This window comes from Bacteroides graminisolvens, assembly GCF_963666085.1.
Classification (GTDB): Bacteria; Bacteroidota; Bacteroidia; order Bacteroidales; family Bacteroidaceae; genus Bacteroides; species Bacteroides graminisolvens.
In genome coordinates, this window is sequence record NZ_OY762556.1 from 576,716 (window position 1) to 692,058 (window position 115,343).

General features: G+C 43.0%; 102 protein-coding genes and 3 tRNA genes (2 of these 105 running past the window's edge). 46 read left to right on the forward strand and 59 right to left on the reverse strand.

The genetic code is table 11. The features are described 5' to 3' along the window. A protein-coding gene (thrA, locus tag ACKPCE_RS02385; RefSeq protein WP_024995815.1) for a bifunctional aspartate kinase/homoserine dehydrogenase I crosses the window boundary here: on the reverse strand, positions 1–1,547 show its 5' portion. The gene continues 889 nt to the left of window position 1, outside the view; 1,547 of the gene's 2,436 nt are visible here — the first part of the coding sequence; it begins with the start codon at positions 1,545–1,547; its stop codon lies off the left edge, out of view. A 348-nt stretch (positions 1,548–1,895) separates the two neighbouring features. On the opposite strand from thrA, the gene ACKPCE_RS02390 reads away from it, so the two are divergent. The 5 genes from ACKPCE_RS02390 (at position 1,896) to ACKPCE_RS02410 (ending at position 8,967) form a co-directional block, all read left to right on the forward strand. Beyond that, a complete protein-coding gene (locus ACKPCE_RS02390; RefSeq protein WP_319504066.1) occupies positions 1,896–2,939 on the forward strand; it encodes an asparaginase in 1,044 nt (347 codons plus the stop codon). A 78-nt stretch (positions 2,940–3,017) separates the two neighbouring features. After that, positions 3,018–4,385, forward strand: coding sequence for a DNA repair protein RadA (gene radA / locus ACKPCE_RS02395; RefSeq protein WP_027317736.1), 1,368 nt, complete (start codon positions 3,018–3,020; stop codon positions 4,383–4,385). A 31-nt stretch (positions 4,386–4,416) separates the two neighbouring features. Further along, entirely contained in the window at positions 4,417–6,012 is a 1,596-nt protein-coding gene (locus ACKPCE_RS02400; RefSeq protein ID WP_319504067.1) for an NAD(P)/FAD-dependent oxidoreductase, read from the forward strand. Positions 6,013–6,025: 13 nt separating this feature from the next. After that, positions 6,026–6,586 (forward strand): response regulator transcription factor, encoded by a 561-nt coding sequence (locus tag ACKPCE_RS02405; protein ID WP_024995812.1) that lies wholly within the window; start codon positions 6,026–6,028, stop codon positions 6,584–6,586. Between the two features lie 137 nt (positions 6,587–6,723). Beyond that, the gene (locus ACKPCE_RS02410) at positions 6,724–8,967 is read left to right on the forward strand and encodes a TonB-dependent receptor (protein ID WP_319504068.1); all 2,244 of its coding nucleotides are present in this window, start codon (positions 6,724–6,726) and stop codon (positions 8,965–8,967) included. A 4-nt stretch (positions 8,968–8,971) separates the two neighbouring features. Here the strand turns inward: ACKPCE_RS02410 and ACKPCE_RS02415 are convergent, their stop codons facing one another. The 3 genes from ACKPCE_RS02415 to metA are packed head-to-tail and all read right to left on the reverse strand — an operon-like array spanning position 8,972 to position 12,620. Next, the gene (locus tag ACKPCE_RS02415; RefSeq protein ID WP_319504069.1) at positions 8,972–9,880 is read right to left on the reverse strand and encodes a hypothetical protein; all 909 of its coding nucleotides are present in this window, start codon (positions 9,878–9,880) and stop codon (positions 8,972–8,974) included. Further along, on the reverse strand, positions 9,877–11,703 hold the full coding sequence (locus ACKPCE_RS02420; RefSeq protein ID WP_319504070.1) for a peptidase U32 family protein: 1,827 nt from the start codon (positions 11,701–11,703) through the stop codon (positions 9,877–9,879). Before ACKPCE_RS02420 ends, ACKPCE_RS02415 begins: the two co-directional genes overlap by 4 nt. Further along, complete coding sequence (metA, locus tag ACKPCE_RS02425) at positions 11,703–12,620, reverse strand: homoserine O-acetyltransferase MetA (protein ID WP_024995808.1); 918 nt, start codon at positions 12,618–12,620, stop codon at positions 11,703–11,705. Before metA ends, ACKPCE_RS02420 begins: the two co-directional genes overlap by 1 nt. A 223-nt stretch (positions 12,621–12,843) precedes the next feature. Between metA and ACKPCE_RS02430 the strand changes: the two genes are divergently transcribed. Further along, positions 12,844–13,014, forward strand: coding sequence for a 4Fe-4S ferredoxin (locus ACKPCE_RS02430; protein WP_024995807.1), 171 nt, complete (start codon positions 12,844–12,846; stop codon positions 13,012–13,014). A gap of 69 nt (positions 13,015–13,083) precedes the next feature. On the opposite strand, the gene ACKPCE_RS02435 is transcribed toward ACKPCE_RS02430, so the two are convergent. The 4 genes from ACKPCE_RS02435 to ACKPCE_RS02450 form a co-directional block, all read right to left on the reverse strand. Continuing rightward, positions 13,084–14,280 carry a pyridoxal phosphate-dependent aminotransferase gene (locus ACKPCE_RS02435; protein ID WP_276962782.1) on the reverse strand — a complete coding sequence of 399 codons (1,197 nt, stop codon included), beginning with the start codon at positions 14,278–14,280 and terminating at the stop codon, positions 13,084–13,086. Positions 14,281–14,362: 82 nt separating this feature from the next. Beyond that, complete coding sequence (locus ACKPCE_RS02440; RefSeq protein ID WP_024995244.1) at positions 14,363–15,577, reverse strand: bifunctional 3,4-dihydroxy-2-butanone-4-phosphate synthase/GTP cyclohydrolase II; 1,215 nt, start codon at positions 15,575–15,577, stop codon at positions 14,363–14,365. Positions 15,578–15,583: 6 nt separating this feature from the next. Further along, positions 15,584–17,482 carry an LptF/LptG family permease gene (locus tag ACKPCE_RS02445; RefSeq protein ID WP_319504071.1) on the reverse strand — a complete coding sequence of 633 codons (1,899 nt, stop codon included), beginning with the start codon at positions 17,480–17,482 and terminating at the stop codon, positions 15,584–15,586. A gap of 67 nt (positions 17,483–17,549) precedes the next feature. Then, entirely contained in the window at positions 17,550–17,936 is a 387-nt protein-coding gene (locus tag ACKPCE_RS02450) for an START-like domain-containing protein (protein ID WP_319504072.1), read from the reverse strand. Between the two features lie 226 nt (positions 17,937–18,162). Here ACKPCE_RS02450 and ACKPCE_RS02455 point away from each other — a divergent pair. Continuing rightward, a tRNA-Met gene (locus tag ACKPCE_RS02455) sits at positions 18,163–18,236 on the forward strand. A 58-nt stretch (positions 18,237–18,294) separates the two neighbouring features. Here the strand turns inward: ACKPCE_RS02455 and ACKPCE_RS02460 are convergent. From ACKPCE_RS02460 to ACKPCE_RS02480, 5 genes are all read right to left on the reverse strand, one after another. Continuing rightward, entirely contained in the window at positions 18,295–19,092 is a 798-nt protein-coding gene (locus ACKPCE_RS02460) for a hypothetical protein (RefSeq protein WP_319504073.1), read from the reverse strand. Continuing rightward, positions 19,089–19,472: a GntR family transcriptional regulator gene (locus ACKPCE_RS02465; RefSeq protein ID WP_319504074.1), complete on the reverse strand. Its 384-nt coding sequence runs from the start codon at positions 19,470–19,472 to the stop codon at positions 19,089–19,091. Before ACKPCE_RS02465 ends, ACKPCE_RS02460 begins: the two co-directional genes overlap by 4 nt. 2 nt (positions 19,473–19,474) lie before the next feature. After that, the gene (locus tag ACKPCE_RS02470) at positions 19,475–20,299 is read right to left on the reverse strand and encodes a hypothetical protein (RefSeq protein ID WP_407655021.1); all 825 of its coding nucleotides are present in this window, start codon (positions 20,297–20,299) and stop codon (positions 19,475–19,477) included. Continuing rightward, positions 20,299–21,147, reverse strand: coding sequence for an ABC transporter ATP-binding protein (locus tag ACKPCE_RS02475; RefSeq protein WP_319504076.1), 849 nt, complete (start codon positions 21,145–21,147; stop codon positions 20,299–20,301). The genes ACKPCE_RS02470 and ACKPCE_RS02475 overlap by 1 nt, the downstream gene beginning before the upstream one ends. 112 nt (positions 21,148–21,259) lie before the next feature. Then, positions 21,260–23,665, reverse strand: a complete 2,406-nt coding sequence (locus tag ACKPCE_RS02480) for a TlpA family protein disulfide reductase (protein WP_319504077.1) — start codon at positions 23,663–23,665, stop codon at positions 21,260–21,262. Between the two features lie 827 nt (positions 23,666–24,492). On the opposite strand from ACKPCE_RS02480, the gene ACKPCE_RS02485 reads away from it, so the two are divergent. Both ACKPCE_RS02485 and ACKPCE_RS02490 read left to right on the forward strand, forming a co-directional pair. Continuing rightward, a complete protein-coding gene (locus ACKPCE_RS02485) occupies positions 24,493–26,928 on the forward strand; it encodes an FAD-dependent oxidoreductase (RefSeq protein ID WP_319504078.1) in 2,436 nt (811 codons plus the stop codon). Between the two features lie 12 nt (positions 26,929–26,940). Beyond that, entirely contained in the window at positions 26,941–27,297 is a 357-nt protein-coding gene (locus ACKPCE_RS02490; protein WP_024995255.1) for a MarR family transcriptional regulator, read from the forward strand. 81 nt (positions 27,298–27,378) lie between these two features. On the opposite strand, the gene ACKPCE_RS02495 is transcribed toward ACKPCE_RS02490, so the two are convergent. The 3 genes from ACKPCE_RS02495 to ACKPCE_RS02505 form a co-directional block, all read right to left on the reverse strand. Next, positions 27,379–30,348: a serine hydrolase domain-containing protein gene (locus ACKPCE_RS02495; protein ID WP_319505908.1), complete on the reverse strand. Its 2,970-nt coding sequence runs from the start codon at positions 30,346–30,348 to the stop codon at positions 27,379–27,381. Between the two features lie 66 nt (positions 30,349–30,414). Beyond that, positions 30,415–31,293, reverse strand: a complete 879-nt coding sequence (locus ACKPCE_RS02500; RefSeq protein ID WP_319504079.1) for a bifunctional metallophosphatase/5'-nucleotidase — start codon at positions 31,291–31,293, stop codon at positions 30,415–30,417. 40 nt (positions 31,294–31,333) lie between these two features. Then, positions 31,334–32,104 (reverse strand): 5'-nucleotidase C-terminal domain-containing protein, encoded by a 771-nt coding sequence (locus ACKPCE_RS02505; RefSeq protein ID WP_319504080.1) that lies wholly within the window; start codon positions 32,102–32,104, stop codon positions 31,334–31,336. Positions 32,105–32,267: 163 nt separating this feature from the next. Between ACKPCE_RS02505 and rplS the strand changes: the two genes are divergently transcribed. Beyond that, entirely contained in the window at positions 32,268–32,621 is a 354-nt protein-coding gene (gene rplS / locus ACKPCE_RS02510; RefSeq protein ID WP_024995258.1) for a 50S ribosomal protein L19, read from the forward strand. Between the two features lie 71 nt (positions 32,622–32,692). Here the strand turns inward: rplS and ACKPCE_RS02515 are convergent, their stop codons facing one another. Then, positions 32,693–33,673: an ROK family protein gene (locus tag ACKPCE_RS02515; RefSeq protein WP_276962762.1), complete on the reverse strand. Its 981-nt coding sequence runs from the start codon at positions 33,671–33,673 to the stop codon at positions 32,693–32,695. A gap of 175 nt (positions 33,674–33,848) precedes the next feature. Here ACKPCE_RS02515 and ACKPCE_RS02520 point away from each other — a divergent pair, with 175 nt between their 5' ends. From ACKPCE_RS02520 to ACKPCE_RS02555, 8 genes are all read left to right on the forward strand, one after another. Beyond that, entirely contained in the window at positions 33,849–34,565 is a 717-nt protein-coding gene (locus tag ACKPCE_RS02520; protein ID WP_024995260.1) for an ABC transporter ATP-binding protein, read from the forward strand. Positions 34,566–34,581: 16 nt separating this feature from the next. Then, positions 34,582–35,838 (forward strand): ABC transporter permease, encoded by a 1,257-nt coding sequence (locus ACKPCE_RS02525; protein ID WP_319504081.1) that lies wholly within the window; start codon positions 34,582–34,584, stop codon positions 35,836–35,838. A gap of 30 nt (positions 35,839–35,868) precedes the next feature. Then, the gene (locus tag ACKPCE_RS02530; protein WP_027317730.1) at positions 35,869–37,113 is read left to right on the forward strand and encodes an ABC transporter permease; all 1,245 of its coding nucleotides are present in this window, start codon (positions 35,869–35,871) and stop codon (positions 37,111–37,113) included. Between the two features lie 78 nt (positions 37,114–37,191). After that, a complete protein-coding gene (locus ACKPCE_RS02535) occupies positions 37,192–38,298 on the forward strand; it encodes an efflux RND transporter periplasmic adaptor subunit (RefSeq protein ID WP_319504082.1) in 1,107 nt (368 codons plus the stop codon). Between the two features lie 18 nt (positions 38,299–38,316). Next, on the forward strand, positions 38,317–39,651 hold the full coding sequence (locus ACKPCE_RS02540; protein WP_319504083.1) for a TolC family protein: 1,335 nt from the start codon (positions 38,317–38,319) through the stop codon (positions 39,649–39,651). A 143-nt stretch (positions 39,652–39,794) separates the two neighbouring features. Continuing rightward, a complete protein-coding gene (locus tag ACKPCE_RS02545; protein WP_319504084.1) occupies positions 39,795–41,741 on the forward strand; it encodes a transglycosylase domain-containing protein in 1,947 nt (648 codons plus the stop codon). A gap of 137 nt (positions 41,742–41,878) precedes the next feature. Beyond that, the gene (locus tag ACKPCE_RS02550; RefSeq protein ID WP_319504085.1) at positions 41,879–44,227 is read left to right on the forward strand and encodes a TonB-dependent siderophore receptor; all 2,349 of its coding nucleotides are present in this window, start codon (positions 41,879–41,881) and stop codon (positions 44,225–44,227) included. Between the two features lie 76 nt (positions 44,228–44,303). Beyond that, positions 44,304–45,386 (forward strand): alpha/beta hydrolase, encoded by a 1,083-nt coding sequence (locus ACKPCE_RS02555; protein ID WP_319504086.1) that lies wholly within the window; start codon positions 44,304–44,306, stop codon positions 45,384–45,386. Between the two features lie 192 nt (positions 45,387–45,578). On the opposite strand, the gene ACKPCE_RS02560 is transcribed toward ACKPCE_RS02555, so the two are convergent. Together ACKPCE_RS02560 and ACKPCE_RS02565 are read right to left on the reverse strand one after the other, a co-directional pair. Further along, positions 45,579–46,769 carry a hypothetical protein gene (locus ACKPCE_RS02560; RefSeq protein ID WP_319504087.1) on the reverse strand — a complete coding sequence of 397 codons (1,191 nt, stop codon included), beginning with the start codon at positions 46,767–46,769 and terminating at the stop codon, positions 45,579–45,581. Positions 46,770–46,926: 157 nt separating this feature from the next. After that, positions 46,927–47,760 carry a CvfB family protein gene (locus ACKPCE_RS02565; RefSeq protein ID WP_319504088.1) on the reverse strand — a complete coding sequence of 278 codons (834 nt, stop codon included), beginning with the start codon at positions 47,758–47,760 and terminating at the stop codon, positions 46,927–46,929. A 107-nt stretch (positions 47,761–47,867) separates the two neighbouring features. On the opposite strand from ACKPCE_RS02565, the gene ACKPCE_RS02570 reads away from it, so the two are divergent. The 4 genes from ACKPCE_RS02570 to ACKPCE_RS02585 all read left to right on the forward strand — a co-directional run bounded on the left by ACKPCE_RS02570 (position 47,868) and on the right by ACKPCE_RS02585 (position 51,298). Next, positions 47,868–48,788 (forward strand): DMT family transporter, encoded by a 921-nt coding sequence (locus ACKPCE_RS02570; protein ID WP_276962745.1) that lies wholly within the window; start codon positions 47,868–47,870, stop codon positions 48,786–48,788. Between the two features lie 18 nt (positions 48,789–48,806). Beyond that, the gene (locus tag ACKPCE_RS02575) at positions 48,807–49,481 is read left to right on the forward strand and encodes a response regulator transcription factor (protein WP_276962743.1); all 675 of its coding nucleotides are present in this window, start codon (positions 48,807–48,809) and stop codon (positions 49,479–49,481) included. Further along, complete coding sequence (locus tag ACKPCE_RS02580) at positions 49,478–50,533, forward strand: sensor histidine kinase (RefSeq protein WP_319504089.1); 1,056 nt, start codon at positions 49,478–49,480, stop codon at positions 50,531–50,533. The genes ACKPCE_RS02575 and ACKPCE_RS02580 overlap by 4 nt, the downstream gene beginning before the upstream one ends. Positions 50,534–50,614: 81 nt before the next feature. Further along, positions 50,615–51,298 (forward strand): phosphatase PAP2 family protein, encoded by a 684-nt coding sequence (locus ACKPCE_RS02585; RefSeq protein ID WP_276962739.1) that lies wholly within the window; start codon positions 50,615–50,617, stop codon positions 51,296–51,298. A gap of 110 nt (positions 51,299–51,408) precedes the next feature. On the opposite strand, the gene ACKPCE_RS02590 is transcribed toward ACKPCE_RS02585, so the two are convergent. From ACKPCE_RS02590 to ACKPCE_RS02610, 5 genes are all read right to left on the reverse strand, one after another. Next, positions 51,409–54,159, reverse strand: coding sequence for a TonB-dependent receptor (locus ACKPCE_RS02590; RefSeq protein WP_319504090.1), 2,751 nt, complete (start codon positions 54,157–54,159; stop codon positions 51,409–51,411). Positions 54,160–54,203: 44 nt separating this feature from the next. Then, complete coding sequence (locus tag ACKPCE_RS02595) at positions 54,204–55,553, reverse strand: metallophosphoesterase family protein (protein ID WP_319504091.1); 1,350 nt, start codon at positions 55,551–55,553, stop codon at positions 54,204–54,206. A 165-nt stretch (positions 55,554–55,718) separates the two neighbouring features. Next, positions 55,719–56,267, reverse strand: a complete 549-nt coding sequence (locus ACKPCE_RS02600) for a hypothetical protein (RefSeq protein ID WP_319504092.1) — start codon at positions 56,265–56,267, stop codon at positions 55,719–55,721. A gap of 104 nt (positions 56,268–56,371) precedes the next feature. After that, positions 56,372–56,956, reverse strand: a complete 585-nt coding sequence (locus tag ACKPCE_RS02605) for a Crp/Fnr family transcriptional regulator (RefSeq protein ID WP_319504093.1) — start codon at positions 56,954–56,956, stop codon at positions 56,372–56,374. 12 nt (positions 56,957–56,968) lie between these two features. Beyond that, positions 56,969–59,314: a glycosyl hydrolase 115 family protein gene (locus ACKPCE_RS02610; RefSeq protein WP_319504094.1), complete on the reverse strand. Its 2,346-nt coding sequence runs from the start codon at positions 59,312–59,314 to the stop codon at positions 56,969–56,971. A 102-nt stretch (positions 59,315–59,416) separates the two neighbouring features. Here ACKPCE_RS02610 and ACKPCE_RS02615 point away from each other — a divergent pair, with 102 nt between their 5' ends. Beyond that, the gene (locus tag ACKPCE_RS02615; protein WP_319504095.1) at positions 59,417–60,811 is read left to right on the forward strand and encodes a DUF5723 family protein; all 1,395 of its coding nucleotides are present in this window, start codon (positions 59,417–59,419) and stop codon (positions 60,809–60,811) included. 380 nt (positions 60,812–61,191) lie between these two features. Here ACKPCE_RS02615 and ACKPCE_RS02620 read toward each other — a convergent pair whose 3' ends face one another. Genes ACKPCE_RS02620 through ACKPCE_RS02635 form a run of 4 tightly spaced genes read right to left on the reverse strand, consistent with a single transcriptional unit; the run spans position 61,192 to position 64,949 of the window. Beyond that, the gene (locus ACKPCE_RS02620) at positions 61,192–62,193 is read right to left on the reverse strand and encodes an NADP-dependent oxidoreductase (protein WP_319504096.1); all 1,002 of its coding nucleotides are present in this window, start codon (positions 62,191–62,193) and stop codon (positions 61,192–61,194) included. Between the two features lie 30 nt (positions 62,194–62,223). Continuing rightward, entirely contained in the window at positions 62,224–62,988 is a 765-nt protein-coding gene (locus tag ACKPCE_RS02625; RefSeq protein ID WP_319504097.1) for an SDR family oxidoreductase, read from the reverse strand. 52 nt (positions 62,989–63,040) lie between these two features. Then, complete coding sequence (locus tag ACKPCE_RS02630) at positions 63,041–63,775, reverse strand: SDR family oxidoreductase (protein ID WP_319504098.1); 735 nt, start codon at positions 63,773–63,775, stop codon at positions 63,041–63,043. 43 nt (positions 63,776–63,818) lie between these two features. After that, the gene (locus tag ACKPCE_RS02635; RefSeq protein WP_319504099.1) at positions 63,819–64,949 is read right to left on the reverse strand and encodes an alkene reductase; all 1,131 of its coding nucleotides are present in this window, start codon (positions 64,947–64,949) and stop codon (positions 63,819–63,821) included. 86 nt (positions 64,950–65,035) lie between these two features. On the opposite strand from ACKPCE_RS02635, the gene ACKPCE_RS02640 reads away from it, so the two are divergent. Beyond that, positions 65,036–65,446, forward strand: coding sequence for a winged helix-turn-helix transcriptional regulator (locus ACKPCE_RS02640; RefSeq protein ID WP_319504100.1), 411 nt, complete (start codon positions 65,036–65,038; stop codon positions 65,444–65,446). Between the two features lie 53 nt (positions 65,447–65,499). After that, positions 65,500–65,679 carry a hypothetical protein gene (locus tag ACKPCE_RS02645; protein ID WP_319504101.1) on the forward strand — a complete coding sequence of 60 codons (180 nt, stop codon included), beginning with the start codon at positions 65,500–65,502 and terminating at the stop codon, positions 65,677–65,679. 208 nt (positions 65,680–65,887) lie between these two features. On the opposite strand, the gene ACKPCE_RS02650 is transcribed toward ACKPCE_RS02645, so the two are convergent. From ACKPCE_RS02650 to prmC, 7 genes are all read right to left on the reverse strand, one after another. Further along, positions 65,888–65,971: transfer RNA gene (locus ACKPCE_RS02650), tRNA-Leu, on the reverse strand. A 17-nt stretch (positions 65,972–65,988) separates the two neighbouring features. Beyond that, a tRNA-Gly gene (locus ACKPCE_RS02655) sits at positions 65,989–66,064 on the reverse strand. Positions 66,065–66,188: 124 nt separating this feature from the next. Continuing rightward, positions 66,189–67,535, reverse strand: a complete 1,347-nt coding sequence (gene argH / locus ACKPCE_RS02660; RefSeq protein WP_319504102.1) for an argininosuccinate lyase — start codon at positions 67,533–67,535, stop codon at positions 66,189–66,191. 40 nt (positions 67,536–67,575) lie between these two features. Next, positions 67,576–67,986 carry an SRPBCC family protein gene (locus ACKPCE_RS02665; protein ID WP_319504103.1) on the reverse strand — a complete coding sequence of 137 codons (411 nt, stop codon included), beginning with the start codon at positions 67,984–67,986 and terminating at the stop codon, positions 67,576–67,578. Positions 67,987–68,098: 112 nt separating this feature from the next. Further along, entirely contained in the window at positions 68,099–68,734 is a 636-nt protein-coding gene (gene pyrE / locus ACKPCE_RS02670) for an orotate phosphoribosyltransferase (protein WP_027317727.1), read from the reverse strand. 94 nt (positions 68,735–68,828) lie between these two features. Further along, entirely contained in the window at positions 68,829–69,305 is a 477-nt protein-coding gene (locus ACKPCE_RS02675) for a regulatory protein RecX (protein WP_276962713.1), read from the reverse strand. After that, on the reverse strand, positions 69,302–70,150 hold the full coding sequence (gene prmC, locus ACKPCE_RS02680) for a peptide chain release factor N(5)-glutamine methyltransferase (protein WP_319504104.1): 849 nt from the start codon (positions 70,148–70,150) through the stop codon (positions 69,302–69,304). Before prmC ends, ACKPCE_RS02675 begins: the two co-directional genes overlap by 4 nt. Before the next feature lie 54 nt (positions 70,151–70,204). Between prmC and ribD the strand changes: the two genes are divergently transcribed. The 8 genes from ribD to ACKPCE_RS02720 all read left to right on the forward strand — a co-directional run bounded on the left by ribD (position 70,205) and on the right by ACKPCE_RS02720 (position 78,442). Continuing rightward, positions 70,205–71,269 carry a bifunctional diaminohydroxyphosphoribosylaminopyrimidine deaminase/5-amino-6-(5-phosphoribosylamino)uracil reductase RibD gene (ribD, locus tag ACKPCE_RS02685; RefSeq protein WP_319504105.1) on the forward strand — a complete coding sequence of 355 codons (1,065 nt, stop codon included), beginning with the start codon at positions 70,205–70,207 and terminating at the stop codon, positions 71,267–71,269. Between the two features lie 114 nt (positions 71,270–71,383). Continuing rightward, positions 71,384–72,667 (forward strand): BamI family beta-barrel-assembly machinery protein, encoded by a 1,284-nt coding sequence (locus ACKPCE_RS02690; protein WP_319504106.1) that lies wholly within the window; start codon positions 71,384–71,386, stop codon positions 72,665–72,667. A gap of 50 nt (positions 72,668–72,717) precedes the next feature. Continuing rightward, positions 72,718–73,452: an isoprenyl transferase gene (locus ACKPCE_RS02695; RefSeq protein ID WP_024995280.1), complete on the forward strand. Its 735-nt coding sequence runs from the start codon at positions 72,718–72,720 to the stop codon at positions 73,450–73,452. 32 nt (positions 73,453–73,484) lie between these two features. After that, the gene (bamA, locus tag ACKPCE_RS02700; RefSeq protein ID WP_319504107.1) at positions 73,485–76,100 is read left to right on the forward strand and encodes an outer membrane protein assembly factor BamA; all 2,616 of its coding nucleotides are present in this window, start codon (positions 73,485–73,487) and stop codon (positions 76,098–76,100) included. 30 nt (positions 76,101–76,130) lie between these two features. Then, positions 76,131–76,646 carry an OmpH/Skp family outer membrane protein gene (locus ACKPCE_RS02705; protein ID WP_024995281.1) on the forward strand — a complete coding sequence of 172 codons (516 nt, stop codon included), beginning with the start codon at positions 76,131–76,133 and terminating at the stop codon, positions 76,644–76,646. 53 nt (positions 76,647–76,699) lie between these two features. After that, positions 76,700–77,215, forward strand: coding sequence for an OmpH/Skp family outer membrane protein (locus tag ACKPCE_RS02710; RefSeq protein ID WP_319504108.1), 516 nt, complete (start codon positions 76,700–76,702; stop codon positions 77,213–77,215). Positions 77,216–77,293: 78 nt separating this feature from the next. After that, positions 77,294–78,136: a glutamate racemase gene (gene murI / locus ACKPCE_RS02715; protein WP_024995283.1), complete on the forward strand. Its 843-nt coding sequence runs from the start codon at positions 77,294–77,296 to the stop codon at positions 78,134–78,136. Positions 78,137–78,208: 72 nt separating this feature from the next. Next, entirely contained in the window at positions 78,209–78,442 is a 234-nt protein-coding gene (locus ACKPCE_RS02720; protein ID WP_024995284.1) for a DUF2007-related protein, read from the forward strand. Here ACKPCE_RS02720 and ACKPCE_RS02725 read toward each other — a convergent pair. Beyond that, the gene (locus ACKPCE_RS02725; protein ID WP_276993714.1) at positions 78,439–79,578 is read right to left on the reverse strand and encodes a pyridoxal phosphate-dependent aminotransferase; all 1,140 of its coding nucleotides are present in this window, start codon (positions 79,576–79,578) and stop codon (positions 78,439–78,441) included. The two genes, ACKPCE_RS02720 and ACKPCE_RS02725, sit on opposite strands and share 4 nt — an antisense overlap. Before the next feature lie 169 nt (positions 79,579–79,747). Here ACKPCE_RS02725 and proB point away from each other — a divergent pair, with 169 nt between their 5' ends. From proB to ACKPCE_RS02740, 3 genes are read left to right on the forward strand one after another with little or no spacing between them, the layout of a single operon-like run. After that, positions 79,748–80,830 carry a glutamate 5-kinase gene (gene proB, locus ACKPCE_RS02730; protein ID WP_276962703.1) on the forward strand — a complete coding sequence of 361 codons (1,083 nt, stop codon included), beginning with the start codon at positions 79,748–79,750 and terminating at the stop codon, positions 80,828–80,830. Between the two features lie 17 nt (positions 80,831–80,847). Further along, complete coding sequence (locus tag ACKPCE_RS02735; protein ID WP_319504109.1) at positions 80,848–82,101, forward strand: glutamate-5-semialdehyde dehydrogenase; 1,254 nt, start codon at positions 80,848–80,850, stop codon at positions 82,099–82,101. A gap of 20 nt (positions 82,102–82,121) precedes the next feature. After that, entirely contained in the window at positions 82,122–83,078 is a 957-nt protein-coding gene (locus tag ACKPCE_RS02740; protein ID WP_319504110.1) for a Rossmann-fold NAD(P)-binding domain-containing protein, read from the forward strand. Between the two features lie 59 nt (positions 83,079–83,137). Here the strand turns inward: ACKPCE_RS02740 and ACKPCE_RS02745 are convergent, their stop codons facing one another. The 13 genes from ACKPCE_RS02745 to rpmH all read right to left on the reverse strand — a co-directional run bounded on the left by ACKPCE_RS02745 (position 83,138) and on the right by rpmH (position 96,308). Then, positions 83,138–83,521 (reverse strand): rhodanese-like domain-containing protein, encoded by a 384-nt coding sequence (locus ACKPCE_RS02745; protein WP_319504111.1) that lies wholly within the window; start codon positions 83,519–83,521, stop codon positions 83,138–83,140. A 22-nt stretch (positions 83,522–83,543) separates the two neighbouring features. Further along, positions 83,544–84,224 (reverse strand): NigD1/NigD2 family lipoprotein, encoded by a 681-nt coding sequence (locus ACKPCE_RS02750; protein WP_319504112.1) that lies wholly within the window; start codon positions 84,222–84,224, stop codon positions 83,544–83,546. Beyond that, positions 84,221–85,369 (reverse strand): acyltransferase, encoded by a 1,149-nt coding sequence (locus ACKPCE_RS02755; protein ID WP_276993721.1) that lies wholly within the window; start codon positions 85,367–85,369, stop codon positions 84,221–84,223. Before ACKPCE_RS02755 ends, ACKPCE_RS02750 begins: the two co-directional genes overlap by 4 nt. After that, positions 85,366–86,340: a D-alanine--D-alanine ligase gene (locus tag ACKPCE_RS02760; RefSeq protein ID WP_319504113.1), complete on the reverse strand. Its 975-nt coding sequence runs from the start codon at positions 86,338–86,340 to the stop codon at positions 85,366–85,368. Before ACKPCE_RS02760 ends, ACKPCE_RS02755 begins: the two co-directional genes overlap by 4 nt. After that, positions 86,337–87,410, reverse strand: coding sequence for an RluA family pseudouridine synthase (locus ACKPCE_RS02765; protein ID WP_319504114.1), 1,074 nt, complete (start codon positions 87,408–87,410; stop codon positions 86,337–86,339). Before ACKPCE_RS02765 ends, ACKPCE_RS02760 begins: the two co-directional genes overlap by 4 nt. 26 nt (positions 87,411–87,436) lie before the next feature. Then, the gene (locus tag ACKPCE_RS02770) at positions 87,437–88,093 is read right to left on the reverse strand and encodes a PASTA domain-containing protein (RefSeq protein ID WP_276962696.1); all 657 of its coding nucleotides are present in this window, start codon (positions 88,091–88,093) and stop codon (positions 87,437–87,439) included. Between the two features lie 110 nt (positions 88,094–88,203). Then, on the reverse strand, positions 88,204–90,507 hold the full coding sequence (locus ACKPCE_RS02775) for a TonB-dependent receptor (RefSeq protein ID WP_319504115.1): 2,304 nt from the start codon (positions 90,505–90,507) through the stop codon (positions 88,204–88,206). A gap of 132 nt (positions 90,508–90,639) precedes the next feature. Further along, a complete protein-coding gene (locus ACKPCE_RS02780; RefSeq protein ID WP_319504116.1) occupies positions 90,640–90,987 on the reverse strand; it encodes a DUF8478 family putative metalloprotein in 348 nt (115 codons plus the stop codon). 36 nt (positions 90,988–91,023) lie between these two features. After that, positions 91,024–92,313 (reverse strand): sensor histidine kinase, encoded by a 1,290-nt coding sequence (locus ACKPCE_RS02785; RefSeq protein ID WP_462676482.1) that lies wholly within the window; start codon positions 92,311–92,313, stop codon positions 91,024–91,026. After that, positions 92,301–92,975: a response regulator transcription factor gene (locus ACKPCE_RS02790; RefSeq protein WP_276993727.1), complete on the reverse strand. Its 675-nt coding sequence runs from the start codon at positions 92,973–92,975 to the stop codon at positions 92,301–92,303. Before ACKPCE_RS02790 ends, ACKPCE_RS02785 begins: the two co-directional genes overlap by 13 nt. A gap of 63 nt (positions 92,976–93,038) precedes the next feature. Then, positions 93,039–94,643 carry an ArnT family glycosyltransferase gene (locus tag ACKPCE_RS02795; protein WP_319504118.1) on the reverse strand — a complete coding sequence of 535 codons (1,605 nt, stop codon included), beginning with the start codon at positions 94,641–94,643 and terminating at the stop codon, positions 93,039–93,041. Between the two features lie 898 nt (positions 94,644–95,541). Continuing rightward, entirely contained in the window at positions 95,542–95,808 is a 267-nt protein-coding gene (locus ACKPCE_RS02800) for a hypothetical protein (RefSeq protein WP_319504119.1), read from the reverse strand. 341 nt (positions 95,809–96,149) lie between these two features. Continuing rightward, positions 96,150–96,308 (reverse strand): 50S ribosomal protein L34, encoded by a 159-nt coding sequence (gene rpmH / locus ACKPCE_RS02805; RefSeq protein WP_081698251.1) that lies wholly within the window; start codon positions 96,306–96,308, stop codon positions 96,150–96,152. Positions 96,309–96,507: 199 nt separating this feature from the next. Between rpmH and efp the strand changes: the two genes are divergently transcribed. The 5 genes from efp (at position 96,508) to ACKPCE_RS02830 (ending at position 100,024) form a co-directional block, all read left to right on the forward strand. After that, the gene (gene efp / locus ACKPCE_RS02810; protein ID WP_024995296.1) at positions 96,508–97,074 is read left to right on the forward strand and encodes an elongation factor P; all 567 of its coding nucleotides are present in this window, start codon (positions 96,508–96,510) and stop codon (positions 97,072–97,074) included. A 100-nt stretch (positions 97,075–97,174) separates the two neighbouring features. After that, positions 97,175–98,164 (forward strand): glycosyltransferase, encoded by a 990-nt coding sequence (locus ACKPCE_RS02815; RefSeq protein ID WP_319504120.1) that lies wholly within the window; start codon positions 97,175–97,177, stop codon positions 98,162–98,164. Positions 98,165–98,207: 43 nt separating this feature from the next. After that, positions 98,208–98,906 carry a RadC family protein gene (radC, locus tag ACKPCE_RS02820; RefSeq protein ID WP_276962690.1) on the forward strand — a complete coding sequence of 233 codons (699 nt, stop codon included), beginning with the start codon at positions 98,208–98,210 and terminating at the stop codon, positions 98,904–98,906. A 39-nt stretch (positions 98,907–98,945) separates the two neighbouring features. Then, positions 98,946–99,257, forward strand: a complete 312-nt coding sequence (locus ACKPCE_RS02825; RefSeq protein ID WP_024995299.1) for a metal-sulfur cluster assembly factor — start codon at positions 98,946–98,948, stop codon at positions 99,255–99,257. Then, positions 99,254–100,024 (forward strand): UDP-2,3-diacylglucosamine diphosphatase, encoded by a 771-nt coding sequence (locus tag ACKPCE_RS02830; RefSeq protein WP_308764556.1) that lies wholly within the window; start codon positions 99,254–99,256, stop codon positions 100,022–100,024. The genes ACKPCE_RS02825 and ACKPCE_RS02830 overlap by 4 nt, the downstream gene beginning before the upstream one ends. Positions 100,025–100,100: 76 nt before the next feature. Here ACKPCE_RS02830 and ACKPCE_RS02835 read toward each other — a convergent pair whose 3' ends face one another. The 3 genes from ACKPCE_RS02835 to pta all read right to left on the reverse strand — a co-directional run bounded on the left by ACKPCE_RS02835 (position 100,101) and on the right by pta (position 103,963). Further along, positions 100,101–101,504: an alkaline phosphatase gene (locus ACKPCE_RS02835; RefSeq protein WP_319504121.1), complete on the reverse strand. Its 1,404-nt coding sequence runs from the start codon at positions 101,502–101,504 to the stop codon at positions 100,101–100,103. A gap of 233 nt (positions 101,505–101,737) precedes the next feature. Continuing rightward, positions 101,738–102,934: an acetate kinase gene (locus tag ACKPCE_RS02840; RefSeq protein ID WP_319504122.1), complete on the reverse strand. Its 1,197-nt coding sequence runs from the start codon at positions 102,932–102,934 to the stop codon at positions 101,738–101,740. Positions 102,935–102,946: 12 nt separating this feature from the next. Beyond that, entirely contained in the window at positions 102,947–103,963 is a 1,017-nt protein-coding gene (gene pta, locus ACKPCE_RS02845) for a phosphate acetyltransferase (RefSeq protein WP_319504123.1), read from the reverse strand. Between the two features lie 289 nt (positions 103,964–104,252). On the opposite strand from pta, the gene ACKPCE_RS02850 reads away from it, so the two are divergent. Genes ACKPCE_RS02850 through ACKPCE_RS02865 form a run of 4 tightly spaced genes read left to right on the forward strand, consistent with a single transcriptional unit; the run spans position 104,253 to position 107,282 of the window. Beyond that, positions 104,253–104,591, forward strand: a complete 339-nt coding sequence (locus ACKPCE_RS02850) for a CidA/LrgA family protein (RefSeq protein ID WP_024995304.1) — start codon at positions 104,253–104,255, stop codon at positions 104,589–104,591. Next, on the forward strand, positions 104,588–105,283 hold the full coding sequence (locus ACKPCE_RS02855; RefSeq protein WP_024995305.1) for an LrgB family protein: 696 nt from the start codon (positions 104,588–104,590) through the stop codon (positions 105,281–105,283). The genes ACKPCE_RS02850 and ACKPCE_RS02855 overlap by 4 nt, the downstream gene beginning before the upstream one ends. Positions 105,284–105,340: 57 nt before the next feature. Next, complete coding sequence (locus ACKPCE_RS02860; protein WP_319504124.1) at positions 105,341–106,234, forward strand: DUF2156 domain-containing protein; 894 nt, start codon at positions 105,341–105,343, stop codon at positions 106,232–106,234. Between the two features lie 31 nt (positions 106,235–106,265). Further along, entirely contained in the window at positions 106,266–107,282 is a 1,017-nt protein-coding gene (locus ACKPCE_RS02865; protein ID WP_319504125.1) for a GNAT family N-acetyltransferase, read from the forward strand. Between the two features lie 68 nt (positions 107,283–107,350). Here the strand turns inward: ACKPCE_RS02865 and ACKPCE_RS02870 are convergent, their stop codons facing one another. Genes ACKPCE_RS02870 through folP form a run of 4 tightly spaced genes read right to left on the reverse strand, consistent with a single transcriptional unit; the run spans position 107,351 to position 111,898 of the window. Further along, entirely contained in the window at positions 107,351–108,670 is a 1,320-nt protein-coding gene (locus tag ACKPCE_RS02870; protein WP_319504126.1) for a TldD/PmbA family protein, read from the reverse strand. A 27-nt stretch (positions 108,671–108,697) separates the two neighbouring features. Further along, entirely contained in the window at positions 108,698–110,224 is a 1,527-nt protein-coding gene (locus tag ACKPCE_RS02875) for a TldD/PmbA family protein (RefSeq protein ID WP_276962683.1), read from the reverse strand. Between the two features lie 40 nt (positions 110,225–110,264). Further along, positions 110,265–111,029: a diadenylate cyclase CdaA gene (gene cdaA, locus ACKPCE_RS02880; protein ID WP_319504127.1), complete on the reverse strand. Its 765-nt coding sequence runs from the start codon at positions 111,027–111,029 to the stop codon at positions 110,265–110,267. A 17-nt stretch (positions 111,030–111,046) separates the two neighbouring features. Beyond that, a complete protein-coding gene (folP, locus tag ACKPCE_RS02885) occupies positions 111,047–111,898 on the reverse strand; it encodes a dihydropteroate synthase (RefSeq protein ID WP_024995309.1) in 852 nt (283 codons plus the stop codon). 229 nt (positions 111,899–112,127) lie between these two features. Between folP and ACKPCE_RS02890 the strand changes: the two genes are divergently transcribed. Then, positions 112,128–113,426 carry a UDP-N-acetylmuramoyl-tripeptide--D-alanyl-D-alanine ligase gene (locus ACKPCE_RS02890; RefSeq protein ID WP_319504128.1) on the forward strand — a complete coding sequence of 433 codons (1,299 nt, stop codon included), beginning with the start codon at positions 112,128–112,130 and terminating at the stop codon, positions 113,424–113,426. Between the two features lie 415 nt (positions 113,427–113,841). On the opposite strand, the gene ACKPCE_RS02895 is transcribed toward ACKPCE_RS02890, so the two are convergent. The 3 genes in view from ACKPCE_RS02895 to ACKPCE_RS02905 are tightly spaced (at most 48 nt apart) and all read right to left on the reverse strand, a layout consistent with a single transcriptional unit that may run on beyond the window. Next, positions 113,842–114,720 (reverse strand): IS3 family transposase, encoded by an 879-nt coding sequence (locus tag ACKPCE_RS02895; protein WP_319504129.1) that lies wholly within the window; start codon positions 114,718–114,720, stop codon positions 113,842–113,844. A gap of 32 nt (positions 114,721–114,752) precedes the next feature. Further along, positions 114,753–115,118 (reverse strand): transposase, encoded by a 366-nt coding sequence (locus tag ACKPCE_RS02900; RefSeq protein ID WP_319503938.1) that lies wholly within the window; start codon positions 115,116–115,118, stop codon positions 114,753–114,755. A 48-nt stretch (positions 115,119–115,166) separates the two neighbouring features. Next, positions 115,167–115,343 carry the 3' portion of a VanZ family protein gene (locus ACKPCE_RS02905; protein WP_319504130.1) on the reverse strand. The gene runs 222 nt beyond the window's last position, so the window shows 177 of its 399 coding nt (coding positions 223–399); its start codon lies beyond the right edge, outside the window; it ends in the stop codon at positions 115,167–115,169.

The window sequence follows — 115,343 nt, forward strand, 5'->3', positions numbered from 1 at the left end:
GAAAGGTCTAGCCCTTCTCGGCGAAACATGGCAAATGAGCTATTGGCTATACCCACCACATTCAGTTTCAACCCGTTTTCCTGCATCAACTTCTGTTGCTGGCAACGTATTTGTTCGATAAGACTATCACCTACAGTACCTATTCCACAGATAAACAGGTTCAAAACCTGATATTCGGAAAGGAAAAAAGAATCATGAATCACATTCAGTGATTTGCGCAGCGATTTGGATTCGACTACAAACGAAATATTGGTTTCCGAGGCTCCTTGTGCACAAGCAATCACATTGATACCGTTACGTCCTAACGTACCAAATAGTTTACCCGCAATACCGGGGGTGTGTTTCATATTCTCACCGACAATGGCTACGGTAGCCAAATCTTTCTCAGCACATACGTGACCAATTTCGCCCATTTCAATTTCTTTGGCAAACTCTTCGTTTAATACCTCACAAGCTAAATCAGCATCGGCATTTCGCACACCGATAGAGGTACTGTTCTCCGAAGAGGCCTGAGATACCAGAAACACACTGATTCCACTCTTTGCGAGAACTTTGAAGATGCGATAGTTTACACCGATCACTCCAACCATTCCCAAGCCTTGCACAGTGATAAGGCTTGTATCGTTAATGGAGGAAATACCCTTAATGGCCTTACCTAGGGGACTGCTCACTTGTTGTTTGATGATGGTACCAACTGCTTCGGGGTTGAATGTATTCTTTATCAGAATAGGAATATTTTTGTGGCAAACCGGATAAATTGTTGGTGGATAAACCACTTTGGCTCCGAAGTTACACAGTTCGGTTGCCTCCACATAACTCAGTTCGGTTATTGTATAGGCAGTACTGATCACGCGAGGGTCGGCAGTCATGAAGCCGTCAACGTCTGTCCATATCTCCAGACCCGAAGCGTCAAGCGCAGCAGCAATGATAGCAGCCGTATAATCAGAACCTCCACGTCCTAAGTTAGTTACATCACCAGTCACCTTGTCGGACGAGATAAAGCCCGGAACCAATGACACGTTGGGTAATACTTTAAACGTTTCTTTAATCAATTTATTGGTAAGTTCCGCATCAAGCATGTGTCGTGCATGTTTTCTTTCGGTTTTAACGAAGCTACGCGAATCAAACCATACCGCATCCTGAATTAATGCTGCCACTATAATAGAAGAAAGCCTCTCACCGTAGCTGACAATCATATCAGAAGTTTTCGGAGAGAGGTCTTTTATAAGGTAGATACCCTGAAAGATATCTTTTAATTCATTAAGGAGTTCACCCACACGGCGCTGCAAATCCTGCTGCTGCTCTCCGGACGGAATAACGGCTTTTATCATTTCCACATGGCGGAATACAATTTCGCGGAACTCTCCTTCATAACGAGAATCACCGGCAGAAGCCATTTTAGAAGTATTGATTAATTGGTCGGTCACACCACCCAATGCTGAAACGATCACGATTACAGGCTCTTCTGCTGCCTCTACTATTTTCTTTACGCTTAAAATGCTGTTCACGGAACCTACGGATGTTCCGCCGAATTTCATTACTTTCATGAAGATGCTAATTTAAGTACACTAATTCCCTCAAAAGGAAATTCAATGACGATTAAAATAAGATTTATTGAAATTGCCTGCTATTGCAAGCGTGTATCACGTAGAAACACAAATACTATCCCTAACCCCTAAGGGTTGTGGTGCACATGGATGTGGTTGTATGTGGATAGTAATGAACCATTCTCTTTGTTTCTATTATCGTTTTTGATAAGTGTTGCAAAAGTAAGAATAAAAACAATCAATTTATAACTTTTTGCCTTATTTTTCTTATAAAATAATTTTAGCCTTACAAAATGTCATTGATAACAAGATTAATACTATATTTGCAAGCCAGATAACAGTACAATTATGCAAGGAAAAGCGCAAAATACTTCCGTATTGCTAATTTACACCGGTGGAACCATCGGTATGATTGAAAATGAAAAAACCGGAGCGCTCGAAAATTTCAACTTCGAGCAGCTCAGACATCATATTCCTGAGTTGAAACAACTCAATTTCACCATCGATTCTTTGCAGTTTAATCCTCCTATGGACTCATCCGACATGGACCCGGAGATCTGGAAAAAACTGGCACAGATCATTGGCGAGAACTATGACAATTATTTCGGTTTTGTGATTCTTCACGGTACGGATACAATGGCTTATACGGCATCGGCATTGAGTTTTATGCTGGAAGGGCTAAATAAACCTATCATTTTTACCGGTTCACAGCTTCCCATAGGCGTACTGCGTACGGATGGCAAAGAAAATCTAATGACCAGCATTGAAATTGCAGCCGCACATGATACCGAAGGCAATCCCATTGTACCCGAAGTATGCATCTTTTTTGAAAATCACCTGATGCGTGGTAACCGTACCACCAAGATGAATGCCGAAAATTTCAATGCATTTCGTTCTTCCAACTACCCCATACTGGCCGAAGCAGGTATTCATATCCGTTTCCACCGCATGCATATTCATCAATACGAAGAAGGCAGGCAGTTAAAGGTGCATACCTGGCTTAACAGTAACATCGCTGTATTGAAACTCTTTCCGGGCATACAAGAAAACGTAATGGCGGCTACCTTGGCTATTGACGGACTAAAAGCATTGGTACTGGAGACTTACGGATCGGGTAATGCTCCCAGCAAACCGTGGTTTATCCGGTGCCTGAGTGAAGCCTGCGCCAAAGGCATTGTCATAGTCAACGTAACGCAATGCAACGCCGGCACGGTGGAGATGGAACGCTACAATACCGGTTACCAATTATTGCAGGCAGGGGTTGTTAGCGGATATGACAGCACTACAGAATCGGCCGTAACCAAACTGATGTTTCTAATCGGACACGGATACTCTCCCGAGGAAATCAGAGAACGAATGAATCACTCATTGGCAGGAGAAATCACAGTTTAACAGATTCAAGGCAAGTACCCATCTTCATTCTGATTATTTTCATTACTTTTGTCATTGTTCTACAAATAGAGAAATTGAATGGCAAAGGAAAAGAGCGTTTATGTGTGCAGCAACTGCGGACAGGAATCACCTAAGTGGATTGGGAAATGTCCCGGTTGTGGAGAATGGAATACGTATGTGGAAGAAATCATCCGCAAAGAAAGCGGACCGAAAAAGGTTTCAACCGGTATGGAAAGCGTAAAAACCCGCCCCATTACGCTCAACGAAATCGAAGCGGCCGATGAGCCTCGTATTGATATGTACGATGAGGAGTTGAACAGGGTTTTGGGAGGCGGATTGGTGCAAGGTTCGCTGGTGTTGATAGGTGGTGAACCGGGTATCGGAAAGTCGACCTTGGTTTTACAAACCGTGCTTCGCATCCCCGAAAAACGCATTCTGTACGTATCCGGTGAAGAAAGCGCGCGTCAGCTTAAACTCAGAGCCGACCGCTTAGGAAGTGCTTCGGGTGAATGCCTCATTGTTTGCGAAACATCACTGGAGCAGATATATGTTCACATTAAAAATACGCGTCCCGACCTTGTTATTATCGACTCCATACAAACCATTTCGACAGAGATACTTGAATCTTCGCCCGGAAGTGTAGCACAGGTTCGTGAATGCTCCGCGTCCATTCTCCGCTTCGCCAAAGAGAGTCATACACCCGTTATCCTGATCGGTCACATCAATAAGGAAGGAAGCATTGCCGGTCCCAAAGTGCTGGAACACATAGTCGATGCGGTCCTTCAATTTGAAGGAGATCAGCATTACATGTATCGTATTCTCAGAAGCATCAAAAACCGATTTGGCAGCACGGCCGAGCTAGGCATTTATGAAATGCGGCAAGACGGGCTCCGACAAGTAAACAATCCTTCCGAATTATTGTTATCACAAGATCACGAAGGGATGAGCGGCGTAGCCATTGCATCTGCAATTGAGGGTGTTAGGCCTTTTCTGATAGAGACACAAGCTCTTGTTAGTTCGGCTGTTTATGGGAACCCGCAACGATCGGCAACAGGCTTTGATCTACGAAGAATGAATATGCTATTGGCCGTTCTTGAAAAGCGGGTGGGCTTTAAACTGGCTCAGAAAGATGTATTTTTAAACATTGCCGGAGGTATAAAGGTGAATGATCCGGCCATTGACCTGGCAGTTATTAGCGCCATACTGTCTTCCAACATGGATACAGGGATAGAGAGTGGCATGTGCATGGCCGGTGAAATAGGATTATCAGGAGAGATAAGACCCGTAAACCGTATTGAACAACGCATTGCTGAAGCCGAAAAATTAGGTTTCCGTCAGTTTGTTCTTCCCAAATATAATTTGCAGGGCATTGACACCAAACGGATTAAGATTGAGCTTATTCCTGTTAGAAAAGTAGAGGAAGCATTCCGGGCTTTGTTTGGATAAACCGGAATTTTATTTCATATATAAATTTAGAATGATACAAGAATACCAACTTAGAATTCTGCCAGAGCAGGCAGCCAACGAGCAGGTACTGAAGCAGTACATTGCCCGTGAAAAGGGTGTGAAACCAGATACGATTTATGCCATTCGCATACTAAAGAGAAGCATCGATGCCCGACAACGAACCATCTACCTCAATCTGGGTGTACGTGTTTACATCAACGAAATGCCTTCGGGGGATGAATTTCAAATAACCGAATACCGGAGTGTTGAGAATAAGCCACAGGTAATCGTGGTAGGTGCAGGACCCGGCGGACTCTTTGCAGCGCTGCGTCTCATTGAGCTAGGGTTGCGTCCTATCGTAGTGGAACGGGGAAAGAGTGTACGCGACCGGAAATCAGATATAGCCCTTATCAGTAGGGAGCATATCGTTAATCCTGAATCGAATTATAGTTTCGGAGAAGGCGGTGCCGGTGCGTTTTCCGACGGAAAGCTATACACTCGCAGCAAGAAACGAGGCAATGTAGATAAAATATTAAATGTGTTCTGCCAACACGGAGCCAATCCGGCTATCCTGGCCGACGCTCATCCGCATATTGGGACTGACAAATTACCCAAAGTCATTGAAAATATGCGTAACACCATTCTGACCAACGGAGGTGAAGTGCACTTCGAAACACGTATGGATGCACTGATTATTAAGAATAACAGAGTGGAAGGGATTGAAACAAATACCGGCCAAACATTTCTCGGACCGGTTATACTGGCTACCGGACATTCAGCGCGCGACGTATATCGCTGGTTAGCCGAAAACAACGTTCCCATTGAAACCAAAGGACTGGCAGTAGGTGTTCGCTTGGAGCATCCTTCCGAACTGATAGATCAGATTCAATACCATCGGAGAGAAGGCCGCGGCTCATATCTTCCAGCTGCCGAGTACAGTTTTGTCACCCAAATAAAGGAAAGAGGTGTATATAGTTTCTGCATGTGTCCGGGTGGCTTCGTTGTACCAGCCGCAAGCGGTCCCGAACAAGTTGTTGTCAATGGCATGTCGCCCTCCAACCGAGGTTCTAAATGGAGTAACTCGGGAATGGTGGTTGAAATACGACCCGAAGATACAGAGGTCGACCAATGGCTCGTGGCCAATGGCAAGGCCGATAAAGTAGAAAGTGTTTTAAAACTGATGCACTTTCAGGAAGAGTTAGAAAGGCAAAGCTGGCTGCAAGGAGGCATGAAGCAAACGGCACCGGCGCAACGTATGGTCGACTTCACCAACCGCAAGTTAGGAGTCGACTTGCCGAAGTCTTCGTATAGCCCCGGCTTACTTGCCTCACCGCTTCATTTTTGGTTGCCCGATTTCATCTCAAAAAGGTTGGCACAAGGATTTTTGCAGTTCGGAAAAAGCTGTCATGGCTTTTTAACCAATGAAGCTGTAATGATGGGTGTTGAAACACGAACTTCATCACCCATACGAATTGTGCGCGATAAAGAAACAATGCAACACATCACCATAGCAGGCCTATTCCCTTGCGGAGAGGGTGCGGGATACGCAGGAGGTATCGTATCAGCGGGCATGGATGGGGAACGATGTGCAGAAGCCGTTGCTGCCTTCCTGAACAATCCGGCTTAAATAGAATGCTCTTATGGAAATAGCAATCATCAACCCCGATACATTATCGGCTATCGGACTCAAAAAGTTGCTCAGTGAAATAAGCGAGGAATTTATTATCCGTACGTTTGCCGACTACGGTACATTTGCCGATGATACCCCTGATATGTATACGTGGTACTTTGTTTCTTCGCAAACCTACGTACTGTATAATTCATTTTTTCTCCCCCGCAAAGAAAAAACGGTTATTCTGATGCACGGCATAGGACTCAATACCGCATCGGGCGGAAATCATATATTGAATATTTTCCTTCCGGAGAAAATGATGAAAGCTGAATTAAGCAAATTCTTCTCCGATAGCATTCCACTCCCTCCTCCGCACGAGGAGGCTGAGCTATCGGCACGCGAAATAGAAGTGCTTGTTCTCATCACCAAAGGGTATATAAACAAAGAGATAGCCGATAAGCTGAACATCAGTCTCACGACGGTTATCACTCACCGCAAAAACATCACTGAAAAGCTGGGAATCAAATCGGTTTCCGGACTTACGATGTATGCCGTAATGAACGGATATGTAGAAGCAGACCGTATATAATCCTCATAAATTAGGATTGTATAGCCCAAATATAAACTGTTTCTTTGCCCTCGTTACAATCAATACGGTGTTTCCCGATCCCAGTCATACAGAAAAAAGGATCCAAGGATGCTGTATTCACTAAATTCTGCTTTATTATGAAGAAAAATAAATTTCTATTGAGCCTGGCGTTGCTGGGCTGTGTTCCAGTTTGGGCCGAAGATCTGCCCAAAGATACTGTTCGAGTGATTGATGTAGAAGAAGTGGTCGTCATTGCTACGCCTAAAGAAAGCCGAAAGCTACGTCAACAACCCTCTGCCTCAACAATTTTGTCACAAAGAGACATGCAGAATAGTCAGGTCACCTCTCTGAAAGGCCTTTCAGCACTCGTGCCAAACCTCTTCATTCCCGATTATGGCTCTAAGCTGACTTCAGCCATTTACATACGAGGTACCGGCTCGCGTATTAACAACCCTTCTGTAGGTTTGTATGTTGACAATGTACCTTTTATGGACAAATCGGCATTCGATTTCAACTATGCTGATATTGAGCGAATTGACGTATTGCGCGGACCTCAGGCCACTCTATACGGCCGCAGTGCCATGGGCGGACTGATCCGTGTATTCACCAAATCGCCGTTTAGCTATCAGGGTACTGATCTCCGTTTAAGTGCCGGAACTTATAATCAGTATAATACATCGGTAACCCACTACCACCGCGTATCCGACAAATTTGCATTCTCGGCAGGAGGCTTCTATGAATACGCAGGTGGCTTCTTTGAGAACAAGGCACTCGACAAAAACATCGATCACATCCATTCAACCGGAGGCCGTATCCGTAGTATATTCTTGCCTACGGCTAATTTAAAGTTAGACTTGAATGTGAATTACGAATACAACGATCAGGGCGGATATCCTTATGGGTTATATGATAAAAGTACGGGGAAAACAGCCGATCCCGCTTATAATTTGGAGTCGACCTACCATCGCAACTTGGTTAATACCAGCTTGAATACCGAATACAACGCCAGAAACTTCACGTTAACATCTGTAACCGGTTTCCAGTATTTGAAAGACAGACTGATGATGGATCAGGATTTCTCTGTAGCCGATAAATATAGCATCATACAGAAACAGAAACAGCAAACCTTCAGCGAAGAGCTAACGCTCAAAAGCAAAAACAACAAACGTTGGGAGTGGCTGTTTGGAGGATTTGCTTTCTACCAGGCATTGGATACCGAGGCACCTGTTACCTTCATGGCCGACGGAATGGCAATGCTTCAAGGATACATGGACGCAGCCATGGCATCCAGTCCGGTAAAAGTGAAATTGCTAGATCAAACCATGCCGATTTACGGATTCTACGACACCCCTACTTTGGGAGCAGCTTTATTTCATGAAAGCACGTTTAATGACCTGTTGTGGAAAGGTCTGAGCCTGACCGTAGGCTTACGTGCCGATTATGAAAAAATGGATATTACACATGACACGCACACCACCATGAGAGCACAAGCTTACATGATGGGCAAGCCCATGGGTGATATTGCATCGAACACCTATCAGGTTGAAGGCGAAGAAGATGATGATTATTGGATTCTGCTACCTAAGTTTGCGTTGAAATATACTTTCGATCCTAAAAACAATCTGTACGCAACCGTGAGCCGAGGATACCGCAGTGGAGGTTACAACATCCAGATGTTCTCGGATATTATTCAGGCCCAAATGATGAGAACCGGAGGCGGTACGACCGACATCAGCAAGGTAATAAGCTACAAACCCGAATATGCATGGAACTATGAATTAGGAAGTCACCTTACCCTACTCGACGGAACTTTGTGGGCCGATTTGGCAGCCTTTTACATGGATACCAAAGACCAACAAATTGCTCAGTTCTCCGGTAGTGAGATGGGTAGAATGATGGTCAACGCAGGCAAAAGTCGCAGTTACGGAGCGGAAGCAGCCATACGGGCCAACGTAACCGATGAGCTTATGCTAACAGCCAACTACGGTTACACCCATGCTACCTTTGCCGACTTTAACGACGGGAAAGCCGATTACAAAGATAACTTCGTTCCCTTCATTCCTCGTCACACGCTAAATATAGGCGCTCAATACACTGTAAAATGTGACGAGAACTCTTTGTTTGACGAAGTGCGTTTCGTAGCCAATTATTTGGGAGCAGGCAAGATATACTGGACGGAAAAGAATGACGTGGCACAGAATTTCTATGGCACTGTAAACTGGAAAATATGTACTTCCATTGGTCGTGCGGAGATTGATTTGTGGTCACGCAATTTCCTTAACAAACGCTATAACACCTTCTACTTCGAGTCATCGGGTAACGGCTACGCTCAGTTGGCACGCCCCATGCAGTTTGGTGTAGACATGCGTTGTCGCTTCTAAGAAATCATTGATTGATAGCACCGCAGTATGGGCACTCCCCTTTCTCTTTTATCTTTCGGCCGCAATTGCCGCATCGATATCTATAACCCATACTGCGGCGCATTCGTTGGAAACAAATGCCCGTAAAGACAGCCAAGAAAAGATAGCCCACATAAAAATGAGTTGTCAGAATAAAAAAGAAATAGCAGAAAATACAGCAAGACATCAGCCCCAGCAAATAAAAGACTGCGGCTGAAGGCGTTAATTGCCTGAACAAATCATCAAGTACCGCTAAAAATACAATTATAAACACCCAGATACTGAGTAAAAAGACTGATAGAATAACCGGTACATTGAAAGGTGATAGAGTGGGATTGAAATAATAATATTGCCAGGTTTCCGGAACAAATACCTGCATTGATTCGTAAAGAGTGGCACTAAAGGCCATTAATAAACAGAGAAACAAAGGATATACGCTATCAATATCATTAAAATAAACCAGTTGAAGCTGTTTCTTACGGAACACCCTAAAAAGCCAGACTCCTACAAACACGAAGAAAACTATGACAAAGTAAGAAGCGTGTGTATCACTGAAAAAATGGATGAATTGCGATATGCTGTCGGACGGTACAAAGTTCTTAACCAATTCGCTCTGCCGAATCCAGCCCTGCACTTCCTGTGAATGAGCCACTTTCACCCAAATACTGTCAACGCTGTCGGTAGCATGTACATTTAATTCTGCAACCACTACCCTATCGCCTTTATGCAGGTAAGTAAACGAATTTTTTACCGGTAACCGTTCCAGTGCAACCGAATCAGCAAAAACCTCCAAATTGGTGTTCTCTTTCAATGCACTTATCTGCCCCTCTTCCCGGGGATACCGACAAGAAACCAACAAGAAGAGAAGAACGAGTAAACCAAGCAAGTTTTTCATACGGCACTTACCTTCATCTGACAGTTTTTACAATCAAAACTTAAACGGAATCGTTTTCCATCGGAAGAGACCAGGTAATACGGTTCCTTATAAGGTGAACGGCCTTTTTGATGTACCGGACACCAGCCCATGCTAAAGCGCAGACAATGCTTGCAGAACATCAATACCGCATCTTCAACCGGTTGTTTTTCAAACGCCGGAGCAATGTTCTTCACCCCGTGAGCCGCATAGAAAGAATGCGCTTTGGAGTTCATGACATTACCCAAATACGTAAGCTCCGTTTGCGGATAGGCATGTGAGGTCGATTTCCATACAGCTACCTCGCGCTTGTAATTGATGCTGCGTAGGGTTAACAATTCGTCCACCGCTTTGCGACGTAAATCGGCTAAAGCAGACACCGGGATAAACCAGTTACCGGAGAAGCGAACCTCTACCTTAATCGCCTCAAAAGGTGTATTGCCTAACTTGGCCAACTGTTCCTCCAGATTCTTAGTTTGTGGCGAACGAGCCAATTCTTTATCACGGGTCAAAGCCAATGTCACCAGGTTACGATCCTCATCCGTTAGCGTAAGGGAGAACCCGAAAGCATGATCCTCTAAAAGCAATTCAACCGCTATTTTGCGCTTGGCCGATTCACGTGACAGTATTTTCTCAAACTCCTGATCATAGTTACGATACAAAACAGTTCGTTGTTTAATTTCGGGCATCTCCTGCAAAAACAATTTATTGCCATCCACCCTGTTAATTCGGAACCCTTGCAAGGTTCCTTTTTCATCAAGATAACAAACCCCGTCGCCGTTGTTAAATGACTTCAAACCGGCTACAGTCAAGTAATTGCCTCTTATCTCTTTCACTGTTCCCATCTCCTCGCCCAGTGATTTAGGCGTATCAAAAGAAGCGATATCACGATCACGTCCATTCACAAAATAATGAGTAAACCCTCTGCTGAAACTCTTATCCAGCTGGGGTTTAAAGTCAAAGTAGCAAGTCCCCGAGGAAGCTCTTATCAGGTCGGGCCGACGATTCAGTATTTCATCCAGTTTCTGGCGATAAGCCGCTGTAACATTCTTCACATACGAAACATCCTTCAACCGTCCCTCAATCTTAAAGGAAGACACACCGGCATCGATTAACTCCTCCAGCTGGTTCGACTGGTTCATGTCTTTTAATGACAACAAATGCTTGTTACTCACCATGACCTGATTATCGGCATCGACCATGTTGAAAGAAAGACGGCAAAACTGAGCACATTCGCCCCGGTTTGCGCTTCTACCGAAACAAGCCTCACTAACATAGCACTGACCGCTGTAACTAACACAAAGAGCACCGTGTACAAAGGCTTCCAAAGCCACATCGGGATTTTCGCGATGAATGCGGTCAATCTCTTTCAAAGACAGTTCACGCGCTAACACTACCTGACGAAAACCTGCATTAGCTAGAAATTTGACTTTATCAGATGTTCTATTATCGGTTTGCGTACTAGCATGCAAAGGAATGGGAGGCAGGTTCAAACCCGTTATGCCCATGTCTTGTACGATGAGAGCATCTACACCCATGCCATATAGCTCCCAAATCATCTTTTCGGTTTCTAACAATTCTTCTTCTTTCAAGATTGTGTTTACCGTTACATAAATGCGGGCATTATACAGATGTGCGTGCTTCACCAGCGTTTGTATGTCGTCAAGTGAGTTGCCTGCTGCCGAACGGGCACCAAACTTGGGTGCGCCAATATATACGGCGTCGGCACCGTGATTAATAGCTTCCAAGCCACACTCCAGATTCTTAGCCGGCGCCAGCAACTCTATTTTACACAGTTTCCCCATTATTTAATATCTTCTATATTGTAAGGCGTTTCTTGGTATACGAAATAGTTCAGCCAATTGGAGAACAAGAGATTGGCGTGTCCTCTCCAACGCACAAGCGGTTCTTTGGTCGGGTCATTATCTCTGTAGTAGTTTTGAGGCAACTCTATGGGCAAGCCCTTTTCTTTGTCTCTGCGGTACTCCACATCTAAGGTGAAAGGAGAATACTCTGAATGTCCGGTCACGAAAAATTCTCTGCCTTCACGACCTTCTACCATGTACACACCCGCGCCTTCAGATTCAGAAAGCAACTTCAGCTGGGGCACATTCAATATATCTTCTTTTCTCACTTCCGTATGGCGACTATGAGGAACGTAAAACACATCATCGAAACCACGAAATATAGGATGAAGCGGGTCGAGTGCCAAATGCTCGTAAACGCCAAACTTCTTTTTCTCGAGCGGGTACTTCGGAATTCCATAATGATGGTACAACCCGGCTTGAGCCGCCCAACAAATATAAAAAGTGGAGGTAACGTGCGTACGTGCCCAGTCGAATATTTCGGTGATTTCGTTCCAGTAACTAACTTCTTCATAATCCATCAGTTCCACCGGAGCACCGGTTATAATCATACCATCGAACTTCTGATGACGCATTTCATCAAAATCATTATAAAAAGTCTGCATGTGCTCTATGGGTGTATTCTTAGAGGTGTGGCTTTTTATTTTCATGAATGAAATTTCCAACTGAAGCGGTGTGTTTGAAAGTAAACGCACCAGATCTGTTTCCGTTGTGATTTTAAGCGGCATCAGGTTCAACACCACCATGCGCAGTGGACGAATATCCTGTTGATTGGCACGCGAAGAATCAATAACGAAAATATTTTCTCCTTTCAAAATTTCTATTGCAGGAAGCTTATCGGGTAAGTTTAATGGCATAATATCCTCCGTTGTTACTTGTTTCGGCTGCAAAAATAGCAAAAAAAGAAGTTAGTAAGCACAGAATCAGCGACAAAGCTTGTTTATGTCAAAGCATTTAACGATTGTTCTTATTTAGAAAAGATACAAATTAAAACAAATTAAAGGGCAAACATGGGTGACTAATCAATAAAACTCTTATTTTTGCGCAACTAATTAGTACTAATATTTAAAATTTGACAAAATGGCTTACGTAATTACTGATGACTGTATTGCTTGCGGAACTTGTATTGACGAGTGTCCGGTAGAAGCTATCTCTGAAGGAGATATCTATTCAATCAACCCTGACGTATGTACTGATTGCGGTACTTGCGCAGATGTTTGTCCTTCTGAAGCAATTCACCCTGCAGAATAATTCCTGTAAGGTAGAATATAAAAAAAGGCTGCACTTCCGTGCAGCCTTTTTTTATATTTAATATTAATCTTAAGCCAGCTTGCTTAAAGCTTCTTTTATTCTACGCATCGCCTCAACGATGTTTTCATCTGAGGTTGCATAACTCATACGAATGCAATCGGGTGCACCAAATGCCGCTCCGCCTACACAAGCCACATGACCTACTTCGAGCAGATACATGGCTAACTCGCCTGAATCAGTCACCTTTCGGCCTTCTGCAGTAGACTTTCCAAAATAAGAATCACATTTTGGGAAAAGATAGAAAGCACCTTGGGGTACATTCACTTCAAATCCGGGAATCTCTTTAGCCAACTTAACAATCAAGTCCCTTCTACGTTCAAAAGCCTGACGCATGTCTTCCACCGGCTGTTGATCACCCACATAAGCAGCTTCTGCCGCCTTTTGAGAAACCGAACAAGGTCCCGAAGTATACTGTCCCTGTAACTTATTGCAAGCAGAAACAATCCATTGCGGACCAGCAATGAAACCAATTCTCCAACCCGTCATGGCATAAGCCTTAGAGACACCGTTTACAATCACCACTCTATCACGCACTTCCGGAAATTGAGCGATACTTTCATGTTGACCAATGTAATTAATATGCTCATAAATTTCATCAGCAATAATCACTACTTGCGGATATTTGGCCAACACAGCAGCCAAACCGGCTAATTCCTCTTTACTGTACACAGAACCGGTAGGATTAGAAGGCGAACAAAGAATCAATGCTTTTGTCCGGGGTGTAATAGCTGCCTCAAGTTGAGCAGGAGTGATTTTAAAATCTTGTTCTATTCCTGCAGAAACAATTACGTTAGTGCCTTCAGCCAGCTTCACCATCTCGGGATAGCTCACCCAATAAGGAGCAGGAATTATCACTTCATCACCCGAACCAATAAGTGCCATCAAGACATTACACACAGATTGTTTTGCACCATTCGAGCAAAGAATCTGAGCCGGCGTATAATCCAGACCATTTTCTTTTTTAAGTTTGGCTACAATAGCATCACGAAGAGCAGGATATCCCGGTACTGGTGAGTAACGAGAAAAATTATCATCAACGGCCTTCTTCGCAGCTTCTTTAATGTGATCAGGAGTATTAAAGTCGGGTTCTCCAACACTCATGTTAATAACATCAATGCCCTGAGCCTTCAGCTCATTACTTTTTTGCGACATCGCAAGTGTCTCTGAGGGAGACAAACTGTTCAAACGGTCTGATAATTGATTCATTTCGTATCTCTTTTATTGTTGTTGAGTAAATATCGTTGCAAAATAAACGATAATATTTGATATATGAAAACAAAAAGACAGTTTACTTATTAAAATGTAGCGTATGACCCATTCTATCTTTCTTGGTTTTCAAATAACGTACGTTATATTGGTTAGGCGTAACCTCAATGGGTACATTTTCTGTAATCTGTAAGCCGTAAGCTTCGAGACCTATTCTTTTAACAGGATTGTTCGACATCAGTTTCATTTTAGTCACCCCTACTTCACGAAGAATCTGAGCCCCCACACCATAATCGCGTTCATCGGCATCAAATCCTAAATGGATATTGGCATCAACCGTGTCATAGCCCTCTTCTTGCAATTTGTATGCTGCGATTTTAGCCATCAAACCAATACCTCTTCCCTCTTGATTCATGTAAACGATAACCCCTTTACCGGCTGCTTCAATCATTTCCATCGCTTTTTGCAACTGTTCGCCACATTCGCAACGGCAAGAACCAAAAATATCGCCCGTCATACAAGAAGAATGCACTCGTACCAAAACCGGTTCATCTTTCTCCCACGTACCTTTGATTAAAGCCACATGTTCCAGTCCGTTTGACTTCTGACGGAAAGGAATGAGACGAAAATGTCCGTGATGGGTAGGCATGTCAACTTCCACACCCTTATCAACAATCGATTCCATTTGAGCACGATATGCAATGAGATCTTTAATAGAAATGATCTTGAGATCGAACTTTTTTGCGATTTCCACCAATTGAGGCAAACGCGCCATGGTGCCGTCTTCATTGATAATTTCAATTAACGCACCAGCCGGATACAGTCCTGCAAGTTTGGCTAAGTCGACAGTTGCCTCCGTGTGACCGGCACGACGAAGTACACCTCTGGAGCGCGCACGCAAAGGATTTACATGTCCGGGGCGTCCTAAATCGGTTGGCTTCGTATGGGGATCGGCTAACGCGCGAATAGTTGCTGCACGGTCATGCATAGACACTCCCGTAGTACATCCTTCCAACAAGTCAACCGTGACGGTAAAGGGAGTTTCGTAAATTGACGTATTAGCGGAAACCTGCATATTTAAGTCTAACTCTTCACAACGTTCTTCGGTAATAGGTGCACAAAGTACGCCCCTACCGTGTGTAAGCATGAAGTTCACCTTTTCGGGAGTAATTTTCTCAGCAGCTATGATAAAGTCGCCCTCGTTTTCACGATCTTCATCGTCGACCACAATCACAAACTTACCCTCTTTGAAGTCGGCAATAGCCTCTTCAATCGTATTCAGTTTAATATCTTCCATACCTTATTATTTATTATTCTTTATAATGGTAGTAATTTCTTCACTTGTTTTAATAATCTTATCAATATCCTTCTGTAAACGAATTCTGAAAGCCCATATTCTAAAATAGAAGAATAGCCCTACAGGAACAAATAAACCGGCGAGTATGTTCAGCCAGTAAATGTCAAACGGTCGCACATGTGCATGCACCGGAATAAGGGGATAATTATTCAGCTGATTAAGCAAAACGATAGAGTGTGTATTAGATAACTCATCAACCAGCGCCTCCATCCGATCATTTAATTGCTCAATTTCATGATCATTCTTATTCATCATCCATAACGTGAAATAGTTGGGTGCTTTCGTCAACTTTTTCCTTTGAGCATAAGCCTGACAGTCGGCAGACAGTTTCCCCAAATCGCCCACAATCCTTTCATAATCGGGATCAACAATGATAACTTCTTTGCGGAACATGTGGCGAACGCTCCTTATTCCAGCCACTTTTTTAAACCAATCAACATAAGCATCGGCATTGAGCACCACAGAATCATTATTTGATTTATAAGTAAGAAACGCACCTAACGGAGCCAACACGGCTGTACTTGTCCACATGCCCATCCAAACAACCCAGTTACCATCACGCGCCATTTTATAGCCCGTATTGTTAATGATGTAATAAATAATAAAGATAAGAACCGAAGCGATAACCGGCATTCCCAATCCACCTTTTCGAATAATACCTCCCAGAGGAGCACCTATAAAAAAGAAGATAAGACAAGCGAGCGACAACGTAATTTTGTTATGCCATTCCGTTTGATGTTTCCTTATATCCTGATCATTCTGCTTAATATTTAAACTTTTAAAATTCCAGTCATTGGCCAGATTCCCCACAGTACTAGATGCCGAAGAGATGATTCGTTGTTTTTGCATCAATGTAGAGGACTGAAAAAGACTATCAACGTTGTAACCTCCGTGATCCTCAGCCAGCATTTTTACCGTATCTTGTTTGGTTAGTGATGGAGTCAGCCGATAAGTTCCTATATTACTCACTTCCCGGTAATAAGATCTTCCCACGCTATCGCTAATGGCAGTCATGGAGTCGACAGATGCCTGTAACTTCTTCATGTCTTTACTACGTGACTGGTTGCTCATGATACTGGCATCCACCATACTGAAGTCAGAGTTAAACTCAATAATAGTATGTTTTTCTCGGAAAGTTTCTCTTCTGTACGGAACATTCTCCGCACTCATGCTTTGTGCCTTTAGATTCTCGAACATTTCACCGTGATACAGATGAAGGAAAAGGTGTTTCTTATCCGCTGTCATTTCCAACTTTCCGGAATCGGCTACAATAATATGTGCATTTTCAAATCCATCGGAAAAATTATAAATCATCACATTATAGAGTACCCCGGTTTCTCTGTTCTTCTTTTTTACGTAAAGATTATACCCATCAATGGCATCATAAAAAACACCTTCCGGAATATCCAATTCCGGTGATTTTTGTTTCATTGAAATAAGTAAGGTCCATAGTTTGACCTCAGCTTTGGGGCCTATTACATTTTGAAAATAGAAGGAAATTCCGCATACAAAAGCGATAAAAACGATGAGCGGTCGCATGATTTTGAGCAGTGAAATACCTGCAGCCTTCATGGCAAGCAATTCATAGCGTTCACCAAAATTGCCGAAAGTAATGAGCGAGGCCAACAAAACAGCGAGAGGTAAGGATGCCGGAACCAAGCTTACAGCCGAATAGAAGAAGAATTGTACCAACACTTCCATTTCCAGACCTTTACCCACCAGTTCGTCTACATACTTCCACAGAAACTGCATCATAAAGATGAAAAGGCAGATAAAGAAAGTGCCTAAGAAAAGCATTAGGAAGCTCCTAATAACAAAAATATCTAATCTTTTTATGCGTAGCATCTCAATATGTAATATAATTAAGACACAAAATTAGCACAAAAAAAGCACAGCAAAAAATTTTTAGGCATTAGAATCCGCACGTCCTTCTGAGCGTCTCGATCTGAGAATCCCACAATTCTTTGAAGTCATCAACCTCATCGTGATCGGCAAAGTCAGTAATCTCTAAAACATAATCATTCGTTAGTTCATTATTTGTCATCTTTAATTCAAAATAATCACGATCATCATTGTCATCTTTCCATCGGAAACGGATATACGAAAAAGCTCTTATTGCAATTATTTCGGCTTCTCTTTTTTCTTCTTTTCCCCAATAAAAAGATACTGTTTTGTCGTTAGAAACTACTCTATCGGCAAACCACCCTTCCAGTCCGCTAGGCGTACTGATTGCCGACCAAATTATATTCCTGGAAGTTGCATTCAGAAGATACTCTAAATGTATTTTCTCCTTTTTCATAGCTATCGTATTAATTGCGTGCGCCAAGATAAACACTTTTTTTTAAATGCACTATGCTTTTAACTCTCTTTATTTATGAACTTCATTTAGAAATCAAAGTTTGGTCGGCAAATCCACTTTTCGAAGCCTTCAAAGCAGGATTCCTACAAAAAGTTTAATTTTGCCGACCATAATTTTGGAGTTTTCGGAAAAAGCTCTATCTTTGCACCCGCAATCAAGAAATGATGGCGCGATAGCTCAGCCGGTTAGAGCGCATGATTCATAATCATGAGGTCCCCAGTTCAATCCTGGGTCGCGCTACTTCTTAAAAAATAAGCATTTGGGAGGCTTCCACTCTCGGGTGCTTTTTTTATTTCCATCAGTATTCAATGTGCACAGTTGCTTTCTTTTTGAGAACAAGATTCAATTCAGCCTCTTCGTCGGTAGGCTCCCAATGCACCACACGCAAGCTATCAGCCGAGACGCGACCACCTTTGTTTCTGCCCGAACAATGAATCGTATTCATGGTTGAGTGCTCCGTCGCCCATTGCTCAACAAAGTCTAAATTCAAATACGCATCTTCAATTTGACTCTTTATAATTTTCACATTCGTATAACAGGCATCCTTTCCGGTAAACGAAGCTTTTTCGAAACGACAAGAGTCAACCAAAATTACATCTTTTCCGCTAAAACAAATATCCTTCTGAACAATGCCCTTAGCGTGTATTGACAAGCCACCCACATAGCTCAACACATCTTTCAATGCAGAATCAGCAACCAAGATCATCGTCACCTTATCGACGAAAATGTCTCTGGTATTACTCTCTGCCTGAGCCTTTCCTTTCGTAAAATCGACCTCAACAAATAGTGTATCCTTCCTGATTGTATATTTTATGTAGCCTTCCAAATCTTTAGGATAGTAAAGCGTATTGGGTTTATGTTGAGCATCCGGTGCCACCACCTGCAAAGTGCCAAAAGCATAAACTCTATGAGGAGTGTTGGCTTGCATTAAAGCAAGAGCACGAACCCCGGCTACGGACAGCTCTTTGTATTCAGCAGACAATTCTACCGCATATTTCTTTGTTTTGTTCCGTTGCACAACGAAGAAAATGCTCGATAACAATGCGAAGAGAGTCAGCGTCAACATGCCGGTAATAATATAAGTAGTACGTTTCATTGTATGTCTTGTTTATGATTATTAGTAATATATTCGTTGTACATGGCCGACAGCTCAACGACAGAAACATTCATGCTGCAAAGCTGTTTGAAGAAATACTCCAATTCATCTTTAAGAAAAATCTCTTTTCTGAGCTTTAAGATAGCCCCTTTGGCACCAACAGCCACAAAATACCCGATACCACGCTTATTATAGATGACTTGTAACGACTGCAAATAATCAAATGCCCGCATCGCTGTGTTAGCATTTACCTCCACCACCGAGGCGTACTCTCTGACAGAAGGAATCCGTTCTTCTTCGCCATACGTACCCAGAAGAATTTCATCACAGATTCTGTCGGCTATTTGCAAATAAATTGCCTTGTAATTCTTAAAATCCATAATTACATACGGTTAATGATTTCTGATTCCTTGAAACGAAAATAAGCCAGTACCCAATTAAACAAGGCTAACACAAAGAAGATACACGAAGCCACGTAGGCATTCTCGGCATCAAGTAAGTTGAAATTCCAATTTACATTTGTACTTCCTTGCATCAATGCTTTAACTAATAAGGTACTTATAAATAGGAACGTAAAAAACAATCCCAGTCCGGTGGCAAATGTTTTTAGAAACGCGTTCTTAGGCCAAACAGTACTTCCCAAAACGAAAAACGACTGCAAGAACAAGTACGAACAAACAGAGATCAGCACGTCCGATGCCGACTGATAAACGATTTCATTTCCGTCATTCCATAAGAAAAGAAGTCTCAAACTAGTAGGAGTTATGCCTTTAACGTCGGGAAAAGATAGCGAACAAACAACTACCCGCGTGTAATCAGCCAATTCAAAAGCAACCAGATAAGCCACTACAAACACCACAGTGAACACCAGCCAACGGGCAACGTACTTTTCAAAAGAAGTAGCCGGAAGCATTAAAAACGAAAAGCGTCCTGCTTTGGTCTTCATTCTCTCCATTATCAAAGATGCGCTGATGCAGCCATAGATACAGCCTGCCACCAGAAAGACTCTCAATGACCCTTCCACAACCGGATCCTTCATCAATGTTGTTGCTCTTTCATAATCGTTAAAGCCCATAAAGATAAAGAACACGGTAAGCGCTCCATACATTAACAACATGCGAAGTAAATTCACTTTCCAACCTTCTACCATCTCTTTGCGGCAAAGATTGATAAACCGATGTAAATCGAAAAAATTATTCTTGCTCATCATTTATCGTTTTTTAGAAACAACTCAATCAACAGTTTGGGCTGTGACAAAGTAGCGTTAAACAAAAGTTCCAGGTTGATATCCGACTCTTCGTCTTTCAAATTGCGCAGCATCAAGCTGTGCCCCTGTACACTGGGCAAAGAATAAATAGCATTTGCCAGCAGGCTTGCATCATCGGTTTCTTTAAATAGCAAACACTTTTGTATGTTCACAGTCGACTCGTTGAGCAACACCCTACTGTTGTCCATTATCAAAACATGGTCTAAAATACGATCAACATCTCTTACCTGATGAGTCGATATGACAATGATCTTATCCTCGCTCATCCCCGAAGCAATAAATTTACGGAACTGGCTCTTTCCGGGTATATCGAGCCCGTTAGTAGGTTCATCCATCAGCAACACTGAAGTGTTTGAAGCCAAAGCAAAGCTCATGAACACTTTCTTCTTCTGTCCCATGGAAAGCGTTTTCAGATTGAGGTCCATATCCATCTCAAAATAATGCAGATACCTCATCATATCTTCCTTGCTGAATTTGGGATAAAAAGGACTATTCAACTCGATAAAGCTGACTAGGGAAACAGGAGGCAATTCAAACTCTTCGGGCACCAGGAAGATGTCCTGCATGGTAACAGGCAAACGTTTTCTAACATCTGTTTCTTCAAACAGCACACGTCCGCTGCGAGGCGTGAGTAATCCCGTCATCAAGTAAAGCAACGTAGATTTCCCCACGCCGTTTTTGCCAAGCAGTCCATAAACTTTTCCCCTTTCCAGATTCAAAGAAAAGTTCTGGATAACTGCCGGCTTCGAGCGCTTGTAAGCGAACGACAAATTATCAATTTCAATCATAGTTTGAATAAATAAATAGATTCAACATATAAAACAAAGTGTATTATTGTACTAGTACACTGCAAATATATGTATCTTTCTTAAATAAACAACTATGAAAGAAAAAAATAATTTATTTATTTAATTCATTCTCCAGAATGTTTGTTATAACACTTGATCCTTCGAAACCTGTCTTGGAATACACTTGTTCTCCTTTCTTATTAATAATTAGGTAAGAAGGTACTCCCCGATAATTGAATTTCTTTTTTAACTCATCAAATTGAGAAGGTGTTAACCGGTAATGTTCGCCGGGAATATTGGAAATCATGTTTTGCCATGCGTTGATTGGAGAAGACTCATCGGTAAGGTAAACAAAGACCACTCCCTTTTCTTTTAATGCTTTCTTGGCTTCTTCAAATGATTTAATGGCCGAACGGCAAGGAGAACACCAAGTAGCCCAGAAATCAATCATCACAACCTTTCCTTCAAATGGTTTCATGATGTCGGCTAGTAGTTGTTCGCCTTTTGTTTGAGGAACTTCGTGAATGGTATACCCACCTTTAAGCTTGTTCTTCTCGTTGATAGCAACTATTTCTTTGCTTTTATCCGATAAATAAGTGTAGAAAAAAGGATCTTTTAGTTCGGACATAAGATTCAACTCTTCTTCGGTAAGTGGAGTAAACTCCTGGAATTTACCGGCAAACGATTGGGTTGTCATCAAGTCAAACAATATACCTTCCGAGCTACCAACTAAATCGGCCACAAAAGGTTTGATTTGTTCATTTAACGTTTGCTTCATATTGAAAAATCCCAGTTGATCTTTGTATTTATTTAAAAAGGGCTGTACGTTGGCAACTGCAGATTGAGGCAACGTATCATTCTGCCCGATCCCCTGATTGAGCACCACCCGTGAAACTAATTTATTGAGATAATCATTGGTATACCTTTGGGAGATAGCAAAGCCTACCTGAAAATTCAGTCGCTCTTCAATGACATCTTTGATTTTTGAATCAGGAGAAAGACACAAATCAATTATTTTCTGAGCCGTCACACTATCTTTCTTGGTAAAAGTCAAAGAGTCGGCTAACAACTGCACAACATTAGCTTCATATAACTTGCGAGAAGCAACCATTTCTTTGCTCCAGTTCTCCATGCTATTTTTTTTCAGAAACTGAGCGATAACAAGTTCCTCGGCAGTGAGCTGTCCCGAATCAATCAGCTTTTGATACGCTTCTGCAGGAGTATCACTCAAAGTCACCGGTTTACTGCGGCGTACGGCATACTTACAAGAATTAATGTTGTTATAATACATATTATCATAAAGAGATAAAGCGTTATTTATCCCCATCTCTTTGACAAAAGAATAAAACTCTTTATTAATAACAGGTACCGTATAACCGGTTAACGGTGCATCCCAACCTAGGTTGTTCGCTGTACGATATGCACTTTCAAGTCTATACTCCGCAAGCATAAGATAGTAACACGCCATTCCCCGCAACTTAATACCGGCAAACTGCTGTACCTTTTGCGATAATCCCAATGAAGCCAAAGAACTGATTCCTTTATCAAGCTCACTCAATATATAAGCCTTGTATTGTGAAGCTGTCATGCCTGCCACTTCTCTACTTAGCTTATCCTGAGTAAAAATACCTTCCACACATTTAGTAACTTCAGGAAGGAACATTTGATTATTGATTTCCGCATTCGCTCCCTCGAAGAAGACAAACTGTTCGTCTGGACGTTTTATGGCACCATTAACGGTTTTCTGACTACTCATTTGCTGCATATCAACATAGATCGATGTTTCCTTACCAGGAGACAACAAGATATCACCACTAAAAAACTGATTCCTAAACAAAACGGATTGAAAAGTAGTAACCAACGGAATCTCTAATTCAAAAGTTCCATCATCCTTTATTTTGGTGTTATATTCTTCCTGAACTGCTGTTACTGGATTATCAACATACACATCTATACCTCTATTCATGTCTGTTCTGAAAGCCAAAAACTTTCCTTTCAGCAGTGCCTTGCCCGATTTAAATGCCGGAATCTCCAGCGGTTTTCCGTCGTCTTTCACCTTTGCCTGTTTGCGGATATGCGCCGGCACATCCCGACGATCGGTGAGGTTCTTAGACTGTAGTTCAACGCCCCATATTTTAAAGCAGTCTTCACAGTCACTCTCAATAAAATCAATGCGTTCAGTCTTGGGGTCTATTGAAGGAAACGTCAAAACGAAATAGGTTTTATTCGTTTGATCAGAAAAAACTTCTTTATCCAATTCAATACCTTCGGATGAGAGCACAATGAATTTGCTGTCGCCAACCCGAATGTAAGTTTCTGAACTGATACGCATCCAGTGTCGGGGACTGTGCATCATCATCATGTGAAGTTTTGTTGACTGTGAAGTGATTTCAACTTTTTCAATAATCACATTGTTATGAGAAGCAACGCTAAACGAAGGATTCTCTACCACTTTTTCCTGAGATTTTACTCCAATTGAAGCAAGGACAATACAAATAAACAAAATAAGGTTTTTCATGGAACATTAGGAGTTTGGTATGTAATACGAAAATTAATAAGATTCTTAGCAATAGAAACAAAGAGCCAGCAAGTCATCATTTTGCAGAAATTCACCGTTCACTTTGAATCAATATTCTTTATCATTCTTACTATATTCATGCCTATTAAACAGTTGAAGACTATTTGCATAGAAATAAATGTGATAAAACTCGGTTCTTCTCCCATAATCCACTTCCATACAAAATAGGTTATCACATTCATACAAGCAGCTAATAACAAAAGCAGATACACGTTTTTTAAGACTGATTTTTGTGTCATAATATCGTTTTATAAAATTAAGTAGAATTATTTCTCCGTAAATCTAGGTATTAATATCAGTAAATACAAATATTATTTGTTTCAAAAATATGTTATCATGTTACATCTTTCTGTCAAAAACTCATCAAAATGCCGTAACACCACACGTTTCCATTCATGCGATGCATAATCGTATTCCATCAGAGCAACGGTTGTTGTATGTCAACAACCCACACAGACTAACATGTTTCAATAAACAAACTAAGTAATTTCTTCTTTATAAACAGTTCGTCCCCGCTACCTGTGACGAATGGCACTGCATGCGGGGACATCAGGCACAGCATGCGGGGACGAATGGCACCCATACTGGTGACGAACTATTTCCCCTTAAGAAATGACTTAGTATCAGGTAATCAACAGCTAAGGTATTGCACCATTTATAGTTAAATAGTAGTTAACGAGAGGAGATAGACTAGTATATAAAACATTTCTTTCCTACATTTGTTATTTCCATTAGAAACTATTTATATCTTAAAATAAAGGAGTAGAATGAAGATTGTAATTATTGGAGGCGTAGCCGGCGGAGCAACCACGGCAGCACGCATCCGCAGAGTAGACGAAACAGCACAAATTGTTTTGCTGGAAAGGGGTAAGTACATTTCTTATGCGAACTGTGGGTTACCTTATTATATTGGGAACACAATTAAAGAGCGCGAAAAACTTTTCGTGCAAACTCCCGAGGCGTTTTCAAAGCGTTTCATGGTGGATGTAAGAACGGAAAACGAAGTTGTAGCTATCGACAAAGAGCAAAAGCAGGTGATCATCAAAAGAAAAGATGGCAGCCAGTACAACGAAACGTATGACCGACTGGTCATTTCTACCGGTGCTGCCCCTGTGCGTCCGCCCTTACAGGGTATCGACTCGGAAGGTATTTTCACTTTACGCAACGTAAACGATACCGATAAGATCAAAGCTTTCATTGATTCTCACGATGTGAAACGCGCCGTTGTTGTGGGCGCCGGGTTTATCGGTTTGGAAATGGCCGAGAACTTGCATGCTTTGGGTGCATCGGTTTCTATCGTCGAAATGGCCAATCAGGTAATGGCGCCTATTGATTTTTCAATGGCGGCATTGGTGCACCAGCACTTGATGGAGAAAAAAGTAAATCTTTACCTGGAAAAGGCTGTGGCATCGTTCCGCAAAACAGCCAAAGGTCTTGAGGTCGTTTTTGCCGACGGACAAGTTATTGAGGCCGATGTGGTGATTCTTTCCATCGGTGTTCGGCCGGAAACGTCCTTGGCGCAGGCTGCCGGACTTACCATCGGTAAAGCCGGAGGTATTTATGTAAACGAGTTCCTGCAAACATCAGACGAGCATATATATGCCATCGGTGATGTAATTGAGTTCCCGCACCCCATAACCGGAAAGCCTTGGCTCAACTACCTGGCCGGACCGGCTAACCGACAAGGGCGCATCGTGGCCGAAAACTTGTTGTATGGTAACCAAAAAGCATACGAAGGATCTATCGGAACATCCATAGCCAAAGTGTTTGACATGACGGTGGCTTCAACCGGCTTACCGGCAAAGAAACTAAAGCAAGAGGGCATTGCTTTTCTTTCATCCACTACGCATCCGTCTTCTCACGCGGGGTATTACCCCAATGCCTTACCCATGAGCATTAAGATCACCTTCGATCCGCAAACGGGCCGATTGTATGGCGCACAGATTGTGGGATATGACGGAGTCGACAAACGCATTGACGAAATGGCGCTCGTGATCAAGAAGAATGGCACTGTTTATGATTTGACGGAAGTGGAACAGGCGTATGCACCACCTTTCTCTTCGGCAAAAGACCCCGTGGCGCTGGCCGGCTATGTGGCTGAGAATATATTAAAAGACAGAGTGAAACCGGCTTATTGGCGTGATGTGCAGAACGCAGATCCAAATACTTCTTTCTTGCTCGACGTCAGAACGGTCGACGAGGCTTCGCTCGGTTCCATTCCGGGGGCGGTGAACATTCCGCTCGATGAGCTTCGTGAACACCTCAGTGAAGTACCGAAGGATAAAACGGTGTACATTTTTTGTGCCGTGGGTCTACGCGGATATCTGGCGTATCGCATTCTGGCAGGACACGGATTCACGAACATTCGCAATGTGTCGGGCGGATACAAAACATATCTCGCAGCCACTTCACCGGTCACGTTGCAGAAGCAAACAATAAAAGAGGTGAATGATGACGGTTCGGCAAGAACGGCCTTTAAAGTGGTGCAGGTCGATGCGTGCGGATTGCAATGCCCCGGTCCTATTTTAAAGATGAAGAAGGTGGTCGACAAGCTGACTCCGGGCGAACAAGTGGAGATTATTGCCACTGATCCGGGCTTTTTACGCGATGCCGCAGCTTGGTGTAACTCAACGGGCAACCGATTGGTTTCTCAGGAGTCAAGCGGTGGCAAATCGATCACAGTCATTCAAAAGGAAGAAGCCAAAGCGTGCAAGCTGGTTAGCTCGCAAGACAGCAAAGGGAAAACTTTTATCATGTTCAGTGATGATCTTGACAAAGCTTTAGCTACCTTTGTATTAGCAAACGGCGCTGCGGCTACCGGACAAAAAGTGACCATATTCTTCACTTTCTGGGGCTTGAACGTGATTAAAAAGCTTCATAAACCTCAGGTTGAGAAAGATATATTTGGTAAAATGTTCGGCATGATGCTACCGGGAAGTTCCATGAGTTTGAAGCTTTCAAAGATGAGTATGGGTGGCATGGGCGGCCGAATGATGCGTTACATTATGCATCGCAAAGGCATTGATTCGCTGGAATCTCTTCGCGATCAGGCATTGGAAAACGGGGTGGAGTTCATCGCCTGCCAAATGTCTATGGACGTGATGGGAGTTAAACGCGAGGAATTGCTCGACGAGGTTACGGTAGGTGGCGTAGCGACTTACATGGAACGTGCCGATAATGCCAACATTAATTTATTTATTTAAAACAAGAGAAAGATGAAATCAATATGCACCATGCGAGACATATACAAAGCCATCTCCACTTTCGAGGAGGAGTTTGAAGGCGTATATGGCATTTCGCTCAATGAGGCAATGGTTCTTTGCACCCTTCACGATGCAGGGAAACCTTTAAGTTCAACAGAAATTGCGGAACGCACCCAGATGAAAACATCACATACATCGAAAGTTATCCGCACTGTAGAAGAAAAAGGTCTGATTGAACGGGCATTGGGTGAGGTTGATAAAAGACAGATGTTTTTCTCACTCACTGCAGCAGGCGGCAAGCGTTTAGAGGAGTTACAGTGCGACAAGGTGGTTATTCCCGAATTGCTGAAGCCTTTATTCGTTTCATAAACTCATCTGCGGTTGAATGTTATAAAAGTAATTCCCGGTTTGCCATTGCAAGCACGGGAATTACTCTTATATATAAGGACACTATTCAACGGGATCCGGTTGCATCAATGCCCTGTAAAGGGTTTCTTGTATATGCTCGCGAATCTCTAGTTTGGAGAGTTTGTTAACCCACGCATCGGGATAGGTGCGGTTGCTAAGGAACACATACACCAATCCGTTGTCGGGATCAGCCCAAGCACACGTACCCGTAAAGCCGGTATGACCGTAAACGGAAGCAGGTGCCGAGGGGGCACATGGACTGCTGCCCACATCTTCCGCATCGGGTTTATCAAAACCGAGTCCGCGACGACTGATCTTGGATGTCTCGGTGGTAAATAGCTGACAGGTTTCTTTGCTCAAGTAACGCTGCCCTTCGTATTCGCCTCCGTTAAGCAGCATCTGGTATACTTGCGATACCTCATAGGCAGTAGAAAAGAGTCCGGCATTACCCGAAATACCACCTAAGAAAGCCGCCGATTCGTCGTGCACAAATCCTTGCAACGTTTCTTTTCTCAGAAAACGATCAACAGATGAAGGAACGATGTTTTCCTTTCGGAAATACCGAAGCGGCAAGTAGGCTGTGCGAGACAAATTCATGGGGCGATAAAATTCATGCGTCAGGAACTCATCCATCGGCACGCCTGCCAACTGTTCAACAAGCTGTTGCAACAAAATAAAGTTCAGACAGCTGTACACGTATTTCTTTCCTTTCAGTGGCGCACCGGCAATTTTCTTAAGCATCACATCGCGGAACGATTTATGCAACCACAAACTGTCGGCCACATGAAGGGTATAGTCACCTCCGCCAACCGCTGAGGTTAATCCTTCTTTGAACCGGAAACCGGGTTGTGCAAAAGTCTTCGGTCCTATCTGCACCGTATGCAGCGCGTCTTTTGATCCTTTAAAGAGGCTCCCTTTGTAGCTCTTCTTATCAATGGCATCCTGATAAAACACCAAGCCCGACGGCAGTCCCGATTGATGCAACAGCAACTCGCGGATAGTGATTTTAGCTTTGTTCGTTCCTTTAAGGAAAGGCAAATAGTCGCCTATCGGATCAGAGAGATTGAAACGTCCGTTATCATATAATTTCATCACCGCCAATAAAGTTCCGGTTGTCTTCGACAAGGAGGCAAGATCATATATATCATTGGTACTTACAGCCTTTTCATCTTCATAGGTAAAGGTGCCAAAACTCTTATTATACATGGTTCTGCCGTTTTTAAGAACCACAATCTGACAACCCGGATAGGCTCCGGCGTGAATGCCCCGCATAGCAATGGTGTCTATGCTTTGAAGAACTTCGGAACGCATGCCATACTCTTCGGGCACAAAGTGATAAGGGGTGGATGTTGTAACCGTCAATCCTGTGCCTGCACGGAACAATCCGCCTATCCCGGCAGAGAGTCGTCCGTTGGCCGCTGCCTTGCCAAACAATAAAGCAGCGATCTGTTCTTGCACCTCATCACTATCTGTATGTCCCAACACAACGGAAGAGGCATTGGAGATAGCCCGATGTATTTGCAACATCAGTTTGGCCGGAGTAAAGAAAGCGTAAACCACCGGAACCTGAGGGGCGAATTTAGCAAAGAATGACTGATAGGGCGCCAAACGGATTTCGTTAACCGGAACAATGATACGACGATAGGCAGAAAGTGAATCGCGCAACTTCTGCTGCAAAGAATCGGGCATTTGTTTTCCCAGCTCAAAAGTATGAACCTCTACGTACTTTTTTAATTCATTCGTAAAAGCTTCCAGCTCTTTGGCCTTACCAACAGTCAGCACGGCTACTTTTTTCACATCAGGGTGAATGGGAAGAACACCTTTTTCATTATTTAAAACCGTAACAGCTGCCAGGTTGAGCCGACGTATCAAATCACGCGTATGCGGCGTATTAATGCGTCTTTCAAGCCCCGAAAGGCGAACAACCGGTTTACGGTTCAGTCCCATAGCATATTTAAAAAGAAGTACTTTGCGACAACGTTCGTCAATTTCCTCCTCAGTGAACTCACCCTTCTTAACCGCTTCGACAACATAATCAATCTCTTTCTTCACATCACGTGGTGCCAATACCACATCATTGCCGGCTTTCAACGCTTGCAAACAGACTTTCTGAGCAGACGAAACACCTTTCATGGCTAAAGCATCAGTAAAAATGAGTCCTTTGAAAGCCATTTTCTCGGTGAGAAGTGTGTAAACTACGTTGCGGGAAAGCGAAGAAGGCAGTTTACCGACCGGTTCAAAGACGGGCACTTGCAGATGACCTACCATGACACCGCCCAAACCGGCATGAATCAATTTTCTAAAAGGATAAAGCTCTACGCTGTCTAATCGTTCGCGCGTAAATGGAAGTACCGGCAATGCTTTGTGCGAGTCAACATCCGTATCACCGTGACCGGGAAAGTGCTTAGCAACAGAAAGCACCCGTCCGCTTTCCAATCCGGAGGCATAAGCAATGACTTTATCGGCTACCAACAACGGATTCTCACCGAAGGAACGCACATTGATAACCGGATTTTGGGGATTGATATTGACATCGGCAACCGGAGCAAAGTTAACCTGCACACCCAGTTCCCTACATTGGCGTGCCATCTCCTGTCCGTATTCATAAATCAAACGATCATCTTGAATACAGCCTAGTACCATGTTTTTTGGAAAAACAGGCGTGCCGCGCAAACGCATGGATAACCCCCACTCTCCATCAAAGGTGATCATCAGCGGAACATCAGCCATTTTTTGTGCCTGATTCGTTAATAGAGCCTGATTATCGAGTTTTCCGCCCGAGAAAAGCAATCCTCCCACTTTGTGGGTATGTACTACATTCTTCAGTAAAGCCAAGTTGCGTTTACTACGATCGGGCGCAATGGTATAGATAAACAGCTGACCTATTTTCTCTCTCAGGTTCATTTGTTTCATTTGTGACTCCACCCAGCGGTTGCAAGCCTCATCACGACTAATTTTATAGGTAAAAAGAGGTTCTACCTGAGCCCTTGCTTGTAACCCCATGCCACACATCAACCAACCTGTAAGCAGGTAAACCAGTTGCTTCTTCATCACGCTCAAAACTTATATCCGATCCATTTATTTTTTAAATTTCAAATCCATTCTCCCTACGTAAGCTCCGTTCTTCCACATCTGAGAAATGGGAACATCCTTGCCTACTGCATTCTTGTAAATCACAGGTTCTTTAAGGAAGGTGTGAGAGTGCCCTCCCAGAATTACATCTATATTAGATGTTTCTTTTGCAAGCCTTACGTCACACGAAGTATCTTCCTTGGAAGAAGGAGTATATCCCAGGTGCGACAAACAAATAACGGCATCGCACTTTTCCTGATTCTTCAAGTAAGCCGCCACTTTATCGGCAGTGCGAATCGGGTCGTTATAAATAATACCCTCACATTTATTGGCCTGTACCAGTCCTTCCAACTTAGGCCCTAGCCCAAAGATTCCAATCTTCAATCCATCGCGATTCAGTATAACATACGGCTTAACCAATCCTTCAAGCACGGTTCCTTTCACGTCATAATTAGCACAAACAATGGGGAATTTAGCCATCTTGAACAAACGAGCCATATTATCCAGGCCGAAATCGAACTCGTGATTGCCAATAGTTCCTACATCATAACCCATCGTATTCATGAGCCTAATCTCCACTTCCCCTTTAAACAAATTGTAATAAGGAGTTCCCTGCGAGAAGTCGCCACAATCAAACAACAACAAATTCGGAATTTGCTGACGCACCTCGTTTATATAAGTAGCCCTCCTTACATAACCGCCTTTATCTGCTAAGTCTTTATCAGGAGAATTGATTTCTACTGGTTCAATGCGACTATGCGTATCATTCGTATGCAGAATAGTTATGGTTTTGACCGACTGTGCAACGACCGGCGATAAAAAAGCCGGCTGGCCCAAAGCACATAGCAATAAAACAAAGAGTGTATAACTATTTATTCTTTTCATCTTTTTATTCTTTCGTTATTGATCCTATTAAATACAGTTCTCACTTCACAACAATGCGCCCCTCTATCGAAGAGGTTATCTCCTTGCCCGCCGCTGTTTGCTGTTTTACGTATTCCAGAAAGATGTCACGCATGGTTGCACCCTCCGGACAGATTTTCTTTTGTCCTTTCAGGAAAGCTACCATCTTGTCGTTTCCTTCGGCCAGATAGTCAAGTGTAGCAACCTCATACGTCTTATCCGGATCAATCGATTTCCCATCAACAAAAGCACTTAACAATTTCCCGTCTTTGGTTATTTCCAGTCTGGCATTGCTGACTCCTTCCCCCCGCGCCAAGGCTATATTTTCCATTAAACTTTGCAGGTCACTGCCCTTCAGGGTAACAATGCAAAGAGAGTTTTCAAAAGGTAGTATCTGATACACATCGCTAAAGGTAATATTTCCTTTGCTAAGTGAACTGCGCAAGCCTCCCATATTAGTTACCGCCATGTCGGCCGGTTTGCCGATATAGTTGGAAGCTGCCTGACGCAGCACATCGGCCACAAGATTGGATAACAGACTTTCGGGTCTGTCGGCCTTCATGTCCATGGCACTCTTGCCGATAACCGGAGTCATAATACTATCTATTTGTGCTTTATAAGGTGTCAACACACTTATCGCCTCTTCATTGGGGTTACGGTCCCACTTCGATGAGATTTCCGTTTTACTACCTTCAACGGCTACCAAACGATACGCCGATTTACATCCCGAAAAGAGCAATACGGCAGCCAGCATGGTAGCAGAAAGACCATTTACAAAATACTTCTTATTCATAATCCTCATTTATATTGCTACAAATATAATATTTATGAACTTAAATCATTTGGTCATATCATAAAAAATTCGTTCCTTTGCACCGCTTTCGCGCAATCGCTGTCACAGAAGAGTTACTTGATATGTTGCGTTGTATCGATGAAACAATTTAATAATAACAACAATGGATTTAATTAAAATTGCAGAAGAAGCATTTGCTACCGGCAAACAACACCCAAGCTTCAAAGCTGGTGATACTGTAACAGTAGCATATCGTATCACTGAAGGTAACAAAGAACGTGTACAGTTGTACCGTGGTGTTGTTATCAAGATTTCAGGCCATGGAGAAAAGAAACGTTTTACAGTTCGTAAAATGTCTGGAACAGTTGGAGTAGAAAGAATTTTCCCAATCGAATCACCTGCTATTGACAGCATCGAAGTGAACAAAGTGGGTAAAGTACGTCGTGCTAAACTGTACTACCTTCGCGCTCTTACTGGTAAGAAAGCTAGAATCAAAGAAAAAAGAGTTATCAAGTAAATTTCGATTTAACGACCTCTTATTCGAGATAAAAAAAGGAAATGCAAATGCATTTCCTTTTTTTATTTGATTTATTTAATTTCTTTCAGTTCCCAAGCCAAAGCGCTAGCGCCAAGAACCGCCGCATCCGAATCTTTTAATTCAGAAACAAGTAGTTTGGTTTTTCCTTTGAAAATAGTCAGAACATTTGCATCCAAAGCTTTTTGAATAGGATTCATAATGTAATCACCCGATTTAGCCAGACCTCCAAAGAGCACAATAGCTTCCGGACTGGAGAATGCCACAAAGTCAGCCAAAGCTTCTCCCAACAAAGTTCCCGTGAAATTAAAGATTTCCTGCGCCAACATATCTCCTTGTACAGCCGCATCATATACGTCTTTTGAAGTGATACTTTCTGCAGGAATATTACGAAGCAAACTTGAATCTGTACGCGCAGCCAATAATTCTCGGGCCGTACGTGCAACACCTGTTGCCGAACAATAAGCCTCTAAACATCCGTGACGACCGCAACCGCAGACACGACCATTATCACGACGCATAATAACGTGTCCTAATTCACCCGCAAAACCATCATGACCATAAACAACCTGTCCATTAATAACGATTCCGCTACCCACACCGGTTCCTAAAGTAATCATGATAAAATCTTTCATACCACGTGCAGCCCCGTAAGTCATCTCTCCCACAGCTGCAGCATTCGCATCATTGGTCAATGCAGTAGGAATACCCAGCTTTTCTTCAAACATAGCAGCCAAAGGAATAATTCCTTTCCACGGAAGATTGGGCGCAAACTCAATGGTTCCGCTATAATAATTGCCGTTCGGTGCTCCAATACCAATACCTTTGATTTTTTCGATACCTCCTTGCGCAATAATAAGTGGAAGCAGGTTTTTGCATACTTCGTCCACATATTCGGTGGCCGTAGCATACGTTTGTGTTTTTACTGCTCCGCTCGAAAGAATTGTTCCTCGTGCATCAACAATGCCGAAAACAGTGTTCGTTCCGCCAATGTCAATTCCTACTACGTAGGGCTTTTCCATTCCTAAATTCATGATAATATATTAAAAGGGTTAGTTAATTAAACGTTTATAGCACACAAATTACGCAAAGAAGATTGAGTTCACAAAATCTTTTTTTAAAAAAGTTTGTGTACTCTGCAACTTTTAGCCAATAGCTTGCGTCTAATAGATTAATAATACGAGAAACAAAAATTTAAAAGCTACACAAGTGATACATTTAAAAGACATTAACAAGACCTATTACAACGGGGCGCCGCTGCATGTGCTCAAGGGTATCAATCTAGATATCAATAAAGGTGAGTTCGTATCCATCATGGGTGCTTCCGGATCGGGAAAATCAACCATGCTTAACATCCTTGGTATTCTGGATAATTACGATACAGGGGAGTACTTCTTAAACGATGTGCTTATTAAAAACCTGAGTGAAACCAAAGCAGCCGAGTACAGAAACCGTATGATTGGATTTATCTTTCAATCATTCAATCTGATTTCATTCAAGAACGCTATGGAGAATGTAGCTCTACCTCTTTTCTATCAAGGAATAAGCCGAAGAAAAAGAAATGTGTTAGCAATGGAATATCTGGATCGTCTGGGATTGAAAGATTGGGCTCACCACATGCCCAATGAAATGAGTGGTGGTCAGAAACAACGCGTTGCTATTGCAAGAGCACTGATTTCTCAACCTCAAATTATTCTGGCCGATGAACCTACCGGCGCACTCGACAGTAAAACATCTGTTGAAGTAATGAATATCCTTAAACAACTGAACGAGGATGGGATGACCATTGTTGTGGTGACTCACGAAAGTGGAGTTGCTAACCAGACAAATAAGATCATACGCCTCAAAGACGGTATCATTGAGCGAATAGAAGAAAACCATAATCATGATGCATCTCCGTTCGGACAAAACGGCTTCATGAAATAAACACAATATTACTTTTATGATAGATATTTGGCAAGAAATATACGGAACGATCAGGCGAAACAAACTGCGTACTTTTCTCACAGGCTTTGCAGTGGCATGGGGGATTTTTATGCTGATTGTGCTGCTGGGTGCCGGCAATGGTCTTATCCATGCATTCGAGGCTTCTTCTTCGGACATGGCAATGAATTCCATCAAGATATTCCCGGGTCGTACCAGTAAATCATACGATGGTTTAAAAGAAGGCAGAAGAATCAGACTCAACAATGAAGATGTGGACATCACTGCTAAAAATTTCCGTAAAAACGTAATCACAGCAGGTGCTACCGTTGAGCAGGGAAGTGTAAACATCAGTCACGGAAAGGAGTATGTAAATGTAACCTTGAACGGCGTTTACCCTGATTATACAGAGGTAGAAAGAGTTAAATCGGCCGGCGGTCGATTTATAAATCACATTGACATTCAGGAAAGAAGAAAAGTGATTGTTATCAATAAGAAAACAGCCGATATTCTATTTCCTCGAGGACAGCAAGCAATGGGACAGTTCATAAACGGCAACGGAACTGCTTATCAGATAGTAGGTTTATATGAAAATAAAGAAGATCGAGACACCCGTGAAGCGTATGTACCTTTCACTACTTTACAACTTATATATAACAAAGGCGATACCCTGAACGATATTATTTTCACGACCAAAGAGCTAAACACGGAAGAGGCCAACGAAACATTCGAAAAAGATTATAGAAAGGCAATTGGGGCACACCACCGTTTTGACGCTACAGACGACGGTGCCATTTGGATATGGAATCGCTTTACGCAATACCTGCAACAACAAAAGGGAATGAACATTCTGCGTACCGCTATCTGGATCATTGGTATTTTCACATTGCTCAGTGGTATTGTTGGAGTTAGTAACATTATGCTTATCACCGTGAAGGAACGTACAAGAGAATTTGGAATTCGAAAAGCTCTAGGGGCTAAACCATCTTCTATCTTATGGCTCATCATCATTGAGAGTGTTGTTATTACAACTCTGTTCGGATACATTGGCATGGTGGCGGGTATCGGAGCAACCGAATATATGAATATGGTAGCAGGAAGTCAGACTATGGATACGGGGATGTGGACTGAAACCGTATTTTTAAATCCTACCGTCGACGTGAAGATTGCTATTCAAGCAACTCTGACACTTATCATAGCCGGTACTCTTGCCGGATTTTTCCCGGCAAAGAAAGCAGTCAGCATAAGCCCCATTGAGGCGTTAAGAGCTGAATAAACTTGTAATAACAAACAATTCTGAATAGTTATGAAATATGATATAGATACGTGGGAGGAGATCTTTCTCACCATTACCCGAAACAAAACCCGAAGCTTATTAACAGCCTTCGGGGTATTCTGGGGCATTTTCATGCTTATCGCATTGATTGGCGGTGGAAACGGAATGCAAGACATGATGAAGGCTAACTTCGAAGGATTTGCAACCAACTCGTGTTTTGTTTGGCCTCAACAAACCGGAGAGGCTTACAAAGGTTTTCGAAAAGGCCGCTGGTGGAGCATGGACAATAATGATGTATTACGATTACGTCGTGAAGTAGAAGGAATAGAAGTCATAACTCCGACCATCAACAAATGGGGAGCCTCTGCAGTGTACGGCGACAAGAGCAGCTCGTGCATCGTCAAAGGATTATACCCGGAATATGACAAGATCGAAGTGCAGGAGATGTTATACGGACGTTTTATAAATGATGTTGACATTGCTGAAGGACGCAAGGTCTGTACCATTGGTAAACGTATATTCGAAGAACTGTTTCCTAAAAAAGAGAATCCGTGCGGACAGTATGTGCGGGTAAACGGAATTTATTACCGAATCATAGGCGTTTGTGTTTCAGAAGGAAATATTAATATCAACGGACGTGCATCCGAAAGTGTAGTTTTGCCCTTTACAACCATGCAGCAAGCTTATAATTTCGGTAAAAACATAGATATGGCTTGCATTACAGCTAAACCCGGAGTGAAAATAACTGATTTGCAAGACCAAGTTGAGAAAATTATAAAAGAAGCACATTATATCAATCCCGATGACAAACAAGCAGTAATGCTATTAAATGCTGAAGCTATGTTTTCCATGATTGATAATTTATTTGCAGGAATTCGCATGTTAATCTGGATGGTAGGTCTCGGCACATTGTTAGCAGGTGCTATTGGAGTAAGTAACATCATGATGGTGACAGTTAAAGAACGTACTACTGAAATAGGAATCCGCCGTGCGATAGGCGCTCGTCCTAAAGACATACTTCAGCAAATTTTGTCTGAGAGTATGGTGCTCACTTCTATTGCAGGAATGGCGGGTATATCATTTGGTGTACTGGTATTACAGGTAGCCGAAATTGGGATTAACGCTTCCGGTGAAAATCATGCGCATTTCCAGATTAGTTTCTGGTTGGCCATCGGAACCTGCTTACTATTACTCACTTTAGGCATGCTTGCCGGACTAGCGCCTGCATACCGGGCCATGTCAATCAAACCGATTGAAGCCATACGTGATGAATAACATAAGACCTTAAAAACGAAGCAAAACAGGCGTTTATGTTTGCACAAACAATGAAAAATAATTAATAGAATAAGTACAATGAAAAAGTATGTAAAAATTGCATTAGTAGTGGTGGTAGCAGCCATCTTCGTGGGAACATTTGCTTTTTTGTATAGCAAATCAAAACCCCAAATCAAACAATATGAAATTGCGACTCCCGAGATAACTGATTTGGAGAAGACAACGGTTGCCACGGGAAAGGTTGAACCACGTGATGAAATCCTTATTAAACCACAGATTTCGGGTATTGTTGATGAAGTGTACAAAGAAGCAGGACAAACAGTAAAGAAGGGTGAAGTGATAGCTAAAGTAAAAGTCATACCGGAACTGGGACAGTTAAACAGTGCTGAGAACCGTTTGCGCCTTGCCGAAATTAACACTAAACAAGCTGAGACGGAGTTTGCCCGTATGAAAAAACTGTATCAGGACAAACTGATCAGCAAAGAAGAATATGAGAAAAGTGAAGTAAGTGTTAAGCAGGCCAGGGAAGAGAAAGCCACTTCCAAAGATGCTCTCGACATCATCAAGGAAGGTATCACAAAGAAAAGTGCTTCTTATAGCAATACAATGATTCGTTCTACCATTGACGGCCTTATATTAGACGTTCCCGTGAAAGCAGGTAATTCAGTGATTATGAGTAACACATTCAACGACGGTACTACCATTGCAACTGTTGCCAATATGAATGACCTTATTTTCCGTGGTAACATTGATGAAACGGAAGTAGGACGTATTCACGAAGGTATGCCTATCAAGCTGACGATCGGTGCTTTACAGAACCTGACCTTTGATGCTACATTAGAATATATTTCTCCTAAAGGAGTTGAACAGAACGGTGCCAATCAATTCGAAATTAAAGCAGCAATCAAGGTTCCCGATTCTGTTAATATCCGGTCAGGCTACTCTGCCAACGCAGAGATTGTACTTGACAAAGCATCAAAAGTTCTTGCTATACCGGAAAGTACAATTGAGTTCAGTGGCGACAGCACATTTGTATGGGTGCTAACAGACAGTGTGCCTGAACAGAAGTTCATCCGCCGTCAAGTTACTACCGGTTTGAGTAACGGTATCAAACTGGAGATCAAGAAAGGTTTGACAATGAAAGAAAAAGTACGCGGTGCGGAGAAAACCGACAAGAAGAAATAAAAGCAAAAGGAACAGAATATGAAGAAAAAAATAATAACTCTTTGGATGGCTGTCGGTGTAATACCGTTAGGTAGCATGGCACAAGAGAGCTGGACACTCCGCCAATGCATCGACTACGCCATCAGCCACAACATCAGCGTGAAGCAAAGCGAGAACGCAGCTGAACAGAGCAATGTGGATGTAAACACTGCCAAATGGGCTCGTTTACCGAATCTGAACGCCGGAGCAGAGCAAAGTTTTAATTGGGGACGTACCAGCAGACCGGTACAAGATACCGTCACAAAGGTATATAGCAGCGTATACGAAAATGTTAGTAGTAGAGGAACTAATTTTTCATTAAGCACCAATGTACCGTTGTTTACAGGTTTCAGTATACCCAACCAATACGCTCTAGCCAAATTAAACCTCAAAGCAGCCACGGCTGACTTAGAAAAAGCGAAGGAAGATTTAGCTGTAAATGTAGCATCTGCCTATGTACAAGTTTTGTATAATCAAGAGCTAAGTAAGGTTGCTGAAGAACAAGTGCTATTAAGCAAAGAGCAACTTTCACGCATTGAGAAAATGAATGAAGTAGGAAAAGCATCTCCAGCAGAGGTTGCAGAAGCTAGATCTAGAGTGGCACAAGACCAGATGAGCGCTGTACAAGCAAAAAACAATTACCAGCTATCACTTCTGGAGTTAACCCAATTACTTGAACTTTCCACCATGGAAGGTTTCAGTATTGCTGCGCCCGATGTGCAACCAAAGTTTGAGGCATTAACACCTCCGGATGAGATTTTTCTCACAGCAGCCAGTAATAAACCCGGTATAATGGCTGCTCAATACCGATTAGAGGGAAGCAAAAACAATATAAAGATTGCTCAAAGCGGATATTATCCCAAATTAACATTAAACGGAAATTTAGGTACAAACTATTATTCAACCATAACAAGCAGCTTTGGCAAGCAAATGGAAGATAATTTCAGCAAATATATCGGACTTAGCCTAAGCGTTCCTTTATTTGATCGTTTCGAGACTCGCAACAGAGTACGCGCAGCTAAGCTGCAACAGCAAAATTATTCTTTGCAACTCGACAATGCAAAAAAAGTGCTTTACAAAGAAATTCAGCAGGCATGGTATAATGCTTTGGCTGCAGAAAGCAAATATCAATCCAGTGATGTAGCCGTTTCTGCTAATGAAGAAGCATTCAAGCTGATGACACAAAAGTTTGAGAACGGCAAAGCCACTGCCATTGAATTTAATGAGTCAAAACTAAACTTAATGAAGTCTGTATCTGATCGTATACAAGCCAAGTACGAATATATGTTCCGTACTAAAATACTTGATTTCTATAAAGGAAAACCAATCGAGTAACAGTTTCTATAAATTAAATGTGTGTCAATTAGTAGCCGGCGATCGATAGAATTTATCATCGCCGGTTTTTTATTTCACATGAGGCCTTTGCTAAAATGAAAATAAGTAAATTTGTACCGCTTTGAAGAAACAATAAAAAAGAAATGAATACTGCACTCAAGAAAAAATTGATAAAAACCATTGGAATAATTTCCGTGCTACTTGTTTTAACTGTATGCGGATTATATATAGCAAGAAACAGTCTGCTCAAAATATCAATGGATAGAAGAATTGCCCAAGCCAAAAGAGAACAAGGTCTTTCCATCAGCTATCAATCACTTGAGTTAAAGGGGGTATCGCATATAGAAATGAATGGACTGACAATCATTCCTGAGCAGCGCGACACGCTACTCCAGCTGCAAACACTCCGTTTGGAGTTTAACTTCTGGAAGCTTTTCGGCGGACACCTGGAAGTACAAGATGTACAACTTGACAAATTGAAGATCCAACTCATCAAAAAAGATTCCATAGCCAATTATGACTTTCTCTTCCAGAAAGAGAAAAAAGAAACTCCTTCAAAAAAAGAAGAATACAATTATGCCAAACAAGCTGATGAATTATTGGAATTAGTATTCGATTTATTACCCGAAAACGGAGAGATACGTCATCTGTCAGTCACTCATCAGCGCGACACAAACCTTATTGAGGTAAAAGTGCCACTACTGACAATCAAGAACAATCAGTTTTCATCAGAAATCACTGTTCGAGAAGAGAACCAGTACCAGCGATGGACAACCTGCGGAGAGCTGAATCGTTCAAGCCATACCATAAAAGCAGAATTATACAGTCAAAAGAAACAGAAAGTATACTTACCTTATCTGAAGAAGCAGTTTGAAGCAGAAGTCATGTTTGATTCGCTCTCCTATAGCCTTACCAAAACCAACATCGGTAGTGGTCAGATTGCATTAAGCGGAATTGCTGCCATTACAGGGTTGCAAGTTTTGCACCACGCATTATCTCCCGACAGGATCAATCTTGACAGAGGCAAATTCAGTTATCACATCCACATGGGGAGTAATTTCGCAGAGATTGACAGTAATAGCCATATACAGTTCAATAAATTAGAGTTTCACCCTTATTTATATATAGAAAAGAAACACGACAAGTGGCATATCAAATCCTCCATTAACAAACCGTGGTTTCCTGCAAACGAGCTATTCGGTTCACTCCCCAAAGGGCTGTTCAGCAATTTAGAAGGAATACAGACCAAAGGAATGTTATCTTATCATTTCTTGTTCGATCTTGATTTCTCACAATTAGACAGTTTAAAACTAGAATCCGAATTAAATCACAAGGATTTTCATATCATAAAATACGGAGCTACCAACCTGGCAAAAATGTCGGAAGAATTTAGTTATACAGCCTACGAAAAGGAACAACCTGTAAAAACATTCAATGTAGGTCCTTCTTATGAACATTTTACTCCGCTCGATAGTATATCACCTCTGCTACAGATGTCTGTGCTACAAAGTGAGGACGGAGCATTTTTCTATCACAAAGGTTTTTTACCTGACGCACTACGCGAAGCACTGATATATGATTTGAAAGTCAAACGCTTTGCACGTGGAGGCAGTACAATCACCATGCAACTGGTAAAAAACGTATTCTTAAATCGCAAAAAGAATATTGCCCGCAAGCTTGAAGAAGCCCTTATTGTCTGGTTGATTGAAACAAAGTGTCTCACCTCTAAACAGCGTATGTACGAAGTATACCTCAATATAGCCGAATGGGGACCCATGGTATATGGCATTTATGAAGCGGCCGATTATTACTTCAGTAAACGTCCTTCGGAGTTAACCACAGAAGAAAGTGTTTTTTTAGCCTCTATCATACCCAAACCGAAACATTATAAAAGCTCCTTTACTACCGAAGGTAAGTTAAAAGACTATATGAAAGGTTACTACCATCTGATAGCCAATCGTTTAAAGGTAAAAGGACTGATCAGTGAGTTAGATGCCGATAGCATTAAGCCCGAAATCACTATCAGAGGAGGGGCATTGAACGATCTACGAAGTAAACGTGACAGCATACCGACTGTCCCTACGGAATAGAAAACAAGCATATATCGCTTAATATAGGTATTTTGAACTTCATTATGATTATTTGTGGTTATTGTGGGCGGCAATAGGTGTATCTACCTTTGCCGCATCATATTTAACCAAGTTTGAAACACGTAAACATTTAATCGATGAAGAAAAAATCAGGATTCGTTAAACGGCTTTGGCTGTTAGCGCTTATAACACTATGCAGTACTACTTACATGTATGCCCAAACAGGCAAGATAACAGGGAAAGTCGTATCACAAGACGACGGATCACCAGTGGATGCAGTGGCTGTAAGTATTAAAGGGAAAAGTACCGGGAGTTATACCAATGAAAAAGGAGAATTTTCCTTTAACGCCAACCCGGGTAGCTATATTATCCTCTTCTCGTACATGGGAAGTAAACCGATAGAGAAAGCAGTTAATCTGGCCTCAAATCAAACAGCTAACCTAGGTACTATAAGAATAGATGTATCTGCACAAATGCTTGAAGAAGTTGTTGTTGACGGAATGATAAAGAAGTTTGCACAAAAGAAATCAGACTTCGTAGCCAGAATGCCTATAAAAAATCTGGAAAATCCACAAGCATATACCGTTGTACCTAAAGAGCTGTTTACCGAACAAGTGGCCGTTGATTTTCAAAGCGCACTTATGTCATCACCAGGAGTTGGGAATGTCTCACAAGGGCCCGGTTCTGGCGGAATCGGTTTGGGTATTCGCATGCGCGGCTTTTCAAGTTTGAATGGTGCCGGAGCCATCAGAAATGGTATGGCTACCAATTTTGTTTCGTTATCAGATCCGGCAAACCTTGAAAGCCTCGAAATCATCAAAGGACCTTCAGCAACTTTGTTCGGGTCAACACTCATATCATACGGAGGCCTAGTTAATCGTGTCACTAAAAAAGCATTTGCCGGCAAGGCAGGTGAAGCAGGATTAACAACCGGCGCAGGTGGTTTGGGGCGCTTGACTTTTGATTATAACACACCATTGAATGATGATAAAACCTTCATGGTACGCTTAAACACTGCAATACATAGAGAAAAGAGCTTCCAAGACTATGGAATTAACCGTTCTATTATGATTGCTCCCACGTTCACATACATTGTAAACGACAAACTAACCGTAGATGTAGATTTTGAATATTTCCAGACTGAAAGAACAGCAACATACGTAAGAGTTGGATCTGCTGCAGGTATCACCAATATTGATCAACTGAATTGGGACTTCAAGAAATCATATACATCAAACGAATTGTTGTGTGAATCTAAAGTATTCAATGTTTTTGGTAAGGCAACTTATAAATTATCAGACAGCTGGACTTCTCAAACTCAGTATTCATATGCTAATACGGAAAACAATGCCAACTATCTGTTCCTTACAGTGAATAAGAAAGACACCATTACTCCAAGCATCATGAATATTCCAAGCACATTTACAACCAATCAGGTACAGCAAAATTTCATTGGTGATTTTAAGATAGGCAACATCCGCAATCGTCTTCTGTTGGGCGTTGATTATACACAACTAGTCAACACAAACGATAGAGCTACGGTAGCTTACAGCAATATTCCTGTTAGCGGCACTTTTGCCATTAACATTTACAAATATCAGCAATCATTGGCTAGTGCAAAACGTGCCCAAGCCCTACGTTCAGAACGGACAGTCAGTGCCTACGCCTCCGATGTAGTTAACCTTTCGGACCGTTTTACATTCATGGCAAGCTTGAGGGTAGACAGATTTCATGATGTAGCCAATGATTATACTCAAACGACGCTCTCCCCTAAAATGGGACTCGTATATCAACTCCTCAAAGATAAAGTTTCCGTTTTCGGTAATTTTATGGATGGTTTCCAAAACGTAGCCCCTGCTTTATCAGAAGATAACCCCGATAAGCCAACTAGCTTTAAGCCCGAGCACGCGAATCAATGGGAAGGTGGTTTGAAAGTTGAACTGTTTGATGGCAAATTGAATGGAACACTAAGCTATTACGACATAAACGTGAAAGACAGAGTCCGAACCGTTGCAGGAACCGATGGAGTAACATACAGCATTCAGGACGGAACTCAAAGAAGTAAAGGTTTTGAAGCGGATCTTATAGCCAATCCTATCAAAGGCATGCACATTATTTTAGGATATGGGTACAATGATAGCAAATACACAAAAGGAGATCCGTCAATTGTAGGTAAGCATCCTTACGCAATACCTCATCATATCGCCAACTTCTGGGTGAGTCACAAATTCCAGCATGGTGTGATAAATGGTTTCGGATTAGGATTAGGTGGTAACTATTCGAGTGATCATTTTCTTGACTCTGACAACAAGATAACTGTACCGGGATATTTCAAACTTGATGCGACAGCATTCTATGAACAAACCAAGTATCGTATCAGTCTTAAACTGAATAATTTAACTGATAAGGAATATTGGACATCGAGCTTTAATGCAACACCGCAAGCGACTCGTCAGTTTATTGCCAATGTAACTTATCGCTTCTAAATAACCAAACTCATACATTTTCACAAAGTGTGTCGATGAAATATTTATCGGCACACTTTTTATTATCCTAAAAACAATGAAGCATATTTTATCTCTATTCATAGTTATCTTTCCTTTGCTCATTTCAGCACAAGAAAGTATTGTAATAGGTCACAAAGAAAAGCTGTATTCTGAAACATTAAACGAAGAGCGCAATTACTGGATTTATTTGCCTCCTTCTTATCAGGATAATAATTATGGTAAAGCCTCGTATCCGGTTATTTATCTACTTGACGGCGACACACATTTTACAACAGCTGTAGCTATCCAAAAAACATTCACTAGAGGAATGTACAACAACATGCCCGAATGTATTATTGTTGGCATACTCAACACCGATAGATCAAGAGATCTCACACCGTCAAAATCATCTTTCAAGCATAACGGCAAAGTTCTTTTTGAAAATAGCGGCGGTGCTAATCAGTTCAGCACTTTTATACAACAAGAACTTCGGCATCAAATTGATTCCCTCTACCGTACTAACGGATACAACATACTAATAGGACACTCTTTTGGCGGGCTATTTACCATAAACACTTTATTGGACCACCCTCTTTCTTTCAATGCATATATAGCTATTGATCCCAGTTTGTGGTGGAACAACAGTGAGACATATATAAAGGCTGAATCAAAATGGAAAGAGACCCAATTTTTAAATCGTTTTTTATATATAGCAATGGCCCAGGAAGACCAAGCAGAAGACAAACAGCAACATTCCAGTACCATTAAGCAATTTTGTACTCATTTGATAGATTCTAAACAGACAAACAATTTAACGGCAGCATGGAAATATTATGCCACCGAAAATCATGGAACGGTAATCATGCCGGGCATATTTTATGGATTGAAAACATTATTCGAAGGTATGGAACTACCGGTAAAAGAAATTCCAAACAACCCAAAACTAATAGAGGAACAATATAGAAAACTATCCCGGAAACTTCACTTTAACTTTATACCCAATGAAATATTAATAGAAAATCTTGCTAAATACGCTATATCAGTAGATCGTAAAGACAGTGCGTTAGAACTTTACGAGTATAACTGTAAGAACTATCCGGATAGTCATAACGCTCAAAAAAATAAATCCAAAATCACTTCACCACTAACGACTAAGTAATTGAAAGTACAAAAACAGAGAGCACTCTGATTTTCACAAACCGGGGTACTCTCTTGGCTTTGCTAAAATATTCAGTTAAGCCTCAATAAAAAATGCTCAAATTAAATTAGAGAGAATAGTTAAGTTAAGGGTAAGTGAACAATCAAAACGATTGTAGATTACCAACTATTTTTATTTACCTTAAAAAAACTGTTATCTTCTTTCAGATCGTGAGCTCCGGCTATCTCTTTCGTTATCGGAGGAACTTCTTCTTGATGAATTACCTGCAGAACTACGGCTTTCACTTCTTGTATTCGAAGGTGCGGAGATACTGCGAGTCTCGTTATTACGACCGGAATTCTCAGTGCGAACGTTTGATGGAGCAGAAGGACGATTCATCTTTTCACGTTTGCTAGAAGAAGATGACTCACTTCTAACCCCCTCACTCCTACCCTCATTAATGGAGGGACGACTATCAGACCGAGATTCAATTGTACGTCTGCTAGATTCACTGCGGACCTCTTTCACCGGAGTGAAGCGAATGGAACTTCCGTTTGAACGTACCTCCGGGGCATTATGGCGTCGGCTGTTATCACGTTCCCGGTTCTCTGTTTCAATTCTTCTGCTATCCTCACGACGAACATTCTCGTTTCTGCGGCTATTATCATTCTCTGTACGGCCAGTTGTTACATTGGCACCTTCAATCCGAATTCGGTTCTCTACAGAAACGTTGTTTCTTCTTGATGAGTTACCCTTACGATTTGAATAAAGATCATCCATATTGCGGTGTTCAGGACGTCTGTGTGAATCAGAGCGGAAAGTAACCTTGCCAAAATCTGAACGTCTGTGTGAGTAATACACTCTGTCATTGCGTACACTATGAACTCCTACAAACACGTTATGATGGTAACGTCCACGATAGAAACTAACGTCGCCGTAATAAACCCTACAATGAGAACCCGTATAAGTATGATAATGAACCGGTAAGCCGAAATAGAACAAGGTTGGATTCGAGTAATTCAGATATATTCTGAAAGACCATCCACCGCGATCAGCGTAAATGGGGCGATAAAAATATTCCCGACTCATAAAGCTACGATATTGCCAATCATTCAACACCCAGCGCAAGTCATCATTTCTTAAATCAAGATAGTAATAATAATCGTCGAGTGCCCATTCTTCACCTCGAGTAACATCATCCAAGATATTCCGGACAGCATACAAGAAGTCGAAGTTTATCTCATAAGCATCATTATACTGACGTGTATTGAGGTTTAGCTCGTAAGCCATTTTATCTGTGAGAAAACGAGTTTCTTTGCGGACTCTGCTCGTGCTCATGGCCATACTTGTGCTGCTCATGGCAACCATTCCGATGGCAAATAAAGTAATCATCATTCGTTTCATAATTCAAGTCCTTTAGTGGTTTAACATATAGTGTCTATTCTATTTCTTAATCTTATGCAACAAAAATAGGGCAAGGAAATTCCCTGCCCTAGTGATTCTGTCTATTCCTTTATAGGATTTTTCCTATTCTTAAAGGGGATTCTCCGCCAGCCCGGTTTCAAGCAAGCTTTAATCCGTTGTCAGTCAGCACAATCAAATGTTTCTTATACAAATCGCCAACTGCTTTTTTGAAGGTTTTCTTGCTCACACCAAAGATTTGATAGATATCATCGGCCGGAGTTTTATCGTTTAATTGCGCTGCTCCTCCATGCTCCTTTATATAATCCAGTAAAGAAGATGCAAAATCATCTACCTTAGCAGCGCCCGGCTTTTGAAGAATCAAATCAATTTTCCCATCAGGACGCACTTGTTTCACAAAAGCTTTCAATGTCATTCCCGTGCGTAAAGACTGAAAAATTTCACTATCATATAATAAGCCGGGGAACTGTTGATCAATAATTGCTTTGAAGCCCAGATCCGTTTTCTGCCAAATCAAAATATCCACTTCTGCGCCCGCCTGATATGTAGGTGTTTCTTTAGACAGATAACGTTCAATTTTGGCAGAAGCAACGATTCGATAACTTTCCTCATCAATATGAGCATGAACCACATAGCTCTTGCCAACCTGCATTTTCATCTTCTGTTCCCTGAAAGGCACGAACAAATCTTTCATGAGTCCCCAGTTCAGAAATGCTCCGAACTCATTGACCCATGCCACTTCCAGACAAGCGAATTCGCCTACTTGCACCAAAGGAGTAAGCGTAGTCGCAATAAGTCTCTCCTCATTATCCAGATACAAGAATACATTTAAGAGATCGCCCGGCACGCAATTTTCCGGAACATAACGAGTGGGGAGTAATATTTCTCCTTCTTCCTTTCCGTCCAGATAAACGCCGAAATCTACAGTTTTAACCACCTCCAGGGTGTTGAATTTGCCTAACTCAATGCTCATACTTTTGTATATTAGTATGCAAAGATAGAGAAAAACAGCGTATATTTGCCCTTGGATAGATAGAAATGTATATACAACCCAAACAAGTCCGCATTAGGCAAACAAAAATGAAGAACTTTTGGTATCACACCATGGCCCTGATAACCGTTATTATATGGGGAACAACCTTTGTTTCCACAAAAATACTGTTACAGCAAGGCCTCAGTCCGACTGAAATATTGCTATATCGTTTCATCCTTGCTTATGTAAGTATATGGTTCTTTTGTCCGCGAAAAATATGGGCAGACACCAAACGCGATGAACTTTTATTGCTTGCTTCGGGCGTATGTGGAGGCTCCCTCTATTTCATTGCTGAGAATACAGCATTACAATACACATTGGCATCCAACGTATCACTTATTCTATGCACCACTCCTATACTAACCGCCTTTGTGTCTCGTGTTTGGGGTGATAAACAAAAGCTGAGGTCCCGACTTTATTACGGTTCTTTAGTGGCACTCATCGGCGTTGCACTGGTTGTCTTCAACGGCAATTTCATACTTAAGTTAAGTCCGGCCGGCGATCTGCTCACCATAGCGGCAGCATTGATGTGGGCTTTCTATGGAACGATACTAAAGAAACTAGATAGCAAATATGGTGTACTTTTCATTACCCGAAAAATATTCTTTTACGGCATTGTCACCATGTTGCCAGTCTTTGCATTTGATCCGTCACAACTACATGTAACAACTATAACAGATCCCATTGTATTAAGCAATCTCGTCTTTCTGGGACTCATTGCCTCTATGCTTTGTTACATTATGTGGAACCTCACAGTCAAACAACTGGGTGTGGTCCGAACAACCAACTACATCTACATCATTCCCCTTATCACCCTGGTAACCTCGGCTATGGTTATTGATGAAATAATTACTCCCGTAGCATTGGCCGGCTCCGTATTCATCCTTTTTGGAGTGTACTTTGCTGAACAGGGAGGCGATTTGCAGAAACAGCTGGCGAGTATCCGAAGAAGAAAACAAAGGTTATAACAAGAAATTTGTGTTGCCATGAAATTACTTATAATAGAAGATGAACATGATTTATCACAAAGCATAGCCGATTTCCTGAAATCAGAAGATTATCTTTGTGAACAAGCATTCAATTATCAGGAGGCGCTGATGAAGCTTGATTTATATAGTTATGACTGCATTTTGCTCGATTTAATGTTACCGGGTGGCAATGGACTCGACATTCTACGTAAAATTAAAGACCAAAACAATCCGGCAGGTGTTATCATTATTTCAGCTAAAGATTCCTTAGATGATAAAGTACAGGGATTGAAAATAGGTGCCGATGATTACCTTGCCAAACCGTTCCATCTCCCTGAATTAAGTATGCGCATCTACGCATTGGTACGCAGACGACAATTTTCCGGAGGCAATGTGCTACACAGCAACGGCATAGAGATTGACCTGCTAAGTAAAGAAGTCACCGCTGGTAATAAACCGGTGATACTAACCAAGACAGAGTACGATTTACTTCTCTATTTCATTGGCAATAAAAACAAAGTAGTATCCAAAGGAGCGTTAGCCGAACATTTGAACGGAGACCTAGCCGATATGTTCGATAACTACGACTTCCTTTACTCGCACATTAAAAACTTGCGTGCCAAATTATTTGAGGCTACATCGTGTGACTATATCAAAACAATTTACGGAATCGGTTATAAATGGCCCGAATGAAAAGTTTACTATATAAAAGTCAGCTACAGTTTATTCTGTGTACTGTGATCATATTTACATTAGCAACGCCGGTGTTTTATTTTCTCACCGAACACTATTACGCAGAAGATTTAATTGAAATAACCAATGCTATCAAGCAGAACAAACCGTTACCTACACTCGATTTGGAAGAAGATGTACTTCAGGGAGTAATGTTACAGTTTCTTGTTATTTCTTTTATTCTCAGCATATCATCCATCTTCGTGATGTTCTTCATTTCAAGAAAACTGTGGACACCCTTTGATGACACACTAAAGAAGATAGAACGATTTAATCTGGAAGGAGGAGCATTGCCTCAATTCTCCGAATCCGACATAAAAGAGTTTAAACGACTCAATAACTCACTGACACATCTCATAGAGAATAATTTAAAGAGTTACAGATTGCAAAAGGAATTCACAGAGAATGCCTCTCATGAATTACAGACCCCGCTTGCCGTCATACAATCCAAGTTGGATATGTTATTACAGCTTCCGGAACTAAATGAAAAACAATCTGAAATCGTTCAGTCGTTGTACACCGTATCCAAACGAATGTCGCATCTAAACAAAAATCTTTTACTGCTTTCTAAAATAGACAATAATCAATATGAGGAAAAAGAATATGTAAACGTAACCACAACAGTTGACAATGTGCTTCAAACATTAAGCGCCATGACAGCTTCTCTGCGTATGGAAAAGATATACGAAGAGAAAGAACTTTGCGTGCATGCCAACCGCTTCCTGTTAGAAAGTCTCATCAACAATCTGATCGTGAACGCTATCCGGCATAACATACCCGACGGAGAAATTAGCGTATCGGTTTCGCCGGATCGACTGATTGTGTCCAATAGTTCCAACGAAAAACCGATGAATGAAAACATTCTTTATAAACGGTTTCAAAGCAAAGCAGGGAAGCAGGAAAGTAACGGACTGGGACTGTCCATTGTCAAATCAATTTGTGACTACCACCACTGGAGAATCAACTATCGCCACGAGAACCTCAAGCATGTTTTTATCGTTTCATTTGCGTGACATCTAAAGGCACAAGCTACAATAAATACAATATTTCTACAAAAACATGTTTTTACTTTGTGCCTAAACAAAAAAGAGGTTATGCTTGAATCAATTTTAAATTCAGACTCCAGATTATTGCTGTTTCTTAATCAATTTCATTCCCACTTTTGGGACCATTTCATGTGGTTAGTTGCTAATAAATGGACATGGATTCCCTTGTACATACTGATACTGTACATCATGCAAAGAGGGCAAGGATGGAAAAAAGCCGCCATTGCATTGGTGGCATTCGCACTGGTTATAGCATGCACGGATCAGTTGTGCGGCTCCGTATTAAGACCTTTTTTCCATCGGTACAGACCTTCGCAAGTGCAAAGCGGAATTTCCTCTTTGTTACACTTGATTGACGGTTATAAAGGGGGTAAATACGGATTTCCCTCATGCCATGCAGCCAATTCTTTTGGACTGGCATTCTTTTTAGTTTTGTATTTCAAAAGCCGGATATTAAGTATTTTCATTATGGTATGGGCCGTATTAGTGTCCTATTCACGCATCTATATGGGAGTTCATTATCCGTCAGACATTGTTGTAGGAATGTTGGTGGGCTTTGCCGTTTCCACTCTTATTTACTTCACCTTGAAATGGCTGTATGCATCCAGACTTCAAATCGCTGCTCAATATAACATCATACATCCGTGTTGCACGCAACAGCACATGCTTTTTCTATCATTCGGAGGCATAATACTGATCTTCGCCATGCTGGTAACCTGCTTCTTCATTTAGAAATAAAAGAAAGGTTTCTCACGAAACCTTTCTAGCAATCAAGCAATCAAACCTCTTAACGCTTTAAGAGCTACAACGAGCAATTTATAGAAAATAATGAAACAGTAAATTTAAAAACCTATTTTAGCGGTTAGTCCTATAACACTGCGACTACCTCCCACAAAGGTTGGTAACCCAATAGCATCGCCACTGTTACCTGCATCAATGATGTATTTCTTATCGAATACGTTCTTCCCAAAAGAACCTATTTCATAGTAAAAGTTACGAGCCGAGACACGAATACCAGCAGTAAAATTAGCCAAGCCGTATCCGGGCTGACTTAAATCCTCCCGATTACTATCCTCAAAATAGACTTGTGATTTATACGAATAAGACGGACGGAAATAAACATTTGCCCGCTTACTTACAGGCACATCCACATCAATACCCGCTGAGAAAGTATGTTTGGGAGTCAAGCGAAAACGGTTTCCGGCGTATTCTTGTGGATTTCCATTTTCATCTTCAGCATTGAACTTACCATCGATGTATGAATAGTTACCAAACAAACTAAAACTTCGTACGGGGCTATACCTTAAACCGGCCTCAGCACCAAAGGTATGAGCCTTACCCGCATCATCAGCCAAGTATTGTGGAGCCAAACGACCCTCTACCTGCTGCAAAGTTGTTGTTTGAAAATGCGTCCAGTCATAATAATAAGCACTCAAGTCATACGAAAGCTTACCGTTACCCACAATTCCCTTCATTCCCACTTCATAACTATAAATAATTTCGGGTTTCAAACGGGTCACCTCACCCGGTAAGACAATAACCACTCCGGGGCGTCTTCCTCGTGAGACACTGGCATAGATATTATTTTTCTTGAATAAATAGTTCAATGCTACACGCCCCACCCACGAATAATAATTCTCAGAAGCCGTGATTTTTCCATCGGAAACAGCATTGAGCAGGTTGGCCGATCCATTCATCATCAAACCGAAGATACTGGGTTGCAGAGAAGCATCGGAACAATAACCTCCTACCTGATGCTCATAGGTAGCCCGGAAACCGGCAGTAAGCGACAGCCCCTTCAACAATCGATAGGTTCCGTCAACAAAAATCTCTGCTGCTTGATTCGTTCCATAGTTCTTTGACGTTTCTTCGTGACTACTGTTAATGGGTTGTCCCGAAAGTTGGTCAACTTGCGTTGCAAGCGAAGAAATGGTAGCAGCGGGTACTCCTAAAGCCGCAAGACCCTGTTCAAGCGTGACAGAAGTACCCAGCATGCCACTCATTACCGCCTCGAGTGTTTTTCTGATTTGAGGAAGGTTGGTAACGTATTGAGGTTGACCGTTTACAACAGCAGCCTGTTCGGGAAACAATGCATTTAAAATAGACGTACTTGCAGCATCGGGCAAACCCATCGTTTTAAATTGAGAGGCAAACTGACTCTTCAACAAAGGAGAGATATAAGCGGGGTAAAGACTTTGTTCATTGATACGCATGGGGACTTCCTGTGTAGAGTTCTCATAAAAGTAACTAATACCTCCAAAGCCCGAAAAACGTCCTTTGCTATCGTAATTCAGCCGAAACTCCTGACTAAACTGAGTACCTTTCGCTTTCTCGGAAATCCAGAGAATGGGCGCAGGAGTTCCATCGGCATCAAACGATTCATCCGAATCAAACGCCCTGAAACCGGTAATGGAAGATAATTTCCAATTTGCATTCAGCTCATGATCCAGTAAAAAGGCAGCACCGCCCACATGACGTTTAATGTATAACCCTTCGCCCTGCTCCAAGTCGGCAGCCGAATTAGGATCCGTATCTCCTCCCGCGGGGGCATACGTCTTGCTTTTAAACGAGGTTCCCGGATAATCATCATATTGGTAATCAAAAACCAAATCGGCTGTAGTCTTGTCGCCCAGCCAGTAACGAGTAGAGTTGCGTAGCGCAATAGTACTTTTTCCGTTGAGTCTGCCTCCCGAAAGATTTTTAATAAACCCATCGCGTGCATTGTATGAGAAAGCAAAACGATTGGCCAGCTTGCCTTCTGCAAAGGGCGTATTGATATAACCCGAAGCTAATTTTTGATTGTAACTGCCGTAACCTACTGACAATTCACCACTCAACACATTAGTCGGTTTGTTACGGATAACATGCACAGCCCCAATTTCCGCTCCTCGTCCGAAAAGTGTTCCCTGCGGACCTTTTACCACCTCTACCCGTTCCAAGTCAAAGAGTTCAACGACCGAGGCTCTCGATCTCGAGATAGAAACCCCATCCTGAAAGACCGAGATACGAGGTTGTGAACGAGAATCACCGTCATCCGAAGTCACCCCACGAATGACATACCCCGGGTTGTTGGGACTTTGTAGTTGAATCTGCAAACCGGGAATGTATTGTGCCATTTCGTCAAACTGTTGTACATTCAATTTCTTAAGATTGCCACCCGATAAAGCACTCACCGACACAGGCACCTCAATACTGCTCTGATTACGTTTTTGAGTGCTAACCACAACCTCACCCAACATGTGCACATCTTCTTGCAACACAATATTCAAATGATCAGCGGCAAGGACCTCCTGATTCTTGTAACCCAGATAAGAAAGAATCAGCACCGTTTTTTCAGCAGGCACATTCAGCTGGAAAGTACCGTCGGCACGGGTGGCAGTGCCCGTGCCGGTACCTTTCACAGCAATGCTAACCCCCGGAAGAGGTTCACCTTTATCATTAACCACTTTGCCTTTAACCTTTTGATCGGCAGGCATGGTTTCTACTACAGTTGACCAATAGGGCGCCGCTGCTACCTGTGGTACAGAAGTACACAGGAGCAGCGTTCCCCAAAAAGAAACAGCCAATAATTTTTGCGTGTTAAAGTTCATCATTTGCATGTAAGATAAGAGAATTTATGTTTGAGAGAATTTTATAGCTACTCTGCTATGCGCAACCTGAAACGTAATGTAAACTCGTTGTCGGTAGGAAACACATCGTTACGCATTACCGTGGTGGCAATTCGGAATATTGTAGCACAACGTGCCGAATACTTTCGCAGCGCATCTGCAATTTCTTCTATTTCCTTCCGGTCGTTCTCAGCCAGTTTTTCATCTCCGCGGCAATTGGCGATAAGTGCTTCACCGGCACAACGTGCAGCAGTTTGCTTCAACGAATCGGGTACAGAAGCTGGGAAAGCAGATTCCACATAAGAAGCCACACCATTCCTAAGAACCTCTTTGGCATGTTCTGTAAACGAAATACCGTTAAGCACATGAGGTATATCTTCAATAAACTTACTGCTGATTTCCATTTCCTGATCTGTGATGGAAACAATGCGATAAGGCGAAGGATAAGTAACGGCCGAACCTGTTTCCACATCATATATTGTAGCCTTTCCGGATTTGTGACAAGCAATATCTTGCGCATGTGAATGTCCGGTAAACACCACTTCAAGTCCCATCTTTGCCAACCGTGCGGCAACCGACTTCCAGTCATCAACCAAGTATCCCTTCATCACTCTGTTTTGATACTTCCAGTGACTGACCACTCCGTGGTGCATCATGCCGATAATCCGCTTGCCCTCCCGACGAGCATCTGCAACCTGCTGTGCAATAAACTTCATCGTTTGAGGTTTTATTCGTCCATCGTGCCGACAGATGCTCTTCTCAAAATCATTTTCTTCGTATTTGCAGGCATCAATAGCCAGTATACGTAAGTTACTGCCCGCAGGTTCAAATACATAAGAAAGAGAATGTTCATCGCGCGCCAACGCTGTTCCATAACCGTAATCGGCATACAAAGCTGCAAACTCACCGGCCGAAACGGTTGGTACCCGTTCTGTGGTATCACCTTTGAAAGATACCGCATGCGGATTATTCACATCATGATTACCGGGAATTACCAGCGGCTGTATGCCTGCATGCTGCAACTTCACAAGGCAACTGTCAATCAGGAAACGGTGCGAGGCCATTTCCCCATCCTTGGTTAAATCGCCCGTGATAAGAACAACCTGTGGGTGTTCGGCAATAAGCCGTTCAGTAAATACACGAAGAATTGCTACTGACTCACGCAACATCTTCCGGTCATGAGTAATATAACTTTCAAACGCCTTACCGTCTTGCAACAACAAAGCCGGGTCCATAACATGCACATCAGAAATAACAGCCATTCTGAACGCTTCGTTATTCTGTGTATTAGCAAGTGTTTGCGCCACCATTCCACCAGTAGGTAAGAGTAGCAAAGAACCAACACTCATTGTTTTCATAAGCCTTATAATACCTCTCATTACTTTATTTTTTTTATAAAGCAAAGAAGCGGGTAATGAAATACAACTCCGTTACATACACGTTAACATTATGCAACAAGAAATGCGGCAAACAAAAAAGACATTCAAAAGCTTACATAAAGAACTGTTCTTATTACAAATGCTTTACGCATTGAAGAAAAATAGTTAAAATCGGTATCCCAAGCGTATAACCGGAGATAAATCAACATTAGGGATGTGGTAAGTTTCACCGTTACTGAAATCAACACTTTTACTTTTGCGGTAATAAACATGCATGGCCGGTTGCGCATAAAGATGTTTCCCTAAGAAAAACTGGTACCCCACACCACCGCCAAAGTCCGTACTATAAAGACTCTGCTTCTCTTTGGTGTCTCGTTGTTCAATATCAAAGGTATGGAACTCTGTATAAGTATATACTTCCAGATTCTTCCAAACATAATACCCCAGGAAAATGCCCGGAGATGTTTTGTAATACCTCCTAAATTTATCTGCAGAATTATTTAATCCGGCATTCTCAGCGTTGTAAGAACCACCATTAATAACACTGACCCGTATACGAAAATTATTATAACGGTAGCCCACTGCCCCATGGAAACCTCCGGTTATAAACATCGGGAATAAACTCTCTACTTCGAAGTGTGACTTTTCTTGTGCACTAACACCGCTGATCCAAACACACAGAAGCAAGACTGCACTCATAAACTTTGTTTTCATAATAAATCTGTTTTTGATTTTTATGCTGCAAAGTTGGCACAGATAGCTCATACTTCATACACACATTTGTTACCAAATGATTTGTGTCCGAGAAACAGTTCAAATTAATCTTTCGTGAACAGCGTTTTGCGAATGCGACTCAATGATTTAGGGGCAATGCCCAAGTAATTGGCAATGTGGTATAATGGTACGCGTTGTAGTATTTCGGGATACGTGTGAAGCAACTTAATATACCGTTCGGTAGCCGAGAGAGTTTGCAAATCAATACTCAGTTGTACCAACCTGATGTAGGCTTGTTCCATCAATATACGGCCCAGCCTCTCCAACCGGGGAAAGGAAACATACAAGTTCTGCAAGTCAGCATGGTTTATAACCAATAGTTCAGCATCCTCCATTGCTTTGATATTGAGGTGCGAAGGTATAACATTCAACCTGCTCAGGTTATTGGTAACCCACTCACCTTCAAAAGCAAAGTCGGTAGTCACCTCATCGCCATTGTCGAGTGTTTTATAGTATGTCAGTACGCCTTTATTCACAAATGCAATGCTGGTACAAACCTCACCTTCCTTTAAAAACAACCCATTCTTCACCAACGGCACTACCTTGATGTGTTCACTCAACGAGAATAATTCCTCCGGCGAGAAATGGAGGAACTTTTCCAAATGCTCATTCAAACGAGTATGTTCCATTTCTTAATTCTCTTAGTGAATAACAATTTCTTGCACAAACACCCCTTCATCAACGGCAGTGACGGTCAGCTTGCACTCTCGTTTCTTGTTATGAAGAGGTAACTTTACCATACGAGTGGCATAATTAGACAACACATTCCGTTTCCACTCTTCACTACGTCCCTCGGTGTGGAAGTCAAGCTCAATGGGCTGTTCGTTGTCCAACTGCAAGCGATAGCGAACAACATTTCCGTTCGTGGGATGAACCGGTAACGTACGTATTTCCACCACTAATGAGTCGGCATTGGCCGTTTCAACCAAACAACTGATGTCCTTACCGGGCAACAACTCAGTACCGATGCACAAATCACTTTGAAAAACCAACTTCCCATTGGTGTGGGCAGTTAGCGGAGCATCAACGTATTCCTCTTTCACAGGAGCAAAAACAGGCAAGTTACGCGGTTGCCAACTCATAATGCCCTCCCACTTACCATCTTTCAAAGCATTGTATTTCTCCGTCAATGTCACAATGCGGTTAAACGCCTCCAGCGGTTTGTCCCACTTAGCCAGACGATGGCGCGCCAACTGTGCACCCAGCATCTTTTCATTCATGGCAGCCATAGCCGACAACGGATATTTCACCAACTGAAACCAAGCATCCAGTCTGGATTGAGGAACCCGCTTTTCCAATCGGTTCATGGCATCAATCATCTCCCGGCATTGTGAAAGCCTTTCCGTGATTTCCTTTTCATTCATCGGAACATCACTCACCACTTTATATTTCGGGTCTTTCTCCTCCGTTCTGGTCCCGCCAAGAAATTCGGGACGAAGTTTGAACGAAAGATCATAATATGTTTCCCATAGCGGTAAGAGCTCCTTGCCTTCCATGCCCAACTGCTCTTCATACCAACGCGCCATGTAGGCACCGAGTTTGTCCTTCCCAAACCTACTGCCCTCCCAAGCCATATCAACAAACAAAGAGATGAGGTACTCGGCCGGTTTTATATCACCTACATTCAGCACCCATACCTTATCTACACCGTGGCGATAAGCACGCTGCATCTCAGCATGAATCAATTCGGGGGGAGTAGTAGCCAGCCACAAATAATCGTGCGGTCGGCCCCAGTAACTGGCATGGTAATACATACCGTGACCACCCTTGCGGGTTCTCTCCTGCTCGGTTGGGAAATAGCGGATGTATCCATAATTGTCGTCGCACCAGATGAGAGTCACATCATCCGGAACCTGTAAGCCCGAGTGATAGCAATCCAGCACCTCTTTGTAAGGGATGAACTGCTGCGGAACCTTATCGACTTGCGCATTAACATGCCTAGCGAGCAGATCACGTTGCACCTTCAACACATCCGTGAGCACCTTCACCTGTTCGGGTATGGTTTTAGCACCCTCCATAGCACTGTCGTGCACACCGCGCATGCCCAACGTATATAGACAATCCGACCCCGATAACTCTTTCACCCGTTCCTCCCAGAAATGAACGACCTGCTTTGCATTCGTCACAAAATTATAATCACCCAGTCCGGCTTTTCTCCATTCACCATTGGTATTACGCATCATGGGTTCGCAATGCGAAGTACTAATCAAGATACCATATTTATCGGCCATCTCTCTATTGCCTTTGATCAGATAAAAAGGCACCGTGCATTCGTGCATAGCCGGCCAAAAGATATTAGCACGCAAACGAAGCAATAATTCAAAGATACGCTCGTGCGTATAAGGGCCTATCTCACCGTTTCGCGGAGTAGAATCCTCACCGTTTCGTTTTCTCATCTTAGGTTCGTAGTTATTGCTGCTCCACGGATTCAGACCCCAATCTTCGTCATTGATAAAGATTCCCCGATAAGCCACCGAAGGAACTTCCAACCTTTCAAAGTCGGCCTCAAGCTGAAACACCTCCCTCGGTGTCGGTTCACAATCAGCCCACCACTGCCACGGAGAAACTCCCATCATACGCACAAGAGTCATCAGCCCGTAGGCCGTTCCGCGTTTATCGCTACCCAACACAGCCAACCGGTATGTATTCCCCACGCCCAAAACCTTCAGCAGAAACCCCTCGTGCTTTCCTTGCAAACGATCCAAACAGATGCCTTGTTCGGCAGCCCAAGCTGCAATTTCAGGATTGTCGATCGTTCCCACCACAATCCGCGCCTTTTTCAATGATTCCGTTCGAGGCGATGCCGTCAGCACTTTTACGTAATCTTGTCTGAACAAATTCAAGGCCGTTTGCACAACCAAGGCTTCGTTCTTATGGCAATAAAAGGTGACTGCTTCATTTTTCGTGAGCAGAAATGCTTTAGCATCCTTCGCTTGCATCGCCGTGGCAAGGAAAAGTAAGTAGATGAAAATAAAAACCTGTTTCATGTGTTTCTGGTATATCTGATTGAAAGCAAAAGTAATTGTTTAGGGCGGGATATTCAAATTTTATCATATATTTGCATTTAGTAAACTTAATAGAATGAAGCTATGATTACTAACAAACAGCTCCCATCTATCAAACGAATGAGTGCGATACTGATGTTCCTGCCTCTATGCCTCTCAGGCTATTCGCAGTTTTTGCGAACTTCTTATTTTATGGAAGGTGTTACCTATCGACTTCAACTCAATCCGGCTTTAACTCCCACTCGTGGATACTTCAATTTCCCGGTTGCAGGAGCCATCAATGCGGCTGCATCTTCTAATTCGCTGGGTTACAATGACATGGTAGATGTCATTGATAATTCGGACGATAACTTTTACTCCGATGAAAAATTCAGGAGTCGCTTGTCGGATCAGAACCGGATAAACGTAACGGCCCATACCGATGTTTTGTCTTTCGGATGGTATAAGGGCAAGAATTTCTGGTCTGTCAATGTAGGTGCACGGATGGACTTAGGGGCGGAGGTTCCCAAAAGTATGTTCGATTTCCTGCGTGACATGGATCAGCAAGATGCCGTTGACTATCAAAACATGGACTACCTGATAAAGCATGAAAATCTTGAAATTAACTCTTATACCGAGCTGGGACTGGGTTATGCCCGCCCCATTAACGAACGCTTAACCGTGGGAGGAAAATTCAAAATTCTGCTTGGCGCAGGCAATCTGAAGCTGCGGGTAAATGAAATTCAGGTCCGGTCGGACATTAACGGTGATCCCGATGTACCCGACAGTTGGTTAAACAGCACCGCTTCCATTCGTGTTGATGCCAACCTTGAAAGTTCATTCAAAGGAATGAAGTTACGTGAAAACGAAGAGGGAAATATTGATGAGTTCGACTTTAACGGCTTCGGCATTGCCGGTTACGGAGCGGCTATTGATATGGGCGTATCTTATCGATTGCTTCCTAAGCTCACGCTTTCGGCTTCCGTACTCGATTTGGGATTTATTTCTTGGACAAAAGGGAGTACCAATTATGCCCGTTCTGAGACTAACAGAACGTACTATTACACTAATTATCATGAGTTTGAAGACATCGTGCAATCAGGCGATGTGCTTAATTATGACTTATTGGGACTTAAGATTGACGACTCTCAAAGCAAGTCGCGCACCACCTCTCTGCACTCAACGTTGGTATTTGGCGCAGAGTATAGTCTGCTGAACAATTGGTTGGTTTTGGGCGCTCTTTCAACAACACGAATGGTGAAACCGAAAACCCAAAGTGAGCTAACACTGTCGGCCAATATTCGTCCTCGAAACTGGTTTAACCTGGCCGCTAGCTATTCCATTATCCAGAGTGCCGGCAAATCATTTGGTTTAGCGATGAAGCTAGGCCCTTTGTTTGTGGGAACAGACTACATGTTTTTAGGATCAGACACCAAAAGTGTGAATGCATTTTTAGGGATTTCGTTTCCGCTAGGCAAGAAAAAAGCCTCAGGAACTTAGCTTTCGCTACATAAAATGTATAAAATAAAGTATCACCAAGTATCACCAACCTTATAAAAACCTGATAATCAAACTATTGTGTGTGACACTTGGCTAAAAAAAAGCCTCACCAAGTATCACCAAGTGTCACCAACTTTTTTTGCATCTATTTTTTTACAATTACATTTCAAAAAAGAGAAGTAATAAAAATACAAAATAGACACTTGTGTACATTTAATTTAATGGCGTACAAAACCTTTGCACACCCGGGTGTACAGAGCCTATACATGGGGGTGTACACGATTTGTACATCCGGGTGTACGCCACTTATAGACCCGGGTGTACGCAAACATCGTTCACCTAGAAATTAAAATACATACAGCACGTTATTAGTATAGATATTATTTAACTTCTACTACCACCTTTCCTTTAGCGTGTCCTTTTTCCAAGTATGCTAAAGCTTCGTTAGTTTGCTCAAAAAGATAAACTCTATCAAGAATAATATTAATAGTGCCCGACTCTATCAATTTAGCGATTTCTTCAAGTTGACCACCATTGGCTCTCATAAAGAGAAACTCATAACAAACACCTCTTTTTTGGGCTTTTTTACGAATATTGAAACTGATTAATGACAAGATGGAACGAACAAACCATGAGGCTCCGATCTTTTTCCCGAAATCAGGCGTAGGTGGCCCTGATATTGAGATTACCTTTCCTCCTGTTTTTAGTATATTTAGTGATTTCTCAAGCGTTCTGGCATCTTGACTATTAATAACTAAATCATAATCTTTCAGAACAGACTCAAAGTCCTGATTTTTATAATCAATCAGAACATCTGCTCCCAATTTTTTGAGCAATGCAAAACTTCCTGCACTCGCTGTAGTTGCGACTGTAGCACCCAAATATTTTGCTAGCTGAATGGCCATAATCCCAACGCCACCAGACCCTGCCTGAACAAAGACTTTCTGACCTTTTTCGACTTTTCCTAACTCGACTAATGCTTGCCAAGCAGTAAGAGCGACAAGAGGCACTGAAGCAGCCTCACTCATCGTGAGGTTTTTCGGTTTGAGCGCAAGGTCTTTTTCATTTACAGCCAGATATTCGGCAAAAGCGCCAATATGCATATCAGAGGGACGGGCGTAAACTTCGTCTCCCACGTTAAAACGTGTAACCATAGAACCTTTTTTTACAACAACCCCGGCTAAGTCATGTCCCAGTATCAACGGCATCTTATATGGTAAAATCAATTTAAATTCACCGGATTTGATCTTAGAGTCTAGCAGGTTCAATCCAACAGAGTGTATTTCAACCAATACTTCATCATCTTTAATTGATGGTTCCAAAACACTGGTCAGGTGAAGTTTTTCATCCTTACCATACTTATTAACGACAAATGCTTTCATCTATTTTAATTTTAAAATAAATACTCTCACTCATTTCACCAAATGATAGTCTTTTGAGGAATTTATCAAACTATAAGCAATTCGGGGGACGATGCGATTCAGTAAGTATATTGTTTGAGCATCTCCTACACGAATTGTGTCTTGATTATTCTTCAACCCTGATATCAATCTTTTAACGAGCTGTTCAGGAGTTATTTTTTTATCCTTTCTATCCGCAACCATATCTGTATCCACCAGGGGAGGTAACAGTTCAAAGACCCGAACATGACTACCAGTGATTTGTAAATGTGTTCTAAGAGATTTTGTATAAAAAGCCAATGCAACCTTAGACGCAGAGTACGTAGCCTCCAGTATGGAGGGGACAATACTCAAGATTGAAGTGGTATTTATAATAGCAGCTTCCTCTCTGGACTTTAACATATCCATAAAAAGATTATTCAACCGTATTACCCCAAAATAGTTAACCTCCATTTCATATATCGCTCCATCTACATGCTTATCATTAGCAATACCTAAATTGAAAGGAGGCACACCTACTCCGGCATTATTATACAGAATATCAATCCCTCCTAGTCTTTTTATCTCCTCATAAAGAGCTTTTGCATCTTCGGCTTTTGATACATCACTTTTGATTGCGATTAATCCCGGATAAGTTTTTTTTGCTGCCTCTAATTTTGATTGGTTACGCCCAGTTATAATAACTTTAGCGCCATGCTCGAGGAGTTGTTTTGCAGCTTCGAGTCCGATACCAGATCCTCCTCCCGTTATTAATATTGTTTTCCCTTTTAAGTCCATAATTGAATGTTTATTTATCATGTATATAAAAACATACAGTAATTACTTCAAATTACTCTCTAGTACGGGCAATATTGGCGAATGCTTTCTCCGTTGCCTCAGCATAAATCTTCGTTTCCCCCACAGGAACATCAAACTTATTTTGTCCAAATGCTATCAGCAATTCCTCTGCTACTTCTGACGCTGGAATACCATTCTCTCCCCCTATTCCAGCGGAAAAATCAGTATTAACCATTGGTGGATAAACTTCATACACCTGCAAATTATTCTGCCCTTCGTAGGTCATTCTTAATGCAACGGTGTAGCTATGTAATGCTGCTTTAGTAGCTCCATACGTAGGAACAAGTTTATGGCTTCCATATACTGCTAAAGACGAAATATTCACCACCGCAGATGACTCTTTTTTCAATAAATGAGGAAGCAATAATTCCGTAAAATGAATAACTGCAATGTAGTTTGTATTCATTTCAACAAGAGCTTTCTGATGCGCATTAGTCGTTTCACTCAGTAAGTAACTAAAAGCGGTTCCGGCATTATTCACAATGACATTTACATCGGGATAATCCGTTTTAAGTTCATTGGCAATACGCAGTCTATCGGCCTCGACAGACAAATCACCTTGAATGCCAACAGCATCTTTCAACTCAATCAACGCTTTTTGAAGACGTTCTTCATTGCGTCCATTAATAATTATTTTATTGCCCATAGCCTGCATTTTTTTAGCAATAGCTAAACCTATTCCGGCACTTCCGCCGCTTATAAAAATGGTATTTCCAGTTGTTTTCATTTGTTCTTTATTTATGAATTAAAATATTAAATCATTATCGATCTTATCTTAAAACATTATTACTATTATTAAGTTCATCCAAAGTAGGATAATCCGTATACCCTTTAGCACCCGGAGTATAGAGTGTTTCCCTATCAAGCTCGTTCAAAGGAGCATCTACCTTAAACCTTTCTACTAAGTCAGGGTTTGCAATAAATGGAGAGCCAAAGGACACCAAATCGGCGTCTCCTTCATTCAAAATTTTAGTAGCATCTTCTTTATTAAATCCTCGGTTGATAATCAGAGTTCCTTTATATATTTTTCGAAAATGCTTGGCGACTTCTTGTATTGCATTCGGATTGTTACTTACATCCGTAAAGGGTTCCAACAGGTGTATGTAGGCCAATCCATAATCATTTAACCTATTTACAATATAATTATACACAGCAATTGTTTCATCATCTATCGAGATCCCCATAAGACCATCAAGCGATGGATTAAGCCGTACACCTACACGGCTAATATCTACAATCGATTTATATTCATCTAAAATATCAAAAAGAATACGAGCACGGTTTTCCACAGAACCTCCATATTCATCAGTACGCTGATTACTATTCTTGCTAAAGAACTGCTGCAACAGGTATCCGTTTGCTCCATGAAGTTCTACACCATCAAATCCGGCATCAAAAGCATTAATTGCTGCCTTTTTAAAGTCAGCAATGGTTTGTTTGATGTCTTCCAATGTCATTTCCTTAGCAGTAACGCTTTCTTTAAATCCATCGGGAGTGAACACTTGTAAATGCGGGTTTAAGGCCGATGGAGCCAAAGGCAAATTACCTCCTAACACGTCAGGATGTGAATAGGCTCCGGTATGCCATAATTGCGCAAAAATCGTACCTCCTTTTTTATGAACAGCATCAGTCGTTAACTTCCAACCAATAATTTGCTCATCAGAATAAATTGCAGGTACGTTTATCACGCCTACAGCTTCAGGACTTATAAAAGTTCCACCTGTTATAATAAGTCCTGCCGTAGCACGCTGGCTATAATAAAGAGCTGTAAGCTCAGTAGCTGCGTGAGCTTGATTGTCAGCCCGACTACGAGTCATAGGAGCCATCACTATACGATTGTTTAACGCCAAGCCATTCAGGCTATATGGCTCAAATATTAATGTACTTTCTTTTGTTTTCATATAATTAATTTGTATTTTTGCTTGCGAAATGCAAGTGCAAAGATAAATAACAACTTGCAAAATACAAGTGAAAAAGAAAGTTTTTTATGGCAAATACAAAAAAAAGATCAGATTGTCCCATTAGTTGCGCTCTTGACATCTGGGGAGATAAGTGGTCTTTACTGATTATTAGAGATCTGATATTCTTTAAAGAGCGTACATATAGCGATTTTTTAAAATCAGAAGAGAAAATAGCAACCAATATTTTGGCTACCAGGTTACAAATGCTGGAGGAGAACGGAATTATCAGCAAATTAGATCACCCTGTAAGTAAGGCAAAAGTGTTGTATAAACTCACGCCAAAAGGCATCGATTTACTACCATTAATGATCGAAATAAATGTGTGGTCTGATAAATACTTAACCATTCCAGCCCAACAAAGAGCTATACTAAAGGAAATAAAAAAAGATAAGGAAGCATATATCAAGATGAAAATCAAAGAATTAAGAGATGTTTAGAACATAAAAGCAGAACGGCGGGCGTCGCATTTGCTATAACCAATAAACGTTGGATGAGTGCATTCAGCGGATGCTTCGACATTTCGCTTTCGCGCATCACATCGTCTGCCCAATCACTAAATGAAGACAATTCGGTCAATGTATTCAAGCACAGCGGAACAATGCTTTCGGGTAAACTGGGAATTCGTTATACTTACCCGAAAGGAATGATACTACCATTCGCCGAACTTTGAATAGATATCAGTAGCATACTCAATGGCAAAGAAAGAACAAACAGATGATATCCGTCCGTGCTCAATTCAAAAGCCTGAGAGACGTTGTTGAGAAATGCAACCTCTTGAATGGTTGGTCTAGTGTGATAGGGTACACTTTTTAATATAGAAATCAATATAGAGATGAAAAAAGTCCTCCGTAAACAGTTAGTTTACAGAGGACTAATCGTACTCGAAGCGGGACTTGAACCCGCACAGCTGCAATAGCCAAAGGATTTTAAGTCCTTCGTGTCTACCATTCCACCATTCGAGCAACAATTCAAAGATCATTGGAGCGAAAGACGGGACTCGAACCCGCGACCCTAACCTTGGCAAGGTTATGCTCTACCAACTGAGCTACTTTCGCGTTTTTTCAACGGGTGCAAAGATAACAGCTTTTACCGTATCTGCCAAACTTTTTTATACCAAAATTAGCAGGCAACAAACATTTATTAAGCAACACCCGTCTATCAGCCTCACTTTCAGAGGGTTTATTCTCCCGTAGCCAACAAAGCTTTCTCGGCCTCAGCCATGGAGCAGAAGTTAAACCCTTCGATGACTTCCTGCATCAGCAAGTTAATGCGATCGTTGCAAAGGTTTCCTATGCTACCCTCGTGTGTGTGGTGCACCTCTTTGCTATGGGTAAACTTACCGGCCTCAATATCCAAGCCGACTTTCTTATATGCATCACGAAAAGGCATTCCTTCGCGCGCCAGGCGGTTCACTTCTTCCACGCTAAAGATAAGCAGGTAACGATCATCATCCAGAATATGCTCGTTGACTTTGATCTCATTCATAATGTAAGTAGTCATTCGCAAACAGTCCTTCAGCTCATCAAAAGCCGGGAGGAAGACTTCCTTAATAATCTGCAAATCGCGGAAATAACCCGATGGCAGGTTATTGGCAATCATCATAATCTGTTGCGGAAGTGATTGTATCTTATTGCATTTGGCTCGCGTAAGTTCAAATACATCGGGATTCTTTTTGTGGGGCATGATGCTGGACCCTGTGGTACATTCGTCGGGCAATTTAACGAAACCAAAGTTTTGGCTGTTAAACAAACAAGCATCGAAAGCCAGTTTCGACAGGGTTCCGGCTATGCTGGCAAGTGCAAATGCCACGTTACGTTCCACCTTTCCGCGTCCCATCTGTGCATATACCACATTGTAATTCATAGAATCAAAACCCAACAGACCGGTGGTCAGGCTACGGTTTAGCGGGAAAGAGGAGCCATAGCCGGCAGCCGAACCTAACGGATTTCGGTTGCACATCTTAAAAACCGCCTGAAGAAACATCATATCGTCCACCAAGCTCTCGGCATAGGCACCAAACCAAAGGCCAAAGGAAGAAGGCATGGCAATCTGAAGGTGGGTGTACCCCGGCATCAGTATATTTTTAAACTTTTCGCTTTGATTGATGAGTACATAAAAGAGTTGCTCAGTGAGTTCGGCTACTTCTTTAAGCTGAGCACGGGTAAAAAGCTTCAGATCAAGCAGAACCTGATCGTTACGAGAGCGTCCGCTATGTATTTTCTTACCTACATCGCCCAAACTCCGGGTCAGCATCAATTCAACCTGCGAATGAACATCTTCAACTCCTTCTTCAATCACAAAATTACCTTGTTCTGCCTGAGCATGTATCTTTCTCAACTCAGCCAACAATTGTTTCAACTCATCTTCAGTGAGCAGGCCGATGCTTTGCAGCATGGTAATGTGTGCCATCGAGCCTAACACATCATGTTTGGCTAGATATAAGTCCATTTCACGGTCACGACCTACGGTGAATCGTTCAATTTCCTTGTTTACCTGAACTGATTTTTCCCAAAGTTTCTGCGCCATAGCTATGTTGATTAGTTGTTAATTACCTGTTGATTTCTTGTTAATACTGTATCATAGCCAACATGTCGGCCATCTTCTCAATGCCTTCTTGCAAAGGCTTTTGAATCATTGCTTTCATAAACGGATTGATATCAACACGGATGGTTAATTTCATTTTGCACCCCTGTTCTGAGTCGGGCACTAACTGAATCCACAAATTAAAAGGTAGTGGCGACTGTGTTGTTTCAAATTTAATACATTTGAACGGCTCGCGTTCTATAACTTGAAGGGTAATCTTACCAACCGGGTCCACGCTAAAGGTAAGCGTATCCGAGTCAAAGCTAATGTCTTTCACTTTGTCTTGAGGAATACGGTCTTTCATCGACTCCAGATTACTTAAATCGGATAACTTGGCATACACGCGTTCCTGACTGAAAGGTATCTGCTTCACGCTGCTTTCGAATTGACTCATTGCTTTTGTTGATTTAGGATGATAAAAAATAATTCAGACACTCTCGCGCCCGAATTACATATTTTATTCTTAAGATATTATTCTTAGTTACGGGAATACTCCCGAAGTTCAATTATTTAGGCTCCCAATGAGAAGGGTCTTTGCGCCATTCTTCAAGCACAGCCACATCGGGTTCGTCAATATACTCCGTACGAAGAGCCGCTTCAATCACTGCTTCATAATTTGTCAAGGTAACCAAAGGAACCTTGGCATCTTTGAATGCTTTAACCGCTACATCAAATCCGTAAGTAAAAGCGGCAATCATTCCTATGACTTCACATCCGTCGCGACGAATTGCTTCAACCGCTTTAAGACTGCTACCTCCTGTTGAAATCAAATCTTCAACAACCACAACCTTCATTCCGGGTCGCAATTCTCCTTCAATCAAATTCTCCAACCCATGATCTTTGGGAGTTGAACGCACATAGACAAAAGGTAAGTTCAGTGCATCAGCAACCAAAGCCCCTTGCGGAATGGCACCGGTTGCCACGCCTGCTATAGCGTCTACCTGCCCAAAACGTTCTAGTATAAGGCGGGTAATTTCAATCTTAACAAAATTACGGAGAGAAGGATAAGAAAGCGTTTTACGGTTATCGCAGTAAAACGGAGATTTCCAACCTGAAGCCCACGTAAAAGGATTGGCGGGCTGTAGTTTAACTGCCTTGATCTTTAGCAATTTCTCTGCAAATAGTCTCTCTAACGTTTTCATAACTAATAGCTACTATAATTATATGGCACAAAAATAAGGAAACTCAATGAGAATGAAAAGAAGAATTCAAATATTTTTGGATAAAATACAGAAATCACTCTAAAAACTCATCATCTTGTTTGCCTAAACACTGGTAAATATCTTTTAAATGGAAGCCTCTGCTCAAAGCAAACCGTATGAGTTTGCCCTGTATTTGATACTCATTACCGCCTTTAATCGTTCTCTTTTTTTCGGCAATAAGATGGCGTAACATCGCTTTATATTCATCCTCATCAATCTGCAACAAATATTTCTGAATAATTTTATCATCTATCTTCTTCATAGACAATGCCCTAGATATTTTCATTTTACCCCACTTGGCAAAGTTTATTTTATCGGCAACAAAAGCGCGGCAGTATCTGTCATCATCCACGTATCTTTCTGACTCTAGTTTTTGCAGTATCCGCCCAATGGCTTGTTCGTCGAGCGACCATTTTCTCAATTTCTCTTCTACTTCGTAACGGCAATGTTCGGCAGAAGAACAATAGAAAGCCACACGGCTCAAGGCTTCACTTTCCGTTATTGTTTTCATATACAGGCTTTAACAAATCTCTTATTGTTAAACATATCTTTTATTAAACGCACACGGCTGTAACCCATATCATTCAACATCTCACAAACCTCTTTACCGTAGGCTTGGTTTACCTCAAAATACAATTTGCCTTCGGAAGAGAGTAGAAAGAATCCGAGTTCTGCTATACAAGAATAGAATAACAGCGGATCATCATCGGGAACAAACAGTGCAGTAGCCGGTTCCCACTCCAGCACATTCGGATCCATTCCTGCTTTCTCGGACTCGGTTATATAAGGTGGATTGCTAACTATCACATCCAGATTAAGCATTTCCTCCAGATTGGCCGGAAATTTGTATTTCAAAATGTTTTGCTTTTCAAAACAAACAGATGCACCTAAGCGCTTGTTGTTCCGGCGGGCAACCTTCAAGGCTTCGGCTGAGATATCACAGGCCCTTACCTCACAATCAGGCAGTTTTTTAGACAATGATATAGCAATGCAGCCGCTCCCGGTACCAATATCAAAAATCAACTTCGCTTTGGGGTTTTCCTTGGCAATGAGTTCAACAAGTTCTTCCGTTTCCGGACGGGGAATCAGTACATGTTGATTGACCTCAAAAGAATGACCGCAGAAGGGAGTATGCCCTACTATATACTGAATTGGTTCGTGATTGATTAATCTGTGAAGAATTGTTTCGAGCTCTTTCTGTTTATTTTCAGATAAATGAATATCTTTGCGAACATAAAAGTCGAGCTCACCGATTTCCAACAGGTCGCAACAGATTATTTTCGTCAGGCTTTTTAATTCGGCAGGCGGGAAATGACTCTCGAGCGTTTTTTTAATATACGGAAGAAGATGATTCATGCTTTAAATTTTTAGTGTGCAAAAGTACTAATTATATTGTTACAAGCCTAAGAGATGACAGAAGAAAAATACATGCGGCGATGCATTCAGTTGGCCAAAAACGGCCATGCCAATGTTTCGCCAAACCCCATGGTAGGAGCAGTAATAGTATGTGATGACAAAATCATAGGTGAAGGCTACCACATACGTTACGGAGAGGCACATGCCGAAGTTAATGCCATTCGATCCGTAAAAGACGAATCACTCCTGAAACGGTCAACCATTTATGTAAGTCTGGAGCCTTGTTCACATTACGGAAAAACACCTCCCTGCGCTGATCTGATCATTTCCAAAGGTATTCCACGAGTTGTTGTGGGCTGCGAAGATCCCTTTGTTGAGGTTGCCGGTCGTGGCATACGCCGCCTAAGAAATGCCGGTTGCGAAGTTATGGTGGGCATGCTCCAAGAAGAATGTAAAAAGCTCATCAAGCCCTTTACCACGTTCAATCTATTGAAACGGCCTTACATCATTCTTAAATGGGCCGAATCTGCCGATGGATTTATTGATTTGAACCGCACGGAAGGAACACCCGCTATCTTATCTACGGAGCTAACTTCCATGCTTGTACATAAAAGAAGAGCAGAAGCAGACGCCATTATGATAGGAACACGTACGGCAAAATTAGACAATCCGTTCCTCACCGTGCGCAATTGGGAAGGCAAACACCCTACACGCGTGGTGTTGGACCGTCACCTCACGTTACCCGATGACTTGCATCTTTTTGACGGAACAGTATCTACGCTGGTCTTCACAGCCAAAGAAAGAAAATCAACTTCCGGTGTAGAATTCATCACGCTGGATTACACAGAAGATATCCTCCCGCAAATTTTAACGGCTTTATACAAAAAGAAAATCGAATCGTTATTTGTCGAAGGAGGCAGCCAACTGCTACAGTCATTCATTGACAGTGGTTTATGGGATGAAATTTATATAGAGAAAAGTCGTAAGCAATTGGGTTCGGGGGTAAAATCTCCGGAAATAGACGAGAGAATAAGCCATTCCGTCGATAAAAAGTTTGGCATACCCATCTGGCATTTCATTCGTAATAGACAACAAACTCAGAAAAAAGATGATTTATAAAGCTTTTAAAAAGAGGGCGATTATCTATAATTTTATATAAAACTTGCCCAAGATGTTCAATATAGAGAAATTTGTTTCTATTTTTGCAATTTGTAAATAAACACCAAGCTCCAAATGAAAATAAAGTTTTTATCAGTAATTCTTTGCTCCTTTGCTACGGCTATTATTGTCAGTTCATGTTTGAGCTCCGACGAAAAGAACATTGAATACAGTTCAGACGACACAATTCACGCATTTGCCATTGATACGATATATGGCGAAAACTACGCTTTTACTATTGACAACGCCAATAATAAGATATATAACGTTGACTCGCTCCCGGTAAGTTCCGATACGATTATTAACAAGGTATTGATTAAAACGTTGACGGTATCCGGTTATGTGACTTCAGCCGACACCCTGTTTAATGTGGCCGACTCTCTGGATCTGTCTAAGACCATGGAGAAGCCACTCGAATTAACCGTTCACTCGGCCGATGGTAAATACACTCGCAAGTATAGCGTGGAAGTACGCAGACACAAGCAAGATCCTGATTCTTTGAATTGGAACAAAATGACTGATTCTTTCTCTGCCGGAGAAATTACCGGAACACAAAAATCAGTTGTACTCAATAATCGCATCTGGACATACGGAAGTTATTCTGTTGCTTTCAGTGCATCTGTGAACGATGGCAAATCGTGGACGAAAAGCGCTGTTACCGGTCTGCCCGCCGATACTAAGATGCATTCTTTAATGGTGTTTGGCAGCAAAATATTTGCAGCAACGCAAAGCGGAAAATTGTTCTACAGTGAAAATGGGACCAGCTGGTCGGAATGGACTGCACTAAGTGGCCATGTGGTTGCACTGACAGCTGCATTCCCCAATAGCTTGGCTGCTGTTGTTGAAGCAAACGGAAAGAATCTATTTGCCATTTCAGACAACGCTCTAACTTCTTGGCAAACAGGCTTAGAAGTTCCGGCAGCGTTCCCGCTTGAAAATATTTCGACCACGGTATTCACCAGCAGAACTCAAATGACAACTGCATTCATTGCTGGAAAATCAACGACTAAAACCACTCCTTGGTTCTCTTTTGACGGATTGGAATGGAGTGATTCCGAAACAACTACATCTTATGCTCTGCCGGCCATGACAAACCCGCACATCATGAGATACAGTAATAAATTCTATGCTTTCGGAGGCGACTTCAGTGCCTTGTATGTATCAGAAGAAGGCATCGTATGGAAACCCGCCGAAACCAAAACGCTCTTGCCTTCTCAATTTAAGGGAAGACAAAACTGCTCCGCAGTTGTAGATGCAAACAATTACATCTGGATTATGTGGAGCAAAGCATCTAGCACAACAGATGAAGTTTGGCGCGGGCGAATTAATAAACTAGGTTTTATAATCAACAATGATTGAATATAACATGCTGCTAAGGCGTGCCTAAGTATACTTAAACAGTTACAGTAATGGACAATAAAGAGCAAATAGATATTAACCGGATACCCGAACATGTGGCTATAATCATGGACGGAAACGGACGATGGGCTAAGCTCCGCAACAAGGAGCGTAGTTACGGCCATCAGGTTGGTGCAGAGACTGTCCATGTCATTACTGAAGAAGCGGCCAGGTTGGGCATTAAATTTCTCACGCTGTACACCTTCTCTACCGAGAACTGGAACAGACCCACAGATGAAATCGCCGCCCTCATGAGCTTGCTCATTGACTCCGTAGAAGAGGAAACTTTCATGAAGAACAACATCAGTTTCCGAATCATCGGTGATATTGAAAAGCTACCGGCCAGCGTGCGGGAGCGCTTACAACAATGCGTTTCACATACGGCCAACAATACGGGTATGTGTCTGGTACTTGCTCTCAGCTACTCTTCGCGCTGGGAACTAACAGATGCCATGAAGAAGATAGCCGCACAGGTGCAAAAAGGGGAATTGAAACCCGAGGACATTGATTGCGACTGCATAAACAGGCACCTAAGTACACACTTCATGCCCGACCCCGATTTACTCATACGTACCGGAGGAGAAATACGTTTAAGCAATTACCTGCTGTGGCAATCTGCCTATTCGGAACTCTATTTTTGCGATACCTTCTGGCCTGATTTCAGGAAGGAAGAATTTCATAAAGCAATTCTCGACTATCAGCAAAGAGAACGCCGCTTCGGAAAAACCAGTGAGCAAATCAGTTAACTTTAGAACAATAACTCAAAATAAATAAGTAAATGCACAATCGTATTTCTGCTATACTCATCGCGTTTGTAGGCTTATGTAGCCTAACAACTTCAGGTTACGCACAAAATGTAAGCACAGACGACTCCTCAAAGCCGGTGATTCTTTATTCGGGTACTCCCAAAAAATATGAAATTGGCGGTATTGAGGTTACCGGTGTAAAAAACTACGAAGATTATGTTCTGATTGGTCTTTCCGGACTATCCGTTGGCCAAACCATTACCGTACCGGGTGATGATATAACAGGGGCTATTAAGCGATATTGGCGGCATGGACTTTTTTCTAACGTGGCCATTACCGCCGAGAAGATAGAGAATAATAAGATATATCTAAAAATATCTTTAACGCAACGTCCGCGTATCTCTGAAATTCACTATTTTGGAGTGAAGAAATCTGAGAAAGAAGACTTGGAAGCCAAGTTAGGCTTGGTGAAGGGTAGTCAGATTACACCTAACTTGGTTGACCGCGCCAAAACGCTCATCAAAAGATACTTCGATGACAAAGGCTTTAAGAATGCCGATGTAATCATTGGGCAACGAGACGATGCTTCGGCCGAGAATCAGGTTATTGTTGATGTTAAAATTGACAAGAAGGAAAAAGTAAAAGTGCATAAAATAACCATCGTGGGTAACGAGGCTCTCAAAACGTCGAAGTTGAAAAGAGTTATGAAGAAGACCAACGAGAAGAATAAACTGCTGAATTTGTTCCGAACTAAGAAGTTTGTAAACGAGAATTATGAGGCCGACAAGCAGTTGATCATTGACAAGTACAACGAATTAGGTTACCGCGATGCACGCATTGTGGAAGATAGCATCAGTCCGTATGATCAAAAAACAGTGAACGTGTTTATGCGTATTGATGAAGGTCAAAAATACTTCTTACGTAACGTTACTTGGGTGGGTAACACTTTGTATCCGTCCGAACAGCTCAACTTCCTGTTGAGAATGAAAAAAGGTGATGTTTATAACCAAAAGTTGCTCAACGAACGTGTTACTACTGATGATGACGCTATTGGTAACTTGTATTACAACAACGGTTATTTATTCTACAACCTTGAACCCGTTGAAGTAAACATTGAAAACGACTCCATCGATTTGGAAATGCGTATTTATGAAGGGCGTCAGGCTACAATCAGCAAAATAAAAATCAATGGTAACGACCGCGTGTATGAAAATGTTGTAAGACGTGAGTTGCGTACTCGTCCGGGACAATTGTTCAGCAAGGAAGACCTGATGCGTTCTATGCGTGAAATTCAGCAAATGGGCCATTTTGACCCTGAAAATATCAAGCCAGACATTCAACCTGATCAGGTAAACGGTACGGTTGACATTGCTTATGACCTCGTATCAAAGGCCAATGACCAGGTAGAATTCTCTGCCGGCTGGGGACAAACGGGTGTCATCGGTAAGCTTAGTTTGAAGTTCACTAACTTCTCATTGCCTAACTTATTGAAACCGGGAGAAAACTACCGTGGTATTTTGCCGCAGGGCGACGGTCAGACACTGACCATCAGCGGACAAACCAATGCTAAGTATTACCAGTCATACAGTGTGTCTTTCTTTGATCCCTGGTTTGGTGGTAAGCGCCCTAATTCATTCTCTGTCTCGGCTTTCTATTCTGTGCAAACAGATATCAGTAGCAGCTATTACAATACCGGCTACATGAACAACTATTACAATAGCCTTTACGGTGGTGGATATGGCAATTACAACTATAACAACTACGAAAACTACCTTGACCCCGACAAATCGATTAAGATGTATGGTCTTTCTGTAGGTTGGGGTAAGCGTTTAAGCTGGCCGGATGACTACTTTACTTTGTCGGCCGAGCTCTCTTACCAACGCTATATCTTGAAAGAGTGGCAGTATTTCCCTGTAACAAACGGTAAATGTAACAACATCAGCCTGAGCCTTACTCTGGCTCGTAACTCTACTGATAATCCTATCTACCCACGTCAGGGTTCTGATTTCTCACTATCTGTACAGGTTACGCCGCCTTACTCTCTGTTTGACGGAGTTGATTACGGTTCATACAATCTGAGCAACCAAGACGATGTAAACAAGATGCATAGATGGGTTGAATACCACAAATGGAAGCTGAAATCAAAAACATATACCGCCTTCACCAGCGGTGCCAAAGCTCCGGTATTGATGACGCGTGCCGAATTCGGTATCTTGGGTCATTTCAACAAACACAAGAAATCTCCTTTCGAAACATTCGATATGGGAGGTGACGGTATGACCGGATATTCAAGCTACGCCACTGAAAGTGTTGCACTTCGTGGTTACGAAAACAGCTCACTGACTCCTTACAGAGGAATGGAAGGATATGCCTACACACGTTTGGGACTGGAATTAAGATACCCGTTAATGCTTGAAACAAGTACCAGCATCTATGCATTAGGATTCCTCGAAGCAGGTAACGCATGGAACGACATCAAAGACTTCAACCCGTTTGAGCTAAAACGTTCTGCCGGTGTGGGTGTACGTATCTTCCTGCCTATGATTGGTATGATGGGTATCGACTGGGCATACGGATTTGATAAGATATTAGGTTCCAAACAATACGGTGGCAGTCAGTTCCACTTTATTTTGGGACAAGAATTCTAACTTATGTATAATCATTTAAAGCTAAACGTCATGAGAAGATCTGTTCTGTTATTTGTTTTGCTGCTCACAACAGCTGTTGCAGCCAATGCACAAAAGTTTGCATTAATTGATATGGAATATATTTTAAAGAATATTCCATCGTATGAGAGAGCCAACGATCAGTTGAATCAGGCTACCACCAAGTGGCAGTCGGAGATTGAAAACTTATCGAAAGAGGCACAGAACATGTATAAAAGTTATCAGGCAGATGCCAAAACATTATCTGAAGCTCAAAAAATAAAAAGAGAGGAAGATATTGTAGCCAAAGAAAAACAGGCATCCGAACTGAAACGCGCATATTTTGGTCCGGAAGGGGAAGCCATCAAACTCAGAGAGAAACTGATTAAGCCCATTCAAGACCAAATCTATGAAGCAGTTAAGCAAGTGGCTGAGTTGAAAGGATATTCTGCTATAGTTGACAGAGCGTCGGCAAATAGCATAATATATGCTAATCCACGTATCGATATCAGCAATGAAGTATTGGCGAAATTAGGATTTTCAAATTAATTTCATACATTTGCATCCAAGAAAAAATAATTATTTAAATAAAGAATAGAATTATGCTTAAAAAAATTGCAATTGCTCTTATGCTTATCTTACCGATGGGTGTAGCTGCTCAAACCTTGAAATTCGGTCACGTTACATCGAATGAAATCATCATGGCTATGCCTGAATTCACAAAAGCTCAGACCGACTTACAGGCTCTTGAGAAAAAATACACGGACGAAATCAAAAGAACCAACGACGAGTTCAACAAAAAGTACCAAGAGTTTCAACAAGCTATGGCGAAAGATTCTTTGCCACAAAATATCGCTGAAAGAAGACAAAAAGAATTGCAGGATATGATGCAAAGAAGCGAGCAATTCCAACAAGAAGCTGCTCAGAACATGCAAAAAGCGCAAACAGAACTAATGGCTCCTATCAGCAAGAAGGTAGAAGATGCAATCAAGGCTGTGGGTGAAGCTGAAAACATGGTTTACATCTTTGATTTGGCCAGAACTTCTATTCCTTTCGTTAATGAAAAACTTAGCGTAAATGTAACACCGCTGGTTAAAGCAAAACTGGGGTTGAAATAATAACAATATTGTTAACGCGGATAACGCGGATGAAGCGCCAATTCGCTTCATCCGCGTTTTTTTAGTATAACTCTTATGATGAAGAAACAGTTACCCGAAGCACCAGGCCCCATCGGAGTGTTCGATTCCGGTTACGGGGGACTAACCATTCTGCAACAAATCAGAAAAACATTGCCCCAATATGATTATATCTATCTGGGCGACAACGCACGTACTCCTTACGGTACGCGTTCTTTCGAAGTTGTATATGAGTTTACCCGGCAAGCAGTGACCAAATTGTTTGAAATGGGTTGCCATCTGGTCATCCTGGCTTGTAACACAGCATCGGCCAAGGCACTTCGTAGCATACAAACCAATGACTTGCCTCAACTGGATTCATCGAGAAGAGTTCTTGGAGTTATCCGCCCCACGGTAGAAAGGATTGGCGAAATGACTCGTAGCCGGCACATTGGAGTGGTTGCAACAGCCGGAACCATCAAGTCAGAGTCTTACCCGCTCGAGATTCGCAAACTGTTTCCGGATATCACCGTGACCGGAGAAGCTTGTCCCATGTGGGTGCCTCTTGTTGAGAACAACGAGGCAACGGGTGACGGAGCCGACTTCTTCATTCGCAAGAATCTCAACAGCCTGCTCGGTAAAGATCCCCAAATAGATGCGATCATTTTGGGCTGTACCCACTACCCGCTCTTACTTCCTAAAATAAATCAATACGTTCCACAAGGAGTACAAATCATCACACAAGGTGAATTCGTGGCTGTCAGTTTGCAAGATTATCTTAAAAGGCACCCCGAGATAGCCGATAAATGTACGCAGAACGGCGTTACCCATTTCTATACCACGGAAGCAGAAGAGAAGTTCTCGGAATCGGCCAAACTTTTCCTGAATGAGGAAATTGAAGTGAAGAGAATATCACTGGAATAAAACTTCATTCGTCGTTAACTTTTCGCCGGTTTACTTTGTTCTATCATAAAGAAACAACTAAAGAGAAATACCATGAAAGAGAATGATGCCAATAAATTAACGGAAGTATTTGTCGGAACGCCCTGGCAAGCCGAACTAGTCAAAGGGTTATTAGAGAGCAACGGAATACAAGCAGCGCTCAAAGACGGAATCATGGGAACCTTGGCGCCTTACATAAGCCCGGAAGTAGCGGTTTTTGTAAGCGAAGAGAACTATGAATCGGCTGTAACCCTGATCAATGAAAACGAAGATAAAAAAACCGACTAAAGTTGTTTTAAGAACCGCTCCAAGCGGTCAAGCCCTTCCTTGATATTCTCCAGCGAGTTGGCATACGAAAACCGGATGAAACCTTCGCCACAAGTCCCGAAGTCGATACCGGGAGTGACACCTACGTGTGCCTCCTCCAAGATTCGGAATGCAAACTGATAGGAATCTTTCGTGAATTTACGGGCATCGGCAAAGACATAAAAGGCTCCCATCGGTTCCACATCGATACCAAAACCCATCGCTCTGAGGCGTTCAATCATGTACAATCGTCGCTCATTGTAGATGCTACACATATTCTCCACATCGGGAGCCGCTTCACGCAAAGCAGCTATCCCCGCAGCCTGAGCCATAGACGGAGCACAGATAAACAAGTTTTGCTGCAACGTTTGCAAAGCGCGCATGTAGGGCTTGGGCGCAATAAGATACCCCAAACGAAAACCGGTCATGGCAAAACGTTTGGAAAATCCGTTGACCACGAAAGCCTTGTCGGTAAACTCCAATATGCTTCTTGCTTTACCGTCATAAACCAGTCCGTGATATATCTCATCCGATATAACGGGCACTCCCAAAGAAGCTATTTCTTTCAAAAAAGAGTCGGGCAACAAGTTTCCCGTGGGGTTCATGGGTGAGTTTATAAAGACAGCCCGTGTGCGCGATGAAATAGACTTACGGATGTCGTCCATGTGGTACTCCATTCCTTTGCGCAACGGTACCAATACCGGATTGGCCTGAACAGCCAGCAGGAAATTACGGTAACAGGCATAACCCGGATTCGAAAGAATAACCTCACAATCGGCCTCGCAGAGTAACATCAAAGCCAATAAAATGGCAGGTGAAGAGCCCGAAGTTACCACAATGCATTCGGGGTCGACCGTCACATCGTATTCATCTTTGTAAAACCGGGCAATTTCTTTCCTGAGCTGCACATCGCCCAAAGAATGGGTGTAATGTGTGCACTGATTATCCAACGACAACTTAGCCGCTTGTAACACACAAGCAGGCGTATCAAAGTCGGGTTCCCCCACTTCTAAGTGGATAATGGAAACTCCTTCACGTTCAAGTACTTTGGCTCTTTCGAGTACATCCATTACAATAAAAGGAGTCATTTGCTCCACCTGGGGATTGATATGCTTCATGAATTATTTTGTATTAAAAGGATGCGCAAAAGTACAAAAAAGAGTGCGAAAACGTATCAACAAAATCAAGAAAGCAGAGCGGTAAAATACTATTTGATGACTTTTAATGGGCTCCTAGCTTACAGATTAGCAAAAATAGGCTATATTTGTAATTCAAATCGTAATAGAAATGGAGCATCAGTTTACACGCATCGCTGTTAAAATAGGGAGCAATGTGCTTACACGAAAGGATGGCACACTGGACGTCACACGCATGTCGGCCCTGACCGACCAGATTGCCGGGTTACACAAAGCGGGAATCGAAGTGATTCTCATCTCTTCGGGGGCGGTTGCCTCGGGAAGAAGTGAGGTGAAAACCAACAAGAAGCTCGACAGTGTGGACCAACGACAGCTTTTCTCGGCTGTGGGACAAGCCAAATTGATTAACCGTTACTACGAATTATTTCGCGAACACGGCATTGCGGTGGGACAAGTTCTTACCACGAAGGAGAATTTCGGAACCCGCAGGCATTATCTCAATCAGAAGAACTGCATGAGTGTGATGCTGGAGAACAAGGTGATTCCCATTGTAAACGAAAACGATACCATCTCGGTCAGCGAACTTATGTTTACCGACAACGACGAGCTATCGGGCCTTATCGCTTCGATGATGAATGCTCAGGCATTGATTATCCTCAGTAACATTGACGGTATCTACAACGGGGTACCAAGCGACCCTTCGGCCTCGGTAATCAGAGAAATAGATCGAGGGAAAGACTTGTCGAACTACATTCAGACGAGCAAGTCAAGTTTCGGACGGGGTGGTATGCTTACCAAGACCAACATTGCCCGTAAAGTGGCCGATGAAGGTATTACCGTTATCATTGCCAACGGCAAACGAGACGACATATTGACCAACCTCATCAATTATCCCGACACCACCTTGTGCACTCGTTTCCTGCCCTCCGAGCAGCCGGTATCCAGCATCAAAAAATGGATTGCCCACAGCGAAGGTTTTGCCAAAGGAGAAATACACATCAACGAGCAAGCCACTCAGGTACTTACATCCGACAAAGCAGTAAGCATACTGCCCATCGGCATAACCCGTGTGGAAGGAGAATTTGAAAAAGATGATATTGTGCGTATCATCGACAACCAGGGAAACGCCATCGGAGTGGGTAAAGTAAACTGCACCTCCCGACAGGTAATCGAAGCACTAGGCAAGCACGGGAAAAAAGCCGTAGTACATTATGATTACCTATACTTGGAATAACGCTTAAAAACAAAAATATGATGGAACAGTTAAACAACACGTTTGCTGCCGTACAAGCGGCCAGCAGAAAACTGGCATTGTTAACCGATGACCAAATTAACAGTGTGTTACTGGCCGTTGCCGATGCAGCAGTGGAACATACCGCATTCATCCTGTCAGAGAACCAAAAAGATCTGGAAAGAATGGATCCGGCAGACCCGAAGTTCGACCGGTTGAAGCTGACTGAACAACGAATCAAAGACATTGCAGCCGACATACGCAACGTGGCTTCCCTACCCTCTCCGTTGGGAAGGGTATTGGCAGAGACAGTGAGGCCCAACGGCATGAAGCTCACCAAAGTCAGTGTGCCCTTCGGCGTGATCGGTATCATCTACGAAGCTCGCCCCAACGTGAGCTTCGACGTATTTTCCCTTTGTTTTAAGAGTGGAAATGCTTGTCTGCTGAAAGGCGGAAGTGATGCCGAATTCTCCAACAAAGCCATTGTAAGCGTTATTCACAGCATATTGAAACAACATCAGCTCGACACACATATAGCTGAGCTGCTGCCGGCAGACCGTGAAGCAACCAACGCCTTGCTTCACGCCGTGGGTTATGTAGATCTTATCATACCTCGCGGCAGTTGCGGACTTATTAATTTCGTCCGCCAAAATGCGTCCATCCCCGTTATTGAAACCGGTGCAGGTATTTGCCACACCTATTTCGATGAAGACGGCGACTTGGAAAAAGGCACCCGCATTGTGAACAATGCCAAGACCAGACGTGTAAGCGTATGTAATGCACTCGACTGTCTGGTGGTTCACCGCAAACGCCTGGCCGACTTACCTGCTTTGTGTCAACTGCTTCCGGCCAGTAACGTACTGGTTTACGCGGATGCCGAGGCTTACAACGCACTACAAGGACATTACCCTGCCGAGTTACTGAAACATGCTACAGATGAAAGTTTCGGTACCGAATTCCTGTCGTATGCCATGGCTGTGAAAACAGTTGGCAGTCTGCCGGAGGCATTGGAACACATACACATGTACAGTTCCAAGCACAGCGAATGCATCATAACTGAAAACAAAGAATCAGCAATCCTTTTTACCAAAGTGGTTGATGCGGCTTGTGTGTACACCAACGTATCCACGGCCTTTACCGACGGTGCTCAATTCGGATTGGGTGCTGAGATCGGCATCAGCACGCAAAAACTGCACGCCCGGGGACCTATGGGACTGGAAGAGATTACTTCCTATAAATGGATTGTTGAAGGCAACGGGCAAATAAGAGTATAAACCAACTAAATAAAGTGAACATGAAACAATTTACATGTGTACATGACTTGGGCAATTTGAAAAATGCCCTCGATGAAGCTTTTGAAATAAAAAAAGATAAATTCAAATACGTGGAACTGGGTCGTAACAAAACCCTGATGATGATATTCTTCAACTCCAGTCTGCGCACCCGTTTAAGTACGCACAAAGCCGCAATGAATCTGGGCATGAACGTCATGGTACTTGACATCAACCAGGGAGCCTGGAAACTGGAAACAGAACGAGGCGTGATTATGGATGGTGATAAGCCCGAGCATTTGCTCGAAGCCATACCCGTCATGGGATGTTATTGCGACATCATCGGCGTACGTTCTTTTGCCCGTTTTGAAGATCGCGAATATGATTACAACGAAGTAATCATCAATCAGTTCATTGAACATTCCGGTCGCCCGGTCTTTTCTATGGAGGCAGCCACACGCCACCCTTTGCAAAGCTTTGCCGACCTTATTACCATTGAAGAGTATAAGAAAACGGCACGTCCCAAGGTAGTAATGACCTGGGCACCTCATCCTCGCGCACTTCCTCAGGCAGTGCCCAACTCGTTTGCCGAGTGGATGAACGCAACCGACTATGAATTCGTCATCACACACCCCGAAGGTTACGAACTTGCTCCCGAATTTGTGGGTAATGCACGGGTAGAATACGACCAGATGAAAGCCTTTGAAGGAGCCGACTTCATATATGCCAAGAACTGGGCTGCCTACACAGGCGACAATTACGGCAGAGTTCTGAGTAAAGATATGGACTGGACCGTGAGCAACAAACACATGTCTGTTACCAACAACGCCTATTTCATGCACTGCTTACCGGTACGTAGAAATATGATTGTTACAGACAGCGTGATTGAGGGTCCTCAATCTATTGTTATTCCCGAAGCTGCCAACCGCGAAATATCGGCTACCGTTGTATTGAAAAGAATGATTGAAGGGTTGAAATAAGAACCTCTCCCCTATAAAGTAAAAGAGCTGCAACCCTGAAAGAAGTTGCAGCTCTTTTGTTATTTATCTACCGGTTTACCGGCCCGTTGCCAACCGTTGAATCCTTCAGCCAGTTCGTAAACCTGAAAGCCTTGCTTTGCCAAAATAGAGGCAGCCTTTTTGCTGCGATGCCCGCTGCGACAATAAAGCGCTACCGGCACATCCTTCTGCAACAGCGAATCGGCTATAGCCTGAAAAGATCCGTCGAGCACATTGATATTAATGGATTTGGCAATGTGGCCTTCCGAGAATTCGAGTGGTGTGCGCACATCAAGGCGTTGCACAGACTCCTCTTTAATCAGCGATTCGAACTCATTAGTGGGAAGAGTTGTATAGTTTTTTGGCTGCTGACAACCAAACAAAGACGACAATATAAACATGGTAGTTACAACTAAGTGATACATTTGGTCAATTATTAAAGTTAAACTAATTCGACGAAGGCGCAAATTCGTACCGATAGGTCTTCACCCCTTCATCGTACGTGTTAACGCTAAAATAAACAACCACCCCATTCGTATTGTTTAGAAGATACCCGTTCAAAGGCACAGAAACATAAGCCCGGCGGGTAAACGCCTGCAAGTCGTCCCCATCATCGTGATACAGTTTGAGGTACACTACCGTTCTTCCCTCACCGTCAATAGCAAGCGCCTCCTCCACAAAGTGAAACAGGTGTTTGGCACTGTGCATTTTTACCAGTAGCACAGCATTCAGGTAAGCATTTCCTTTCCACACGCTCTGTATGGCCACCGGATCAGTGAATACCCCATTCTTAAAGGCAGAAACCGGTTCGGGCTTCGGTGAAATGGCTTGCAGTAAAGCATAAATCTTCACCCGGGGTACTCCATTCTGACTCACCTCTTTCGTTTCATAATTAGCTACCAAACGCAACGTATCACCCGGCGATGCCGTGGTGGCCGATGCATCCTCCGCTACCTCCAACAACTGTCCGTTGTCTCTGATTAACGTAGCCAAACTCCCATTGACTCCTGCTCTTCCGGTCAGAAATTCAAGTTGAACCGAAGGATAAACATAATCGTCATCTTCCTCACAAGAAGACAGACAGCAGATGCTCAGTAGACTGATTAGAAAGAGTCGGAACGTTTTCATCGACTTGCGGCCAAGTAATTGATTACAGGATTGGCATACATCACTAATAACTTCTCACGCAAAAACTCCACATCTTTATTGGGAATAGAAATTTTGTCGAGCTGCCCTGCAATATAATCTTCGAATGTTTGCTTCTCTTCCGCCGAATAATTACCGGCAAAAGTGGTCGTTCCATCGAGTAAATCACACGCCACATAATTGCCAGGATACAAACGATAATTGGCATGAATCTTCCGGTCAATCAAGGCTGAGACACAAGCAAAAAGTTCCGTTTTCGGCAAAGAAGCATCCAGTTTCAAGAGGTCGTCGTTGATCAGCTCCGCCACTTGGAAGTGAACCCTTCCCTTGAAACCGAATAACCCGGTTTTCATGTTCAGCAAATCATCCTGAGTTGATTTCTTGTAACCCTCAACATCTCTTTTCAGTTGAAATTCCTGCGCTTTGAGGTAATCACACGGATCATACTCATACGAAAGAGACAGCGGTGCGATGTTCATCTCCGCCAGTCGCTCCAGCACAGAACCCTCACCACCCATGGCCAACATCTTGAGAACACTATCTTGCGTGCGGTCGTTGGAATCTTTTGCACGTCCCTCGCGCTGCGCAATCCAGATAGATTGTTTCTTGTCGCGAATGGTGTAATGCATGTAGTTCGACATCAGTGCCGATGCTTCCAACATCTGGCGCATGGTGAGCGCCCGTTGCACGATAAATGATTTGTTGATGCGCACCACCTTTTTTATCCACGGATAAATCAGCAGATTGTCGCCAATGGCAATCTCCACCGTACTCATATCCAGATCGAGCAACAAGATCGACAAGAAACCCGAGTCGAGAATAATATCGCGGTGATTAGAAATGTACGTATACGGCTTCTCCTTATCGGGCAAAGCAGAGTGGTCAATGGTAAGCCCACTGGCACACTCCTTCACGATATTCCAAAGTAAACCATAACAAAAAGCCTTCTGAAACTCCAGCTTGGTACGGCAAGAACGCATTTTCTGCGCAATAGCCTCGAAAGGCACCCCCGGCATAATAGACGAAACAGCCTTTTGAAAGGCAGGATCGGCAATCAGCTCCTCATAAACGGCAGGAAGCTCCTCGTCATGATAAGGTCGGATGTCATCAAAAGCAGTCGGATTCATAATTTATCTTCAATAATATCAGTCATTACATCTTTAATATCCAGTCCGGCAGCACGAATCTGCTGTGGAATAAAGCTGGTTGGTGTCATTCCGGGCGTGGTGTTAATCTCGAGCAGATTAATTTTTTGCGACTCGGTAATGATATAGTCAATGCGTATAATACCCGAACAGCCCAAGATATCATAAATGGCTGAAGTGAGCAGTTGCACCCGTTCGGTCAACTCGTCAGGCAAACGTGCTGGTGTAATTTCCTCCACCTGTCCGTTATACTTCGCATCATAATCAAAGAATTCATTTTTAGTAACTACCTCCGTAATAGGAAACACTACCTCTTTTGATTTTGTTTTGTAACATCCGCAGGTAATTTCTATTCCGTTCATAAACGCCTCAACAATTACCTCATCGGCTTCGCTAAATGCTTTCTCAAGAGCCGGTTGAATTTGCGATTCCTCCTTCACCTTCGTCACGCCGAAGCTAGAACCACCCAAGTTGGGCTTAATGAAACAAGGCAATCCCACCTTGCCGATAATCTCCTGATTGAGCACCTCGTGCCCTTTGCGAATCATGAGAGATTCTGCCACCCGTATGCCAAACCCTTTGAGGTACTGGTTGCAGGTAAACTTGTTGAATGTAATGGCGGCAGGCAATACCCCACAGCACGAATACGGAATGCGCAACATATCGAAATAGCCCTGTAGCAGACCGTTTTCACCGGGTGTACCGTGAATGGTGATATAGGCAAAATCAAACTTCACCTTATCCGTTCCGTTGTGGAAGCTAAAGTCGTTACGGTCAACAGCAGCCTTTTCGCCACCGGGCAGTTGCACTTCCCAGCGAAGTCCCTGCATTTCAACAATGTACAAATCATATTTTTCCTTATCTATAAAGGAATAAAGCCCCTGGGCGCTGCGAAGGGAAACAGGCAGTTCAGAAGAATCTCCACCTGCTACAATGGCAACAATTGGTTTCATACTAAATCTCTATTACTAATATAGCCTCTCCATCTGTCGATAAGCTGCGTCATGTCATCGGGCATTTCAGAGGTAAAATACACCTCCTCACCGGTGTGAGGGTGTACAAAACCCAATGTCATGGCATGAAGTGCCTGTCGGGGACAAATATCAAAGCAGTTGTTTACAAATTGTTTGTATTTACTAAAGTGAGTTCCTTTGAGAATTTCGTGTCCGCCGTAGCGTTCATCGTTAAACAGCACGTGCCCAATGTGTTTCATATGCACGCGTATCTGGTGTGTTCTTCCGGTTTCGAGCACACACTCCACCAGCGTAACATAGCCCAGCCTCTCCAGCACCCGGTAATGCGTAACGGCATGTTTGCCTATTTCCGGGTCTTCGAAAACCGCCATCTGCATGCGGTCTCTGGGGTTACGGGCGATGTTTCCAACGACTGTGCCCTCGTTCTCCTCAACAATACCCCACACCAGCGCGCGGTATTTGCGTTTGGTTGTTTTATTAAAGAATTGCAATCCCAGATGCGTCTTGGCATCGGGAGTTTTGGCTATAACCAGCAAGCCCGACGTGTCCTTGTCGATGCGGTGCACCAGTCCCACCCTCGGGTCATTGGCATCGTAATCGGGATCATCCTTCAGGTGCCAGGCCAAAGCGTTGACCAGCGTACCGTGATAATTGCCGTGCCCCGGATGTACTACCAGTCCGGCAGGTTTATTCACCACCATCAGATACTTATCCTCGTACACAATGTTGAGCGGAATATCCTCGGGCATCACCTCATTTTCGTAACGCGGACGGTCCATCATGACCGTGATTACGTCCAGCGGCTTCACCTTGTAGCTGCACTTCACCGGCTTACCGTTTACCATGACGAATCCCGCCTCAGCCGCCTTTTGAATGCGGTTGCGCGAAGCATTAACAATGCGGTCGAACAAATACTTGTCAACCCTTACGAGCGCCTGCCCTTTGTCGGCCACCACCCGAAAATGTTCGTAAAGCTGAGCCTCGTCGCCAACAGCTTCTACCTCATCAATATCGTTATCTTCTATTTCTTCTGAAAAGTTTTCTATCATCTGACACGTTAAAAGGGATGAATTATTTAGAACCAGCTATCCTCAGATTTCGAGGGCGCCTGCTCCGCCCCGGTGTCATCACCGCTATCGTCGGCACCGATGCTGTCGGTACCCATATCCAGACTCTCCTCCGTTCCATCGCCCACCATGAGAGTAAGCGTTGAACCGGCCGGAACCTTCTCGTCGGCCATCAAGCGTCTGCCGCGGTACTTCACTCCATACACCCAGTCCTTCTCACCGCTCACATATTCGTTCTCGGTGAGCTTGAATCCTACAGCCGACAAGCGTGCCTCGGCCTGACGTACCGAACTGTTATCGGCCACATCGGGCACCGGTTTCAGCGGCACGTTCAACGTGTTTATGGTCAGATAAATGGTTCTGCCCTCCTTTACCTTTTGTCCGGCAGCCGGAGTATAATCGAGGATACACCCCGCAGCTTTATGTTTATCGTAACTAGAGTCCGTTACCATGCAAAGCAATCCCCTGTCGGCAAAGATTTTGGCAGCCTGCTGCACCGTCATGTTGCGCACATCGGGCACGGCAACCGATTCACCGTGGCGCGTGTAGAAATCAACTCCCGTGAGTGCACCGAATACGAGCACCCCGGCTACAACCACCATCACAATGATGTTTACCCAAAAGTATTTATTCTCCCTGAAAGAAAAAAAATCTTTTATTGTCATAATTACCAGTCATTATTTGGGGTCAAAGATAGTATATTTAGTTGATAAGATGCATACGCTTTCGGAAGAATCGGCTGTTTGAGGGGACAATTCCGTACAAATAATCCGTTTTAATAACTGATTTTGATTCCGGCAAAATAGCTTCGAGGCATCGAAGGACCGTAAATATAGCCTGAGTCTCGCTTCCTGCCTTTATCGAAATCATTCTGATAGGCATTAAACAGATTCTGCACACCCGTATTCAACTGTAACTTTGTTGTTTTATAAACATCAAAATCATAAGCCAGCTTGATGCCCAAATCGAAGAAGTCACGGGTAGTAACCGCAACATCCTTTTCCACATAGCCGGCCATGTGCTGAACCAGCATGGAGCCCGTGTAAGTGCCCGACAAAGCAATGCTCAACGGTTTAACCGGTGTATAGGTTGCAGTGAAATAACCATACGTATCGGGCGTACGGAATATCTTTTTCTCGGCAGGTGCTGCGTCACTCCACTTCTCGGGTTCATCATAACGGCTGCGTTGCAAAGTAAGCCCCGCCTGCAATTGCCACAGCGACAAATAAGCAAGCTTCCCCTCCAGAGTGAGCCCCATCACACGAGCTCCCGAACCGTTGCGGCGTGTTTTTATCAAAACCCCGTCCTTGTACGTGCCCGTATCTTCGAGCACAAATACATCGGCTAACTTCGTATAGAAACCTTCCACCAAGAAATTAGTTTGAAAAGCACCAAACCGGTGATACCAATCGGCCGAGGCACTGAAGCTTTGTGATTTCTCCTCTTTCAAGTCAGAAGCCAGTTCGATCATGGAAACAGTTCCCCCCACATTATCAATATGCAAATCCTCATCAAAGGCCTGCGGAGCGCGGAAGCCGGAAGCATAACTCAGTCGGAAGTTCAGATTCTCCGTGGGATTAAAGCGTAAATTAGCGCGCGGACTCACAACGGCATCATCCATCAGGTTATGCTTGTCGATACGAGCCCCGATCAGTATTCCCCACCTGGCCGTTTTCCACTCATTTTGCAAAAAAGCACTGGCTATGTTGATGGTTTGTTTCGTGTATCGGTTGTAGCCCCACATATTATCTTCGAGCGCATCACGGTTATACTCCACGCCCGAGGTCAAATCAGACGGCATAAACAACAATTGATCAAACCGGTACACATACTGCGCACCTGCCATAAAGGTAAGATCGGTTGTTTTCCCATAAGCATTCAAGTCCTTTCCACCACCGTAATAACTGTCCCTGTCGGTATGCTGAGCAGAAGAAAACACACTCAGGCGATGCTTCTCATCGGGAGAAAAATAGTCGAACTTCAGTCCGCCGCCATTGATGGAATGCTCCAATTGTTCGGCAATATCAGCTTCGTGCGGCGGGCGATTGAGCAAGTTGCCCCCTCTGCGAAACTCCTGCATGTGGTGGTATTCAAAAGTCAGCTTGGTATACGTACTCGTCTTGAAGTACGAACGGAAGCCCACCGTTTGATTCTTCAACTTAGGCATTTCCGTGTAGCCGTCGTCGTCGTGGTCATAACCCGAACGATAGCGGTTCTGACCAAACACATACAATCCCGCCCGCTGATCGTCCGTCACCAACGAAGCATTCAAGGTTGTATTATTATCGAAAGCCGACGCATCACCCACCGCAGTCAGCGTATGCGCCAGCTGGCCGGAGTTTCTCAGCGGCTCCTTGGTGATGATATTGATGGTACCAGCAATGGCCGAAGAACCGAACAAGGCAGAACCTCCGCCACGCATCACTTCCACCCTTTCAATCATATTGGCCGGTATTTGTTCCAAACCGTACACACCCGACAAAGCACTGAATATGGGGCGCGAATCTATTAATATCTGCGTATAAGGTCCGTCGAGTCCATTAATACGTACCTGCTGGAAGCCACAATTCTGGCAATTCGTTTCCACCCTCACACCCGGCTGAAAATTAAGTCCCTGCGACAGCGTGGCCGAGTTGGTCGTTTCAAACATCTTAAAATCAACCACGTTGACCAGCGTAGGCGCCATTCGGCGGGTCGTTTCACTACGGTTGGCCGAAATAACCACCCCGTCGAGTGCCACCAAGTCTTCCTCAATCTCAAAATCTTCTTCCAACGTACGTCCCTTCTTGAGACTTACATTCCGTTTAACCGTTTTGTAGCCCACCGCACTAACCTCAAGCACAAAATTTCCTTCGGGTAAATTCTTTAAAAAATAATGCCCCGTAGCATCTGTTACAGTGCCAATGGTAGTACCTTTTAGCGTAAGTGTGATGTAGGGTAAATGCTCTTTGGTTGCTTTATCGAGCACATGGCCGATTATGTTTGCATCTGACTTTTTTAACTCCGGTACCTCCGGAGAAACAGCCTGTGCCGACAAATAAAAACAGCACAAAGCTAGTATGGATAATATATATTTCATTTTGCTTTTAATTTTAATACGTGAAACACATGCGTTGCTCCTCATGGGGCAAAGCACATCAATGCCTTCCGCTCTGTCTCTATACTATAGCAGAAAGGCAGAAAATTCTATTCTCAAATCAATTAAGAAATATCAAAGAGAATAAGAAGGAGGTGCACGCAACTGAATGCCTGTTAGCCTGGAAGACACAAAGCCTTGCAAGCGGGTATCAGGCAGCAGTTCTAAAAAGAAAAGCAGTAATGGGGTTACCAACAAGGAAAGAACAATGGCTCCGGTAACCCAAATTTGTGACAGATGATTTATCAGCTGAAACTCTGCAGAAGAGTGCGTATGCTCTACATCCTTATTGAACGGATGGGAATGCACAATTGTGACTCCGTTCACCACATGCGAGTGAACAAATAAACTGACCAGCCCCACGTAAGATATAAACAAGGCCGGCAAGAAATATTTGAGTATGCGAAGCAACAATCGTTTCATGTTTCACTGATTAACTGCAAAAAAATAGGTTTATAATTAACTACCCCTATTAAACATCTTAACACCGAAAATATGAAGATTGTTTTCATAATTATAACTTACCTCCCATCCGTGCATGATGCATATTTGTTGAACAATGGCTAATCCAAGTCCATTGCCTTTTTTCTCTTCGGAAGAGCGACTAAACCTTCTGAATATTTTATTCGGATCAAGTGCATAAGGCACTCCTGTGTTTGAGACTTTTAAACCGCTTTTGTCTACTTTTATATTAATAGTTCCCTCTTTTACATTATGGCGAATCGCATTCACCACCATATTATTGATCAAACTTTCAACAAGCAATTTATTGGCCTTCAGGTTAAGCGAGCTACCTGTTTCTACATGAACAGTGAGTCCTTCACTCTCTGCAAGTTCACGTAAGTACAGCAGTTGATCGTGTAGTATTTTCACAAAATCAACAACTTCCATATTTGACAATTGAGAATTATCTATGCGTGCCAGAAACAGCAAATTCTTATTTAAGCGTGTCATCCTAGCCGATACTGCATACAAAGATCGTATTATTTCCGTATTTGACTGTGTCAATCCTGGTTGCTGCAAAAGAATATCCAATTGCGATTTAAAGACAGCCAATGGTGTTTGAAGTTCGTGAGAAGCATTTTCTATAAACTCCTTTTGCTGTTTATAAATAGTAATATTGTCAACCATCAACCCGTTCAATTTCTCATTAAGGCGAGAAAATTCAATCGTAGTTGTCTGCTCAAAATCAGGCTTTTGCCCCGATTCCAGCTTAAAACCTTCTATCTTATCTAACGTATCATAAAATGGTTTCCATAGCTTCTTAGACATCATACGTTGAAGTATGGTCAATGACACCAACAAAGCCAAAAACAAAAGACCATATTGCGAACCCATCGTGGCAAGCAGATCTTTGTTTTCTATCATCGGGATGTGTGACATCAAGACAAAAGGTTTTCCTTCAATTTCAATTTTACGATAGAATACCCGGTAATCTACCGGATACCCTTCCGCACTATTAAAAAAGGGTTCTTTCGCGGGCTTGTCAAACACATATAAATCACTATACGGCACAATAGCTACATCTTCATTGTATTTATTCCAATGGTCAATATCCTCCTTTGAGAAAGAGGGAAGCCGTTTCGAAATAAATTCATCACTTCTAAAGATAATAAGTTCATCCAGATCTTCCGCATAAAAATGCCTCATTAAAAAAAACAGCAATGGCGCACAACACAACAGTACTAGTGTTGTATATATAAAAAAGCCCCTGAGATTTTTATCAGCCAGTGTTCTCATTCTACCCATTGATATCCGGTTCCATAAATCGTTTTAATCATACAATCACAACCTTCTTCTGAAAGTTTTGCCTTCAAGTTTTTAATATGAGCATAGACAAAATTATAATTATCAAACATATCAGCCATATCACCCGAGAGGTGTTCTGCTATAGAATCTTTAGATACAATTCGTTTCTTGTTTCCTATGAGAAATAATAGAAGATCATATTCTGACCTGGTAAGATTAATAATCCGATCTTTTACTTTTGCGGTTTTTGAAAGCAAGTCAATTTCCAGATTTCCAGAAGTTAGCAGATTATTATGTGAGAACTGTTGACGTCGCATGAGCGCATAGATCCGAATGCTTAATTCGGAAAGAGAAAAAGGTTTTGAGAGATAATCGTCAGCGCCTATTTTCAAGCCCTCAATCTTATCATCCAGAGAGCCTCGGGCTGACAAGATAATAACGCCACTGTTTATATGCCGAATCTTTATTTCTTTGAGTACCTGAATGCCATCGCCACCGGGAAGGTTTAAGTCAAGCAAAATACAATCATAGGTGTACAAAGAGATTTTTTCTATTGCACTATCAAAGTCATAAGCCTGTTCGCAGAGATAATTATCATCTGAAAGAAACTTTGCTATGTTATTCGATAATTCTTTTTCGTCTTCAATAATCAATATTTTCATGTCACTTCCATGTCTTTTGGTTATTAACAAATAACCAACCAGTTTTTATTGCTAATTCATCTTCTAATTCACATTTTTTCTTTCAAGGCGAACCAAGCTATTAGAGTTCTTTTGTTCAATCAGATACCAGCTATATTCGTCAGTTTTTCCAACCGGCGAATATCTGCCTATCCACTTTATAAGCTCTTCATCATGCAACAGTTCTTTCTTACGCACAAATAATATCGTCTTGTTCCAGTGATGCGCCATGGAATCTAATTGAGATACAGTCTCCGTTTGCTGAAGTTCTGAGTTCAGGTACACATCCATATTAGATGATGTATTGAACTTATAACAAGCGTAATGAACCACCTTTTTTTTCTTCGCCAAAACTAATGCAGAACTTGCCATTTCTCTAAAACCAATATACTTATTTACAGACGGTATGATAAATGATCCGATAAAGACCAATCCTATTATTGCGAAACTAATCACACAAATGGCTCTAAGAGTTTGCTTTTTATGCAACAGTATAATGGCTACAACGCCTCCGAAAGTCAGCATGGTGCATGCAGCCAATAGAAGAATAGGGTTGTTGAGTATAGCAAAAATTTTATGACTGAATACAATTATGGCAGGCAAAATAAGGGCAAACAATAGGGCCGGTACCGTAATAGCCATTTTCACGAATTTATTATTAAGGTTATCCATCAGAATAATGGAACACAGATAAACAATAAAAGGATATTCGGGCAATAGATAAATATCGAGTTTAGAACTAATAGCCGACAATAAGATAAGGCTTGTGCTTATAACAATGAGAAATAACTTTTTCAAGTCGTCATTGATTGTTTTTTGCTGAATGCCCTTCCATAGTAAAACGACATAAAGCAATGACCAAGGAGCAAATGACCATAGCATTCGGGGCACATAAAACCAAAAGGGTTCTTTATGATGAAACGAGTTAACTCCTCTGCCGATAGTCTGTTTGAAAAGTATATTATAAAGATAATCTCTTCCTCCTTCAACGTAAATCAAAGCAAACCATAATGCACATAACCCGGCAAGTATCGTCCATTGCTGCCAACCTAAATAACGACCAATGGTACGAATTTGCTTTTTGAGCACCAAAAATGAGATAATAGATACTACCGGTATTAGCAAGCCTATAGGACCTTTAGTAAACAAAGCCAAAAAGATAAAAACCGGTAAAACATGCCTTCCAATACGCGCATGCTCATCGTTCTTATAAATAGTCCAAAAAATATAAAGCGAAACAACAATAAAAAAAGTCATAAGCATATCCATACGAACAACCAAAGCCGAACCAAGAAACATACCGGTGGTAAGCAACAACGCATTACTCACCAACGGATTACTGGCTATACCTTCTTTCCTCACCCACTGGTCCATCACAGCCATTATACCAATGGTAGGTAGCAGACTGAATAAACCTATGAGCCACATGCTATAGGTACCTGTTATCAGTTTAATCAGCATAATAAGCCAGAAAAACAAAGGAGGTTTATCTGCGTAGACTGCGCCATGATTATAGAAGGTAAACCAAGTGCCATTCTTTAACGCTTCGTCAACAATGCTGATATACTTTAATTCATTAGTTGGCGTATAATCCCTAAAAAGGAAAGCAGGAATCAGCAATAATATGTAATATAAATATCGATAACGCATTTTCAGTTGTTTTGCTTGAGCCTCCAAAATAGAAGAGCAATTTTGTAGAAAAATAGAATTATCACTATTTATGACGATATTTCAGGATTAATAAAATTTGAGATAATAAAATGAGAAATATTCTTTTTGGATAGAATCCGGCGTTTTTAAAAGGGATAGACTAATTCAAATATACTCCTTTCTCAGATTGCTCCCCAACAATTAAAAATCCTAGGCCAACTTTTTAAAATCCTAGGCGTAGAAATAAAATTTGCAGGCGAACAATTGGCACCCTATTCGAACATTAATACATAAAATACCATGATATGAAAATATGTAAATCTCGGAACTGCAGCAGCAACATTACGTAATTATTATTCCTTAAAAAAGGTATCAAAAAAGATCCTTAATGTAACATATTACGACCAGAACAATCTTATAACAAACCTTATTCATCCTAACCCGAAGCAAGCAGTTCTTCTTTTCGACGAATGAAGCAACTCGGACCGGAACAGCGAAAATAAAGTACAAACAATCAAGGTAACTCACGAAAACACAAGGAAAATCTCCTAATTTTTATATATTAATTATTATTCTTTATTATATCAGGGCTGAATCAATGGCTGAACCTCTTTTCGTTAAACCTTGTAAAACCCTCAAATTCAAAACATTACAAACTCAAAATAATGGCTGAACCAATGGCTGAAAATTATTGGTTATTTTTGTATACAAATACAAAAGATTTAAATAGCTAATTAGCAGTCAGGCTTTCAATCGATTGTCGCTATGGTTTAGCCCGTCCAACAATCAGCAACAGGAGGTCATATCGAGCCGATGACATACTCTAGAATTGAATCACAGAAAACGAACCTGCCAACAACTTGTACTGCAACCAGAACTAAGGCACTACTTAAACTCATTATTGCACCCGTCCTTGCAAACAAATACCAAAAGACGAGGCACTACCCACCCGAGGAGATAAAACCAAACAGAGAGGCTTAAAACAGCACCAGCGAGCGTCCAAATAGCAACGAGACATAGCACCAACAACAAAGAAACCAATTATGGGTCCCCTATATGCTCCACAATCAGCCTTACCTTGCGACGGGTGAAATCGTTGACGATGAAGAGAATTCCAGTTGAAAGTCTGTTTATGAGTGGTAACAGAAACACAAATACCCGCCACCTGATTTATACATATTTAGGAACGCGTCCATTTAATCTGAATGTAATTATAATCAAACAAATAGTTTCAATCTCGTACTTATGAAGCACCTTGTTTTTTAGTATTTCAACTTTCAATTTAAGAAGCTGTGGCTCGAGGTTTTTGCGTTGATGTTTCATCTCGGCACCAGGTCTTCTCTTTGTTTATGGAGGTAAATCTCACCACTGCTGCAAAGATAACAAAGAAAAGAAGTGCAACTTGCGGAAAGATATTGTAGGAATGAGGGAATTAAAAGGCTACTGCACAAAAAAAAGAAGGCATCTTTAAAAGATACCTTCTTTTTTATTTCGTTCACACGGATATTACTTTGTTCCGTTGTATTCGTCAGAGACAGATAATTTCTTTCTGCCTTTAGCACGACGTGCTGCCAATACTCTACGACCATTGGCGCTAGCCATTCTTTCACGGAAACCGTGTTTGTTCTTTCTCTTTCTGTTAGAGGGTTGAAATGTCCTTTTCATTACTATATATTGCTTTTATTTGTTATGACTCATGGGAAATCGGGTTGCAAAAATAGGTACTTTTTTTAAATTAACCAAGAGTTCCGTCATTTTTAGTCAAAACCTTTTGTGTTTTTTACCTATTTAGATTACTTTTGCGCTCGGAAACGACTGCAAGACAGGTAGTAATCTAATAAACAGTATAATAACAAATTATTTTATGATCAATTCACAAGACATCAAGAACGGAACCTGCATCCGTTTAGACGGAAAGCTCTATTTCTGCATCGAGTTTTTACACGTAAAACCCGGTAAAGGAAATACTTTTATGCGTACCAAATTGAAAGATGTAATTAACGGATACGTGATAGAGCGCCGTTTCAACATCGGCGAGAAACTGGAAGATGTACGCGTAGAGCGTCGTCCTCACCAATACTTGTACAAAGAAGGAGATCACTATATATTCATGAATCAGGAATCTTTTGACCAAATTCCTATTGCACACGATTTGATTAACGGTGTTGACTTCCTATTGGAGGGCATGATTGCCGAAGTTGTATCGGATGCTTCTACTGAAACCGTTCTGTATGCCGACCTGCCTGTTAAGGTGCAAATGAAGGTTACGTATACCGAACCGGGCATGAAGGGTGATACCGCTACTAATACATTGAAACCTGCAACTGTGGAATCGGGTGCGGAAGTTCGTGTACCGTTGTTCATCACTGAAGGTGAAACCATTGAAATTGATACGCGCGACGGTTCTTACCAAGGACGCGTAAAAGCATAATTTTCCCGAAAGGGTAACCCCATTATAACCATTTGCTATTTACTGCTCTTCTTCGAGGGGAAAACGGTAAATGGTAAGTGGTTATTTAGTATCTATGCCTATGTTTTATTCCGTAATTATTCCGGTGTACAACCGACCCGATGAGGTAGATGAACTACTTCAAAGTCTTACAAGTCAAAGTTTTAAGAACTTTGAGGTGATTATTGTGGAAGACGGATCGTCTGTTCCCTGTGAGACAGTCACGCAAAAGTATGCCGAGCTACTGCAAATAAGCTATTATAGCAAACCGAACTCGGGACCGGGGCAGACGCGTAATTACGGAGCGGAAAGGGCATCGGGCGATTACCTTATTATACTGGATTCCGATTGCATCTTACCCGAAGATTATTTCAAGGAGGTGGAGCAGGAGTTGACGGCGTCACCTGCCGATGCTTTTGGCGGTCCCGACAGGGCACACGCTTCTTTCAGTGACATGCAGAAGGCCATTAATTATTCCATGACTTCGTTTTTCACCACCGGGGGCATTCGCGGGGGCAAAAAGAAGATGGATAAGTTTTACCCGCGCAGCTTCAACATGGGGGTGCACACAGAGGTGTACCGAGCCTTGCAAGGTTTCTCGAACATGCGTTTCGGTGAGGACATTGATTTCAGTATACGAATATTCCAACACAACTATGTGTGCAGGCTTTTTCCGGGTGCATGGGTGTATCACAAGAGGCGCACGGATTTGAAGAAATTCTTCAAACAAGTGCATAACTCGGGCATTGCACGCATCAACCTGTACAAGAAGTACCCTGATTCTCTGAAGCTGGTGCATCTGTTGCCGGGTGTGTTTACACTGGGTGTGGCGGTATTGTTGCTTGCTGCGTTACTGTGGCCGGTAGCTCTGATACCGCTAGCGGTTTACGCCTTGCTGGTGGGTACGGATGCAGCGGTGCAAAACAGAAGTTTGCGCATTGGTTTGTATGCCGTAGCGGCTTCGTTCACACAGCTAACGGGTTACGGCACGGGCTTTTGGCGAGCCTGGTGGCAACGGTGTGTGCGGGGAAAAGATGAGTTCTCTGCTTTCAGCAAGAATTTCTATAAGTAACCGAAGCCCGAAAGGGCGAATAACTTAATACGATGAAAAAGACATGGAAAACAAACAAAAACTCAATATCTCTGAATGGGCGGAGGAAGACCGTCCGCGTGAAAAGATGATGCTGAAGGGTTCCGGAGCACTTAGCGACGCGGAACTGCTTGCCATTTTAATCGGTTCGGGCAATACCGAAGAGAGTGCCGTTGAACTGATGCGCCGCATCATGCAGGCGTGCAACAACAACCTGAACGAGTTGGCTAAGTGGGACGTGAATCGTTTTGCCGGATTCAAAGGAATGGGACCGGCCAAAAGTATCAGCATCATGGCGGCTCTGGAAATTGGTAAACGCCGCAAACTGCAAGACGTGGAGGAGCGCACGCAGATTACTTGTTCCACGGATGTGTATCGCATCTTGCACCCGCTATTGTGTGATTTGCCGCAGGAGGAGTTTTGGATTGTTTTGCTCAATCAGTCGAACAAGGTGATTGCTACCACACGTATCAGCTCGGGAGGGATCGATGGTACGTATGCCGATGTGCGAACCATTCTGCGCGAGGCACTGATGCAAAGAGCCACGGGGGTAATCTTGTCGCACAACCATCCTTCGGGTAATCCCAACCCCAGCAACGAGGATAAAAAACTGACCGCACAAATTCAACAGGCGGCTCGTACCATGAACATTCGTGTTGCCGACCATGTTATTATTTGCGACGGCAGATATTACAGTTTTGCCGATAACGGTGAGATGGTATAGCCGAATTTAGCTATCTTTGCAGAAATAACAATTACAAGTATGGACAAATTTGAAACTGAAGTTAAAATCGTTGAGATACTCAAAACAGTATACGACCCTGAAATTCCGGTTAACATATATGACCTGGGACTGATTTACCGCATAGACGTAAACGAGGATGCCAGCGTGAATGTAGACATGACGCTGACGGCTCCAAGCTGTCCGGCTGCCGACTTTATCATGGAGGATGTGCAGCAGAAGGTGGAATCGGTTGAGGGGGTGAAGAGTGTAAACATCAATCTGGTCTTTGAACCGCAATGGGACAAGGATATGATGAGTGAGGAAGCTAAATTGGAATTGGGTTTCTTATGAAAAAGGTATATTTCCTCTCCGACGCGCATCTGGGGTCACGTGCCATTGAGCATGGACGCATGCAGGAGCGCAGGCTGGTCAACTTTTTAGATAGCATCAAGCATCAGGCTGAAGCTGTTTATCTGTTGGGCGACTTGTTCGACTTCTGGTTTGAGTTCCGCACGGTGGTGCCCAAGGGTTATACTCGTTTTCTCGGGAAGATTTCCGAGCTGACGGATATGGGAGTGGAAGTGCATTTCTTTATTGGTAATCATGACATTTGGTGTGGCGATTATCTCACACAAGAGTGTGGGGTAATTATGCACACTCAACCGCTGACCACGGAGATTTTCGGGAAGGAGTTCTTTCTGGCGCACGGCGACGGACTGGGTGATCCCGATCCTAAATTCAAATTGCTGCGTTCCATGTTTCACAACCGCACGTTGCAGCGGTTGTTTGCCGCCATTCATCCGCGTTGGAGCATGGACTTGGGGCTAACTTGGGCCAAGCACAGCCGCATGAAGCGTGTTGACGGCAAAGAACCCGATTACATGGGCGAGAACAAAGAGTTTCTGGTTCTCTTCAGCAAACAGTATCTCAAAGAGCATCCCGACATCAATTACTTTATTTACGGACACCGGCACATTATGCTGGATCTGATGTTATCAAGTTCGGCGCGTGTCACCATTCTGGGCGACTGGATCAGTTATTTCTCCTATGCTGTTTTCGACGGGGAGAATTTGTTGCTGGATCAGTATATTGAGGGCGAAGACCTCAATAATGAATAGATTGAGGATGTGCAACGTAAAAAGGCCGGCAACGAGTGCCGACCTTCGGAGAACTGATTATTGAATCAGTTCTTTTTTATTTGTATCCGCCTGCTTTGGCTATGCGTTTGGGGATTTCAATATTATCCATCTTACCGTTGAATAGCTCCGCTCCGGCACCGATGGCAAACACGGGCACGTAACCGGCACTGTGATTACCGCTTGCCCAAGCAACACGTGCTATTTCATTCATCACTTCTTTGGCACGGGCTGCCAATGGCTCGCTAATGGCATACTCTGTCTTCTCAAAAGCCTGCACATTCTTCACGAAAGAGTTTTCGTATTCGTCACGCAGTTTCTTTTCTTGTTCCCAGCTAACGGGGAGTTCTTTCCAAAGTCCCATTTTATCGGCCAGCAGTGCCTTCACTTCTTCCCAAGACACCTTGTGGTTCTTTTCTTTGCGCAACTTATTAATGGCTACAGAAAGGTATTCCTGAGATATTTTTTGGTATTGCAGGGCTTTGAGGTTGAGATCCATGCTTCCTGTTCCCAGACCGATACCACCCGTTTCATGGTCGGCAGTAATCACAATCAGGGTTTCTTTGGGATGTTTTTTGTAGAATTCGTAAGCTACCTTAATAGCATTATCGAAGTCAATCACTTCATTGAAAGCAGTAGCTGCATCATTGTTATGACAAGCCCAGTCAATCTTTCCTCCTTCAAGCATCACGAAGAAACCTTTGCTTTTCTCTTTGGTCAGAAAACTGATGGCTGCATCTGTGATTTGAGCCAAGGTTAAATCACCTTGTTTAGAATCAATGGCATAAGGAACCGCATCGGGAATGGAATTATCTTTTTGTACCAGAATCATTTTTTTGGCACGAGGATATTCTGCCTTAAATGCATCATAACCCTTTACGAGAGAATAACCTGCCTGCTCAAAAAGGGGATAGATGCTGGGGGCCTCTTTCTTGTCGTACGTTTTGTCGGGACTCAGGAAACCGGAGCCTGCATAGAAATCGAAACCGGCTTTAGGAAGATCGGTTGCTATTTCGTAGTACATCTTACGGCTTGCCTGGTGTGCATAGAAAGCTGCCGGAGTAGCATGGTCAATGCTCACGGTAGTGGCAACTCCGACTCGTTTACCCGAACGTTTGGCACGCTCGGCAACGGTAACCAGTTGCTTCTTATCTTTGTCGAACCCGATGGCTCCGTTATACGTTTTTACGCCTGTAGACAGCGCAGTGCCCGCAGCTGCTGAATCTGTAATAGGATTGGTGCCCGAGAAAGTCGTCACCACCCCTGCAACGGGAAACTGAGTGAACAGAAGTGATTCGGTTCCTATCTTTCCATTCTTTTCGGCCAGGTACATTTCGGTTCCGTTCACTTGGTTCACACCCATACCGTCACCGATGAAATAGAACACATATTTGGCTTTACCTTGTGCAAAGACCGCACAGGCAAGGAGTAAGAAGATTAAAACATTAAAGGTTCGTTTCATGACTTTTTATTTAAAATTATTCTAATTAATGACACAAAGATAAAACCTTTACTTTTTCATGCAACCATCGGAGTGTTAATAAATGAATATCAGGGACAAACAAAGTCGATTGGCACGGCCTGTGCCCGCTGTTCACTTAGACTCATTACAATCACATGAACAATGTGAGAAAAAAAACAGCGTGCACTGCAAGAAGCAACACACGCTGTTATTATATAGGTGAAAACAAATTTCTATTTCAAGATGGTCATCGTATCCGAAGCAATCATAAACTCTTCGTCGGTAGGTATTACCACTACTTTCACTTTAGAGTCGGCAGTACTGATGATTGTTTCCTTACCGCGGATGGTAGCGTTATATGGTTCGTCAATTTTCACGCCCATGTATTCCAGTCCCTGACATACGCCTGCACGGCAGGTTGCCTGGTTCTCGCCTACCCCACCGGTAAACACGATAATATCAACACCACCCAATGCAGCAGCATAAGCACCGATGTATTTTTTAATGCGGTAGAAGTACATGTTCTCAGCCAGCTGAGCGCGTTCTTCGCCACGAGCCACAGCATCTTCCAGTTCGCGCATGTCCGAAGAAACTTCGAATATACCCAGAACACCACTCTTCTTGTTCACCAAGTCCGACAGGCCGGTTGCATCCAGTCCTTCTTTTTCCATGATGAACGTAAGTGCGCCTGCATCGATGTCGCCCACACGAGTACCCATCATCAAACCTTCTACCGGAGTAAGTCCCATAGAGGTATCAATTGATTTGCCGTCTTTCACTGCGGTAATAGAACCACCGTTGCCGATGTGGCAGGTGATGATGCGCTGTCCTTCGGGTTTCACTCCCAAGAATTCACATGCACGTGCCGAAACATAACGGTGACTGGTTCCGTGGAATCCGTAACGACGCACGCCGTATTTGGTGTACATTTCGTATGGAAGCGGATACATATAAGCGTAATCGGGCATGGTTTGATGGAAAGCCGTATCGAACACGCCTACTTGAGGAACATTAGGAAGCAATTTTGAAATGGTATAAATACCCTTCAGGTTGGCCGGATTGTGAAGCGGCGCCAATTCTGAGCATTGAACCATTTGGTCAACCACATCTTGAGTAATCAACACAGAAGAGTTGAACTTCTCACCTCCGTGTACCACGCGGTGGCCTACTGCCGTAATATCATCCAACGAGCTGATGCAACCGTATTTTTCACCGGTCAGTGTTTCCAGAACGAGCTCAATACCTACGGTATGCTCAGGAATTTCACGTTCAAGAATAACCTTTTCGCCATTGGGTAATGCAAACTTAAGGAATGAACCTTGTAAACCGATTCTCTCAATACCACCTTGAGCCATCACTTCCTTGCTGTCCATATCGAACAGTTTGTACTTGATTGATGAGCTACCACAGTTTAAAACTAAAATTTTCATAATCTCCGTATTTTATTTTGCGTTGCTAGCTGCGATTGCCTGATTGGCTGTAATTGCAATCATTTTGTACACGTCGTCCACCGAACATCCTCTTGAAAGGTCGTTAACAGGACGGGCGATTCCTTGAAGAATAGGTCCGATAGCATCAACATTACCTAAGCGTTGAGCAATCTTATAACCAATATTACCTACTTCCAAATTAGGTACAACCAATACATTGGCATGTCCGGCAATCTCAGAACCGGGAGCTTTGCTGGCACCGATCGAAGGAACCAAAGCAGCATCGGCCTGTAATTCACCGTCTATTTTCAAAGCGGGATCAAGCTGTTGAGCGATCTTGAAAGCCTCAACGACCTTGTCTACATTTTCATGTTTGGCAGAGCCTTTTGTTGAGAAGCTCAGCATAGCCACACGGGGTTCGTCAATACCGGCAACGGCTGTGGCAGTACGGGCTGTAGAAACAGCGATTTCGGCAAGTTGTTGTGCATCGGGAACCGGAGTAACAGCAACGTCACCCATCACCAACACACCATTCTTACCGTATTGAGTATTTTTTGAAATAAGTAGCATGGCACCGGAAACGCAGCTGATACCGGGCACTGTTTTGATAATCTGCAAAGCAGGACGCAAAACATTACCGGTTGTGTTACGAGCACCGGCCAACTGACCATCGGCATCGTTATTCTTCACCATCAAACAACCCAGATACAACGGATCGAGAACCAACTTTCTGGCATTTTCCATTGTCATTCCCTTCTTCTTACGGAGTTCAAAAAGAAGTTCTGCATATTCTTCTTTTTTCGGCTGATTTTCGGGGTCAACAATCGTTGCCTGATCAATGTGCTTCAAGCTCCACTGAGCTGCCAAGTCCTTGATTTCGGCGGGATTGCCAATCAGTATCAAATCGGCTACACCATCTGCCAATACCTGGTCGGCAGCCTTTAGAGTGCGCTCCTCCGTTCCCTCGGGAAGAACTATGCGCTGGCGGTTCGCCTTCGCCCGCGCAACAATTTCGCTAATTAAATCCATGAATATATTTTAAATTGTACTATAACTGAGGAAAGTATTTTAAAAATACGGTGCAAAATTACACATAATTGCAATATCTACATTGCAATTTCTGGTATTTTTGAATCAGAAAATACAATTATTGTAATATTTAACATTAGCGAATAACAACGAAAAACGCTAATTTGAATTGTTCCGTACCCAAGCGGGGCAAATGGCTCAGATGTAAGTTCTCACATAATATGAACCGAAGGGGCAACTTTGCTGTTTTTTTAGTAATTTTGCAACGTTTTCAAAAAGGTATATAGGTATGATACGTCAATGCGCCATTCTGTTCGGTTGCCTGGCCTTAGGTGAATTAATCGTCTTCCTCACAGGTATCAAACTTCCTTCCAGCATTATTGGAATGTTATTACTCACGTTGTTTTTAAAATTGGGGTGGGTCAAATTACACTGGGTTCAGGGTATGTCTGACTTCTTGGTTGCTAACCTGGGATTCTTTTTTATTCCGCCGGGTGTAGCGCTGATGCTCTATTTTGATATTATCCGGGCTGAATTCTGGCCCATAGTGATTGCTACATTAGTCAGTACCGCCCTGGTGTTGATCGTAACGGGTTGGGTACATCAATTAACAAGGAAAATAAAATGAGTTACCTCGAGAATAAATTCTTTCTGCTGGCCATTACGTTTGGTATTTATTTCTTTGCCAAACTGCTGCAGAAGAAAACTGGAATCGTCCTGTTAAACCCTATATTGCTGGCTATTGCTGCCATCATTGTCTTTCTGAAGACATTCAACATCAGCTATGACACGTACAACGAAGGCGGACAACTCATTGAGTTCTGGCTGAAACCGGCTGTAGTGGCACTGGGAGTTCCTTTGTATCTGCAACTGGAAACTATCAAGAAGCAATTGATGCCTATTATTTTGTCGCAACTGGCCGGCTGTGTGGTAGGAGTCGTTTCTGTGGTTGTGATAGCCAAGCTGATGGGTGCCAGTCAGGCCGTCATTTTGTCACTTGCCCCCAAATCGGTTACCACACCCATTGCCATGGAGGTGACCAAAACCATAGAAGGCATACCTTCACTCACCGCTGCCGTGGTAGTATGTGTGGGATTGCTGGGAGCTATACTGGGTTTCAAAACATTAAAGCTGCTCAGGGTAAACAGTCCCATAGCCCAAGGACTTTCCATGGGAACGGCTGCTCATGCCGTAGGTACTTCCACAGCAATGGATGTAAGTGGTAAATATGGCGCTTACGCCAGTCTGGGACTGACCCTCAACGGCATCTTCACCGCTTTGCTGACTCCCACAATTTTACGTTTATTGGGGTTCCTATAACAAAATGCGCACTTTTTTGTTATGTATGATGGATTTAATCAAACGTAAGGAATCAATATGATAGAATTTAAAGATCTCACTGTAGAAGACAAAGACACAATCACCTCTTTTACAATGAATAGTTGCCGTCGCAATTGCGACCTCTCGTTCTCCAATCTGTGTAGCTGGAGATTCATGTACAACACAAAATTTGCGGTCATTGACAACTTTCTGGTTTTCAAGTTCTGGCTACACGGCAGAGTTTCTTATATGATGCCTGTGGGACAAGGTGACCCGGAGAAAGAACTCATAGAAAAGCTGATTGAAGATTCTCAACTCGAAGGCGAGCCGCTTCGGCTAATGGGTGTGTGCCAGGGCATGAAAAAACGCCTCAACGACATACTTCCGGAGGAATTTGAGTTTACGACTAACAGGGATTATTCGGATTACATTTACCTGCGAAGCGATTTGGCTACTCTGACAGGCAAGAAGTTTCAGTCGAAGAGAAACCATATCAACCGGTTTAAGAAAGAATATACTTATAAATATGTGCCCATTACGCCCGATCGTGTACAGGAATGTCTATATTTGGAGGCTGAATGGTGCAAAGCGAATGATTGCGATAAGCAAGACGGCACCGGCAACGAGCGCCAGGCCATTGTCTTCGCGCTGGAGCACTTCGAGGAATTAGGATTGAGTGGAGGTATCTTGTATGCCAACGACAAGATAGTGGCTTTCACATTCGGTATGCCAATAAACAAAGAGACCTTTGGTGTGCACGTTGAGAAGGCCGACACAACAGTTGACGGCGCTTATGCAATGATTAATTTTGAGTTCGCCAACCACATACCCGAAACATTCACCTACATCAACCGCGAAGAAGATTTAGGTATTGAAGGACTCAGAAAAGCCAAGCTGTCTTACCAGCCGGAAACCATTCTGGAGAAGTTTGTGGCACATTATAAAGGATAAATAACCGCCGTGAGGCAAATAAACGTATGGCATGTTGAAACAACAGATAAAAGAATTATGGAGATTGTGCTTTAATGATAGTGAAGCATTTACCGAACTGTATTTCACACACAGATATAACAACGAGGTGAATATCTGCATACAAAGTGGTGAGATGGTGATTTCGGCTATGCAAACATTGCCTTATCCCATGACCTTTTGCAACAATACCATTCCTACTGCTTATGTTTCGGGAGCATGTACGCACCCCGATTACCAAGGGCGAGGAGTGATGCGTGAACTGTTGTCACAAGCCTTTGGGCGCATGCAAAGTCAGGGAGTATTACTCAGCACGCTGATACCGGCTACTGATCATCTCTTTGACTACTACAAAAAAAGCGGTTACGCGGCTGTGTTCGATTACATGGTTGAAACGCTTCTGCCGGAGGACTTAAGCTACGGAAAGAAAGACCTGAAGATTGCTTCTTCTGCTGAATTTCAGGAAGATGTGTACGCCTATCTGGCGACTAAGATGGAGGAACGTTCTTGCTGCATACAACATACGGCGGCCGACTTTAAAGTGATACTTGCCGATTTAGCCCTGAGCGGCGGTGAGGTGTTTGTAGCCACCAGCGGAAAATCCATTTGCGGCATTGCCGTTGCATACTCCAAAGAACAGACTCTTCAGGTGAATGAACTGCTGACCGATAGTAACGAAGTGGAGCAAGCGCTTTTGCTGGCTGCCTGCGAACGGTGGGACTGCCGGAAACTTTCGGTAATTCGTCCGTATAAACAAGAGGCCAATCGGAGGCGTTTGGGCATGGTACGCATCATTGATGCCAAAAGAGTGTTGCAGCTATATGCCGCAGCCAATCCGCAAGTAGAGATGAACATGGAACTAACCGACTCATTGCTGGCTGCCAACAACGGGTACTTCTATATCAACAACGGCAAATGCATGAAGAGTGAAGAACGATTGCCGGGATCACATGAGCGCCTCAGCATTGAGGCACTGGCCCTGAAAATCTTCTTACCGCTAAAGCCGTACATGAGCTTGATGCTCAATTAACAAAACAAACAAACAAAGCCACCTGTCAAAGGGTGGCTTTCATTTTATATGCTTGTTTGAACGGCTGTTTACAATCCGCTAAAATCAACCCCGTCGAATACCAGCGAAGGGATTCTCCACGATGACGACAAGCGGGGATCGTTACCTGTTTCAACCAACGAGTTCCAAAGCGAAAGCATGTTGCCTGTAATATTCATTTCGGAAACAGGCACGGTCAGCTTGCCATTCTCAATAAGGAATCCTTCGATACCGTAAGAGAAATCACCCGTGGAACTGTTGCAGTTACCACCGTTGAAGCCGGTTACCAGAATACCGTTGCTAACACCTGCTGTTAGTCCGTCGAGGTCTTTGCTGCCAGTCTTCATCACCAACAAAGAGGGAGAGCTTATGGTAGGCTCCACGTTCATCTTCTTGGCGTTGTATGTATCAATGAAATACGTATTCAGCACACCATTCTCAAAGATAGCTCTACGCTGAGTGGCCACGCCCTCGTTATCGAAATAGCGCGCACCCGAAGCTTGCGGCAGATGCGGTTCATCCATCAGTGTCATCTTAGCGGCAGCCACTTGTGTGCCCAGCTTGTTCAGCATAAACGAGTTCTTCTGCTGAAGAGCGGAGCCATACAAAGCCTGTATCATGGGCGAAACCAGTCGGCCGGAGTTCAGCGGGTCAACTACCATAGTGTACTTGCCCGACTTCACTTTGGTTTGTCCCAGTTTGCGCAAGACTCTTTCAAATGCTTTTTTACCGATGTCATTGCGTATCAGCTTGTCGAAGAACAAGGAAGACTCATACCAGTAAGACGAAGGACGCGCCTCCCCCTCTCCTTTTACGCTGACGCTGGCCGACAAAGAGTACCAAGAGTTTTGCGTTTCGCCTTCGAAGCCATTGCTGGCAAGCAAATAGCCAAAGTTCACCCCGTCACTGTACGACGACTCCACGGAGATAATCCGTTTGTCGGTTCCATACACCTCTTCGGCAATGGCACGAGCCAATCCCACCTTTTCATCTGGTTGAACCGAATCGAACTTCCCGTCGAGCATTTGCAAGTCGGGCGAACCACCCTTATAATAGCGGCTACTATCCGGCAAAGAACGGAAAGCATCTTCCGCCAAATATTTGGTTGATTCAATACCGTTGGTGATGAACCGTTCCAGCTCCTTCTTGTCTAACCTGTTGGTTGAGAAAGAACCGTATCTGTTATTAACAAAAAGCGTGATAGACAAGCCGTTTTCAGAAGCCTGCTGCAACTTATCCATTTTGGCATCCCGGAGTTCGAACGAACTGTTCGAGCCCGAATTAAGATTCACCCTTGCTGCCTGGCACCCGTTCTTCAAAGCAAAGTCCATTGCCCATTGTGCCAGTTTCTTGTTACTGTCTGATATCATGATAAGAATTCTTATTCGTTACTAAAATCAGTTACTGCCACCTACCGTGAGCTTGCTCACTAAAGCAGAAGGCATTCCACAAGTTACCGGACACGACTGTCCGTCTTTTCCGCACGTCCAGGTTCCGTTGTCAATCTTGGCATTATCCGCCACCATGGTGATATCCGCCAATGCCTTGGGACCGTTACCGATGATATTGATATCCTTAATCGGTTGAGTCAATTTGCCATCTTCAATGAGGTAACCCGACTTCACAAAGAACGTAAAGTCGCCCGCACCGATCTGCACCTGACCGTTGGTAAACTGATCGACAAAGATTCCCTTCTTAACCGAAGCAATAATATCTTCCTCCTTCACGTTGCCCGGATCCATATACGTGGCACGCATGCGCGGCATAGGCATGCAGCGGAACGATTCCCTACGGCCGTTGCCCGTTGAGGGAATACCGTAATGCTTGGCACTGATGCGGTCGTGCAGGTAACTGGTGAGCACACCCTCCTTCACGATATACGTTTTTTGTCCGGCAGCCCCTTCATCATCCATATTCACCGACCCGCGGTTGAAAGGAATGGTACCGTCGTCAATCACACTGATGTGTTCATTGCATATTTTCTTGTTCAACTGATCAGAGAAGATAGAGACATTCTTACGGTTGAAGTCGGCCTCAAAAGCATGACCGATAGCCTCGTGCAACAAAATGCCCGAACCACCGGCACCCATTACCACCGGCATTTCGCCCCCTTTGGGCTTCACTGCCTGGAAAAGAATGGATGTTTTAGCTACAGCCTCCTGTGCCAGCAGTTCCACAACGTCATCGTTCAGGAACTCAAAGCCCATGCGGTAAGCTCTGGCCGCATAACCGTTCTCCACCTTGCCGTTTTCCTCCATGATACAAACAGCACCCAGCGTAACCATGGGACGGTAATCATAATACATCACCCCCTCGGAATTGCAGAAAAGAATGTGCGATGTGGTATCCGTAAGCGAAGCCGAAACCTTGTGCACCCTTTTGTCGAGTGCAAATATACGGTCGTTGAGTCGTTGCAGGTAAGGCATTTTACTTTTCAGAATCACCTCTTCCCAAGGCATCTTAACCGAATAATAGTTTGTCTTGATGGGCTTATCCGTTAGCGCCACAGGCAACGTAGCCTTTCCGCCTGTAGCGATGCGAGCCGCCGTACGGGCAGCATTGAGCATCTCTTTAAGAGTTACATTCTCCACATAAGCATAACCGGTTTGGTCGCCGGCAAGCACCCTGATTCCCACTCCAAAATCAATGTTCGAATTGCAGCGGTTCACAGCACCGTCTTGCAACCCTACATAATTATTAAAGGTATGTTCAAAGAAAAGGTCGGCATAATCGCCACCTTTCTCCAGAGCTGCGGCGAGCACCTTTTTCATATCTTCCTGCGAAACACCGAAATGATTCAGGGCAGAAGAGATACCCGATGCATCGTGAGCACCTTTCAGACTTTCGGCACGTAGAACGGATGAAGCGGCCATAGAGCCCAGCACCACCATGCCTCCTGTTTTTAAAAAGTTACGTCTATCCATAACGCGTAGGTTACTGTTAATGAACTATTTTAGTTTACTGTCACTCGTCTTTTGTGAGCAAGCTATCGAGCTCTTCCGCACTGAGGCGAAGGTAGAACTGCCCTCTGTAAGCCACCGAGATGGCTCCTGTTTCTTCGGACACAATGATGGCATGTGCATCCGATTGTTGAGAAATTCCCATGGCAGCCCGATGGCGTAACCCCAGTTCCTTAGGAATATCGAGGTTGTGCGACACAGGCAGAATGCAGCCGGCTGCTCGGATTCTTCCCTTACCGATAACCACCGCACCATCGTGCAGCGGACTGTTCTTAAAGAATATGTTCTCCAGCAATCGCTGGTTGACATCCGCATTGATCACCTCGCCCGATTGCAATACCTCATCGAGCGGCAGGTTGTGTTCCATGACAATGAGCGCCCCCACCCGCTGCTTGCTCATGCTGATGCAAGCCATGACGATGGGCATAATATCTTCATGCTCCAGAGATTCTTTCTTGTTGCCGGTGAGAAAACGCACCAGTCCGCTAGCCCTTTGGTGCGACCCCAGAGTAAGCAGAAAGCGGCGTATCTCATCCTGAAAAAGAACAATGAGCGCCAGCACGCCTACGCTGACCAGCTTGTCGAATATAGATCCGAGCAAACGCATCTCCAATACCTGAGACACCACCAGCCAAATAAGAATAAACACCAGAATACCGGTGAAAATATTGATGGAACCCGAAGCCTTCATCAGCTTGTATGTGTAATACAGCAAGAAAGCAACAAGCAGTATGTCTATAAAATCTTTTATTCCAAACTCAAAAAACATGCATCCGTTATTTTATGTTATTCATAGCTCTGTACTTTGGTAACCAGTTTCACGGCTTCGACGGCAGCCTTCACATCGTGCACCCGCAGGATGTCGGCCCCTTTCATGAGCGAAACTGCATGAAGCACCGTGGTGCCGTTCAGCGCCTCATCCGCCGTGATGCCCAGCAGTTTGGTAATCATCGACTTGCGCGACACACCTACCAACAGCGGCAGTTCAAAGATGCGGAAGTCGGCCAGGTAAGCCATCAGCTCATAATTATGATCCACCGTTTTGCCAAAACCAAATCCCGGGTCAAGAATCATATCTTTCACCCCCATGGCACGCAATTGTTCCACCTTTCGGGCAAAGTAAAGAAAGACTTCCTTCACCAGGTTATCGTAATGCGGGTTCTTCTGCATGTTCTGCGGCGTACCCTTCATGTGCATCATGATGTAAGGCACGTTGAGTCGCGCCACTGTTTGAAACATCTGGTCATCCATCTCGCCACCGGCTATGTCATTGATAATGGCCACGCCGTATTCGGTAACACACATTTCGGCCACATCGGCACGGAAAGTATCAACAGAGATGATGGCATCGGGATGGTTGCGTCTGATAATCTCCAACCCCGTGCGCAGGCGACTCATTTCCTCGGCTGCGCTGATGTGTTGTGCGTCGGGTCTGGAAGAATAAGCGCCAATGTCAATGATGCACGCCCCTTCATCGAGTATTTGCCGGGCACGCGTGGCGATATCCGTCTCCGTTTGCTGGCGACTGCCTGCATAAAAAGAATCGGGTGTGACATTGAGAATTCCCATGACCCGGGGTACCGACAAGTCGAGCAAATGACCGTTTACATTGATATATTTCGAGAAAGTTGATTCCATTCGAACAAATTTGAAGTTTGGTTCTTGCAAAAATAAAGAATTATCTGGCATTATTTCATTAAAGATGCAATTAAAATACAATAAAAAACGCAACAACCGCAGCAAATGCCTATGGGGCAACAGTAGGCCGGCAAAGAATCCTTCTGTTTTTACTCGTTTTCATCCCCAAAAAAGTTCAGGCAAAAAGAATATCGTGTATATTTGTTGCGTCTTTAAACATACAGTTAAAATGGAAACATCAGTTCTATATAGTATCTTTCTGCAATGCAGCAGCGTAACGACCGACAGCAGAAACTGTCCCGCAGGCTCTTTATTCATTGCCTTAAAAGGCGATTCGTTTAACGGCAATGCCTTTGCCGCTCAAGCATTGGCAACGGGCAGTGCCTATGCGGTGATTGACGAACCCGAGTTTGCTCCGGCCAACGACCCGCGTTACCTGGTGATCGACAACTGTCTGCATGCTTTGCAACAGCTGGCCAATTACCATCGCAAACAATTACAGACACAGGTAATAGGCATTACGGGTACCAACGGGAAAACAACGACCAAGGAACTGATAGCTGCCGTGCTATCAACAACATACAACGTGCACTACACCAAAGGAAATTTGAACAACCACATCGGGGTGCCTCTTACCTTGCTTCAACTGAAACCCGAGCATGAAATAGCAGTCATCGAGATGGGCGCCAACCACCCGGGTGAAATAGAAGCGTTGGTCCACATAGCCGAACCCGATTACGGCATCATTACCAATGTAGGCAAAGCGCATCTGGAAGGATTCGGCTCGTTCGAAGGGGTTATCAAAACCAAGGGAGAGTTATATGACTTCTTACGCGAAAAGGAAAACTCGGTGATCTTTATTCACTACGACAATCCGTATTTGAAGAAGATGGCCACTAACCTGCAACTGATTCCTTACGGTGAGGAAGCCGACTTGTTTGTGAACGGGCATGTAACCGATAACTCTCCTTATCTGTGCTTCGAATGGAAAAAGGGAACCGACGGTGAGATGCAGCAAGTGCGCACGCAACTTATTGGCGAATATAACTTTCCCAACGCATTGGCGGCGGTTACCATCGGTACTTTCTTTGACGTGCTGCCCCAACGCATCAACGAGGCTTTATCGGACTACACACCGCAAAACAACCGTTCGCAGCTGAAGCAAACAGCCCATAACACGCTGATTATTGATGCATATAACGCTAACCCAACCAGCATGATGGCAGCATTGGAGAACTTCCGCAACATGAAAGCCGACCGCAAGGTGTTGCTTTTGGGAGATATGCTGGAACTGGGAGCCGATAGTTTAAAGGAACATCAGAAGATAGTAGATTTCATTGACGGCTGCTCCTTCCACTCTGTGATATTGGTGGGCCAACAGTTTGCCGCCACACGCAACAATTATGCTTGCTACCCCACTGCCGCCGAAGTGATGGAGGCTTTTCAAAAAGAGAAACCCCAAGGATGCACTGTGCTCATTAAAGGTTCCAACGGTACCAAACTGAGCACGTTGGTAGATGCTTTATAGCACCCACCTGGCAACACGGTTTGTAGCGTTTACATTGCTACGCAGCGATTGTTTGAAATGAACGCCTGAAAAGTTTCTATACACCCGGGTGTATAACCCTTGTACACCCCGGTGTAGGGGCCTTGTACACCCGGGTGTACAGACCCTGTACATGGGGGTGTACACGAAGTTTGTAATAACCTAATATAGGTTGACTAAACGTCTCTTATCCCTATCTGAAGTTGACAGGTTATAATTTAAATCTCTAACTCAGGTTGACTAGCTTCTTTCTAGTCCCTAACTTGGATTGACAGCTCTCTTCTAGGCTTAAAATATTTAAACGTGAGGAGCTGTTTGCATCCATCCGGGTTTGTTTCATTCAAGTGCTAAACAGAACCCGGTTCACTCTTTTGAAAGCAAAGATAGTTTTTTCTTCTTATTGCGGGCAAGGATCTCTGTATTTATCCTTATAACTTCTCCACCGCTTCTTGATGAGCCCCGTCTTACCATAAGCTTGTTCAGGAGTCAGCATATCCAAACTTCTATGAGGTCGTTTAGTATTGTAGAATGTGACAGCTTCCTGTACCGCTTGCCTGACTTGCTCTATCGTTTGAAAGGAATATTGATTAAGGAATTCCTTTTTGAGAATGCCATTTACCCTTTCTGCTATGGCATTCTCTTTAGGATCTCCATTCTGGGTCATACTAATCCTTATTCCTTTTTGCCTCAATTCATTTATATACCCAAAGCTTGCGTACTGCACCCCTCGATCTGAGTGATGAATCAATGAATCTCCCTGTTGTATACTTCTGTTTTTATAAGATTGCTTAAGAGCCTCTATGGTGTGAATAGCAGCCAGCGTAGGGCCTACGTAAGCACCTACAATCTCATGGTCGTAGGCATCTGTTATAAGGGAGAGAAAACAAAATTCATCTTCCCGTAAACGAATATAGGTTATGTCGCTCACCCAGACTTGATTGGACCTGTTGATAGTCAGATCCTTGATTAGGTTAGGGTAAGTCGGTAAACCGTGAGTCGAATCGGTGGTACGGCAACTTCTCTTGGGCGCTTTGAGCATCAGGTTGTGTTGCTTGAGTACTTTCAAAAAAGCATCACGGCCGATGCTGTAATCTTTACCGAAGTATTGGTTGTACATCACCCAGAGTTTCTCACCACCTATGGCAGCGGATTTTCCGCGAATATCTTGAGCGAACTCAATAATGAAACGGCAGAGGGCAAGAGATTTGATGTTATCATCTACGTGTTGGTAATAAGCTTGCTTAGAAGCACCAAACAGTCCGCAAAGAGCTCCCACATGATAAGAGGGATTCTTTGCGTGAAGCTGTTTTACCGTTTGGTGCCAGCTTTTTTTCGAATAGGAAGCTGAAACTTTTCTTCGGCTACATTAATCATTTCATCTAAGAAATCAGCACGCATCTTTTCACGCTTCAAGCACAATTCTTTTTCTTGAAGAAGACGACGCAAGGCTAAGATTTCTTCGTTCTCACTCTGAGGTTTCTTTGGCATGGGCGTATCATGTAGTTCATTATCCGGAGCAAAGATACGAATCCAACTCCGTAATGTACTTGTACTGGGAATGGAATATTTATTACACAAAGAACGTTTGCTATGTGTACCCTGAAGAAACTCTGCAACTACCGACATTTTAAATGCGGTATCAAAAACACGACGACTCTTAGATATATCACTCATCTTTTAAGGAATTTCAGAGTCAACTTTTTCTAGGGTAAGACAGTTTGTTCACCGGCAATTTGTTTTCCATATACGTGGACGAATAACCAGATACACGAAGACGGAACCCAGCAAAGACCCTGTTGCATTTGCCAGCAGATCGAGCCAGTCGCCACCGCGGTAAGTGGTGCAATACTCCTGCAGCAATTCCACACAACCACTGAATAAGACAGGACACAACAAGCC

Excerpts from the sequence above, each read along its gene's own strand:
- ACKPCE_RS02620 (WP_319504096.1), bottom strand. The coding sequence starts at position 62,193 with ATGAAAGCATTTGTCGTTAATAAGTATGGTAAGGATGAAAAACTTCAC.
- ACKPCE_RS02865 (WP_319504125.1), top strand. The coding sequence starts at position 106,266 with ATGTTGAAACAACAGATAAAAGAATTATGGAGATTGTGCTTTAATGAT.
- ACKPCE_RS02415 (WP_319504069.1), bottom strand. The coding sequence starts at position 9,880 with ATGAAAAACTTGCTTGGTTTACTCGTTCTTCTCTTCTTGTTGGTTTCT.
- ACKPCE_RS02400 (WP_319504067.1), top strand. The coding sequence starts at position 4,417 with ATGATACAAGAATACCAACTTAGAATTCTGCCAGAGCAGGCAGCCAAC.
- ACKPCE_RS02625 (WP_319504097.1), bottom strand. The coding sequence starts at position 62,988 with ATGGACTTAAAAGGGAAAACAATATTAATAACGGGAGGAGGATCTGGT.
- ACKPCE_RS02460 (WP_319504073.1), bottom strand. The coding sequence starts at position 19,092 with ATGAAACGTACTACTTATATTATTACCGGCATGTTGACGCTGACTCTC.
- ACKPCE_RS02780 (WP_319504116.1), bottom strand. The coding sequence starts at position 90,987 with ATGAAACGATTGTTGCTTCGCATACTCAAATATTTCTTGCCGGCCTTG.
- ACKPCE_RS02595 (WP_319504091.1), bottom strand. The coding sequence starts at position 55,553 with ATGAGAGGTATTATAAGGCTTATGAAAACAATGAGTGTTGGTTCTTTG.
- ACKPCE_RS02490 (WP_024995255.1), top strand. The coding sequence starts at position 26,941 with ATGAAATCAATATGCACCATGCGAGACATATACAAAGCCATCTCCACT.
- ACKPCE_RS02545 (WP_319504084.1), top strand. The coding sequence starts at position 39,795 with ATGAATACTGCACTCAAGAAAAAATTGATAAAAACCATTGGAATAATT.
- ACKPCE_RS02870 (WP_319504126.1), bottom strand. The coding sequence starts at position 108,670 with ATGATATCAGACAGTAACAAGAAACTGGCACAATGGGCAATGGACTTT.
- folP (WP_024995309.1), bottom strand. The coding sequence starts at position 111,898 with ATGGAATCAACTTTCTCGAAATATATCAATGTAAACGGTCATTTGCTC.
- ACKPCE_RS02630 (WP_319504098.1), bottom strand. The coding sequence starts at position 63,775 with ATGAAAACAACTGGAAATACCATTTTTATAAGCGGCGGAAGTGCCGGA.
- ACKPCE_RS02605 (WP_319504093.1), bottom strand. The coding sequence starts at position 56,956 with ATGGAACATACTCGTTTGAATGAGCATTTGGAAAAGTTCCTCCATTTC.
- ACKPCE_RS02890 (WP_319504128.1), top strand. The coding sequence starts at position 112,128 with ATGGAAACATCAGTTCTATATAGTATCTTTCTGCAATGCAGCAGCGTA.
- ACKPCE_RS02665 (WP_319504103.1), bottom strand. The coding sequence starts at position 67,986 with ATGAGTCAATTCGAAAGCAGCGTGAAGCAGATACCTTTCAGTCAGGAA.
- ACKPCE_RS02585 (WP_276962739.1), top strand. The coding sequence starts at position 50,615 with ATGCTTGAATCAATTTTAAATTCAGACTCCAGATTATTGCTGTTTCTT.
- ACKPCE_RS02525 (WP_319504081.1), top strand. The coding sequence starts at position 34,582 with ATGATAGATATTTGGCAAGAAATATACGGAACGATCAGGCGAAACAAA.
- ACKPCE_RS02750 (WP_319504112.1), bottom strand. The coding sequence starts at position 84,224 with ATGAAAACGTTCCGACTCTTTCTAATCAGTCTACTGAGCATCTGCTGT.
- ACKPCE_RS02740 (WP_319504110.1), top strand. The coding sequence starts at position 82,122 with ATGAAACAATTTACATGTGTACATGACTTGGGCAATTTGAAAAATGCC.
- ACKPCE_RS02815 (WP_319504120.1), top strand. The coding sequence starts at position 97,175 with ATGTTTTATTCCGTAATTATTCCGGTGTACAACCGACCCGATGAGGTA.
- radA (WP_027317736.1), top strand. The coding sequence starts at position 3,018 with ATGGCAAAGGAAAAGAGCGTTTATGTGTGCAGCAACTGCGGACAGGAA.
- ACKPCE_RS02860 (WP_319504124.1), top strand. The coding sequence starts at position 105,341 with ATGATAGAATTTAAAGATCTCACTGTAGAAGACAAAGACACAATCACC.
- ACKPCE_RS02430 (WP_024995807.1), top strand. The coding sequence starts at position 12,844 with ATGGCTTACGTAATTACTGATGACTGTATTGCTTGCGGAACTTGTATT.
- ACKPCE_RS02855 (WP_024995305.1), top strand. The coding sequence starts at position 104,588 with ATGAGTTACCTCGAGAATAAATTCTTTCTGCTGGCCATTACGTTTGGT.
- ACKPCE_RS02405 (WP_024995812.1), top strand. The coding sequence starts at position 6,026 with ATGGAAATAGCAATCATCAACCCCGATACATTATCGGCTATCGGACTC.
- ACKPCE_RS02875 (WP_276962683.1), bottom strand. The coding sequence starts at position 110,224 with ATGGATAGACGTAACTTTTTAAAAACAGGAGGCATGGTGGTGCTGGGC.
- rpmH (WP_081698251.1), bottom strand. The coding sequence starts at position 96,308 with ATGAAAAGGACATTTCAACCCTCTAACAGAAAGAGAAAGAACAAACAC.
- ACKPCE_RS02590 (WP_319504090.1), bottom strand. The coding sequence starts at position 54,159 with ATGATGAACTTTAACACGCAAAAATTATTGGCTGTTTCTTTTTGGGGA.
- ribD (WP_319504105.1), top strand. The coding sequence starts at position 70,205 with ATGACAGAAGAAAAATACATGCGGCGATGCATTCAGTTGGCCAAAAAC.
- ACKPCE_RS02850 (WP_024995304.1), top strand. The coding sequence starts at position 104,253 with ATGATACGTCAATGCGCCATTCTGTTCGGTTGCCTGGCCTTAGGTGAA.
- ACKPCE_RS02465 (WP_319504074.1), bottom strand. The coding sequence starts at position 19,472 with ATGGATTTTAAGAATTACAAGGCAATTTATTTGCAAATAGCCGACAGA.
- ACKPCE_RS02710 (WP_319504108.1), top strand. The coding sequence starts at position 76,700 with ATGCTTAAAAAAATTGCAATTGCTCTTATGCTTATCTTACCGATGGGT.
- ACKPCE_RS02765 (WP_319504114.1), bottom strand. The coding sequence starts at position 87,410 with ATGATAGAAAACTTTTCAGAAGAAATAGAAGATAACGATATTGATGAG.
- ACKPCE_RS02500 (WP_319504079.1), bottom strand. The coding sequence starts at position 31,293 with ATGAAAAGAATAAATAGTTATACACTCTTTGTTTTATTGCTATGTGCT.
- ACKPCE_RS02410 (WP_319504068.1), top strand. The coding sequence starts at position 6,724 with ATGAAGAAAAATAAATTTCTATTGAGCCTGGCGTTGCTGGGCTGTGTT.
- ACKPCE_RS02565 (WP_319504088.1), bottom strand. The coding sequence starts at position 47,760 with ATGAGCATTGAGTTAGGCAAATTCAACACCCTGGAGGTGGTTAAAACT.
- prmC (WP_319504104.1), bottom strand. The coding sequence starts at position 70,150 with ATGAATCATCTTCTTCCGTATATTAAAAAAACGCTCGAGAGTCATTTC.
- ACKPCE_RS02755 (WP_276993721.1), bottom strand. The coding sequence starts at position 85,369 with ATGAATCCGACTGCTTTTGATGACATCCGACCTTATCATGACGAGGAG.
- ACKPCE_RS02745 (WP_319504111.1), bottom strand. The coding sequence starts at position 83,521 with ATGTATCACTTAGTTGTAACTACCATGTTTATATTGTCGTCTTTGTTT.
- ACKPCE_RS02760 (WP_319504113.1), bottom strand. The coding sequence starts at position 86,340 with ATGAAACCAATTGTTGCCATTGTAGCAGGTGGAGATTCTTCTGAACTG.
- ACKPCE_RS02695 (WP_024995280.1), top strand. The coding sequence starts at position 72,718 with ATGGACAATAAAGAGCAAATAGATATTAACCGGATACCCGAACATGTG.
- ACKPCE_RS02475 (WP_319504076.1), bottom strand. The coding sequence starts at position 21,147 with ATGATTGAAATTGATAATTTGTCGTTCGCTTACAAGCGCTCGAAGCCG.
- ACKPCE_RS02690 (WP_319504106.1), top strand. The coding sequence starts at position 71,384 with ATGAAAATAAAGTTTTTATCAGTAATTCTTTGCTCCTTTGCTACGGCT.
- ACKPCE_RS02450 (WP_319504072.1), bottom strand. The coding sequence starts at position 17,936 with ATGAAAAAGGAGAAAATACATTTAGAGTATCTTCTGAATGCAACTTCC.
- ACKPCE_RS02825 (WP_024995299.1), top strand. The coding sequence starts at position 98,946 with ATGGACAAATTTGAAACTGAAGTTAAAATCGTTGAGATACTCAAAACA.
- ACKPCE_RS02555 (WP_319504086.1), top strand. The coding sequence starts at position 44,304 with ATGAAGCATATTTTATCTCTATTCATAGTTATCTTTCCTTTGCTCATT.
- ACKPCE_RS02645 (WP_319504101.1), top strand. The coding sequence starts at position 65,500 with ATGAGTGCATTCAGCGGATGCTTCGACATTTCGCTTTCGCGCATCACA.
- ACKPCE_RS02735 (WP_319504109.1), top strand. The coding sequence starts at position 80,848 with ATGATGGAACAGTTAAACAACACGTTTGCTGCCGTACAAGCGGCCAGC.
- ACKPCE_RS02615 (WP_319504095.1), top strand. The coding sequence starts at position 59,417 with ATGATTACTAACAAACAGCTCCCATCTATCAAACGAATGAGTGCGATA.
- ACKPCE_RS02705 (WP_024995281.1), top strand. The coding sequence starts at position 76,131 with ATGAGAAGATCTGTTCTGTTATTTGTTTTGCTGCTCACAACAGCTGTT.
- ACKPCE_RS02530 (WP_027317730.1), top strand. The coding sequence starts at position 35,869 with ATGAAATATGATATAGATACGTGGGAGGAGATCTTTCTCACCATTACC.
- ACKPCE_RS02515 (WP_276962762.1), bottom strand. The coding sequence starts at position 33,673 with ATGAATTTAGGAATGGAAAAGCCCTACGTAGTAGGAATTGACATTGGC.
- ACKPCE_RS02580 (WP_319504089.1), top strand. The coding sequence starts at position 49,478 with ATGAAAAGTTTACTATATAAAAGTCAGCTACAGTTTATTCTGTGTACT.
- bamA (WP_319504107.1), top strand. The coding sequence starts at position 73,485 with ATGCACAATCGTATTTCTGCTATACTCATCGCGTTTGTAGGCTTATGT.
- ACKPCE_RS02570 (WP_276962745.1), top strand. The coding sequence starts at position 47,868 with ATGAAGAACTTTTGGTATCACACCATGGCCCTGATAACCGTTATTATA.
- ACKPCE_RS02470 (WP_407655021.1), bottom strand. The coding sequence starts at position 20,299 with ATGAGCAAGAATAATTTTTTCGATTTACATCGGTTTATCAATCTTTGC.
- ACKPCE_RS02675 (WP_276962713.1), bottom strand. The coding sequence starts at position 69,305 with ATGAAAACAATAACGGAAAGTGAAGCCTTGAGCCGTGTGGCTTTCTAT.
- ACKPCE_RS02635 (WP_319504099.1), bottom strand. The coding sequence starts at position 64,949 with ATGAAAACAAAAGAAAGTACATTAATATTTGAGCCATATAGCCTGAAT.
- ACKPCE_RS02775 (WP_319504115.1), bottom strand. The coding sequence starts at position 90,507 with ATGAAATATATATTATCCATACTAGCTTTGTGCTGTTTTTATTTGTCG.
- ACKPCE_RS02550 (WP_319504085.1), top strand. The coding sequence starts at position 41,879 with ATGAAGAAAAAATCAGGATTCGTTAAACGGCTTTGGCTGTTAGCGCTT.
- ACKPCE_RS02795 (WP_319504118.1), bottom strand. The coding sequence starts at position 94,643 with ATGCGTTATCGATATTTATATTACATATTATTGCTGATTCCTGCTTTC.
- ACKPCE_RS02390 (WP_319504066.1), top strand. The coding sequence starts at position 1,896 with ATGCAAGGAAAAGCGCAAAATACTTCCGTATTGCTAATTTACACCGGT.
- ACKPCE_RS02535 (WP_319504082.1), top strand. The coding sequence starts at position 37,192 with ATGAAAAAGTATGTAAAAATTGCATTAGTAGTGGTGGTAGCAGCCATC.
- ACKPCE_RS02505 (WP_319504080.1), bottom strand. The coding sequence starts at position 32,104 with ATGAATAAGAAGTATTTTGTAAATGGTCTTTCTGCTACCATGCTGGCT.
- ACKPCE_RS02485 (WP_319504078.1), top strand. The coding sequence starts at position 24,493 with ATGAAGATTGTAATTATTGGAGGCGTAGCCGGCGGAGCAACCACGGCA.
- ACKPCE_RS02840 (WP_319504122.1), bottom strand. The coding sequence starts at position 102,934 with ATGAAAATTTTAGTTTTAAACTGTGGTAGCTCATCAATCAAGTACAAA.
- ACKPCE_RS02830 (WP_308764556.1), top strand. The coding sequence starts at position 99,254 with ATGAAAAAGGTATATTTCCTCTCCGACGCGCATCTGGGGTCACGTGCC.
- argH (WP_319504102.1), bottom strand. The coding sequence starts at position 67,535 with ATGGCGCAGAAACTTTGGGAAAAATCAGTTCAGGTAAACAAGGAAATT.
- ACKPCE_RS02495 (WP_319505908.1), bottom strand. The coding sequence starts at position 30,348 with ATGTGTGGCATGGGGTTACAAGCAAGGGCTCAGGTAGAACCTCTTTTT.
- ACKPCE_RS02420 (WP_319504070.1), bottom strand. The coding sequence starts at position 11,703 with ATGGGGAAACTGTGTAAAATAGAGTTGCTGGCGCCGGCTAAGAATCTG.
- ACKPCE_RS02540 (WP_319504083.1), top strand. The coding sequence starts at position 38,317 with ATGAAGAAAAAAATAATAACTCTTTGGATGGCTGTCGGTGTAATACCG.
- ACKPCE_RS02440 (WP_024995244.1), bottom strand. The coding sequence starts at position 15,577 with ATGGAAGATATTAAACTGAATACGATTGAAGAGGCTATTGCCGACTTC.
- ACKPCE_RS02640 (WP_319504100.1), top strand. The coding sequence starts at position 65,036 with ATGGCAAATACAAAAAAAAGATCAGATTGTCCCATTAGTTGCGCTCTT.
- ACKPCE_RS02480 (WP_319504077.1), bottom strand. The coding sequence starts at position 23,665 with ATGAAAAACCTTATTTTGTTTATTTGTATTGTCCTTGCTTCAATTGGA.
- ACKPCE_RS02560 (WP_319504087.1), bottom strand. The coding sequence starts at position 46,769 with ATGAAACGAATGATGATTACTTTATTTGCCATCGGAATGGTTGCCATG.
- murI (WP_024995283.1), top strand. The coding sequence starts at position 77,294 with ATGAAGAAACAGTTACCCGAAGCACCAGGCCCCATCGGAGTGTTCGAT.
- ACKPCE_RS02720 (WP_024995284.1), top strand. The coding sequence starts at position 78,209 with ATGAAAGAGAATGATGCCAATAAATTAACGGAAGTATTTGTCGGAACG.
- ACKPCE_RS02435 (WP_276962782.1), bottom strand. The coding sequence starts at position 14,280 with ATGAATCAATTATCAGACCGTTTGAACAGTTTGTCTCCCTCAGAGACA.
- ACKPCE_RS02725 (WP_276993714.1), bottom strand. The coding sequence starts at position 79,578 with ATGAAGCATATCAATCCCCAGGTGGAGCAAATGACTCCTTTTATTGTA.
- ACKPCE_RS02790 (WP_276993727.1), bottom strand. The coding sequence starts at position 92,975 with ATGAAAATATTGATTATTGAAGACGAAAAAGAATTATCGAATAACATA.
- radC (WP_276962690.1), top strand. The coding sequence starts at position 98,208 with ATGGAAAACAAACAAAAACTCAATATCTCTGAATGGGCGGAGGAAGAC.
- ACKPCE_RS02900 (WP_319503938.1), bottom strand. The coding sequence starts at position 115,118 with ATGAGTGATATATCTAAGAGTCGTCGTGTTTTTGATACCGCATTTAAA.
- pta (WP_319504123.1), bottom strand. The coding sequence starts at position 103,963 with ATGGATTTAATTAGCGAAATTGTTGCGCGGGCGAAGGCGAACCGCCAG.
- pyrE (WP_027317727.1), bottom strand. The coding sequence starts at position 68,734 with ATGAAAACGTTAGAGAGACTATTTGCAGAGAAATTGCTAAAGATCAAG.
- ACKPCE_RS02835 (WP_319504121.1), bottom strand. The coding sequence starts at position 101,504 with ATGAAACGAACCTTTAATGTTTTAATCTTCTTACTCCTTGCCTGTGCG.
- ACKPCE_RS02445 (WP_319504071.1), bottom strand. The coding sequence starts at position 17,482 with ATGCTACGCATAAAAAGATTAGATATTTTTGTTATTAGGAGCTTCCTA.
- metA (WP_024995808.1), bottom strand. The coding sequence starts at position 12,620 with ATGCCATTAAACTTACCCGATAAGCTTCCTGCAATAGAAATTTTGAAA.
- efp (WP_024995296.1), top strand. The coding sequence starts at position 96,508 with ATGATCAATTCACAAGACATCAAGAACGGAACCTGCATCCGTTTAGAC.
- proB (WP_276962703.1), top strand. The coding sequence starts at position 79,748 with ATGGAGCATCAGTTTACACGCATCGCTGTTAAAATAGGGAGCAATGTG.
- ACKPCE_RS02770 (WP_276962696.1), bottom strand. The coding sequence starts at position 88,093 with ATGACAATAAAAGATTTTTTTTCTTTCAGGGAGAATAAATACTTTTGG.
- cdaA (WP_319504127.1), bottom strand. The coding sequence starts at position 111,029 with ATGTTTTTTGAGTTTGGAATAAAAGATTTTATAGACATACTGCTTGTT.
- ACKPCE_RS02600 (WP_319504092.1), bottom strand. The coding sequence starts at position 56,267 with ATGAAAACAAAGTTTATGAGTGCAGTCTTGCTTCTGTGTGTTTGGATC.
- ACKPCE_RS02610 (WP_319504094.1), bottom strand. The coding sequence starts at position 59,314 with ATGAAACAGGTTTTTATTTTCATCTACTTACTTTTCCTTGCCACGGCG.
- rplS (WP_024995258.1), top strand. The coding sequence starts at position 32,268 with ATGGATTTAATTAAAATTGCAGAAGAAGCATTTGCTACCGGCAAACAA.
- ACKPCE_RS02785 (WP_462676482.1), bottom strand. The coding sequence starts at position 92,313 with ATGGGTAGAATGAGAACACTGGCTGATAAAAATCTCAGGGGCTTTTTT.
- ACKPCE_RS02575 (WP_276962743.1), top strand. The coding sequence starts at position 48,807 with ATGAAATTACTTATAATAGAAGATGAACATGATTTATCACAAAGCATA.